General features: G+C 59.3%; 112 protein-coding genes and 2 pseudogenes (2 of these 114 only partly in view). 27 read left to right on the plus strand and 87 right to left on the minus strand.

The genetic code is table 11. From position 1 onward, the window contains the following. The 3 genes in view from BI364_RS11105 to BI364_RS11115 are tightly spaced (each overlapping or abutting the next) and all read right to left on the minus strand, a layout consistent with a single transcriptional unit that may run on beyond the window. Nucleotides 1-2,206 carry the 5' portion of an ABC transporter permease gene (locus BI364_RS11105; protein ID WP_070078792.1) on the minus strand. Its footprint begins 290 nt before the window's first position, so the window shows 2,206 of its 2,496 coding nt (coding positions 1-2,206); its start codon is at nt 2,204-2,206; the stop codon falls past the left edge of the window. Beyond that, nucleotides 2,203-2,889 carry an ABC transporter ATP-binding protein gene (locus BI364_RS11110; protein ID WP_083251332.1) on the minus strand — a complete coding sequence of 229 codons (687 nt, stop codon included), beginning with the start codon at nt 2,887-2,889 and terminating at the stop codon, nt 2,203-2,205. Before BI364_RS11110 ends, BI364_RS11105 begins: the two co-directional genes overlap by 4 nt. After that, nucleotides 2,882-3,301 (minus strand): secondary thiamine-phosphate synthase enzyme YjbQ, encoded by a 420-nt coding sequence (locus BI364_RS11115; protein WP_070078793.1) that lies wholly within the window; start codon nt 3,299-3,301, stop codon nt 2,882-2,884. Before BI364_RS11115 ends, BI364_RS11110 begins: the two co-directional genes overlap by 8 nt. 174 nt (nt 3,302-3,475) lie before the next feature. Between BI364_RS11115 and BI364_RS11120 the strand changes: the two genes are divergently transcribed. The 3 genes from BI364_RS11120 to BI364_RS11130 all read left to right on the plus strand — a co-directional run bounded on the left by BI364_RS11120 (nt 3,476) and on the right by BI364_RS11130 (nt 7,933). After that, nucleotides 3,476-4,678, plus strand: coding sequence for a glycosyltransferase (locus BI364_RS11120; protein ID WP_070078794.1), 1,203 nt, complete (start codon nt 3,476-3,478; stop codon nt 4,676-4,678). A gap of 62 nt (nt 4,679-4,740) precedes the next feature. After that, a complete protein-coding gene (locus tag BI364_RS11125) occupies nt 4,741-6,954 on the plus strand; it encodes an FUSC family protein (protein WP_083251333.1) in 2,214 nt (737 codons plus the stop codon). Between the two features lie 58 nt (nt 6,955-7,012). Continuing rightward, nucleotides 7,013-7,933 (plus strand): hydrogen peroxide-inducible genes activator, encoded by a 921-nt coding sequence (locus BI364_RS11130; RefSeq protein WP_070078796.1) that lies wholly within the window; start codon nt 7,013-7,015, stop codon nt 7,931-7,933. Nucleotides 7,934-7,963: 30 nt separating this feature from the next. Here the strand turns inward: BI364_RS11130 and BI364_RS11135 are convergent, their stop codons facing one another. Further along, nucleotides 7,964-8,713, minus strand: coding sequence for a glutathione peroxidase (locus tag BI364_RS11135; RefSeq protein ID WP_070080036.1), 750 nt, complete (start codon nt 8,711-8,713; stop codon nt 7,964-7,966). A 137-nt stretch (nt 8,714-8,850) separates the two neighbouring features. Beyond that, on the minus strand, nt 8,851-9,948 hold the full coding sequence (locus tag BI364_RS11140) for a PA0069 family radical SAM protein (RefSeq protein WP_070078797.1): 1,098 nt from the start codon (nt 9,946-9,948) through the stop codon (nt 8,851-8,853). Between the two features lie 140 nt (nt 9,949-10,088). Here BI364_RS11140 and BI364_RS11145 point away from each other — a divergent pair, with 140 nt between their 5' ends. From BI364_RS11145 to BI364_RS11160, 4 genes are all read left to right on the plus strand, one after another. Continuing rightward, nucleotides 10,089-10,748 carry an MBL fold metallo-hydrolase gene (locus BI364_RS11145; RefSeq protein WP_083251334.1) on the plus strand — a complete coding sequence of 220 codons (660 nt, stop codon included), beginning with the start codon at nt 10,089-10,091 and terminating at the stop codon, nt 10,746-10,748. Between the two features lie 164 nt (nt 10,749-10,912). Next, nucleotides 10,913-11,809 (plus strand): GGDEF domain-containing protein, encoded by an 897-nt coding sequence (locus BI364_RS11150; protein ID WP_197495687.1) that lies wholly within the window; start codon nt 10,913-10,915, stop codon nt 11,807-11,809. 68 nt (nt 11,810-11,877) lie between these two features. Continuing rightward, nucleotides 11,878-12,633 carry a flagellar brake protein gene (locus tag BI364_RS11155; protein WP_070078799.1) on the plus strand — a complete coding sequence of 252 codons (756 nt, stop codon included), beginning with the start codon at nt 11,878-11,880 and terminating at the stop codon, nt 12,631-12,633. 41 nt (nt 12,634-12,674) lie between these two features. Further along, nucleotides 12,675-13,496: a CheR family methyltransferase gene (locus BI364_RS11160; protein ID WP_070078800.1), complete on the plus strand. Its 822-nt coding sequence runs from the start codon at nt 12,675-12,677 to the stop codon at nt 13,494-13,496. 17 nt (nt 13,497-13,513) lie between these two features. Here BI364_RS11160 and BI364_RS11165 read toward each other — a convergent pair whose 3' ends face one another. The 3 genes from BI364_RS11165 to flgA form a co-directional block, all read right to left on the minus strand. Next, on the minus strand, nt 13,514-13,981 hold the full coding sequence (locus BI364_RS11165; protein ID WP_156782726.1) for a flagella synthesis protein FlgN: 468 nt from the start codon (nt 13,979-13,981) through the stop codon (nt 13,514-13,516). A 68-nt stretch (nt 13,982-14,049) separates the two neighbouring features. Then, nucleotides 14,050-14,391, minus strand: a complete 342-nt coding sequence (gene flgM / locus BI364_RS11170; RefSeq protein ID WP_070080038.1) for a flagellar biosynthesis anti-sigma factor FlgM — start codon at nt 14,389-14,391, stop codon at nt 14,050-14,052. Between the two features lie 144 nt (nt 14,392-14,535). Then, complete coding sequence (gene flgA / locus BI364_RS11175; RefSeq protein WP_070078802.1) at nt 14,536-15,201, minus strand: flagellar basal body P-ring formation chaperone FlgA; 666 nt, start codon at nt 15,199-15,201, stop codon at nt 14,536-14,538. Nucleotides 15,202-15,490: 289 nt separating this feature from the next. Between flgA and BI364_RS11180 the strand changes: the two genes are divergently transcribed. The 4 genes from BI364_RS11180 (at nt 15,491) to BI364_RS11195 (ending at nt 19,240) form a co-directional block, all read left to right on the plus strand. Next, the gene (locus BI364_RS11180) at nt 15,491-16,441 is read left to right on the plus strand and encodes a chemotaxis protein CheV (protein ID WP_070078803.1); all 951 of its coding nucleotides are present in this window, start codon (nt 15,491-15,493) and stop codon (nt 16,439-16,441) included. 58 nt (nt 16,442-16,499) lie between these two features. Next, the gene (locus BI364_RS11185; RefSeq protein WP_070078804.1) at nt 16,500-17,732 is read left to right on the plus strand and encodes an HDOD domain-containing protein; all 1,233 of its coding nucleotides are present in this window, start codon (nt 16,500-16,502) and stop codon (nt 17,730-17,732) included. A gap of 87 nt (nt 17,733-17,819) precedes the next feature. Then, nucleotides 17,820-18,905: a flagellar hook-length control protein FliK gene (gene fliK / locus BI364_RS11190; protein WP_070078805.1), complete on the plus strand. Its 1,086-nt coding sequence runs from the start codon at nt 17,820-17,822 to the stop codon at nt 18,903-18,905. Further along, nucleotides 18,902-19,240 (plus strand): EscU/YscU/HrcU family type III secretion system export apparatus switch protein, encoded by a 339-nt coding sequence (locus tag BI364_RS11195; protein WP_070078806.1) that lies wholly within the window; start codon nt 18,902-18,904, stop codon nt 19,238-19,240. The genes fliK and BI364_RS11195 overlap by 4 nt, the downstream gene beginning before the upstream one ends. Here BI364_RS11195 and BI364_RS11200 read toward each other — a convergent pair. The 58 genes and pseudogenes from BI364_RS11200 to flgB form a co-directional block, all read right to left on the minus strand. Then, the gene (locus BI364_RS11200) at nt 19,216-19,644 is read right to left on the minus strand and encodes a DUF2802 domain-containing protein (RefSeq protein WP_070078807.1); all 429 of its coding nucleotides are present in this window, start codon (nt 19,642-19,644) and stop codon (nt 19,216-19,218) included. The two genes, BI364_RS11195 and BI364_RS11200, sit on opposite strands and share 25 nt — an antisense overlap. Before the next feature lie 188 nt (nt 19,645-19,832). Further along, the gene (locus BI364_RS11205; RefSeq protein ID WP_070078808.1) at nt 19,833-20,309 is read right to left on the minus strand and encodes a chemotaxis protein CheW; all 477 of its coding nucleotides are present in this window, start codon (nt 20,307-20,309) and stop codon (nt 19,833-19,835) included. A gap of 43 nt (nt 20,310-20,352) precedes the next feature. After that, entirely contained in the window at nt 20,353-21,087 is a 735-nt protein-coding gene (locus BI364_RS11210) for a chemotaxis protein CheW (RefSeq protein WP_070078809.1), read from the minus strand. Then, nucleotides 21,080-21,895 carry a ParA family protein gene (locus tag BI364_RS11215; protein WP_070078810.1) on the minus strand — a complete coding sequence of 272 codons (816 nt, stop codon included), beginning with the start codon at nt 21,893-21,895 and terminating at the stop codon, nt 21,080-21,082. The genes BI364_RS11210 and BI364_RS11215 overlap by 8 nt, the downstream gene beginning before the upstream one ends. Further along, nucleotides 21,892-22,833: a flagellar motor protein MotD gene (motD, locus tag BI364_RS11220; protein WP_070078811.1), complete on the minus strand. Its 942-nt coding sequence runs from the start codon at nt 22,831-22,833 to the stop codon at nt 21,892-21,894. Before motD ends, BI364_RS11215 begins: the two co-directional genes overlap by 4 nt. A 23-nt stretch (nt 22,834-22,856) precedes the next feature. Beyond that, nucleotides 22,857-23,597: a flagellar motor protein gene (locus BI364_RS11225; RefSeq protein WP_070078812.1), complete on the minus strand. Its 741-nt coding sequence runs from the start codon at nt 23,595-23,597 to the stop codon at nt 22,857-22,859. A gap of 142 nt (nt 23,598-23,739) precedes the next feature. Further along, a complete protein-coding gene (locus BI364_RS11230; protein ID WP_070078813.1) occupies nt 23,740-24,798 on the minus strand; it encodes a protein-glutamate methylesterase/protein-glutamine glutaminase in 1,059 nt (352 codons plus the stop codon). A 42-nt stretch (nt 24,799-24,840) separates the two neighbouring features. Then, complete coding sequence (locus tag BI364_RS11235; RefSeq protein ID WP_156782728.1) at nt 24,841-26,457, minus strand: chemotaxis protein CheA; 1,617 nt, start codon at nt 26,455-26,457, stop codon at nt 24,841-24,843. Continuing rightward, nucleotides 26,421-26,924 carry an Hpt domain-containing protein gene (locus BI364_RS19315; RefSeq protein WP_156782729.1) on the minus strand — a complete coding sequence of 168 codons (504 nt, stop codon included), beginning with the start codon at nt 26,922-26,924 and terminating at the stop codon, nt 26,421-26,423. The genes BI364_RS11235 and BI364_RS19315 overlap by 37 nt, the downstream gene beginning before the upstream one ends. Before the next feature lie 59 nt (nt 26,925-26,983). Then, entirely contained in the window at nt 26,984-27,763 is a 780-nt protein-coding gene (locus BI364_RS11240; protein ID WP_070078814.1) for a protein phosphatase CheZ, read from the minus strand. 24 nt (nt 27,764-27,787) lie between these two features. Next, nucleotides 27,788-28,162, minus strand: coding sequence for a chemotaxis response regulator CheY (locus BI364_RS11245; protein ID WP_070078815.1), 375 nt, complete (start codon nt 28,160-28,162; stop codon nt 27,788-27,790). Between the two features lie 57 nt (nt 28,163-28,219). Further along, nucleotides 28,220-28,945 carry an RNA polymerase sigma factor FliA gene (locus BI364_RS11250; RefSeq protein ID WP_070078816.1) on the minus strand — a complete coding sequence of 242 codons (726 nt, stop codon included), beginning with the start codon at nt 28,943-28,945 and terminating at the stop codon, nt 28,220-28,222. Between the two features lie 2 nt (nt 28,946-28,947). Beyond that, nucleotides 28,948-29,838: a MinD/ParA family protein gene (locus BI364_RS11255; protein WP_070078817.1), complete on the minus strand. Its 891-nt coding sequence runs from the start codon at nt 29,836-29,838 to the stop codon at nt 28,948-28,950. Then, on the minus strand, nt 29,822-31,057 hold the full coding sequence (gene flhF, locus BI364_RS11260) for a flagellar biosynthesis protein FlhF (RefSeq protein ID WP_070078818.1): 1,236 nt from the start codon (nt 31,055-31,057) through the stop codon (nt 29,822-29,824). Before flhF ends, BI364_RS11255 begins: the two co-directional genes overlap by 17 nt. A gap of 100 nt (nt 31,058-31,157) precedes the next feature. Then, the gene (flhA, locus tag BI364_RS11265; RefSeq protein ID WP_070078819.1) at nt 31,158-33,242 is read right to left on the minus strand and encodes a flagellar biosynthesis protein FlhA; all 2,085 of its coding nucleotides are present in this window, start codon (nt 33,240-33,242) and stop codon (nt 31,158-31,160) included. Beyond that, on the minus strand, nt 33,242-34,378 hold the full coding sequence (flhB, locus tag BI364_RS11270) for a flagellar biosynthesis protein FlhB (RefSeq protein WP_070078820.1): 1,137 nt from the start codon (nt 34,376-34,378) through the stop codon (nt 33,242-33,244). Before flhB ends, flhA begins: the two co-directional genes overlap by 1 nt. A 5-nt stretch (nt 34,379-34,383) precedes the next feature. Further along, a complete protein-coding gene (gene fliR, locus BI364_RS11275; protein ID WP_070080039.1) occupies nt 34,384-35,157 on the minus strand; it encodes a flagellar biosynthetic protein FliR in 774 nt (257 codons plus the stop codon). A 15-nt stretch (nt 35,158-35,172) separates the two neighbouring features. Next, nucleotides 35,173-35,442, minus strand: a complete 270-nt coding sequence (gene fliQ / locus BI364_RS11280; RefSeq protein WP_070078821.1) for a flagellar biosynthesis protein FliQ — start codon at nt 35,440-35,442, stop codon at nt 35,173-35,175. 10 nt (nt 35,443-35,452) lie between these two features. After that, a complete protein-coding gene (fliP, locus tag BI364_RS11285; RefSeq protein WP_083251340.1) occupies nt 35,453-36,205 on the minus strand; it encodes a flagellar type III secretion system pore protein FliP in 753 nt (250 codons plus the stop codon). Further along, the gene (gene fliO, locus BI364_RS11290) at nt 36,202-36,636 is read right to left on the minus strand and encodes a flagellar biosynthetic protein FliO (protein WP_083251341.1); all 435 of its coding nucleotides are present in this window, start codon (nt 36,634-36,636) and stop codon (nt 36,202-36,204) included. The genes fliP and fliO overlap by 4 nt, the downstream gene beginning before the upstream one ends. Beyond that, entirely contained in the window at nt 36,633-37,118 is a 486-nt protein-coding gene (fliN, locus tag BI364_RS11295) for a flagellar motor switch protein FliN (RefSeq protein ID WP_070078822.1), read from the minus strand. The genes fliO and fliN overlap by 4 nt, the downstream gene beginning before the upstream one ends. Before the next feature lie 16 nt (nt 37,119-37,134). Then, on the minus strand, nt 37,135-38,112 hold the full coding sequence (gene fliM / locus BI364_RS11300; protein WP_070078823.1) for a flagellar motor switch protein FliM: 978 nt from the start codon (nt 38,110-38,112) through the stop codon (nt 37,135-37,137). Nucleotides 38,113-38,121: 9 nt separating this feature from the next. Next, nucleotides 38,122-38,622: a flagellar basal body-associated FliL family protein gene (locus BI364_RS11305; protein WP_070078824.1), complete on the minus strand. Its 501-nt coding sequence runs from the start codon at nt 38,620-38,622 to the stop codon at nt 38,122-38,124. Nucleotides 38,623-38,859: 237 nt separating this feature from the next. Beyond that, nucleotides 38,860-40,524 (minus strand): methyl-accepting chemotaxis protein, encoded by a 1,665-nt coding sequence (locus BI364_RS11310; RefSeq protein ID WP_083251342.1) that lies wholly within the window; start codon nt 40,522-40,524, stop codon nt 38,860-38,862. A gap of 151 nt (nt 40,525-40,675) precedes the next feature. After that, complete coding sequence (locus BI364_RS11315; RefSeq protein ID WP_070078826.1) at nt 40,676-42,316, minus strand: methyl-accepting chemotaxis protein; 1,641 nt, start codon at nt 42,314-42,316, stop codon at nt 40,676-40,678. 304 nt (nt 42,317-42,620) lie between these two features. After that, nucleotides 42,621-44,261: a methyl-accepting chemotaxis protein gene (locus BI364_RS11320; protein WP_070078827.1), complete on the minus strand. Its 1,641-nt coding sequence runs from the start codon at nt 44,259-44,261 to the stop codon at nt 42,621-42,623. A 199-nt stretch (nt 44,262-44,460) separates the two neighbouring features. Beyond that, nucleotides 44,461-44,868, minus strand: coding sequence for a flagellar hook-length control protein FliK (locus BI364_RS11325; protein ID WP_070078828.1), 408 nt, complete (start codon nt 44,866-44,868; stop codon nt 44,461-44,463). Between the two features lie 17 nt (nt 44,869-44,885). Next, on the minus strand, nt 44,886-45,725 hold the full coding sequence (locus BI364_RS11330; protein WP_156782730.1) for a hypothetical protein: 840 nt from the start codon (nt 45,723-45,725) through the stop codon (nt 44,886-44,888). Nucleotides 45,726-45,788: 63 nt separating this feature from the next. Further along, nucleotides 45,789-46,232: a flagellar export protein FliJ gene (gene fliJ / locus BI364_RS11335; RefSeq protein ID WP_083251343.1), complete on the minus strand. Its 444-nt coding sequence runs from the start codon at nt 46,230-46,232 to the stop codon at nt 45,789-45,791. Beyond that, nucleotides 46,229-47,670 (minus strand): annotated as a pseudogene (gene fliI / locus BI364_RS11340) (flagellar protein export ATPase FliI). Before fliI ends, fliJ begins: the two are co-directional and overlap by 4 nt. After that, nucleotides 47,667-48,338: a flagellar assembly protein FliH gene (locus tag BI364_RS11345; protein WP_070078831.1), complete on the minus strand. Its 672-nt coding sequence runs from the start codon at nt 48,336-48,338 to the stop codon at nt 47,667-47,669. The pseudogene fliI and the gene BI364_RS11345 overlap by 4 nt, the downstream one beginning before the upstream one ends. Then, entirely contained in the window at nt 48,331-49,338 is a 1,008-nt protein-coding gene (fliG, locus tag BI364_RS11350; RefSeq protein ID WP_070078832.1) for a flagellar motor switch protein FliG, read from the minus strand. Before fliG ends, BI364_RS11345 begins: the two co-directional genes overlap by 8 nt. Continuing rightward, entirely contained in the window at nt 49,331-51,034 is a 1,704-nt protein-coding gene (gene fliF / locus BI364_RS11355) for a flagellar basal-body MS-ring/collar protein FliF (protein WP_233279504.1), read from the minus strand. Before fliF ends, fliG begins: the two co-directional genes overlap by 8 nt. Before the next feature lie 81 nt (nt 51,035-51,115). Further along, the gene (gene istB, locus BI364_RS11360) at nt 51,116-51,874 is read right to left on the minus strand and encodes an IS21-like element helper ATPase IstB (RefSeq protein ID WP_070078167.1); all 759 of its coding nucleotides are present in this window, start codon (nt 51,872-51,874) and stop codon (nt 51,116-51,118) included. A 31-nt stretch (nt 51,875-51,905) separates the two neighbouring features. After that, nucleotides 51,906-53,438: an IS21 family transposase gene (gene istA / locus BI364_RS11365; protein WP_083251223.1), complete on the minus strand. Its 1,533-nt coding sequence runs from the start codon at nt 53,436-53,438 to the stop codon at nt 51,906-51,908. 230 nt (nt 53,439-53,668) lie between these two features. Then, nucleotides 53,669-53,992, minus strand: coding sequence for a flagellar hook-basal body complex protein FliE (fliE, locus tag BI364_RS11370; protein ID WP_070078833.1), 324 nt, complete (start codon nt 53,990-53,992; stop codon nt 53,669-53,671). A 65-nt stretch (nt 53,993-54,057) separates the two neighbouring features. Next, on the minus strand, nt 54,058-55,401 hold the full coding sequence (locus BI364_RS11375; RefSeq protein WP_070080043.1) for a sigma-54-dependent transcriptional regulator: 1,344 nt from the start codon (nt 55,399-55,401) through the stop codon (nt 54,058-54,060). Between the two features lie 4 nt (nt 55,402-55,405). Beyond that, entirely contained in the window at nt 55,406-56,641 is a 1,236-nt protein-coding gene (locus BI364_RS11380; protein WP_070078834.1) for a sensor histidine kinase, read from the minus strand. A gap of 83 nt (nt 56,642-56,724) precedes the next feature. Then, complete coding sequence (locus BI364_RS11385; RefSeq protein WP_156782850.1) at nt 56,725-58,137, minus strand: sigma-54 interaction domain-containing protein; 1,413 nt, start codon at nt 58,135-58,137, stop codon at nt 56,725-56,727. Between the two features lie 151 nt (nt 58,138-58,288). Then, nucleotides 58,289-58,852, minus strand: a complete 564-nt coding sequence (locus tag BI364_RS11390; protein ID WP_070078836.1) for a PilZ domain-containing protein — start codon at nt 58,850-58,852, stop codon at nt 58,289-58,291. A gap of 29 nt (nt 58,853-58,881) precedes the next feature. Then, nucleotides 58,882-59,244 carry a hypothetical protein gene (locus tag BI364_RS11395; RefSeq protein WP_070078837.1) on the minus strand — a complete coding sequence of 121 codons (363 nt, stop codon included), beginning with the start codon at nt 59,242-59,244 and terminating at the stop codon, nt 58,882-58,884. Next, complete coding sequence (fliS, locus tag BI364_RS11400; protein ID WP_070078838.1) at nt 59,241-59,639, minus strand: flagellar export chaperone FliS; 399 nt, start codon at nt 59,637-59,639, stop codon at nt 59,241-59,243. Before fliS ends, BI364_RS11395 begins: the two co-directional genes overlap by 4 nt. A 75-nt stretch (nt 59,640-59,714) precedes the next feature. Then, a complete protein-coding gene (gene fliD / locus BI364_RS11405) occupies nt 59,715-61,151 on the minus strand; it encodes a flagellar filament capping protein FliD (RefSeq protein WP_070078839.1) in 1,437 nt (478 codons plus the stop codon). 26 nt (nt 61,152-61,177) lie between these two features. Further along, the gene (locus tag BI364_RS11410) at nt 61,178-61,573 is read right to left on the minus strand and encodes a flagellar protein FlaG (RefSeq protein ID WP_070078840.1); all 396 of its coding nucleotides are present in this window, start codon (nt 61,571-61,573) and stop codon (nt 61,178-61,180) included. A 107-nt stretch (nt 61,574-61,680) separates the two neighbouring features. Next, nucleotides 61,681-63,048, minus strand: a complete 1,368-nt coding sequence (locus BI364_RS11415) for a flagellin N-terminal helical domain-containing protein (RefSeq protein WP_070078841.1) — start codon at nt 63,046-63,048, stop codon at nt 61,681-61,683. 202 nt (nt 63,049-63,250) lie between these two features. Next, a complete protein-coding gene (locus BI364_RS11420; RefSeq protein ID WP_197495689.1) occupies nt 63,251-65,236 on the minus strand; it encodes a glycosyltransferase in 1,986 nt (661 codons plus the stop codon). Continuing rightward, the gene (locus BI364_RS18385; protein WP_197495690.1) at nt 65,209-67,881 is read right to left on the minus strand and encodes a methyltransferase domain-containing protein; all 2,673 of its coding nucleotides are present in this window, start codon (nt 67,879-67,881) and stop codon (nt 65,209-65,211) included. Before BI364_RS18385 ends, BI364_RS11420 begins: the two co-directional genes overlap by 28 nt. A 100-nt stretch (nt 67,882-67,981) precedes the next feature. Next, complete coding sequence (gene flgL, locus BI364_RS11425; protein WP_083251345.1) at nt 67,982-69,193, minus strand: flagellar hook-associated protein FlgL; 1,212 nt, start codon at nt 69,191-69,193, stop codon at nt 67,982-67,984. A 14-nt stretch (nt 69,194-69,207) separates the two neighbouring features. Continuing rightward, on the minus strand, nt 69,208-71,121 hold the full coding sequence (gene flgK, locus BI364_RS11430) for a flagellar hook-associated protein FlgK (protein WP_070078842.1): 1,914 nt from the start codon (nt 71,119-71,121) through the stop codon (nt 69,208-69,210). Nucleotides 71,122-71,158: 37 nt separating this feature from the next. Then, nucleotides 71,159-72,133: a flagellar assembly peptidoglycan hydrolase FlgJ gene (flgJ, locus tag BI364_RS11435; RefSeq protein WP_083251346.1), complete on the minus strand. Its 975-nt coding sequence runs from the start codon at nt 72,131-72,133 to the stop codon at nt 71,159-71,161. Further along, on the minus strand, nt 72,133-73,194 hold the full coding sequence (locus BI364_RS11440; protein ID WP_233279629.1) for a flagellar basal body P-ring protein FlgI: 1,062 nt from the start codon (nt 73,192-73,194) through the stop codon (nt 72,133-72,135). Before BI364_RS11440 ends, flgJ begins: the two co-directional genes overlap by 1 nt. 86 nt (nt 73,195-73,280) lie before the next feature. Beyond that, nucleotides 73,281-73,985 carry a flagellar basal body L-ring protein FlgH gene (flgH, locus tag BI364_RS11445; protein WP_070078844.1) on the minus strand — a complete coding sequence of 235 codons (705 nt, stop codon included), beginning with the start codon at nt 73,983-73,985 and terminating at the stop codon, nt 73,281-73,283. A 14-nt stretch (nt 73,986-73,999) separates the two neighbouring features. Next, nucleotides 74,000-74,785 carry a flagellar basal-body rod protein FlgG gene (flgG, locus tag BI364_RS11450; RefSeq protein ID WP_070078845.1) on the minus strand — a complete coding sequence of 262 codons (786 nt, stop codon included), beginning with the start codon at nt 74,783-74,785 and terminating at the stop codon, nt 74,000-74,002. Between the two features lie 24 nt (nt 74,786-74,809). Next, the gene (flgF, locus tag BI364_RS11455) at nt 74,810-75,550 is read right to left on the minus strand and encodes a flagellar basal-body rod protein FlgF (protein WP_070078846.1); all 741 of its coding nucleotides are present in this window, start codon (nt 75,548-75,550) and stop codon (nt 74,810-74,812) included. A 20-nt stretch (nt 75,551-75,570) separates the two neighbouring features. Further along, entirely contained in the window at nt 75,571-76,839 is a 1,269-nt protein-coding gene (gene flgE / locus BI364_RS11460; RefSeq protein WP_070078847.1) for a flagellar hook protein FlgE, read from the minus strand. Between the two features lie 54 nt (nt 76,840-76,893). Next, complete coding sequence (locus tag BI364_RS11465) at nt 76,894-77,610, minus strand: flagellar hook assembly protein FlgD (protein WP_070078848.1); 717 nt, start codon at nt 77,608-77,610, stop codon at nt 76,894-76,896. Nucleotides 77,611-77,628: 18 nt separating this feature from the next. Continuing rightward, nucleotides 77,629-78,045: a flagellar basal body rod protein FlgC gene (gene flgC, locus BI364_RS11470; protein WP_070078849.1), complete on the minus strand. Its 417-nt coding sequence runs from the start codon at nt 78,043-78,045 to the stop codon at nt 77,629-77,631. 2 nt (nt 78,046-78,047) lie between these two features. Continuing rightward, nucleotides 78,048-78,446, minus strand: coding sequence for a flagellar basal body rod protein FlgB (gene flgB, locus BI364_RS11475; protein WP_070078850.1), 399 nt, complete (start codon nt 78,444-78,446; stop codon nt 78,048-78,050). 237 nt (nt 78,447-78,683) lie between these two features. Here flgB and BI364_RS11480 point away from each other — a divergent pair, with 237 nt between their 5' ends. Next, nucleotides 78,684-79,553 (plus strand): methyltransferase domain-containing protein, encoded by an 870-nt coding sequence (locus BI364_RS11480; RefSeq protein ID WP_070078851.1) that lies wholly within the window; start codon nt 78,684-78,686, stop codon nt 79,551-79,553. 65 nt (nt 79,554-79,618) lie between these two features. Further along, entirely contained in the window at nt 79,619-81,625 is a 2,007-nt protein-coding gene (locus tag BI364_RS11485; protein WP_070078852.1) for a transglycosylase SLT domain-containing protein, read from the plus strand. Between the two features lie 9 nt (nt 81,626-81,634). Here BI364_RS11485 and BI364_RS17495 read toward each other — a convergent pair whose 3' ends face one another. After that, nucleotides 81,635-82,129, minus strand: coding sequence for a DsrE family protein (locus BI364_RS17495; RefSeq protein ID WP_083251348.1), 495 nt, complete (start codon nt 82,127-82,129; stop codon nt 81,635-81,637). Nucleotides 82,130-82,385: 256 nt separating this feature from the next. Here BI364_RS17495 and BI364_RS11495 point away from each other — a divergent pair, with 256 nt between their 5' ends. The 4 genes from BI364_RS11495 to BI364_RS11510 all read left to right on the plus strand — a co-directional run bounded on the left by BI364_RS11495 (nt 82,386) and on the right by BI364_RS11510 (nt 85,748). After that, a complete protein-coding gene (locus BI364_RS11495; protein WP_156782731.1) occupies nt 82,386-82,538 on the plus strand; it encodes a hypothetical protein in 153 nt (50 codons plus the stop codon). A gap of 98 nt (nt 82,539-82,636) precedes the next feature. Beyond that, nucleotides 82,637-84,643 carry a DNA helicase Rep gene (rep, locus tag BI364_RS11500; RefSeq protein ID WP_070078854.1) on the plus strand — a complete coding sequence of 669 codons (2,007 nt, stop codon included), beginning with the start codon at nt 82,637-82,639 and terminating at the stop codon, nt 84,641-84,643. A 4-nt stretch (nt 84,644-84,647) separates the two neighbouring features. Further along, nucleotides 84,648-85,493, plus strand: coding sequence for a glutamate racemase (gene murI, locus BI364_RS11505; protein ID WP_070078855.1), 846 nt, complete (start codon nt 84,648-84,650; stop codon nt 85,491-85,493). Nucleotides 85,494-85,541: 48 nt separating this feature from the next. Then, a complete protein-coding gene (locus tag BI364_RS11510; RefSeq protein WP_070078856.1) occupies nt 85,542-85,748 on the plus strand; it encodes a YdcH family protein in 207 nt (68 codons plus the stop codon). A 54-nt stretch (nt 85,749-85,802) separates the two neighbouring features. On the opposite strand, the gene BI364_RS11515 is transcribed toward BI364_RS11510, so the two are convergent. Genes BI364_RS11515 through BI364_RS11525 form a run of 3 tightly spaced genes read right to left on the minus strand, consistent with a single transcriptional unit; the run spans nt 85,803 to nt 87,503 of the window. Continuing rightward, nucleotides 85,803-86,048, minus strand: coding sequence for a SlyX family protein (locus BI364_RS11515; RefSeq protein WP_083251349.1), 246 nt, complete (start codon nt 86,046-86,048; stop codon nt 85,803-85,805). Then, a complete protein-coding gene (locus tag BI364_RS11520) occupies nt 86,045-86,992 on the minus strand; it encodes an SPFH domain-containing protein (RefSeq protein ID WP_070078857.1) in 948 nt (315 codons plus the stop codon). Before BI364_RS11520 ends, BI364_RS11515 begins: the two co-directional genes overlap by 4 nt. Nucleotides 86,993-87,047: 55 nt before the next feature. Beyond that, entirely contained in the window at nt 87,048-87,503 is a 456-nt protein-coding gene (locus tag BI364_RS11525; protein WP_156782732.1) for an NfeD family protein, read from the minus strand. A 164-nt stretch (nt 87,504-87,667) separates the two neighbouring features. Here BI364_RS11525 and BI364_RS11530 point away from each other — a divergent pair, with 164 nt between their 5' ends. Next, a complete protein-coding gene (locus BI364_RS11530; RefSeq protein WP_070078859.1) occupies nt 87,668-88,435 on the plus strand; it encodes a M90 family metallopeptidase in 768 nt (255 codons plus the stop codon). Beyond that, entirely contained in the window at nt 88,432-89,670 is a 1,239-nt protein-coding gene (locus BI364_RS11535; protein WP_070078860.1) for a bifunctional alpha/beta hydrolase/OsmC family protein, read from the plus strand. The genes BI364_RS11530 and BI364_RS11535 overlap by 4 nt, the downstream gene beginning before the upstream one ends. Here the strand turns inward: BI364_RS11535 and BI364_RS11540 are convergent. Both BI364_RS11540 and purT read right to left on the minus strand, forming a co-directional pair. Next, entirely contained in the window at nt 89,667-89,984 is a 318-nt protein-coding gene (locus BI364_RS11540; RefSeq protein ID WP_070078861.1) for an antibiotic biosynthesis monooxygenase family protein, read from the minus strand. The two genes, BI364_RS11535 and BI364_RS11540, sit on opposite strands and share 4 nt — an antisense overlap. 34 nt (nt 89,985-90,018) lie before the next feature. Beyond that, nucleotides 90,019-91,245: a formate-dependent phosphoribosylglycinamide formyltransferase gene (gene purT / locus BI364_RS11545; RefSeq protein ID WP_070080048.1), complete on the minus strand. Its 1,227-nt coding sequence runs from the start codon at nt 91,243-91,245 to the stop codon at nt 90,019-90,021. Between the two features lie 98 nt (nt 91,246-91,343). On the opposite strand from purT, the gene BI364_RS11550 reads away from it, so the two are divergent. From BI364_RS11550 to BI364_RS11565, 4 genes are read left to right on the plus strand one after another with little or no spacing between them, the layout of a single operon-like run. Next, nucleotides 91,344-92,372: a class I SAM-dependent methyltransferase gene (locus BI364_RS11550; protein ID WP_070078862.1), complete on the plus strand. Its 1,029-nt coding sequence runs from the start codon at nt 91,344-91,346 to the stop codon at nt 92,370-92,372. Nucleotides 92,373-92,376: 4 nt separating this feature from the next. Beyond that, nucleotides 92,377-92,814: a hypothetical protein gene (locus BI364_RS11555; RefSeq protein ID WP_070078863.1), complete on the plus strand. Its 438-nt coding sequence runs from the start codon at nt 92,377-92,379 to the stop codon at nt 92,812-92,814. A gap of 5 nt (nt 92,815-92,819) precedes the next feature. Further along, nucleotides 92,820-93,707: an ABC transporter ATP-binding protein gene (locus BI364_RS11560; RefSeq protein WP_083251350.1), complete on the plus strand. Its 888-nt coding sequence runs from the start codon at nt 92,820-92,822 to the stop codon at nt 93,705-93,707. Nucleotides 93,708-93,716: 9 nt separating this feature from the next. Continuing rightward, complete coding sequence (locus tag BI364_RS11565) at nt 93,717-94,715, plus strand: ABC transporter permease (protein WP_070078864.1); 999 nt, start codon at nt 93,717-93,719, stop codon at nt 94,713-94,715. A 340-nt stretch (nt 94,716-95,055) separates the two neighbouring features. Here the strand turns inward: BI364_RS11565 and BI364_RS11570 are convergent, their stop codons facing one another. From BI364_RS11570 to BI364_RS11595, 6 genes are all read right to left on the minus strand, one after another. After that, nucleotides 95,056-95,943, minus strand: coding sequence for a YdcF family protein (locus BI364_RS11570; RefSeq protein ID WP_070078865.1), 888 nt, complete (start codon nt 95,941-95,943; stop codon nt 95,056-95,058). Nucleotides 95,944-96,133: 190 nt separating this feature from the next. Continuing rightward, entirely contained in the window at nt 96,134-97,315 is a 1,182-nt protein-coding gene (locus tag BI364_RS11575) for a right-handed parallel beta-helix repeat-containing protein (RefSeq protein ID WP_070078866.1), read from the minus strand. 203 nt (nt 97,316-97,518) lie between these two features. Beyond that, the gene (locus tag BI364_RS11580) at nt 97,519-97,905 is read right to left on the minus strand and encodes a type II toxin-antitoxin system VapC family toxin (protein ID WP_070078867.1); all 387 of its coding nucleotides are present in this window, start codon (nt 97,903-97,905) and stop codon (nt 97,519-97,521) included. Continuing rightward, the gene (locus BI364_RS11585) at nt 97,902-98,132 is read right to left on the minus strand and encodes a type II toxin-antitoxin system Phd/YefM family antitoxin (RefSeq protein WP_233279630.1); all 231 of its coding nucleotides are present in this window, start codon (nt 98,130-98,132) and stop codon (nt 97,902-97,904) included. Before BI364_RS11585 ends, BI364_RS11580 begins: the two co-directional genes overlap by 4 nt. Before the next feature lie 158 nt (nt 98,133-98,290). Beyond that, the gene (locus tag BI364_RS11590) at nt 98,291-100,198 is read right to left on the minus strand and encodes an alpha-amylase family protein (RefSeq protein WP_156782734.1); all 1,908 of its coding nucleotides are present in this window, start codon (nt 100,196-100,198) and stop codon (nt 98,291-98,293) included. 34 nt (nt 100,199-100,232) lie between these two features. Continuing rightward, nucleotides 100,233-101,291: a right-handed parallel beta-helix repeat-containing protein gene (locus tag BI364_RS11595; RefSeq protein ID WP_207644990.1), complete on the minus strand. Its 1,059-nt coding sequence runs from the start codon at nt 101,289-101,291 to the stop codon at nt 100,233-100,235. Nucleotides 101,292-101,335: 44 nt separating this feature from the next. Here BI364_RS11595 and BI364_RS19205 point away from each other — a divergent pair. The 3 genes and pseudogenes from BI364_RS19205 to BI364_RS11605 all read left to right on the plus strand — a co-directional run. Continuing rightward, nucleotides 101,336-101,500: pseudogene (locus BI364_RS19205) on the plus strand (IS3 family transposase); the annotation flags it as partial. 187 nt (nt 101,501-101,687) lie between these two features. Continuing rightward, nucleotides 101,688-103,481 carry an arsenate reductase/protein-tyrosine-phosphatase family protein gene (locus BI364_RS11600; RefSeq protein ID WP_156782736.1) on the plus strand — a complete coding sequence of 598 codons (1,794 nt, stop codon included), beginning with the start codon at nt 101,688-101,690 and terminating at the stop codon, nt 103,479-103,481. A gap of 61 nt (nt 103,482-103,542) precedes the next feature. Then, complete coding sequence (locus tag BI364_RS11605; protein WP_156782737.1) at nt 103,543-104,487, plus strand: polysaccharide deacetylase family protein; 945 nt, start codon at nt 103,543-103,545, stop codon at nt 104,485-104,487. A 175-nt stretch (nt 104,488-104,662) separates the two neighbouring features. Here BI364_RS11605 and BI364_RS17500 read toward each other — a convergent pair whose 3' ends face one another. The 6 genes from BI364_RS17500 to BI364_RS11635 form a co-directional block, all read right to left on the minus strand. Beyond that, a complete protein-coding gene (locus BI364_RS17500; protein ID WP_197495692.1) occupies nt 104,663-105,631 on the minus strand; it encodes a glycosyltransferase family 2 protein in 969 nt (322 codons plus the stop codon). 82 nt (nt 105,632-105,713) lie between these two features. Continuing rightward, complete coding sequence (locus BI364_RS11615) at nt 105,714-106,757, minus strand: glycosyltransferase (protein ID WP_070078874.1); 1,044 nt, start codon at nt 106,755-106,757, stop codon at nt 105,714-105,716. Nucleotides 106,758-106,795: 38 nt separating this feature from the next. After that, the gene (locus tag BI364_RS11620) at nt 106,796-107,731 is read right to left on the minus strand and encodes a glycosyltransferase family 8 protein (protein WP_156782738.1); all 936 of its coding nucleotides are present in this window, start codon (nt 107,729-107,731) and stop codon (nt 106,796-106,798) included. Next, nucleotides 107,724-108,533, minus strand: a complete 810-nt coding sequence (locus tag BI364_RS11625; RefSeq protein ID WP_083251352.1) for a glycosyltransferase family 2 protein — start codon at nt 108,531-108,533, stop codon at nt 107,724-107,726. The genes BI364_RS11620 and BI364_RS11625 overlap by 8 nt, the downstream gene beginning before the upstream one ends. Then, nucleotides 108,476-108,709 carry a glycosyltransferase family 2 protein gene (locus tag BI364_RS19210; RefSeq protein WP_070078877.1) on the minus strand — a complete coding sequence of 78 codons (234 nt, stop codon included), beginning with the start codon at nt 108,707-108,709 and terminating at the stop codon, nt 108,476-108,478. The genes BI364_RS11625 and BI364_RS19210 overlap by 58 nt, the downstream gene beginning before the upstream one ends. 54 nt (nt 108,710-108,763) lie before the next feature. Further along, nucleotides 108,764-109,540 carry a sulfotransferase gene (locus tag BI364_RS11635; RefSeq protein WP_083251353.1) on the minus strand — a complete coding sequence of 259 codons (777 nt, stop codon included), beginning with the start codon at nt 109,538-109,540 and terminating at the stop codon, nt 108,764-108,766. A 329-nt stretch (nt 109,541-109,869) separates the two neighbouring features. On the opposite strand from BI364_RS11635, the gene BI364_RS11640 reads away from it, so the two are divergent. After that, complete coding sequence (locus tag BI364_RS11640; protein ID WP_070078879.1) at nt 109,870-111,426, plus strand: oligosaccharide flippase family protein; 1,557 nt, start codon at nt 109,870-109,872, stop codon at nt 111,424-111,426. 97 nt (nt 111,427-111,523) lie between these two features. Here the strand turns inward: BI364_RS11640 and BI364_RS11645 are convergent, their stop codons facing one another. The 3 genes from BI364_RS11645 to BI364_RS11655 all read right to left on the minus strand — a co-directional run. Continuing rightward, nucleotides 111,524-112,792, minus strand: a complete 1,269-nt coding sequence (locus BI364_RS11645) for a putative O-glycosylation ligase, exosortase A system-associated (protein WP_070078880.1) — start codon at nt 112,790-112,792, stop codon at nt 111,524-111,526. Nucleotides 112,793-113,209: 417 nt separating this feature from the next. After that, nucleotides 113,210-114,343 carry a prenyltransferase/squalene oxidase repeat-containing protein gene (locus tag BI364_RS11650; protein ID WP_070078881.1) on the minus strand — a complete coding sequence of 378 codons (1,134 nt, stop codon included), beginning with the start codon at nt 114,341-114,343 and terminating at the stop codon, nt 113,210-113,212. 73 nt (nt 114,344-114,416) lie between these two features. Beyond that, nucleotides 114,417-115,343 carry the 3' portion of a carboxylate--amine ligase gene (locus tag BI364_RS11655; protein WP_156782739.1) on the minus strand. Its footprint extends 204 nt past the window's final position, so only the last 927 of its 1,131 coding nucleotides appear in the window; the start codon falls outside the window, past its right edge; the stop codon is at nt 114,417-114,419.

A 115,343-nucleotide genomic window follows, 5' to 3' on the forward strand; every position in this document is an offset into this window, starting at 1 on the left:
GCAGGACCGCGTGTTCACGCTGGCGCTCAAGCGCCAGCGCCATGAGGCTCGCCAACACACCGACGAAGGCCACCCCAAGTAACAACAGGCGCAGCACGCGCGTGATCGCGAAAGTCTGATCGAAGATACGCAACGACTGGTCGACGATGGCGCCATTGGCGCGTACGCGCGCGCCGCTAGGCGCTGCCAGGGCGCGTAGCCTCGACAATACTGCGGCACGATCCGCACCGGGACGCAGATAGACCGCGAGCGAACTCGCGCCCGTCTCATGCCACCAGCGCGCATACAGCGCCTTCGGCATCATGATCAGACCGCGGCCACCCCCATAGTCGCGGATCACCGCGGCGATGGGGAAGGCGCGCGGCCCGGACGGCGTGTCTAGCGTCAACCGCCCCCCCGGATGCAGACCATGGCGATAAGCCATCGGTTCGGACACGAAAATCGCGCGCCCCGCCTCGAATGCACGCCAGGCATTTGGCAGCGCTTCCTGTATCGAGGCGGCCGGATGCTCACCGGGACGCGCGCCCAGGGCGAGGACCACGAAGTGTCCATCGGGCCCACGCACCGGCACGCGCAAGCCCGTGGTCACCCGCGCGACGCCCGGCGAATGCGCCACCCGATCCGCCAGCCCGACCGGCAGCCGCGTGCCGCCACCGTCGAAGCCCGCGGAGACGTAGTAATCGCCGCGGAGTGTCTGATGCAGCCAGTCCACTACCGCGTCTCGAAAGCTCGACACCATGATGCCCACGCCGATGGCCGCGGCGAGCGCGATGGCCAGCGCCGCGACGGCAAGACCCGTGCGTCCGACGGATCGGCGCACACCGGTCAGTGCCAACCGGGTACGCACGCCCGCGTTCGTGCCCAAGCAGGCCAGCAACCAGGCAAATACGCGCAGCCAGGCGGGCATCCACAGACTCGCACCCAGCAGGATCATGAACAGTGCAGCAAAGGCAGGCACCAGGGCGTGCGTGGTCAAGGCCATCAAGGCGACACCGCCGCCAACCAGCGACAATCCGCCTACCAGACGCCAGGGCTCGCGGCGACGTCCCCGCGCCTCCGCAGACATCAATTCGCTGCGCCCGCGCGGCGCCAGACCCGTCGCCTCCAGTGCTGGCGGCAATGCCGCGAGTAAGGCGACCACCACGGCCAGCACCAGCCCGCCCAGCAAGAGCCAGGGATTGATATAAACGCGGCTCACCGTGAGCGTGAAATACAGGTCGTCGATGGTGCGCGTCACCAACTGGACCAGACCGTGGCCAAGCACCACCCCCAAACCGAGGCCCACGAGCGCACCGATCACGGCCAGTATTGCGGCCTCGCTCAGCACGCCACGCAACACTTCGGCACGGGTTACACCCTGGGCGCGCAACAGGGCGATTAATGGGCCTCGCCGCAACACCGAAAAAACCAGTGCGTTGTAGACCAGATAGGCTCCGATCAGCAGCGCGAGCAGACTCATGGCCGTGAGATTGAGCCGGAAGGCGCGGGTCATGCGCTCGGCAGCACTCAGAATCTCGCTCGCCGGCTCCAGCCGCAACGACGCCGGCAAAGCCGCGCGCAAGCGCCCAAGCTGTGCGGCGTCGAGATGCAAATCGATACGACTCAGGTTCTGCGTTTGCCCAAGCAATGTCTGCACACTGGCAATATCAGCAACGACTATCCCCTGCAAAGCACCGCCTGGGTCCGTGCCGAGAAAGCCCAACAGACGCAGCGTCTGCGTCTTGCCGCCAATCCGCGCCGTGAAATCATCGCCCACGACCAATCCGAGCCCAGCGGCAGTCACGCGCGACATCGTCACGCCGTTCGGCACGGTCATCAGCCCCAATCCCCTGCCCGGCAACGCGGCGGCAAGCCGTGGTGCGAGCGTGGCCTCGGCCAGCGGCGCGATGCCTACCAGTTGCAGGGTGCGGCCGTGTACGCGCAACGTGCCCTCGACGCGGGGCGCCGCACGTTCGATACCCATTGCCACACGCAGATGCACATACCATTGCTGCGGCACGCCCGAAGGGCCGCCAACGAGTCGGTAATTGGCCGCGCCGCTCAGGGCCTCCGTCGATAACCTAAAGCCCTTGAGCGCACTTTCATTGGCCAGCTGCACGGCCACCACCACGGCCACGCCAAGCGCGATACTGAGTAAGGCCAGCGCAAGTTGGGTCGGGCTTCTCAGCCAGTAACGCAGTCCGGCACGGGCAAGCAAGTGGCTCACGCCGGCACCAGGGCCCCGTTCCCCAGTCGCAAACGCCGCTGCGCGGCCTCGGCTACGGATTCGCTGTGCGTCACCATCAACAAAGTAGTGCCGTCACGGCGCACCGCATCCAGCAACAACGCGAGCACCTCCGTGCCGGTAGCCGCGTCCAGGCTGCCAGTAGGCTCATCGGCCAAGATCAACGCTGGACGGTGCGCCAGCGCACGGGCGATCGCCACCCGCTGCTGCTCGCCGCCCGAGATCTGTTCCGGGTAAGCCCCCGCGCGATCGCCCAAACCCACGCGTTGTAAAAGTTCGAGCGCCAGTTTTCGTGCATCGCGCGGGCGGGCACCGTTGAGTTCGCGCGGCAGACGAACGTTTTCGAGCAGCGTCAGGCTTGGGATGAGGTTGAAGAACTGATAGATGAAACCGATATGACGACGCCGAAATAAGGTGCGCTCACGCTCGCCGAGCCGGCTCAGCTCAACGCCTGCGACCCACACCTGCCCGGCGGCCGGCGGCTCGATGCCGGCAATCAGATTGAGTAAGGTCGATTTGCCGGTGCCGCTGGCACCGAGCAGGGCCACGGATTCGCCACGCTCGAAGCGGACATCCACCCCGTCGAGAACGCGATGCTGACGCGTGCCATCTTGATAATAATGGCGCAGGCCCAGCAGGCGGACCTGAGGGGCGCTATCAGTCACCCTGCACCGTGACGATCAGACGCCGATGCTGCCCGCCGGTACGATGCTCCCACAGAAAAACGCCCTGCCACGTACCCAGCGCCGGCCGGCCTTCGCGAACCGGCAGGGTCAACTCGCTGCCGGTCAGCACGCTGCGCGCGTGCGCCGGCATGTCGTCTGGACCTTCGTTTTGATGTACGAATAGCGGATCACCATCCGGAATCATGCGCGACATCAGGGCCTCAAGGTCGCGCCGCACATCGGGATCGGCATTCTCGCAGAGCATCAGCGAGGCGCTGGTATGACACACGAAGACATGGCACAGCCCTGTGCGCACCCCGCAGTTGGCAAGACGCTCGCTCAGTGCCGCTGTCAGTTCGTAGGTGCCCCGCCCCGTTGTCTCGACCGTAAATTCAAACTGCTGCGTAGGCATACCGCCACTTACCTCGATATCGTATCCGCCATACCCACGTTCGAATGTCGGGGAACGCGGAACGTTGTTATCCAGTCATATGAACACGATAGCGCGTGCAGTTTAACAGGATTGACACCCGCGCCTCGTAGCATGGACGACATGCGCCCGCCAATCCTCGCCTGAAGGCCACCCATGAACATCCTGATGCTGAGCGACGTCTATTTCCCGCGTGTGAATGGGGTTTCGACGTCCATCGCGACCTTCCGCCGCGAGCTGGAGACGCTTGGGCATCAGGTACATCTGATCGCGCCCGCCTATCCCACCGGTGGCGAGGCCGAATCCGGAGTCACTCGCATCCCCGCCCGCTATCTATTTGCCGATCCCGAGGATCGGATGATGCGTCGCGGCGCACTGCTCGATCTGACCGCGGAATTGGCCGATCACGATTTCGACATCGTACACATTCAGACCCCCTTCATCGCCCATCACGCCGGCGTCCGGCTGGCGCGGCGTTTGGGCATCCCTCGGGTAGAGACCTATCACACCTTCTTCGAGGAATATCTTTACCACTATCTACCCTGGGCACCGCGTGCGCTGACCCGCTTCGCAGCCCGACGCTTTTCGGCGATGCAATGCAACGACCTCGACGGGCTGGTGGTTCCCTCCACCGCCATGGCCGAACGCCTACGCGTCTACGGCGTACACACGCCAACGCGCATCATTCCCACCGGGATCGATCCGCTCAGCCTGCAAGGAGGGGATGGTCAGGCATTTCGGCAGCGCTTGGGTATCGCCCCCGACCGCCCAACCTTGGTACACGTCGGGCGCATCGCCTACGAAAAAAACATCGACTTCTTGCTACACATGCTCGACCGGGTGCGGCAATCTCTGCCCGAAGTATTGTTGATCGTCGCCGGCGAAGGCCCCGCCTTGCGCCACCTCAAACGCCTCGGATGCCAGCTCGGCCTCGACGACCACCTACGTTTCGTCGGTTATTTGGACCGCAAACGCGAACTACTCGATTGCTACCGCGCCGGCGATGCCTTCGTCTTCGCCTCCAAGACCGAGACCCAGGGGCTGGTCCTGCTTGAAGCACTCACCCTCGGTGTGCCGGTGGTTTCGACCGCGATCATGGGCACCCGCGATGTCCTCGCGCGCGAACAGGGCGGCGCACTGATCGCCGATGACGACACGGAAGATTTCGCCGCCAAGGTACTCCAATTGTTGCGCGACCCAGGCCTGCGCGCGCGCCTCGCTGCCGAGGCACCGACGTATGCCGCGCAGTGGAATGCCGGTGCTCAGGCACGCCGCCTCGAGACCTTCTATAGCGACATCATCCGCCACGATGCCATCGCCAACGCCAGTCACCCGCCGGTTGGCACCGCTCCCCACTGAGCCGCGCCCCACGTTGCCATCGCGAATGGCACAATAGGCGTTGGTCAACGACAACGTCTGACATGCCAGCCTCAAGATTCGCCCTCCGCCGCCGCTTGGTCTCCCTGCCACTGACCATGGGGCTGTCGGTAGCCATGCGCGGCACCCTGGCCACTGGCGTACCGCTGCTCGGGCTTGAAGCCTTGCATCAGCCGATCCCCGCCCTGCTGGCTGCCCTCGGCGCTCTGCAAACCTCCATCGCGGACGTCGGCGGCCCTTATCGCGACCGTATCATCACCCTCGGGCTTGCCTGCCTCTTCCTGCCACTCGCGGCCATCGTCGGCCAGATACTGGCCAGCTGGTGGTGGGCCGCGACCCTCGGCGCCACCCTGCTCGCGGTAGGCATCGGTCTCGGGCGCGCCTTCGGCCAACTCGGCACCTCGCTGGGATTCGCTACCGGCGTCGCCTTTCTCATCGGTATGGTGACGCCTGACGTCACCGCCTCTGCCGCTCTGCTTGGCGGCAGCCTGTTCCTTGGCGCCGCATGGACTTTGGTCGTAGCCTTGGTCTTCTGGAAACTCCGGCCCTACAAACGCGTCGAATATGAAGTCTCGGAATGTTTCTCCGCCGCGGCCGAGGTAGCGGAGGCCGCCCTCGACACCATTCGTCGCAAGACTCCATCATCAGGCGATGGCGGCCTTGCACGTACACATCACGCCCTGCGTATGCGCGTGGAACAGGCGCGCGCCACTCTGGATCAGCTACGCGGCGACAGCGACGGCCGTAATCTGACCCTGCCGCGCTTATTGGTCCTGATCCGCTCTGCGGCCCGTATCGGGGCCAATACCCTTGCCCTGGGCGACGTAGAAGCCAGCCGTCCTGCCGGTGCCGTACACGCGCAGGCGGCTCTCGCCCGAACGCTGGAATCACTGGTGCATATCTGCCAGATCATCGCCCGTGATCTCGCCTTTGGGCGTGGCGTTCTGGACACCCGAGCCTACGAAGTCAAACTGGCCGGGTTGGCCCGTGCGCTGACACGCTTGCGCAGCAGGCCGGATTGCCCACCCGCGCTGTGGCTGGAATTCGAACATGCGCTCACCGCGCTGGACCGCAACCGTGCGCACTTGCAAAACGTCGTCGAGGTACTCGATCAATTGTTCGGCGACGAACACACCGCCGGCAGTCGCCTGTTGCCACGCTTGTATGCGCGCGAGCTATTCCGCCGCGGACTCGCCAACCTACGCGCGAATCTGCGCCCGCGTGCGGCGCTATTCCGCCACGCTCTGCGGCTGGCGCTGGCCGTAGCAATCGGCACTGCGCTTTACACCGGGTTCGCACTACCACATGGCATCTGGATTCCCTTGACCGTATTGGTGGTGCTGCAACCCGACATCGGTGGCACCCGCGCACGCGCCTTCCAGCGTACCGCCGGCACCGTGGCGGGCGTTACCCTTGCGGGTCTGCTGGTCACCCAGGTGCACGACCCGGACCTGATCAATCTCCTGCTACTGGGACTCACCTTTTTCACGTTGCTGTTCCTGCGCCGTCGCTACGCGCTTGCCGTCACCCTGCTGACCCCGCTGATCATCCTGCTGCTCGAACGATTGGCCCCCAGTGGCTTGGCATTGGTGTTCGAGCGTGTGGCCTATACCCTGACCGGCGCCGTACTCGCCCTCGCCGCAGGTTACTGGCTATGGCCCAACTGGCAGCGCCGGCAGTTGCCCGCACAATTGGCCACTGCGCTCGCCTCGACTGCGCGTTATGCCTCGGCCACGCTCGACCATCTGCGCACCGGCACCGGCGTGGACATGGGCACCATCGAACTGCGCCGCATGGCTGAAACCGATGCGGCCAATGCCGATGCTGCCTATCAGCGCATGCTCGCCGAACCTCGGCGACAGCAGGAAAATACCCGCGCCTATCTCGCACTGGTGAGCTACAACGAGCGCCTGACCCGACATCTCACCGACCTGGATGAATTCATAGGTACTGGGGAAGCAACGCCCCTACCGCCGCATCTCGAAGACTGGATCAGCGCGCTGCTGGACACGCTCAGGCGTATCGCACGTGCGCCGACAGATGAAATCTCCCCACTTGGCGACCTCGCTGCACTGGAGTCGGCCAACGCCAGCATGAGCCCGGCGCTGGGGCGCTGGGATGCGATCGACCGGCAACATCCCTACCCGGTTTTACGTCAAACGCTGCTGGAAAAAATAGGCACGGACGTATCCGCACTCTATGCCGCAGCCTGGCGCCTGCTTCACGGCGACGCCCCGGACGCGCGCAAGCGGCTATAGTCACCTCTCAAGTGACACCCAGAACTTCCTTGCAGACTAACCCACGGGACCCCTCGATATGACCCTGACCGAGCTTCGTTACGTCGTAGCATTGGCGCGCGAACGCCACTTCGGACGCGCAGCGGCCAGCAGCTTCGTCAGCCAGCCGACCCTCAGCGTCGCCGTCAAGAAGCTCGAAGATGAACTTGGCACCCCGTTGTTCGAACGTGGCGGCGCCGAAGTCACGCCCACACCGCTTGGCGAGCAGGTGGTCGAATACGCGCAGGCAATACTCGAACAGGTCGAGGGCATTCGCAATCTGGCTCGGGGACACGCCGACCCGCTGCAGGGCGTACTGCGCCTCGGTGCCATCTACACCGTCGGCCCCTATCTGCTGCCACAGCTCATTCCCAACCTGCACGACACCGCCCCCCTCATGCCCTTGCTGATTGAAGAGGGCTTTACTGCAGATCTGCGGCGGCGCCTCAAACAGGGTGAGCTAGACGCCATCATCGTCGCACTACCCTTCGATGAACCCGGCGTGACCGTACGACCACTTTACGAAGAACCTTTTGTCGCTCTGCTCCCTTCGGCCCATCCGCTGAGCGCGCAATCGCAGCTCCCGCTGGAGGCGCTCGCCGGCGAGGATTTGCTGCTACTCGGACCGGGGCATTGCCTACGGGACCAAATTCTCACGGCTTGCCCGGCTTGTGCCCGGCCAAGCGGCAGCGCTCAGGGTGAATCTCACCTCGCCGGCAGCTCACTCGAAACCCTGCGCCACATGGTGGCCTCCGGGCTCGGCGTCACCATCCTGCCGTGTACCGCAGCGGGTGCCGAGCGCTATGCCGACCGCCTGATAGCCGTTCGCCGACTGAGCGACCCGGTACCACATCGCCGGGTCGCCCTCGCCTGGCGCAGCAGCTTTCCCAGACCTGGCGCGATCGAGGTCCTGACGCGTGCCATCCTCGACACGCCGATGAGCTGCGTGGAACTCTGCTGAAGCGGCTGGACAAAAAGCCCCGCCGCTCGATCAGGCCGCCCGCGACCGGCCTGATTCAATCCAACGAATCAGCGCCTCGGAATCACCGAGATAAGCACCGTTCACAAACACCTGCGGCACCGTATCGCGCCCCGTGGCCGCACGTACGCCGCGCAAGCTCATATCGCTTCCCACCGACACCTCCTCATACGGCATGCCATATTCCGACAACAAGCCCTTGGCACGCAGGCAATAGGCACAACCGGGGCGAGTGAATATGAGGATATCGTCAGGTTTCACGGCCATCGGATTCAGATACGCCAGCATCGTATCGGCATCAGAGACTTCGAAGGGATCGCCCTCCACCTCGGGTTCGATGAACATCTTCTCGATAATCCCGTCGCGCACCAACATTGCGTAACGCCATGAACGGCGCCCGAAGCCCAGCGCATGCTTGTCCACGAGCATGCCCATGGCCTCGGTGAAATCGCCATTGCCGTCCGGTAGGAAGGTCAGATGCTCAGCCTCCTGGTCCTTGCGCCATTCATTCATCACGAAGGCATCATTCACCGAGATGCAAACGATCTCGTCGATGCCATTGGCCCTGAACACCGGCGCCAGTTCGTTGTAACGTGGCACATGGCTGGACGAGCACGTCGGCGTGAATGCCCCAGGCAGGGAAAACACGACGATATTGCGATCCCTGAAAACATCTGCGCTGCTCACGTCGACCCATTCGTTCCGCTGACGGGTCTTGAACATCACCTCGGGTATCGATTGTCCCTCGCGATTCTTGAACATGGAAACCTCCTTGATTGCGTATGGTTCGGGCCAGTGCCCATTCTTGACTTCACGCAATCAGCATACGGAGGCGGGTTATATTAATAAAATTAATTATATTCATAATAATAATAGTTTATAACTATTTTCCAATCGCATCATTGACCAAACAGATCCAACTGATCCTCAGCGCGCGCCGGCACCCTGAAGCGACTGCAATCCAGCGGCGGCAACCCACGATCAAGGCCTTCGCGTCGACTGGCGATACGAAAACGTTGCGCAATAAGATCGGCATAGGGACCGCGGCCACGCATGCGTACGCCGAACTCGGATTCGTATTCCCGCCCGCCATGCATCTGGCGCAGCAGGCTCAGCACGTGTTCCGCACGACCGGGTACATGCGTCTTGAGCCATTCCGTGAACAACGGCTTGACCTCGCGCGGTAGGCGCAACATGACATAACCGGCTGCGCTGGCCCCCGCCTCACGGGCCGCCCGCAGCACCCGTTCGAGCTCATGATCGTTGAGCGCCGGGATTGTCGGCGCAAACAGCACCCCGCACGGTATGCCAGCGGCCGCCAGGCGTGCTATCGCTTCTAGGCGTCGGGCCGGTGTGGCTGCCCGCGGTTCGAGACCACGTGCGAGTACTGGATCGAGTGTCGTTACCGACATGAAGACTTGCGCAAGCCCCTCAGATGCCATTGCGGACAACACTTCCAAATCACGTTCGATCAAGGCCGATTTGGTTACGATCGACACTGGATGGCGATGCGCCCAAAGCACCTCAAGCAACCGCCGCGTCAGCCCGACACGACGCTCCACCGGCTGATAGGCGTCGGTATTGATACCGAGTGCGATCGGCGAGCAAGCATAGCCGCGCCGCCCCAACTCCTCCGCCAGCCGCGCCGGCGCATCCGGTTTGTGGAACAGGCGTGTTTCGAAGTCCAACCCCGGCGACAGACCGAGATAGGCGTGCGTCGGTCGCGCAAAGCAATAACTGCAGCCATGCTCACAACCACGGTATGGGTTCACCGACTGGGAAAAAGCGACATCCGGCGAACGGTTACGACTGATCACACGCCGAGCCTTATCCACCCCGAGCGTAGTGCGCAGCGGCGGCAGGTCATCAAACGAAGCCGTCCATCCATCCGCTACCCGCTCATGAGTCAAAGACTCGAAACGCCCCGTCCGGTTTGAAGCCGTGCCCCGGCCCTTGCGGGGGGCGGGCACAATGGCGCAGTCTCGATCGTCATTCATAGGGATACGCTCCGCGCCTCAGGAATGCTGAATTGTTTGCCATCAGGGAGGTCTACACAAGGCCATACCCGACCGATCACCAGGAGAAACCCGTGACTCGCGATGTAGGCTACAAAATCCATGCATTGGCCCTCGGGCCAATGGAAAACTTCATCTACTTGATCCACGATCAGGCCAGCGGACGGGCTGCCGTGGTCGATCCCGCCTGGGATGTCTCCGCCATCCAATCCCTGGCGAACGCCGAAGGCATGCGCATCACCGACATCCTGCTCACGCATAGCCATCACGACCATATCAACGGCGTGGACGAACTACTCCGCGACCATGACGCAGAGACCCACCTGCTCAAACCCGAAGCCAGTTTCTGGGGACACCCGCTCGTCCGCCCGCACCTTCATCACGGTGGCGACGCCATCCAGCTCGGCAGCACCCGTATCGACGTGCTGCACACCCCAGGCCACACACCAGGTTCCGCTTGTTACCACCTGGGCGATGACCTGATCACCGGTGACACCCTGTTCGTGTTCGGTTGCGGTCGCTGCGATATGAAGGGCGGCGATCCAGAGGCCATGTTCCACACCCTGCGCCATCTACGCGAAGACCTGCCACCGGATACCTGTATCCACCCAGGTCACAACTATGCAGAAAAAACCAGTACCACAATGGATGAACAGGCTCGCTGCAATCCCTTCATGCATTTCAATGAGATCGATCACTTCGTCCGCTACCGTCAGCACGAACACGATCGCATACGCAGCACGCCATACCCCCGGAATGCCGGGATTGAGTCGATATCTTGACACCAGACGACCACAACGGGTGGCGTGACGTCAATCATTCGGCGGATCGCTCGGGAGTATGCGAGCAAAAACACTAACCATTTGATACAAAAGAATTTAGATCCATATTCAATATATGGCACAAAATTCGCATCACTTATTGTGAACTCATGCGATCCGAGACCATGGCGATATTTCGATTCCCCAGAGCCCAAGGCCAAGCCGAGCGCTCCACAAGTGGCGAAACGCCGCCTCAGGGCGCTTTCGATGCCCTGCTGCGGCTGCAAGCAACGCTGGACATCGAGGAACTCCTGGCCAACTTCACTTCGTTGATCTCGGGTGAGCTGTCGATTGACGGCTACAGTTACACGGGTCCACGAGATTCGGCAATTCATTGCCAGTCCGGCCACACCAACCGGCACGCACTTGCCTATCAACTGATGGTCGAGACCGAGCATCTTGGCGAATTACTGGTCTACCGCGCCCGACCGTTCACCGAAGTTGAAAGCATGGGCCTCGAAGACATGCTCTGCCTGCTCGTCTACCCATTGCGAAATGGGCTGCGTTACCAGGAGGCCATACGCTCTTCGTTCACAGACCCCCTGACCGGCCTCGGCAATCGCTCGAACATGCTGCCGCAAATCCAACGGGAAATCAGCCTAAGCCACCGGGAGTCCCGCCAGGCCAGCCTCCTGATGATCGACATCGACCATTTCAAACTCATCAACGATGGCCATGGCCACCCAAGCGGCGACCAAGTTATCGTCTGCATCGCCGACATCATCCGCAGCACGGTACGCGATTTCGATCTGGTCTTTCGCTATGGCGGTGAGGAATTCGCGGTACTGCTGGTTAACACCGATAACTCACGCGCAACGCACGTCGCCGAGCGCCTGCGTAAAAACGTCGACATGCACACCTGTCGCTTACCCGACGGGCACGGTGTCTCGCCAACGATCAGTATCGGATTGAGTTCGCTGAGCCGACAGGACACGCCGCAAACCCTGATCGAGAGAGCTGACCGCGCCCTCTACCAAGCCAAGGCAGACGGGCGCAATTGCGTCCGCGACCACGCTCTCTGATGAGCCAAGTCCACCCGACAGCAGTTTTCGGCTAAGATGTCATGATAGTGTCCCGTGAATGCACGCCCATGCGCACAGCCCTACTCGAACCCTCATTGTTTGACAACCAATACGAAATCATCACCCATCCCCCGCGGATCGCGCGCCTGCTACGCGACATCCATGAGGATCGTGCGATGGTTACCCTCATACCCGATGAGGGAGAGCAGGCCTTCAGTACCGCTATCCTCGAAGGTAGCGAGGGGATGGCCCGCGATTACTTCATGCTCGATGAGTTTGTCCCTCGCGAGGGCAACAGAACCATCGTTCCAAACACCAAAATCTGGCTCCTCGGCCAACTCAAGGGCGTCAAATTCGCATTCGAATCCCACATCATCGAATCTGGAAGTGAAAATGGGATCCCGTTTCACCGAGCGAGCCTGCCGAAATTCATCCGTTATGAGCAGCGTCGGACAAGTTACAGGGTGAATGTTGCGCTGGGCATCAAAGCCGGCGTGCGTCTTGGAACACCGGAAACACACAATCCGCTGGCTGGCCAGCTACGCGACCTTTCGGTCGGCGGCGTCTCCGCAATATTGCCGGCCCTGCACCGACAGGCAATCATACCCGGCACACTCATGCCCTACTGTGAAGTCGAACTGCCGGGCGAGGGCACCATCGTAGCCGAGACGGAAATCCGCCATGTGCGTCCGTCCGCCGACAACACCAATACACAAGTGGGGCTCGCGTTCCACAACCTGACGGCCGATGCGCAGCGTCAGATACAGCGTAGCGTCAGTTATCTTGAACGAGAACAGCTCCGCAAGCAGCCAGACGATGATTGATCGCAACCAAACACCGCTACGGCGTAAGGAAACATGCGGACATGGCTGATGAAAGACTGGGCCAAACCGAATACAACACCTTCAGAAAATTCCTTTCCGATGCCTGTGGCATCGTCCTGGGCGACAACAAACACTATCTTGTCGTCAGCCGGCTGAACCGCATGGCGCGTGACGCGGGCCTACCTACGATCAGCGCTCTGCTGGCCAAGCTCCCACATGACCGCGAACTCGCCCGCCAGGCCGTTGAGGCCATGACGACCAACGAAACCTCCTGGTTCCGGGACCAACATCCGTTCAACAGCCTTCGTGACCACATACTCCCGGAACTGGCGCGCCGTGGCACCGCCATACGCCTCTGGTCAGCAGCCTGCTCATCCGGACAAGAACCTTACTCGTTGAGCATGATGATCGACGAAAGCCTGCGCACACACTCCGGCCTCTCGCTGGCCAATGTTCAGATCATCGCAACCGATGTTTCCAAGCAGATACTCGACGAAGCACGCACCGGCAGTTACGACGGTTTCAGCATGATGAGAGGCCTGACCGACGACCAGCGGCAGCGCTATTTTGTCAGCAAGGGGGATCGTTGGGAGATTACCCCTCGGGTCAAAGGTCGCGTCAGTTTCCGCGAATACAACCTGATGCAAAGCTATGCCTCGCTTGGCCGATTCGATGTAATTTTTTGTCGTAACGTTCTGATCTACTTCTCAGCGACCGCGAAGGAGGATATTCTCAGACGACTGGCGCAGGCTCTGAACCCTGGCGGGTATCTGTTCCTGGGAGCGGCGGAAACGGCAAGCAGCGCGAGCGACCTGCTCGATCTCGTAAGATTCAATCCGGGAAGCGCCTACAAGCGCCGCTGAACGCAGCGTAACCTTTTTCAAACCTTGGCGAGAGGCTGGCCACCGCCGATGCCAGAATCGCCCTTTCGATCATAGGTAGCCGGTTCGACCGGCTCGCCACGTAACACCCGGAGCAAACGACGCACCTGACGTTGTCCACTGTTGTTGAGCGCGCCATTACGACGATTGAGAGCCTCGCAACGCGTTGTCTCATCCACGAGCACCCGCCAAGCGGCGGCCACTTCGGCTGGCGCAATAGACAGATAGCGATCCATCCCAACCGGATCCGCCCCATACCCCAAGCCCGCAAGCAATGCCGCACGCCGCTCACCGCTCGCCTCCAGAGACTGGATGAGGGCCTGCTTGGCATCCGCCAGCGACAACAGCGCCTCTACCTGCAAGCGCTCCAATGCATCGGATTCCGTCTCTAGAATCTCGCGCAGACGGGTCATAGCGGCAAATTCCTCACCGAGTATCGACAGCAGCATGGATTCGTCGTTGCTCACTACCTATCCCTCTCCCACGTCACAACATGGCTTGCCCACGGCGCCACGGGAGGCTGCACCGCGGGGTTTCAGGAACCCTTTGCCGGCCCCTCAAGACTCAGCAGCTTGCTCGCCACCTGGCTCGGGTTGATGTTGTACTGCCCGCTCTGAATAGCTTGACGCAACTGCGCCACACGTTGCTTATCCACAATCGGCTGTTGAGCAAGTCCGGCCTGCAACTGGGCGAGCTGCTGCCCACTCCGAGTCAAACTCACCGAATCACTCGAAGCAACGGGCGTCCCCGGGGTTTGGGTTTGGCTGCTGGCGGTGTCACGTGTCGACCCCAGCGCGGATGAATGGGAAGAACCCGCTGTATCGCCCGTAGCCTTGGCACCGCCTTGCTGTGGAATATTCTTGAGATCGATATTCATTGAATCACCCGTTGCCGAAGCCGTTTCGGACCCGAACTTCGCGTCCACATGCGGCAATCGCCTTTGCTGATGCCAGACTTATCGACCAAGCCTGACGAAACTTTAGCCCCATTCTGCTGCTGAGGCCAGCCTGGGCGATACGCACTAGCCACCGACTGTCACCTTCCCAGGCCCACTGACCACACCCTCGATGATGCGCTGGGAGTGGCTATTACGCACTTTGATCGCTTGACCACGCGATCCCGAGGCAAGCGCCACACCTTCGGTAGTCACTTCAATACCGCTCCCACCAGACATGACCGTTACCATTTGTCCACGGCGCACCAAAATGGGGGGGCTCAGCATTGCAGGCAGAACGACCTGACCCGCCATGACATCACGGGTCAGCACCTGCCCCACAGCCTGCGTCTTGCCAGTCAAATAGCCATAGGCGAGATTACTCAGATCGCGATCAGCCAATGCCAACTCCGAGGCCATCAGCTGCGTTCCGCGCACCAGCGGACGCACCGCCACGACCACCGCGAGCCTGGCCGAGACTTGAACGGGCACATACAGGGTCCAGGGATGCGGGCCGGCGCACCGCACGCCGATCACGGCATTACCAATCACGCGACCGCCACTCGGCTTGAAGGCATTCAGCCCTTGCGTACAGGCGGGCAGCGCCAGGCGCGCATCCAACGGTGATGCGCTGATGTGCAACTTCGCGCGCGGCAACCCCTGTTTCGCCTCCGCCAGCGCGAATGACTCCGCAGCATCGAGTATCCGCACATGCGGCTCCTGCGCATCCGCCGCCACGGCCCCGCCTAGCATAACGCCATACAGACAAAGCCCAAGGAAAACCCACCCCATTCGCCAGTTTCCCGACACTCAGCACCACCTCCAAAGACACATGACGATATTTTGACGGCCACAACAGGAGCGATTGTCGCGCAATGGCTGCCGCATCGCAGTAATGCATACCACTGTATAATCAGAAGCAATATACAGGCCACAGCTAAAGCCGCCGGTGCACGGGCAGGTTTTTTACAAGCTTCTAAACTCTTATTAGTTTCTGCCGACAACCTGTACATAACGACGATTAGCCGAATCAAGGGGCAGTATGACCGACATCCTCTCCGCCGTAGACAAACGCACCCGCCTTGCAGGCCAGAATCGGCTGGAACTGCTGCTCTTCCGGCTGGACAAGCAGCAGATTTTCGCCATTAACGTCTTCAAGGTCAGGGAAATCATACCCCAGCCCACGCTCAAAACCGTCCCGCAGGCGCATCCCTATGTGCTTGGGATCGCCAACATCCGTGGCCGGCCGACTTCGATCATTGAGGTCGCAAGGCCCTTAGGTCGGCGCGGCGTGCCCGCCGGACAGGAAAGCTTTGTCATCGTCACCGAATTCAACCGTAGCGTACAAGGCTTCAGGGTTGCATCGGTCGAGCGCATCATCAATATCAGTTGGGAATCGGTACTACCGCCGCCCAAAGGCAGCCGCTCCGGCCACTATATGACCGCGGTCACGCAGTATGAGGATCAACTGATCGAAATACTGGACGTCGAACGCATACTCGCCGATGTACAGGGCGTCAACACGGATGTCTCCGACAACCTCAAGGAGAGAGATCCGACGCAAAATGCCCAAACCCAACGCATCCTCGTCGCCGACGACTCCTCAGTCGCCCGACTACAGGTACGCCGGACACTTGAACAACTCGGGATGCAGGTCGTCCTCGCAAACGACGGCAAAGAAGCCTTGGACAAACTCGAAGCGGTCATGGCCTCCGACACGGAGCGCCAATTCGACATGGTGATTTCAGACATCGAAATGCCACGCATGGATGGTTACACGCTATGCAGCCGCATCCGGGCCGACAAAAGCCTCATCAACCTGCCGGTCATTCTCCACACCTCGCTGAGTGGGTCCTTCAACCAGGCCATGGTCGACCGCGTCGGCGCCACGGCATTTCTGCCGAAGTTCCAACCCGATGAATTCGCAGAAACAATTCTTCGCCTACTTCACCCCCGGCCCCATGAGGTGATAATCCCCGGACCCGGAGGTTAGAACCTCCGGGTCCCAACCCGCCGCCCGCCCAACGAGAACGCTGCTCCCACGCGAATCCATGCCTAACTCGGATATCTCCATCGAACAACTCGGCCGGCTGGAACCGCTCAGTCAGCTCAGCGAGGCTTCCCGGCAAGCGTTACTGCCCAAATCCAGAATCGATACACTGGAACCCGGCAAACGCCTCCCATCCCGCAATCGTGAGCGCTGGATCAGCTTCATCCTCGACGGCAGCATGGACCTGATGCAGGGTGATACGCTGCTCGAACGGATCGAACCCGGCATAGATGCGGCACGCTCCTTACGCCCGCTGTTCCCAGATGACAGCCTTGCGGAATACGCGGCGGTGATCACACAGACACGCCTGCTGAGTATTGCCCGGCAGGCTTTAGAGGAGGCCATCAAGGCCGAAAATGCCACAAACAGTGGCTATGATGTCGGCGAAGAGAGTATTTCCTCGGTCGAGAGCGATCTGCTCGAGCGGTTTTACAAGGCACTGAGCGATGGCCGCATGCAGCTTCCCAGCCTGCCGGAAATTGCCATCCGCATCAGGGAACTCGCCGCCGACGCCGAAACCAGCCTCAACGACCTGTCCAAAGTCATACAGGTCGACCCCTCGCTGACGGCTCGCCTGATTCAGGCCGCCAACAGCGCTGCTTACCGGGGCACGCGTGCGGTCGGCTCGGTGCGCGAGGCCATCACGCGCCTAGGTCTCAAGCGCACCGCCAGTCTTGCGATCAGCATCACGATGCACAATGTATTCAAGGCCCGCTCACCGCAAATCGCCCGCCAGATGCAGCTACTCTGGGAGACCAGCGTGGAGGTTTCGGCCATCGCCTATATCATTGCCCGGCATTCGCGCCTGATGGATCCCGATCACGCCTTGCTCGCCGGCCTTATGCACCGTGTCGGCGCCGTCCCGATACTCCTATTTTCCGAAAGCCTAGGGACCGGCATCGACGATCTCAAACTCGCTATCACCCGTCTGGCGCCCATGGTCGGCGGGGTTCTGCTCAAGGAATGGGGCTTTGATCACGATGTGGTGATCGCCATCGAAGAGGGAGAACAATGGATGCGCAGCCCTGAACTACCCGCTGACCTCTGCGACATCATCATCGCCGCCCGACTCTACGCAGACTTGCGCAACGATCGTCCGTTACCAGCCGCCTCACTGGCCGAGGTTCCCGCCTTCCGCAAACTCGGCCTAGCTGACATGGAATCCGATCGATCGCTGCAAGTGCTGGAAGATGCCGCCGAGGAAATCGCAAGCATACGCGAGTTCCTGAACTGATCATCCCGGAAGCGAATGGCGTGCCCATCGACATATTCAACCTTGCGCCATTAGCTGTACCGACATGCGAGGAGGCTTCGAAATCCGGTGGAATTCGGCATACGCGTCGACAGTCAGCAGCTTGCCCAGAGCGCCCAAGGCAGTACCTCACCTCGCGCCCAGCTAGCCGCTTGGCAAGTCGGGCAGGTGCTACGTGCCTTTGTCCTTGAAGGTACGCCCGCGCAGGCAGGTGGTGGTCCTGCGCGCCTGCAGATCGGCAATCTGCAGATTCCAGTCAGATCCCAAACGCCGCTGCAAACGGGCGAGTCATTACGCTTAAGTGTTCGGCGCGCCGGTAACGACATCGTCCTGGCACGGGCACCCGCAACGCCCCCCTCCGTATCGCCACAAACCGTTGCCATCGAACAAGCCGTGCGCAGTCTGCTGCCCGCGCAGCAGGCGCTCGATACCGTCCTGCGCGCCTTATCAAGGCTGTTGCCGCAATTACCTGCCGCCGCCGCAGGGTCCGCACGCGCACTAGTAGCCAACACACCCACGCCCGCACAACTCGCGACGGGTGGCGGCCTGAAGCAAGCCATGCTCAATTCCGGGGTCATGCTGGAATCCCGCCTTGCCGCAGGGCTGCCTCCATCGCCACTGGACATCAAGGCGACTGCGGCACGCCTACTCGATGTATTGCCAGTTCAGCCGACCACCCAGCCCGCAGCATCGAATCAAGCCCGGCAAATGGTCGAGGGACTCATCGGGCGAATCGGCATCAATCAGTTGCAAAGTCAGGTACCCGGCAGCAATACCCTTTACTGGTCCATCGAGCTCCCGGTACGGACCCCTCAGGGCTTCCATACGGTCCAGCTTGAAGTCGAGACGACGCCACCACATACCGGAACGCCGCCTACAGATGGGCAAGACTGGGTCGTCCGCCTCCACTTGGACCTGCCGCGAACCGGTCCGCTGGACGCTTATGTTGCAAGCCAACAGAACACGCTGTCGGCGCACTTCTGGACGGCTAACGCAGCCACCGCAACGCGTATCTCGAATGCCTTACCCGAGCTTGCGGCTGCTTGGTCAGCACAGGGCTTATCCCCCGGCATACTACAAAGCCATCGCGGCGAAGCGCCCCAGGCAAGACGAGCCTCGTCGGGAGTCAATAGATTGGTAGACACGCGCGCATGACTAAAAAACCCTTGCCGCCGACCACGCTTCACCGCCTGGCCATCGCCCTAAAATACAATGGGGAAGGCGCTCCCCGTATCACGGCCAAAGGGCGCGGCGAGGTCGGTGAGCGCATCATCGAGCTGGCTCGCGCGCATCAAGTCCCCCTACGCAACGACGCAGAATTATGCCAAGTACTGGCGCAAGTACCCTTGGGAGAGGAAATACCGGAAGCCTTGTACGTCGCGGTCGCCGAAGTACTGGCATTCGCCTATCGCCTCAATGGCCTGGCGCTGCACGAATTGCAACCGGACGTGGAGCCCTCTGACGTTCAACCTGGATCGGATGCCTCATGACGCCCCGCCCCGGCGACATGCAAGGCTTGCAGCAGATCAACTTCGCCGCGGGATAAACCGCACACCGTCATCAGCTCATCCGCAGGCATCCCCCGCTCCAGCAGCTTAAGTGCCTGTACGTGCGCGCCACCCGGCGCTTGCGCACGCAACTCCTGGCTATCCACACGCTCACGTAGACGGCTGTACAAGGTGTCGAACCGCTCCTCCAGCTCAGCGTCTCGCTGACGCATTTCCTGAATCGACTGCCGCAGCGATTCCAACTGCGACTGAACAAAAGCCGTTTGCGTTTTGCCGGTCTCGCGCTCGCCCCTGAGCTTGAGCACTTGCCAAGCCGCCCACGCGGCCACGACCGGAAAATAAATCAGATCCAAGGCCACCAATACGCTCAGCCAATCAATGTGCATGCACTACGCTCAGACATATTCGTCAATATGGCCCGGTTCCGAAGGCGGATGATTCTCTGGAACCGAAGGTGGCGGCGGCGGCCGGCGCGGCTTTCGTTGGCGATCCGGCGTCGTCGCTGGACGCCGCCCGGTATCGGCAGGCACCGAAGGGTGCAGAGGTTCGATTTCGTCCGCCACGTTGCGAGCACCTACATCGTCGCCAGCTCGGCCCATTCTTCCTCGTTGAGGAGCTTTTCGACATCGACCACGATGATCAGCTCCTTATCTCGCGACGCGACGCCCTGGATGTAACGCGCAGCCTCCTGATTACCGACACTGGGGCTAGGATCGATCTCATCCTGCCGGATACGTACAACTTCGGCGACCCCGTCGACCAATATGCCAACATCCTGGCCGGCGGCCTCAAGCACGATGATACGACTGGAATCGTCGGGCTCAGTGAATTCGAGACCCAGGCGTTGACGGGCATCGATGACGGTTACCACATTCCCTCGCAGGTTGATGATACCGAGTACGTATTCGGGCGCGCCGGGGACCGGCGATATTTCGCCCACACGCAACACTTCCTGCACCCGCATCACATCAAGCGCATAGACCTCGCCGCTGAGGAAAAAAGTCACGCACTGCAACTCATCCACCTTATTGACTCCACTCTTCTCTGCCATCGTCTTGTCCTCACCCGTCGGGCGTTATTTTCGCACCATGATTTCATCCACCCCTGCCACTCTGCGTGATCTCGGCCGCGAGGGACTCGATATCCAATAGGGCACACATCTGACTGGTCACGGTCCCGGCCAACCAGCGGCGGGAAGTTCGCTCCGTACGCCAGCGCACCGCATCCGCCTGCAGTGACACCACTGCGTCAACGCGATCGCAACACAGCCCCCAGCGCCCATCCTCTACCATTAGAATACGACTATAGATGCCATCCGCCTCGCCGTTTCGCACCTGTTCCTCCCGCTGCGACAGACGGTCGCGGGGAAACACCAGTTTGGCCGTATCAATAATCCCGGCCTGACGCCCGTCGAAGGACATCAAACCCATGAACCAAGGTGGGCGCCCAGGAGTCTGCGTCACGTGTTCGCCCCAGGGAATAATGCGCGTCAGTTTGACAAGCGGCACGGCCAACTTGAGGCCGCCGACGAAGAACAACAAACACTCAAAGCCCTGTTCCGCCCACTCCGGCACTGCTTTCAATCTTTCTACCGGCGCCGGAGTAACAACCACTTGCGACGTAACCGTGGGCACCAATGCCATACCAGGCTTGACCGCGGGCTCGGTGGGCAGCGGCGTCGGCACCGGTGAAGGCAAGGGCACCAGCTCGGCCACGGGCGCAGGCGCCACTGCTACCTCTGCAGAAGGATTGAGCAACCCATCCAGGTAAGCACTTAGAGCCAATTCCTGGGTGAAAAGCGCTCCAACTTTGGCTTGCGTCTTATCCACGGATCGCCTCGCGCAAAGAATGAATATTGCCACCCAGCGGGGTCTGCTCCAGCAGCCAGTCCAGCAACTGCGCATAAGCCTTGCTGCCCCGCGAAGACGGCTTCATCGTGGTCAGCGGCTGTCCGGCGCGGCTGGCTTCACGAAACTGCGTATCCACCGGTATCACGCCGGGCCATATCTCATCCGGATGATCACCGCGCAACTGGCGGAGTGTTTCGATCGAGGCGCGCGTGCGGCGGTCAAACAGGGTCGGCACCAGGGTGACATCCAAGGCGCGAGTACGCGAGCGCTGCACCATGCTGACCGTCCGCAACATACGCTCCAAACCCTTGAGGGCCAGAAATTCTGTCTGCACCGGCACCAGCAGGTGCTGACAGGCCGCCAATGCATTGACCATAAGCACACCGAGCATCGGCGGACAATCCATCAATACCCAGGAGTAGTGGGCACGCAGCATGGCGAGCGATTCAGCCACCACCAAGCCCATACCCTCCCGCCCGCCCAACTGCCGATCCAATGTCGCCATAGCCGTGCTGGCGCAAAGCAACGACATCCCTTCGACCGATGTCTCTACGGCAAGCGGCAACGGATTGAGTGCCTGCCCTTGGGCGCGGCGTTGAAACAAGGTGTAAAGGCCACTATCGGAACCTTCCGGGTTATATCCGAAATAACTTGTCAGTGAGCCATGCGGGTCAAGATCGAGCAGCAATACACGCTCGCCGGCACGCGCGAGAAGCCCCCCCAGACTAACCGTCGTGGTCGTCTTGCCCACACCACCTTTTTGATTAGCCACCGCCACGATGTTCATGATCGATTTCCCCCAACACCAGCGGTCTTTCCTGCGCTATCCGTCATGTCAGCACCCGGCCTCTGAAAAAGTGCAGGAGAGCCAGTACCGGCCTGCTCCAACGCCTTGCTCGCAGCCAGTACCACCAGATCCACCCGCCGATTCTGACTTCGCCCGGCCGCCGTCGCATTGCTTGCAATCGGCTTGTATTGCCCGTACCCGACCGCAGCCATACGCTGTGGTCCAACGCCAAATTCCGCCATTAAACGCACCACCGAAGCGGCGCGCGCCGCCGATAATTCCCAATTGGAGGGAAATTCGACGCTATGTATAGGTATATCGTCCGTAAAACCCTCAACCTGAATCCGATTCGGCAAGGGTGCGAGTGCCTTCGCCACTTCCTGGATAATCTGCGTCGCCGTTGGCGCCAGACGGATACTGCCGCTCGAAAACAGAAAGTCCGTGTTGATTTTGATATCGATCCACAATCGATGGACATTTACCGATACAAGATTCTGCTTGACCAGATTACCCAAACGACGCTGAATTTCGTCACCCATGGCACGAATCGCAGCCTCGGTGGTGGCGAGTTGGTCGTCCGGCGCCTGCGCCGAACGCAGCGCAGCCGCCTGTCGCGCAGGTAGTAATGGCTTGGGCATCATCGATTGCGGAAGATTCTGCATCTCGACCGGTGCCGGAAAATTTTGCAGCGGCGTCGTTGCCGGTGGACCTGAGGCCACCACCTTGCCCTCCTGGATCGGGTCGAGCGAACGGGGCACGCTGTGGAAGGCGGCGACCAGGGACTCCGACAACACTCGATATTTGCCTACATTCACCGACGAAATCGCGTACATGACCACAAAAAAAGCAAACAACAAGGTGATGAAATCCGCATAGGAAACTAACCAGCGCTCCAGGTTTTCATGTTCAACCGCTTTTTTCCGTGATCGACGCGCCATGGCCTAACCTCCGTATGCCCGATTCATTGCACATACCCCTGCAACTTGGCCTCGATCGCGCGCGGGTTCTCTCCTTCCGCAATGGCAGCAAGACCCTCTATGGTCATTTCGCGCACCTTGCTCTGACGGTGGATAATGGATTTAAGCTTGTTCGCGATGGGCAACAAAAACAAATTAGCCGCACCAACGCCATAGATCGTCGCCACGAAAGCCACCGCGATACCGGCACCAAGCTTGGTCGGATCGGCAAGATTTTCCATCACATGGATCAATCCCATCACCGCACCCAAAATACCCACGGTCGGGGCATAGCCACCGGCTGCCTCGTAAACCTTCGCGGCATGCATCAGCTGCTCCTCCGTCGCATCCAGCTCTACCTCCAACACGCTGCGGATGGCCTCCGGCTCACGACCGTCGACCAGCATCTGCAAACCCTTGCGAGCAAACGGCTCCTCCAGCGCATCCGAGACACCTTCGAGCCCGAGCAGACCCTCGCGGCGCGCGATCTGGCACCATTCCACAATCGATTCGATCTGTCGCTCCGGTTCGATCGACGGTGGCTTGAAGACCCACAGCCCCATCCTGACCGCACGCCAAAAGACCGGCAGGGGGCTCTGCAGCAACACGGCACCCAACGTCCCGCCCATCACGATGATGAAGGCGGTCAGCTGCAGGAGGGAGCCGATATGCCCCCCCTCGATATAATTGCCACCGATTACGGCACCCAGTGCGATCAAGATGCCCAGCAGGCTGAGTATGTCCATCACCTACTTCCTCTGGGCAAATGCCGTAAACCATCACGGGAGACCAAAACCAAGCTCCCCGCTCCCTGTATCTCGTGATCCACGACCTCGGCGTGCCGTGCTTCATCAGCCGCTGACCCACAACGTGGCCAACGACGTACCGTCAGAATGCGCCGACCAGGGCCTTGCCGCATTCATCCAGGGCCAAAACACGATCCGTCAACCCCGCCTCGGCCACCGCCGCCGGCATGCCATAAACCGTTGAACTGGCCTGATCCTGGGACCAGATCGTCGATCCGTTCCGCTTCATCAACCGAGCACCCTCCCGACCATCGGCTCCCATGCCCGTCAAGATAATGCCGAGATTGCCACCTGGATTAATGCGCTCGGCACTGGAGAAGGTGACATCCACACTAGGCCGGTAATGCAGCTCCGGAGGACTTTCACCAATACGCACACGCATCGCGCCCGGGCTGCCCTCGAGTATCATCTGCATACCGCCTGGGGCCAATAATGCGACGCCCGGACGCAAAGTCGTCTGATCCTTAGCTTCTTGAACCTCAATAGCGCACAAGCCATTGAGACGCTCGGCAAATGCAGGTGTGAATGCTGCCGGCATATGCTGAACCAGCAATAGCGGTCGACTGAAATTGGCCGGTAGGGCCATCAATACCTTCTGCAGCGCAACGGGGCCGCCGGTGGAAGTGCCTATGAGCACCAATCGGCATTGTGGCAGCTTGGCGCCAACCCGACTGATCGGCATCGGTGCGCGCGCGGCAGGCCGACCAAAAGCCGTACCGGCCGGTGGTGCGACCGGCGCCGAGCGACGACGTGCCAATGCCTTGACCCGCTGACAGAGCACTCGTCCCACCTCGCTTCGGTCACGCGCGATCTCTTCGAATTGCTTTGGGAGAAAATCGGCTGCACCGGCATCCAGCGCATCCAGCGTCGCCTTCGCGCCCTCATGTGTCAGCGATGAGAACATCAAGATCGGCCTGGGGTGGCTCGACATGATGTGTCGAGCCGCGGTAATGCCGTCCATCACCGGCATCTCGATGTCCATCGTCACGATGTCGGGTTTGTGTTCGGCGACACAGGCGACCGCTTCCCGCCCGTTGGTGGCAACCGCCACCACTTCTATATCCGGGTCGGACTCCAGCATTCCCCTGACGGCACGCCTGAAAAAGGCAGAATCGTCGACCACCAACACACGTACTTTCATCCTCAATCCTTAATGTCTGCAACCCTGCGCGTGAATATTGGCTCAGGCAGCCAACCCCTTCGCACGCATGAGCCCTGGCAAATCAAGTATCAGCGCCAGATGACCGTCTCCGGTAATGGTGGCACCAGCATAGCCGGGCACGTGACGTAATCCTGGTCCCAAGGGCTTGATGACAACCTCTTCCTGACCTAGCAGCTCGTCCACTACATAGCCCACACGCCGGTTATCTACATGGGCGACGACGACATGCCCGAGTGGGTCAACGCCCGCCGGCCCGTGCCCACCCTTGAGACGCAACCATTCACCGAGTCTAACCAGTGGCAAGGCCTTGCCACGCACCAAAATGACTTCTCGATTGTCGACAATCTTGGTTTGCGTGAGATCCATGTCCAGAATTTCGCCGATCGAACTCAAGGGAATGGCAAAAGGACGCCGCCGAATTTTGACCATCAGCGTGGGCACGATGGCCAAGGTGAGCGGCAGGCGGATGCGGATGATGGTGCCTCGCCCCAAGACGGAATCGATCTCGATGGCACCATTGAGTCCGGCGATGCGCGTCTTGACCACATCCATGCCGACACCTCGGCCGGAAACGTCCGACACCTGCTCCTTGGTCGAGAAACCCGGCCTGAAGATCAGGTCAAAGGCCTCCGTATCCGTCATCCGTTGTGACATCGTTTCGTCGATCAAGCCTTTTTCGATCGCCTTGGCGCGCAGGACTGCCGCGTCCATACCTTTACCATCATCCTCGATGACCAGCAGGATATGATCGCCCTGTTGCGCGGCCGAGAGAACCAAGTGGCCGATTACGGGCTTGCCTTGTTTACGACGATCCTCCGGCATCTCGATACCGTGATCCACCGAATTGCGCACTAGGTGAACCAACGGATCGGCGAGTGCCTCAACGAGGTTCTTGTCGAGCTCGGTGTCCTCGCCACGCAGTTCGAGGTTGACCTCCTTCTTCAAACTTTTGGCGAGATCACGTACCACGCGGGGGAATCGCCCGAAGACCTTCTTGATGGGCTGCATACGGGTATGCATCACAGCCACCTGAAGGTCCGTGGTGACCAACTCAAGGCTGGAGATGGCCCCCGCCACGCTTTCTTCCTTGATTTGTGCGCCCAGGGTCACCAATCGATTACGTACCAGTACCAGCTCTCCCACCAGATTCATGATGTCGTCGAGACGCTTGACGTCAACGCGCACCGTACTCTCCGCCGCAGGGGTGGCGGTGGCCGACGCAGGGCCATTCGCGCTGCGCGCGGCTGCGGCCTGGGTTGGGGCCGGCACATCTTTTTGTGGTGGCTGCGTCGCTGCGATCGTTGGCTCGGGCTCGGGCTCGGGCGGCACGACAACCGTCCGCTCCGCAGCTGGCGCCTCCTCTGCGGGACCGGGTGAAGCGCCCTTGCCATAAAGCTGATCCAGCAGCGCCTCGAACTCTGCCTCGCTGATGTCTTCCCCTCCGGTCGAAGCAGCACCTTCCGACTGCGTGGAAGATTCGTTTACCGCACCGGTGTGCTTACCCTGTCCATGCAACTGGTCGAGCAACGCCTCGAATTCATCGTCGGATATTTCATTGCCAGACGTCGAAGACTCCACGACCTCCGTGACTTCCTCACGCACTACACCAGACTCTGCGCTATCCGCTGCTTTGAGCATGGCCTCGAAGGCGGCATCCGTATCATCAGGCTGGGCGGGAGCGGGGGGGGAGAAGGCGGAGCAGCAACCGCGGGTGATTTCCCTGCGACCAAATCGGCGAGACGGCGCATCAGCTCAGCTTCGGCCGGCTCTGGCGCAACCCCGCCGCGCAAATTGTCGAACATGACATTCAGTGCGTCGAGCACCGCCAGAATGACGTCCATCAAGTCGCCATCCACCGTACGCTCACCCTGACGCAGTTGATTAAATACATCCTCTGAGTGGTGGCAAACGTCGACCAGCGGCGTCAGCGCCAGGAATCCGGCTCCTCCTTTGATGGTGTGGAAACCCCGAAAAATGGCATTGAGGAGGTTCGTATCCGTCGGGTTTTGCTCAAGCTCGAGCAATTGCCCGCCGAGGCCATCGAGAATTTCACCGGCCTCAACCAGGAAATCCTGCAGCAGTTCGTCATCAGCTCCGATCGTCATGTCGTCTCCAGGGCCCTTCCGGGTATGGAATATCCATGGGCATATGCTTTAAGCACGACTCAGAAACCCAGGCTAGAGAGCAAGTCATCAACTTCATCCTGCCCGCTCACGATACCCGCCTTGTCCACGCCTGGGACGGCAGGACCGAAACCCTTGCCGCTGCTGGCGTCTTCCGGAACGGTTTCCGCAGGTCGCTTGCCGTCCAACTTCACCAGACGCTCGCTCGCCACCTTGACGATACCGACCAGCCCTTCTTCGACCTCCTGCACCAGCTCGATCACCCGGCGGATCACCTGCCCGGTAAGATCCTGAAAATCCTGCGCCAACATCACGTCGGAAAGCTGCGAAGAAACCGTCGAAACCTCCTCCTTAACTTCCGTCAGAAAGGCGTCCAGGGACCCTCCCAGCTCACGAAATTCCTCCACGCTCAATTCACGGCGTTTGAATTTCGCCCACCCCTCCGAAAGAGATTCCGCACGATGACTCAATGTGGTCAACCGCGGCATGCTGTCTTCGATGGCGTTTAGCGTCCGATGCGCGGCCTGCTCCGTCAGCGTAACGACATAATTGAGCCTTTCTTTAGCGTTGGGGATTTCCTCATGCGTGATTTCAGCCACGCGGGAATCCAGTCTGAAGCTATTCAACGCCTCATGCAGATCACGCGTCAGCCGACCCAACTCATTGAAAAGGCTCCGGTCCTGCTGTGCGCCGAGAGATGACAACAGATCGCTGACGGGCCCTTCATCCCCCGCCTCCAGTGCCGACACCAACAGACGCGCCAGTACCAACCGATCGTCCCCCGTGGGTACGCCCTGCTTGCCGTCCTCATTTTTATCCACGCCCGCGTCTCTCCCGTATCCGCCTTAACCTTCGATTCGCTCGAAAATTTTGTCGATCTTTTCCTTGAGCGTCTCTGCGGAAAAGGGTTTGACCACATAACCATTCACGCCGGCCTGTGCCGCTTCGACGATCTGGTCCCGCCTAGCCTCAGCCGTCACCATCAGAACAGGTAACTTGGCCAGCTTGGGGTCCGCACGCACCGCTTTGAGCAATTCGATACCCGGCATGATCGGCATGTTCCAGTCCGTTACCAGGAAATCGAACTTGCCCGACTGCAATAATGGCAAGGCCGTACTACCGTCATCGGCCTCGGCCGTATTATTGAAACCTAGCTCTCGCAGCAGGTTTTTGATGATGCGCCGCATCGTGGAAAAGTCGTCCACGATGAGAATCTGCATGTTCTTATCCACGAAACACACTCCTTGAGATTCAATCTGCCTAACCCCGGCGGCACCTCAGGTGCGCCAGTCGACCATCCTTGCACGCAACCGTATCAGCGCCTGACTGTGGATCTGAGACACCCTCGATTCCGACACGCCCAGCACTTCCCCGATCTCGCGCAGGTTAAGTTCCTCGTCATAATACAATGACAACACCAGCGCCTCGCGTTCGGGTAGCGCACTGATGGTCCTTGCCAACGCCTGCCTGAAGTCATCGTTGGAAAGATGGTCCAGCGGCCCAGACACCCGCGTTTCACCGATTCGTCCGCCCTCACGCTCGTCATCTCCATCGCCGTCTCCGAAGGATTCCTCGAAGCTGAAGACCTGATAGCCCGTCGCGTCACGTAGCAAACGGTGATACTCCTCCAATGACACTTCCATCTCAGCGGCAACCTCGATCGCTCGTGCCGCTCGTCCGAGTCGGTTCTCCACAACACGCAGCGCGGCCGAAATTTCCCGCGCCTTGCGGTGCACCGAGCGTGGCGCCCAATCATTGCGGCGCACCTCATCGAGCATCGCCCCTCGCACGCGTATGCCCGCATAGGTCTCGAAGCTCGCGCCCTGGCCGGCATTGTAATGCTTAGCGGCCTCAATCAAACCGACGATCCCGGTTTGCACCAGATCGTCGAGCTGCACATTCGGCGGCAGTCGGTGGATCAGGTGATAGGCAATCCGTTTGACCATCGGGGCATGCTCGGCCACCAGGCGGTCAACATCAGCGGCCTCGCGCGCGGGGTACATATTCAGTCGGCCCACTGCACGTCCGCCGGGGCGGGCCCATGCACCAATCGTTCGACGAAAAATTCCAGATGCCCGCGCGAACCCGTCAGTCTGGGGAGGTTATCGGCCTTTGCCGCCAAATTCTTGAATGCCCGACCGGCCGGGCCGCCGGGGTAGAGCTCAACCACCGCCCCTTGACGCTGAACTGCCTGGCGTAGCAAAGGATCTTCCGGCACTGCGCCTAGATAATGCAGTGTGACATCGAGAAAACGGCCGCAAACCGCGGCCATCTTGCGATAAAGCGCGCTCCCTTCTTGCTCATCGCGTACGCGATTGGCCAGCACGTGGAAGCGTCCGATCTGGTGCTCCCGACTGAGCACCTTGATGAGCGCATAGGCATCCGTCATCGAAGCTGGTTCGTCACAAACCACCACGATCACCTCCTGGGCGGCCCGCGTGTAACTGATCACATCTGCCGAAATACCGGCAGGCGTATCCACGATGAGTACATCCAGTGGCAGACTCAGTTCGCTGAAGGCGCGGATCAATCCGGCATGTTCGATTTGAGATAGATCGGCCATATGCGAAATCCCGGATGCGGCCGGTACCACATGAATGCCGCGGGGCCCGCTGACGAGTATTTCATCGAGCGTGCACTCGCCACTCATCACATGAGAGAGATTCACACGCGGCTGCAGACCCAGCATGACGTCCACATTGGCTAGGCCAAGGTCGGCGTCCATGAGCATGACTTCGCGGCCCCGTCCAGCCAGCGCCACCGCGAGATTGACCGATACGTTGGTCTTACCGACACCGCCCTTGCCACTGGCCACCGCCATGACCCTGACCGGGCGCAGTTCGCGCACACGCCTAAGCCCGTCAGCTTGGTCCACAGTGTCACCCGACGTAAGCATATCGATCGCTTCCCTTGTGTTTGCATCGCCCGCCAGTAGGCAGCGGTTCCCGTTCACGACGTTTGACCAATGCCAATGCCTGACTGACGATACGCTGCACGCGAGCTGGCTCGAGGTCTTCGGCCACTCGCTGTCCGGTGCCCAGATAACTCAAGGGCAGGCCCGCACGGATAAGCGCCGAAAGCGACGCACCCAGAGCCTCGGCCTCATCGAATTTACTGAGTATCGCGCCACTCAGCGGTACGCGTCCGAAGCGGCGAACCGTCTCGCCCAATACGTCGCGCGCGGCATTCGCGGCGACAACCAGATACAGACGAATATCAGGAATTGAGGCAAGCGCCTGCAGCTCCACCGTCAGTCGCGCGTCCCTAGGCGCGATGCCCGGCGTATCGACTAGGATCAATCGCTTATCGGTCTGCCCGGCAATGATTTTTGTCAGCGCCTCGGCATCATCCGCCTGATAGACCGGCACACCGAGCAGTTGTCCCAATGTGCTCAACTGCGCCTGCGCCCCAATTCTATAGCTGTCAGTGCTGACCAGCGCTACCTGCCCTCGCCCATGGCGGATGAGATATCGCGCCGCCAGCTTGGCCAGTGTCGTGGTCTTGCCAACACCGGTCGGGCCAACGAGTGCGACCACGCCACCTTTCTGGACGATCTCGTCGCTCCCAACCGCCAGCCGCCGCCCGAGTGCCTTGAGCCCATCACGCCAAGCCTCGCGCTCATCGCGGAGCGGGCCGACGCTTTCAGCCAGCTCGCGGGCCAAATCCGAGTCCATCCCCATGCGCTCGAACTGTCGCACGACCTCGGCCCGCCGGGGCTGTTCGCGCGTAAATTCGCGCCAGGTCAGCTGCGACAGCTGGTTTTCCAGCAAACCACGCATGGAAGCGAGCTCCCGTTGCAGGGCCGCAACGGTACGCGCATCGGCATGTCCGTCCGAGGATGTCGGCCTGACCACCGGCATCGATGTCGGTCCGACTTCGGGTTTGGCTGTCACCACCTCGCTCTGGACCTGTGGAGACACATCCGGTGTGGTAATCGGCGCGGTCTCCTGCGCCGCGCCATTTACCCATTCGGCATCGAAATCAACAGCCGCAACCAGCTCGATCCCGCCGTCGACACGTCGGCTCGACAGGATGACCGCATCAGCGCCCAACTCGTCGCGCACCAGACGGATCGCCTGCCGCATCTCGCTCGCCACAAAGCGCTTGATTTTCATACCATCGATTCCTCGTTGGATCGTCCATCAACGGGCTTCCCGCCCGAATTCATCGATGCCACCCGGCGGTCTGCATCCGTTATTACGCAATACGCCGGATTCAATGGTTGCCCCCCAGGGTGGCAATGACGCGCAGGCGTTTGTTCTCTGGTATTTCTGTAAACGCCAGCACATTCAAACCGCGAACCGTGGGTCTCAACCATTTCGCCAACCAGGGACGCAGATCTGGGGATACCACCAGTACCGCGGGTTCACCTGCCATTTCCTGTCGCTGGGCGGCCTGGGCAACCGCCTGCCGAACCTGTTCGGCCAAGCCGGGCTCCAATCCGAGCCCGCCGCCCTGAAGGGATTTGTGCAATAACTGTTCCAGTGTCGGATCAAGTGTCATCAGCTTGAGTTCATCGGCCGGCCCGTATATCTGCTGGACGATCGAGCGGCCCAATGCGGCACGTGCCGCAGCCGTCAATGCGTCAGCATCTTGACTCTTGGTGGCCTGCTCCGCCATGGATTCGGCGATCGTACGCAAATCTCGGATTGGCACACCCTCCGCCAGCAGGTTCTGCAGCACCTTGAGCACAACACCGAGCGCCAGTGGTTTGGGAGTGAGGTTCTCGACCAGCTTGGGTGCGCTTTGCCCGAGTTTGTCGAGCAAGTGCTGGACTTCCTCGTGTCCCAGCAGTTCCTGCGCATGCGCCTGTAGAATCTGACTCAAGTGGGTCGCGATCACCGTTGACGGGTCCACCACCGTATAGCCTAGGGTCTGAGCCTGGTCGCGGCTATCCAATTCGATCCACACGGCCTCAAGACCGAAGCTCGGATCCCGCGTGTTGATCCCCTGGATCGCGCCAAAAACCTGCCCGGGATTGATCGCAAGCTCGCGTTCCGGGTAGACCTCGGCTTCGCCCACGGGCACGCCCATCAGGCTGATGCGATAGATATTCGGCCCCAGATCAAGATTGTCACGGATGTGCACCGGGTGGACCAGAAAGCCAAGTTCCTGCGAGAGCTTGCGGCGCACGCCCTTGATACGGGCCATCAAGGCGCCGCCCTGAACCTTGTCTACCAGCGGGATCAGTCGATATCCGACCTCCAGACCGATGATATCCACCGCCGCCACGTCGTCCCACGACAACTCCTGCACCTGCGGCTCACCGATGGCGGCCTCTGCCTGACGTTGTTCGGCCTGCACGGCCTCCGTGCGACTGCGTGTGATCAGATAGCCGCCCGCGAGCAACAGGCTGGCCAACCCGAGGAAGACCAGATTCGGCATCCCAGGCACCAGGCCGAGCAGACCTAGAACACCGGCGGTAATGTAGAGCGCACGTGGGTTCGCGAACAGCTGCGACATCACCTGCTCGCCCATATCCTGGGCCGCGGACACACGCGTGACGATAATCGCCGTGGCCGTCGACAGCAGCAACGAAGGGATTTGCGCCACCAGGCCGTCGCCGATGGTCAACAAAACGTAATTATGCGTCGCCGACTGCAGGCTCATCCCGTGCTGGACCATGCCGATCACGAGGCCGCCGATGATATTGACGAACAGGATGATGATGCCGGCAATCGCATCACCGCGGACGAATTTGCTCGCGCCATCCATGGAGCCGTAGAAATCCGCCTCACGGACCACTTCCTCACGCCGGGTACGCGCGTCGTCCTGAGTGATCAACCCAGCGTTGAGGTCCGCGTCGATGGCCATCTGCTTGCCTGGCATGGCATCCAGGGTAAAGCGTGCGCTCACTTCCGAGACACGCCCGGCACCCTTGGTCACCACCACGAAGTTGATTACCACCAGGATAGTGAAGACCACCAGACCGACGGCATAATTGCCACCCACGACAAAATCGCCGAAGGCCTCGATCACGTGACCGGCGGCAGCGGTGCCCGTATACCCATTGAGCAGCACTACGCGCGTGGAAGCCACGTTCAGGGCAAGACGCAATAGCGTCGCGACCAGGAGGACCGTGGGAAATACTGCGAAATCGAGCGGCCGACTGGCATAAACCGTCACCAGCACGACCACCATCGACAGGGCAATATTGAAAGTAAACAGCACGTCGAGCGCAAAGGGCGGCATCGGCAAGGTGATCATCGCCAACATCGCGAGCAACACCACCGGCACCCCCAGACCGAAGCGGCTCAACCCTCGCAGTGCGCCCAGTGTGCCGGTCGCCACGGTAGCCATCAGTCAACCCTCCCCTGCGGCACTTCGGCAAGCTCTGGCGGCACTTCGAGCGCCGGCAACGCGCCGAGAGTACCGGCGCCGGTTTTGAGCTGATAGACGTAGGCGAGCAGCTGCGCCACAGCGATATACAGGGCTGCCGGCACCTCGTCGTTCAACCGAGTATGGAAATAGATGGCACGCGCGAGTCCTGGCGCGGACTGAACCATCACGCCATGCTCGGCCGCTATCTCGCGGATACGCGCGGCGACCTGCCCCTTACCCTTGGCGATCACACGTGGCGCGCGCATACGGTCCTGGTCGTAACGCAAGGCGACCGCGTAGTGCGTCGGGTTGGTGACCACCACATCCGCCTTGGGAACCTCCTGCATCATCCGCCGCTGAGAGATCTCACGCTGGAGTTGGCGCTGGCGGCGTTTGATATCCGGCTGCCCCTCGGTCTCCTTGGATTCGTCACGGACCTCTTGTCGAGTCATCCGCAATTGCTTGGCGTGCTGCCAGATCTGGAACGGCGCATCGACCGCCGCAATGATGATCATGCTCGCCGCAAAGGCCAGGAAGGACCAACCGACCATCTGACCCGTTGCGGCCAGCGCGGGACGCAGCGCATAGCCTCCGAGGGCCAGCAACGGCGGTCCCTCGAACCACAACACGATCACGGCCACTACCGCCACCACCAGAAACTTCACCAATGCCTTGCCCAACTCCATCAGGCCATTGACCGAAAACACACGTCCCAACCCCGTCAGCGGATCGAGTCGATCCCAGCGGAAACCGATCGCCTGGAAGCTGAAGCTGATACCGCCGAGCACCACCGAGGCGAGCAGGGCCGCCAGCGCAAGTAACATGAGTAGTGGTGCAAGCAAGCGCAATGCCTGCGCCACGGCCCCAGCCAATGCCGGGTACAGCGCACCCGGATCCATGATCAGGGAGCGGTCAAGCGTCAAACCGTTACGCATCGACTGCATCAATCCTTCCGCCAGCGAGGGGCCGAGCGCGAGCAAGCCTCCGGCTGCCGCCAGCAACACAGCCGTGGTCACCAGTTCACGCGAGCGCGCGACCTGCCCACGGTCGCGCGCTTCCTGCAGGCGTTTGGGTGTGGCTTCCTCGGTACGTTCCTGAAAGTCGTCGCGGGCCATTTAGCTCACCCGCCCAACACGCGTGACAGCAACATGAAGGTTTGCCCCATTAAATTGGAAAATTGAGGCACCAAACTCGGTAGGCTGAGCAGGATCAGCACGAAGCCAAGCATGATCGTCATCGGGAATCCGACCGCGAATATGTTGAGCTGTGGCGCGGCGCGCGTAATCACGCCAAAGGCGAGATTCACCAACAGCAGCGCCGCAACGGCCGGCAAGGCAACCATCAGACCGAGCCTGAACATCTGAGTGCCCCAAGTCGCCACTCGCCACAGGCCCTCGCGATCTATGCCGATCAGACCAACGGGCAGCCAATGGAAGCTGCGCACCAACATATCGATAAGCAGCAGATGCCCATTGAAGGTCAGGAACAGCAAAGTTCCCAAGATGACGTAGTACTGGCTGACGACTGGTACTTGCACGCCGTTCTGAGGATCGACCAGCGTCGCGAAACCCAACCCCATGCTCAGCGCGACGGATTGACCTGCAATCACCAGGGTAGCGAACAACATTTGCATGATCAGCCCCATCGTGACGCCGATCAGCACCTGATAAGCCGTGATCAGCCCCCCTTCGATGCTTACCGGGTCGATCGCCGGCGCGGGCGGGATGAAGGCATGAATTGTCCAGGCGAGCATCAGGGCAAGCGCAAGCCGTACGCGCACCGGCACGGTGTTGGCACCGAACATTGGCGCCGACAGCAACATCGCGCTGATCCGAATGAAGGGCCAGATGATACCGCCCACCCATGCTGCCACCTCGCTCGTCGTCAATGTCACCGTCATCAGCGCACCTCAGCCAATCAGCCCAGGGATGCTCATGTACAATTGCCGCGTGTAATCAATCAACAACCCCAGCATCCAGTGTCCCGCAATCGCCAGTGCTACCGCCGTCGCGATCAATTTGGGGATGAAACTCAATGTCATTTCCTGAATCTGGGTGGCCGCTTGCAGCATGCCGATGAGCACACCCACTACCAGGGCGGTCAGAAGCAGAGGTGCCGCCAGCAGCATGGCTACCTTCATCGCCTCCTGGCCAATCATCAAAATCGTGTCAGGTGTCATCGGCTCTCCCTCAGTGGTAGAAGCTCGATGCCAGAGTGCCCATGATCAGAGTCCAGCCGTCGACGAGTACGAAGAGCATCAACTTGAAGGGCAGCGATATGATCATCGGCGAAAGCATGACCATACCCATGGACATGAGTGCGCTGGCGACCACCAGATCGATGATGAGAAATGGAATCAGGATCAGAAAGCCGATCTGGAAGGCCGTCTTGAGTTCGCTGGTCACAAAGGCCGGCACCAGCAGAGAAAAGGGCACATCCTTGGGATTTTCGAACTTTCCATGGTGGGCAATGCGAGCGAACATCGCCAAGTCCGCCTCACGCGTCTGGTGCAGCATAAAGGTCCGGAAGGGTTGTGCCGCCTTTTCGATCGCGGCCTGCGCCGGCAAGGTGCCGGCCATGTAAGGCTTGACTCCATTCTGATATGCAGCCGTGAACACCGGCGACATGATGAAAAATGTCAGGAATAGCGCCAATCCGACGAGGATTTGGTTCGACGGCGTTTGGCTGGTGCCCAGACCCTGCCGCAACAGGGCAAGCACAACGATGATGCGCGTGAACGCGGTCATCATGATCAATGCCGCAGGCAGGAAGCTGAGCGCGGTCATCAGCGCAAGCACCTGAAGGCTGATGGAATAAGTCTCAGCCCCGTTACCACCCGGTGTAACCGTCAACAGCGGTAACGTGCCCGCCGGTGCTGCGCTAACCACCGCGGGGAGTAATGCCAGCCCCAGCATCGATAATAGGCTCAGAGCCGCTCTCATGATCGCGCGCGTCCGCCCAGGGCAGCGGCCAGCCGAGCCTTGAAGCTCTCGCCGGGTGCCATATCGGACGCTGGCACAGATTGCAGGGGTTGAGGTAACACATGCAGGCGACTGACGCGTCCGGGCGCCACACCCAGCAGAATTTGTTCCTCGCCGACCTGCAGCAGGATTGCACGCTCACGCGTGCCCAGCGAAACCGCCGCAACCACGCGCAGCTGCCCCTGCACCGAACCCTGTATCCGATTGACGCGTTTGAGCACCCAGAGCAAGGCCACAATACCGGCAATCACCACGCCCAGCCCCAGAAACATCTGGATGAAGTAACCGGCACCTACCACAGGCATACCGCCCGGCTCCGTACCTTGGGCCCAGACGGACAGCGGCATGAATGCCAGACCGCAGATCGCTATACGTGTCAGTATCTTGTTCACCGCAATTTACGCACGCGCTCGGCCGGACTGATCACATCGGTGAGACGGATACCGTATTTTTCGTTGACGACGACCACCTCCCCATGCGCAATCAATGTGCCGTTCACCAGCACATCCAAAGGCTCTCCCGCCAGACGATCCAATTCGACCACCGACCCCTGATTGAGTCGCAGCAAATTGCGTATCGGGAGGTGCGTACGACCGATTTCCATCGATATACTTACCGGCACGTCCAGAATCACATCCAGATTCATATCGCCGCCGAGTTCAACATCCCGAGCGCCCATCTCGCCCGTAACATCCTCGAGCTGCCCGAAGGCAGCCTTCTCGAAATCGGGCTCCGCTTTTTTCGGCGCTGCTTCAGGCGCCTCCACCTCTTCCTTCGCGGTGGCATCGCCCGTTGCATTGGCCTGTTCGGCCAGCGCCTCCGCCCACGGATCGCCAGCCTCCTCCTGCTCTGGTTCTTTGGTATCTGCACTCATGACTAGGCCCCTACAGCTAATATTCCCGTTTCACGTGTTCGGTCACCTGCACCGCGTTGTAGCCCTGATGTGTACCAAAACGCCCACGCATCACCGTCAATCCCTCGGAACGGATACTCACCGTCTTGGGCATATCGAAAGGAATGATGTCACCCGGTTTCATGCGCAGGACATCGCGCAGAGTGAGTTCCGTTTCAGCTAACAGGCCGACCACCTCGACCGGTGCTTCCGCCACCTCGCTGCGCAGAGCGCGCAGCCAACGGTCGTCAACCTCCGAACGATCACTCTGAATGCCTGCATCCAAGACATCCCGAATCGGCTCGACCATGGAATACGGCATGGTGACATGCAAATCGCCGCCGCCACCTTCTAGCTCCACATGAAAGGTCGAGACCACCACAACCTCCGTGGGACTGACGATATTGGCGAATTGTGGATTGACCTCCGAATTCATGTATTCGAAGAACAGTGGCATAACTGGCGCCCAAGCCTCCTTCATATCCTTGTAGCTGAGATCGAGCACCATCTTGACGACACGCATCTCGGTCGGCGTGAAGTCCCGTCCTTCGATCTTGGCGCGGAAGCGCCCGTCCCCACCGAAGAAGTTGTCAACGACAATGAACACCAACTGCGGATCAACCACGAACAAGGCCGTCCCCCGCAATGGGCGTATGCGTGTCAGATTCAGGCTGGTGGGTACGAACAGTCCCCGCAGATATTCCGAGAACTTGAGGATGCGGATGCTCTTGACGCTGATCTCGGGCGCAAAGCGCAGCATATTGAACAAGCTGATACGAAAATGGCGTGCAAAGCGCTCGTTGATCATTTCCAGGGTCGGCATCCGACCGCGAACGATGCGCTCCTGGCTGGCCAGGTCGTATTCACGTGCCTGACCGCCTGCCCCATCATCCGGCGTTGTATCGACGCCGCCGTCATCGACGCCATGCAATAGGGCGTCAATTTCCTCCTGAGACAGTACGTCGTTCGTCGCCATGGTTTGGGGTCACTGCATCACGAAGTTGGTGAAATAGACCTGCTCGACCAAATGCTGGTCACCCGCAGCCTTGAGTACCTCGTTGATACTCGCGAGCACCTGCTTGCGCAGCGTTTCCTTGCCATCGGGCGTGCTGACAACCGCATATTTCTGGCCACTCAGCAAGCTGATCAGGCGATTACGAATCGCCGGCATATTTTCCTTAACCGCATCGATTACCTTCTGCTCACGCGCCATGACGTCGATCCCGATCTGCAGAAATCTCACCGGTTGATCCGGTCCCAGATTGACCACCAGTGCGGGTTCGATGGACATATAAATCGCCGGTTTCTTCGGTGCAGGCGCCTCCGTATGGGCTTTATCCGCCTTATCGGCCTTGTGCGAAAAGGCACCGGTCAAAAATAAGGTGGCGCCGATCCCCAAACCCAGTACCAGCAAAACAATGACCGAGATGATCACGATAAGCTTGGTCTTGGACCCACCCTTGGCTGGCTGTGCCTCCTCTGCCATCTTCAAATCTCCTGGTTCGATTGGCCTTGAATGTATGGGAAAGTGCCCGGGATCCGCAGCGCTTGCCAACAAGCACAAGCAAACTCCGAGCCACAATAAAAATAACAATAATAATCAAACAGATAAAAATACAATCGTCACATTGACGATGGTGGGCGCCAAAATACCGGCAGACCGCACCCACGCTACCTACTAGGCTATGAGGGTCGTGAGCGCGGACAATCCGAACGACCCGATCTAAACCCTAAACTGTCCCACCAAGGATTGCAGCTGAGCGGCCAGCCTCGCCAGCTCTTCACTGGCTACGGCAGTCTGCTGAGACCCCGTCGCCGTCTGCTGCGTCGCCTGGCTGATGTTGCTGATATTGCGGTCTATTTCATCGCTCACCGAAGATTGCTCCTCGGCCGCACTCGCGATCAACGCGTTCATATCGTTGATTCGAGCCACTGATCGCGTGATCGCCCCCAGCGACTCATCCGCCGCCCGGGCCTGCTCGACGCTTGCGCGCGCACGGTCTCGTCCGGCCTCCATTACCCGTACCGCATTTTTGGTGCCCCCCTGCAGGCGCTCGATCATGGCGCGAATTTCCTCCGTCGAATCCTGCGTGCGCTTGGCCAACGTACGCACCTCATCCGCCACCACGGCGAAACCTCGACCTTGCTCGCCAGCCCGTGCTGCCTCGATCGCCGCGTTCAGTGCCAATAGATTCGTCTGCTCCGATATCCCACTGATCACGGCCAGCACCTGACCTATTTGAGCACTGTCTCCCTCAACGCCTTGGATCACTTGCGCCGCCTGCTCGACCTCTGCGGCCAACGCATCGATGGCACTCACGGCCTTGCCCACGACTTGACGTCCCTGCTGAGCCTCCCCATCAGCGATCCTGGCGGCCTGAGCGGCCTCGTTGGCGTGTTTCGCGACCTCCATCACGGTCGCCGACATTTGGTTCATGGCGGCCGCCACCTGATCAGTCTCCGACTGCTGGCGGCGAACGTGACGACTGGTTTCCTCACTGGTTGCCGACAATTCCTCTGCTGCCGCTGCCAGTTGCGAGGTCGAACCGGACACCTGCTTGATCAGGTGTTGAATGCGATCGACGAAGCGGTTGAAGGCGACCGCCAAGGTACCGACTTCGTCGCCCCGATTCTCATCGAGACGTTGAGTCAAATCCCCTTCTCCCTTGGCAATTTCACCCAAACGCTGCGTCACCATACCCAACGGACGAGTCACCGAACGACCCAGCCATGTCACGAGTAGCAGACCGATCACCAAGGCCACGATGGCGACCAACCCATACTGGAGCATCTGCGCATGGAAGGCTCGCTCCAAATCCACCATGTATAAACCTGAACCGATCACCCAACCCCAGGCCGGCACGGCGGCCACATAAGCCACCTTATCCACCGGTTCGGTCTGGCCCGGCAATGGCCAAACGTACCAGATATATCCGCTGCCCTGGCGCTGAACGAGATTGACGATATCGTCGTAGATCGGCTTGCCGTGAGCGTCCTTGAAATCGCTCAGATCACGGCCATCCAACGCCGGCTTAAACGGGTGCATCACCATGCGCGGCTGCATGTCGTTAATCCAAAAGTAGCCGTACTTGCCGTAGCGCAGGCTGGCCACCGCCTCCATTGCGGCGGCCTTGGCCTGGGCCTCGGTCAATTTGCCCGCCTCCGCGCGTTTAACAAATCCCTGCACCAGGCTGGCTGCGGTCTGTACCTCACGCTGAACTTGCCCTTCGCGCTCCGTCATCAGGCGATGATCGGCATCCCAAAGACTAAATACCGTGGTCGCGATCAGCAACAGCACGAAGGCAATGCCCATGAGATAGAGGCGTCCTTGAATGGTGCCCATCCAAGCCCAAAAACCTGATTTACCGTATTGCTTTTGAGAGGACATTCGCTCCTCGTCGTTTCTTATGTCTACGTTAATCCGGGATAATCCATACGCACAGTGGCCCCCAAATGAACGCGCAACCGTGTCCGGGCGGACACGGTTGCGCTCAAATATCGACCTTATCAGGGTAATCAATGCCGCGGCGTGACGATTCCTACGCCGCGTGGATCTTGAATTGCGAGACGAGGGCCTGCAAACCAGCCGACAGACGTGCCAACTCCTCGCTTGCCGAGGCCGTCTGCTGCGACCCCGTCAGCGTCTGCTCCGTCACCTGACTGATGTTGCTGATGTTGCGGTTAATCTCCTCCGCCACCGACGACTGCTCCTCCGCCGCGCTCGCAATCAGCGCGTTCATGTCGTTGATCCGCGTCACCGCCTCCGTGATCGTACGCAGCGAACCATCCGCTTCCCGCGCCTTCTCCACGCTCTTGCTCGCGCGCTCACGCCCCGTATCCATCGCCGATACCGCTGCCTTCGCTCCGTTCTGCAGCTGTTCGATCATCCCCCGGATTTCCTCCGTCGAGTCCTGCGTCCGCTTGGCCAATGTGCGCACCTCGTCCGCAACCACGGCAAAACCACGACCCTGCTCGCCCGCACGCGCCGCCTCGATCGCCGCATTCAATGCCAGCAGGTTCGTTTGCTCCGAAATCCCGCTGATCACCTCCAACACCCGGCCAATCTGCGCGCTGTCACCCTCCAGCTTCTGAATCGCCTGCGCTACCCGCTCAACCTCACTCGCCAGCGTGTCGATCGCCTTGACCGCTTCACCCACCACCTGCCGGCCCTGCCGCGCCTCGCCATCCGCGTGCTGCGCCGCCTGCGCCGCGTCGCTCGCGTTGCGCGCCACTTCCTGCACCGTCGTCGACATCTCGTGCATCGCCGTCGCCACTTGATCCGTCTCCGACTGCTGGCGCCGTACCTGCTCGCTGCTCTCTTCGCTCGTCGCCGACAATTCTTCCGCCGCCGCCGCCAGCTGCGCCGTCGATCCCGACACCTGCATCACGACCTGCTGAATCCGCTCTACGAAGCGGTTAAACGAACGCCCCAAATGGTCCAGCTCGTCGCGCCCATGATCCGGCATCCGCCGCGTCAGATCGCCCTCGCCTTCGGCAATGTCATCCATCACCCGGATCGCACCACTCAGACGCCTGACCATCGTGAAAATCGCCAAACCCGTCAATCCTCCTCCCACCAATACCGCCAAAATCAGCAGCAAGGTACTCCAGAAAGCGGATTCACCCAGAGAGCGGCTCACCCGTTTGCGGTCCACATCCTGGATCTTGCCGATCTGGCCGCTCAGCTTGTCGAGAGTGACCCGTATCTGGAACCACTGCGGTTGAGCCTGCTGCGTCAGCAGGCTCTGTGCCTGCGCGTTCTGTTCGTTGTCAAGCAAGCGCACCATCTCCAACCGGGCCGCCCGGTTCTCCTTCCACAGTCGGTCCACCTTGTCGATCGTCTCGCTGAGCTGAGGCAGCTCGGCGCCTTGTTCTCTGACCGTTGCCAGAGCTACGTCGAATTTGCGGATGCCGCCCTCGACTACCTTCTGCCAAGGTCCCTGAATAGCGTTGCCCAGGATGATTCGATTACGCAACGCGGTGCCCGAAAGCAAGCCCTGAACCGTCATGGTCTGAATCGCGCGCTCCAGCGGCACGTCGCGCTGCCCTACCTTGGCGAAGGCATCGCTGATACTGCGCTGATACATCAGAGTCACGGTTACCGCGCCCACGACCAGCAGCACGGCAAGCCCCGCTGCAGCTAATAAACGGCCCTTGAGCGTAAGGGGAATTAGTGTCATCGGCAGACCCTCCAAAAACCATTTCTAATGAGTGTGTTTTATTGTTTTAAATCCTCGTTTGACTCCCTCCATGGAGTCTGGCCCGCTAGCAACGGGGCAGAAAGTATATCGTCAGATGAGGACAAAACCTTAAAAACCATATTAAAAACAATGCCAACATCCGCTATCGGTCTTTAGAGAACGAGCCTGCCAGCCTTACCGGACGGCACCAACCACTCAGCTGCACAACGAAAGACGCCCGGCCAATGGATATCGACCGGGCGCCCAAAAATTCCAAGAAGAAAATATTATTAAGGTTGTAACATCAAGCCGCGTGGATCTTGAATTGCGAGACGAGGGCCTGCAAACCAGCCGACAGACGTGCCAACTCCTCGCTTGCCGAGGCCGTCTGCTGCGACCCCGTCAGCGTCTGCTCCGTCACCTGACTGATGTTGCTGATGTTGCGGTTAATCTCCTCCGCCACCGACGACTGCTCCTCCGCCGCGCTCGCAATCAGCGCGTTCATGTCGTTGATCCGCGTCACCGCCTCCGTGATCGTACGCAGCGAACCATCCGCTTCCCGCGCCTTCTCCACGCTCTTGCTCGCGCGCTCACGCCCCGTATCCATCGCCGATACCGCTGCCTTCGCTCCGTTCTGCAGCTGTTCGATCATCCCCCGGATTTCCTCCGTCGAGTCCTGCGTCCGCTTGGCCAATGTGCGCACCTCGTCCGCAACCACGGCAAAACCACGACCCTGCTCGCCCGCACGCGCCGCCTCGATCGCCGCATTCAATGCCAGCAGGTTCGTTTGCTCCGAAATCCCGCTGATCACCTCCAACACCCGGCCAATCTGCGCGCTGTCACCCTCCAGCTTCTGAATCGCCTGCGCTACCCGCTCAACCTCACTCGCCAGCGTGTCGATCGCCTTGACCGCTTCACCCACCACCTGCCGGCCCTGCCGCGCCTCGCCATCCGCGTGCTGCGCCGCCTGCGCCGCGTCGCTCGCGTTGCGCGCCACTTCCTGCACCGTCGTCGACATCTCGTGCATCGCCGTCGCCACTTGATCCGTCTCCGACTGCTGGCGCCGTACCTGCTCGCTGCTCTCTTCGCTCGTCGCCGACAATTCTTCCGCCGCCGCCGCCAGCTGCGCCGTCGATCCCGACACCTGCATCACGACCTGCTGAATCCGCTCTACGAAGCGGTTAAACGAACGCCCCAAATGGTCCAGCTCGTCGCGCCCATGATCCGGCATCCGCCGCGTCAGATCGCCCTCGCCTTCGGCAATGTCATCCATCACCCGGATCGCACCATTCAGACGCCTGACCATCGTGAAAATCGCCAAACCCGTCAATCCTCCTCCCACCAGTACCGCCAAAATTAATAAGCCTGTACTCCAAACGGCTGACTGGTGCAGCTGCGCTTGAATATGCCGGCGATCCTGCAGCTGGATGCGATTGACCGTGGCGTCCAACTCATCCAAGAGTTTGTAAATCTCGTTCCAGGTCGGTTGGGCTTGCTGGCTAAGCAGATTTTGCGCCTCCGCACTCTGCTCCCCCTTAAGCAAGTCCACCAGATGCAAGCGCTGCGCCCTGTTCTTGCGCCACAATATGTCGATCTTCTGCAACAATGCCTCCAGGCGAGGGCGTCCGACCGCTTTTGCCGCCGCGATCCGATATGCCGCGTCGAAACCCTTGAGACCCTCGGCAGTTTCCTTGTCCCAGGGCTGCAAAATCGCATCGCCTTGGATGATACGGTCGCGGATCGCCGTGCCAGACAACAAGCCATTCAGCATCATCTGCTCCGCGCTCCGCTTGAGCGGGGCATCGCGTACGCCGGCCAACTCAATCGATGCGCTGATGCCCCGCTGGAAGTTCAGCGTCACCACCACGGCACCAATTACCAGCAAAATGGCCAGGCACGCCGATGCCAAGAGGCGCCCCTTGAGCGAAATGGGAATAACGGTCATTCGAATGCCCTCTAAATCTGATCTGTGATTAAGTAACAACCCATCTGGGTATGCATGAGGTCGGCATTCCTGCTTTGTTTTAATAGATAATTCTTATCGAAAAGACGTCGGACAAAACAATCCCGCCCCGCGCGCTGCGCGGGCCAGGATCAAAAATCAGCGCGATTATATCGACTACGATGCGGTCGCCAACCCTCTATCAAGCGTAGGCGTCGATCAAACCCCGGTTCAAAGACTGCCAACCGACGGACGGTAGCGCCGCGAATTCCGCGTCAGCTTCGGCGAAGGGCATGGCGGACGCGGCGCCTTGGCCGGCGCCATAACCTCCGCCTTGGGCAAACCCACCACCGCCACCAGAACCATAGGACAGCTGCCCATTGCCCAGTGCCTGTTGCTGTACGCTGACACTCACCTGCTGACTACCACCCTGCCCCAACAATTCGCGTAGCTGCGGCGTCGCCGCATCCAAAGCACTCTTCACCAACGCATGATGAGTCTGGAAAAGAATCTGGGTCTGATCTCCCAGGATGTGCACCGATATCTGCAGCGGACCGAGTTGAGGCGGATTTATCTGTAGGGTCGCCGCCTGCTGTCCCTGACCAATCATCCAGCTGACTTGTCCATTCAAGACCTGTGCAAAACCAGGCTGTCCAGGCGCGGGGGCGGAGTTCCGGGTGCAAGACCCGAAGAAGGTTGACCGGTGGTGGCGACCAGCTGCATCAAGGGTCCGGCTGGCAAACCACCCGCGGTCGCCGTGACGCCCCCCCCTCTGACGGAGGCCAATGCGGTGAAGGCCGCTGATACGCCAGTTTGTCCGCTGCCGGCCCCCTTGGTGTTGAACAGACTGGCATCGGCCAGTAATTGCTGCCAACTGTTGCTACCTGGGCGACCGCTATTGCCGTCCGTTGCGCTGGACTTCGCATGAGGCCCGACATTCACACCTTTGGGTGGGCTTGTGGCAGCTCCATTTCCCGTCATCCGTGATGGTGGCGCGGCATCCATTCGCACCGACAGCGGCAACACCGGGATCGTGGGCGGCAATCCATTGCCCGCCTGCCCTGGCGTCGAATTCGCGTTCGAATCGCTGCTTTTGGTTTGTTTCCCCGTGTGCTGAGCGGTCTGACCACCCGTAGACTGGACACGCTTGTCAGCTGCGGACGACGCCTGCGCCTGTGAGGTGGATTGCGACGAATGCACTGCCTGCTCGGACCGAGACGCGTGCCCATTGTGCTGTTGCTTGGGCTGAACTGCCTGCGGTTTCGCGCTGCCCCCTACGGCGGATAGAGCCTGCGTGGGTACGGCATTGGCGGACAGCTGGGGCGGGGCAGGCTGGTGTTGCTGTGAAAGCTGCTGCAGCGTTAGCGCAAAGCCGTTCGCCGTTGGGCCGGTGGGCGGCGCGCTCATCGCAGCCGGCGCACTGGCTTGCGGAACGGCCTGCAATGCGGCTGTCAGGCTCGTACTCACGCTGCACTCATAGTTGATATGCGGATCATGATCAATATCAAGCAAAGCACATGCCAGGCAGGTTTAGTCGGACTGGGTCCGCCCCTGGCCACGCGCCGCGGCGAACTCGTCCGATTCACGTTGTTCCCGTCGGGCGGCCACTATTCGTGCCTCCTGTTCGTAGCGCAGCACGACTTGATTCAGTGCCTCCTGCCGGCTGTGCAGACCGAGCCAAGTTGCCCGTCCCGCTTGAAAGGCCGATTCCGCTTCCTCAAGCACGCGTTGCTGCGCCTGCCCGGCATCGGCCAAGCGCTGAAGGAACAATCGATAATCCAGTAGATCGCCCATGCTCATGCTCTCACCCTGCATGCGCTGCGCATATTCCTGTTCCCAGCCCTTGAGTTCGCTCAGCCGCGTACGCGCCGCCTCAACAGCACGTCCCAGCTCAGCGAGCTGCACCGCCGCCTCGCTGGCATTGCGGGCGGCCAGAGCTTGCACGGGCTTAAGTCGATCTGCACGCATACTCATATCAGGGTTCGTGTATCAGTGTAATCGCCTAGGTGCCGGGCGAGCTCGATCGGTTCACCCGCGTCCATGTTCTGGCTTTGCACCTGCGACGGTGGGTGGAAAAACGCCGTCAGTGCCCCAGCACTACCCGCGAAATCAATACCCTCAGACATGGATTGCTGCAGAAATCGCTCCAGCTCCGGATAGCGTGCGATGGCCTCGTCGACATTCGGATCGCTACCTGCCTGATAAGCACCGACACTAATCAGATCCCGGTGGGCACTGTAAGCCGCATAAAGTTGTCTGAAACGTCGCGCCAAAGCCAGTTGGTCGGGGGGATAACCTCATGCATCACGCGCGATATCGAAGCCTCGATATCGATCGCGGGATAACGTCCGCGCTCGGCAATCTGGCGCGACAGGACGATATGTCCATCCAGTATGGCTCTTGCCGCGTCTGCTATGGGATCGTTGGGATCATCCCCCTCAGTCAGCACGGTGTAAAAGGCTGTGATCGAACCCTCGCTGTCGCGACTGCCGGTACCCGCACGCTCGACCAATTGCGGCAATTTGGCAAATACGGAAGGCGTGTAGCCCTTGGTCGCCGGTGGTTCTCCGATCGCCAATGCGATCTCGCGCTGCGCCTGTGCGAACCGGGTTAGCGAATCGATCAGCAGCAACACCTTGAGACCCTTCGAACGAAAATATTCAGCCACTGCTGTCGCATACCAAGCCCCATGCAGACGCATTAAGGGCGGATCGTCCGCCGGCGAAGCGATCACAACCGCGCGCGCAAGCCCAGCCTCCCCCAGGCTTTGCTGGACGAATTCCTTGACCTCACGACCGCGCTCGCCAATCAAACCGACCACCGTGACATCGGCCTCGGTATAACGCGTCATCATCCCCAGCAATACGCTTTTGCCCACGCCGCTGCCAGCGAACAGACCCATACGCTGCCCCCGGCCGACGCTGATCAGGGCATTGATCGCCCGGATGCCGACGTTCAGCGGCTCACGGATCGGGCGGCGCGCCAACGGATTGATCGGGTGCCCGGTCAGAGCCACGGTATCCGGGGTGCGTATGGGGCCTTTACCATCGAGCGGCCGGCCAATGCCGTCGAGCACACGCCCGAGCAGCTCCGGTCCCACGGCAACGTTATGCGCCGTTCCCAGCGGGATGACCCGCGCATTGGGCGTCAACCCGCGGATGTCGCCGACCGGCATCAGAAAAACCTTCTCACCCGAAAAACCGACCACTTCGGCCTCGACCCGCTGACCGTGCGCGGTGACAATTTCGCAACGTCCGCCAATCGGCATTTCGCAACCAACAGCCTCCAGCGTCAGTCCGACCATTCGGGTCAAGCGCCCCTCCGCGATCAAGGGACGCGTCACCTGTGCCCGTTGGCGCGCCTGTGCCAGGGTTTCGCTCCAACCCGCCAGGCGATCCTCGCGCGCGCTCACGGGGCTTCAGGCTCGCTGCGACTATCGCCCAGTACACGGGCCGCAATCTGGTTGAGTCGGTGCTCCACGGTGGCATCCACTCGGCTGACATCCGAGCGTACGCGACATCCGCCGCGGGCCAGCGCAGCATCCTCGACCACGCGCCACGCATGTTCGCCCTCGCCCTCCGGCATTATCTCGCGAACCAGACGCGCGTCATCGGGATGCAACTCCAGGCGCACGTCGCTCGCGTATGACGGCAACGCCTGGAGCGCTTCACGCACCACCGCGACGATCTCGCCCGGCGAGGTGGCCAGCTCGCGCCTGACCAGCTGGCGGGCGATGGCAACGGTAAGCGCCAGTAACTCTTCACCGACCCGTTCGCCCATTTCCTCCAGTGGGCGCGCCAGCGTATACAGGATTTCATCAAGCCGCTCTACGCGGATACGGGCCTCCTGCTCCGCAGCAGCCAAGCCCTCCGTATGCCCCTGGCGAAAACCTTCCTCTCGTGCGGCAGCTTCCACCTGTTCGAGTTGGTCGGCGGTAAACGGATGCCGGCCCAAGGTCTCAACCTCTTCCGATATCGGACTGCCAGTCTCAATCGTTTCGACCATGGGCTGTAAGTCCATGGAAGGCACCTGCCACAGGCTGGCAACATCGCTCGATTCACCAAGGATGAGCTTAGACATATTCGTCCCCGCCCTTGCCCCCTAGCGCGATCTCGCCAGAATCGGCCATGCGCCTGGCCACGGCCAGGATTTCCTTCTGGGCAGCTTCGACCTCGCTCAGACGTACCGGGCCCTTTGCCTCCAGATCGTCGCGGAGCATTTCCGCCGCGCGCTTGGAAATATTCTTGAATATCTTCTCGCGCAGCGGCTCGTCGGCACCCTTGAGAGCGACCACCAGCGTTTCCGAAGCGACCTCACGCAGCAGACCCTGAATCGAACGATCATCCAGCTCTGCCAGGTTATCGAAGACGAACATCAGTTCCTCGATTTTCTGAGCAATATCCGAATCGTTTTCCGCGACAATCTCGATAATCGCGCTCTCGACGCTCGAATCCATGAAATTGAGGATATTGGCCGCACTCTTAAGTCCGCCGACTGCCGATGATTTGACGCTGGAATTACCGCTGAATTGGCGCTCAAGCACCTCATCGAGTTCTTTGATGGCGGATGGCTGCACAACATCCAGTGTCGCGATACGCATGATCACGTCGGCACGCACTCGATCCTGAAGGTGCACCAGAACATCCGCGGCCTGATCCGCATCCAGGTGACTCAATACGATCGCGATGATCTGCGGATGCTCCAACCTCACGACTTCGGCGATGGCTCGCGCGTCCATCCACTTGAGCTGATCGAGACCCCGCGAGTTATGGCCCGTCAGAATGCGGTCCATGATACCGCCAGCCTTGTCCTCGCCCAGTGCCGTCACCAACACGTTACGGATATAATCATCGTTGCCGATACCCAGCGCCGTCTGATCGCCGACGATATCGATGAACCGGCTCAGAACGTCGCTCACGGCCGAGCGCGATATCCCATTCAGCTCAGCCATCGCGGTGCCAATTTTCTGCACCTCGCGCGGCCCCATATGCTTGAGAATTTCGGCTGCTTCCTGCTCGCCCAGCGTCATCAACAGAATCGCCGCCCGCTGTGCGCCATTGACGGGAGCCGTGCTACTCATCGCCCAACCATCCCTTGACCACCTGCGCGACCCGCTTGGGGTCCGATTGTGCCAACGAACGTGCGGCAGCCAGCTGTTGATCGTAGGCACTGGTCCCACTCGCCTGCCCGGACAGGGTTACGCGATCCTCATCCATGCCGCCCACCTCACCTTCCCCGCCACCCGTACCCGCAGCGGCGCCAGCCGCCGCCGGCGCCATCATTGGCGGCGCATGACTGAGGCTACGCAGAACGGGGCGCAACACACCGAAGATCAGGAACAGCACCGCTAGGCCGCCGGCAACCTGCTTGAGCAGATTCCAGAACCACGCCTGTTCCCAAATCGGCGGCCCTGCCGGCATAGGGGCTGCGGCAGGCGCAGCCTTGAAAGGCGCATTGATGACGTTAACGGTATCCCCGCGCGCCGCATTGAATCCGACCGCGTCCTTAACCAGATTAGTGATATTGGCCATTTCTTGCGTCGACAGCGGGACCGCCGTCACCTTGCCATCCTTTCCCTTTTTCTCCTGATAATCCACTACCACGGCAACCGATAGTCGGCTGATCGCGCCTGGCGCCTTCTGGATATGCTGGATCGTACGGTCGATTTCGAAATTACGCGTCGCCTGCTTACGGCTTTCGAGGATCGGTCCCAGTGGAGCACCCGTACCTGCCTGCCCCGCCGCCGTCTGGGCGTTCGCTGCTTGCCCATTGGCCGACTGATTGGCCGGCACGCCAGCAGGCGGTGGTTGGTTGGTCAACGCACCTGGAACGCCGCCGGACGGCTGCCCGCGCTTGACCAGATCGTCGGTCTGCTCGCTGCGAATAACCTGGCTCTTAGGGTCATAAGTCTCGCTGGTTGTATTGATCAACGCATAGTTGAGGTCTGTAGCCACCTGCGCGCGGACACCGCCACCACCCACGATCGGTGCCAGAATCGCGCTGATACGCTTGGCGTATAGCCTATCCAGGCGCTGCGTCAGCGCATATTGGGCCGTGCTGAGTGCCGACCCCGTGGCCTCAGGCCCATTTTGTCCGCCGTGCGTCAGCAAATCCCCGTGCTGATTGACCACAGTGACATTTTGCGGCGACAGTCCTGGCACACTGGAAGCCACGAGGTGCACCACTCCGGCGACCTGAGCCGCGCTCAGTTCTCGCCCCGGATACAAATTCAGCAGCACGGATGCGGAGGGCTTCGGACTGTCCTGGATGAACACGGATTGCTTGGGTACGGCCAGATGCACCCGTGTGCTCTGCACGCTGTCGAGCGAGGCAATGGAGCGTTCGAGTTCCTGTTCAAGTGCCTGGTTATAGCGCACTGTTTCCATGAACTGGCTCGCCCCAAATGGCCCCTGAGCCTTGTCAAACATGGCAAATCCGCTAGTGGTGCCCTTGGGCAAACCTTCAGTCGCCAGCTTGATCCGCGCTCGATAAACGTCCGCTGCGGGTACCATGATCGCCCCACTGGTCGGACTCACCCGGTAGTGTATGCCAGCCTTATCGAGTGCTTCGAGCACTTGTCCGGAATCCTTGGCGGACAGATCCCCGTAAAGCAGGCTGTAGCTTGGCTGCTGCGACCACAGCACGATGGCGACGCCCAGTGCCACACTGGCAGCCAGACCCATCATGAGTCCAATCTGACGGAGCGCAGGCAGTCGCGAAAAATTATCGAACTGGGTGCGGAGTGCCTCGGTGCGTATTTCGCGTGATTCGGCCACCTGTTTCGCATTTATTCGGCCACCTGTTTCACGGTGATTCGGCCGGGGCAGTCGGAGCGAAGCGACGCAGGGTTTGCATTGTTACTCGGAGTCGGTGGAGACGGTCAAGTTCCTGGCTCGCCGTTTGCGCATTGATTCGCCCTTGAGGGTGATTCGATAGCCGTTGTGCACGAGGCGGTCGAGGATGGCATCGGCTAGGGTGGGATCGCCGATGATCTCGTGCCAGTGCTCGACCGGTAACTGGCTGGTCACGAGCGTGGCGCGCTGGCCGTGGCGGTCGTCGAGCAGTTCCAGCAGATCACGCCGTGCGGTGGCGTCCAGCGGGCCGAGGCCCCAGTCGTCGAGCACGATCAAGTCGGTTTTGGCGAGGCTGGCCATGAGCTTGGGGAAGCGCCCATCGGCGTGGGCGAGTTGCAGATCCTCGAACAGCCTGGGGGCCCGCAGGTAGCGAGTGGTAAAACCCTGCCGACAGGCCTGCTGGGCGAGTGCACAGGCGATCCAGGTCTTGCCCACGCCGGTGGGACCCAGGAGCAGCAGATTGAGACCCTCACGGATCCATTGGCCGGTGGCCAGTTGGGTGATCAGGCCTTTGTCGAGGCCACGCCGGGTGCGGTAGTCGATGTCCTCCAGGCAGGCGTTTTGTTTGAGCTTGGCCTGGCGCAACCGCGTCTGTAGACGGCGATCCTCACGCTCGGTCAGTTCGCGGTCGGCGAGTAGGCCGAGGCGTTCCTCGAAGCTCAGGTCTTCGATCTCGGGCAAGGCGAGTTGGTCACGCAGCGCCTTGTGCATGCCGGTCAGGCGCAGTTGCTGGAGCTTGTCCAGGGTGGGATGGTGCAACATGGTGTGTGTCCCTTGTTGGATGGGTGAAGGATCAGTGGTAGTAGCCGGGGCCACGCAGATGGTCGTGCGCCTCGGGTAAGGACAGTGCCTGTTGTTCGGGCAGAGGCTGGCGATCGAGACCGCGCTTGAGGATCGATTCGAGGCTCTTGTAGCGACAGGCGCCGAGCAGCAGGGCGCGTTGGCAGGCGGCTTCGAGGCGATCCTGACCGAAGCGTTCACCCAGGCGCATGATCCCTAAGCAAGAGCGGAAGCCTTGCTGGGGATGCGGCCGGGACAGGACCTGGCTGATCACCCCGGCGGTGGCCGGACCGCTTTTCTCGGCCCAGCGCACCAGTCGCTGCGGCGTCCATTCGGCATACTCACGGTGGGCCTTGGGCATGTGCGCGGTGATCGTGGTGTGACGGCCCTTGGCCGGGGAGCGTACATGGCTGGCGACGCGCTGGCCCTTGTGGAAGCACTCCAGGGTATGGGCGGTCAGCCGGGCATCGAGCTGTTGCCTGACCAGGGCGTACGGCACTGAGTAGTAATGGCCGTCGACCTCGACGTGGTAGTCGATGTGTACCCGGACCTTTTTCCAGGTGGCGAACACATAGGGCGTGGCGGGCAACACCCGCAGGGCGGGCTGATCGATCTGTTCGAAGGCCTCACGGCGTGTGCCGGGCAGCTTCTTGAACGGGCGGTTGTTGAGCCGCTCCAGCAGGGTCGCGATCGCGGCATTGAGTTCCTTCAACGTGAAGAAGGTGCGATGACGCAAGGCGGCGAGGATCCAGCGCTCGACCACCAGCACGGCGTTCTCGACCTTGGCCTTGTCGCGCGGCTTGCGCACGCGTGCGGGGACGACCGCCACGCCATAGTGCTCGGCCAGTTCCGCATAGCTGGGGTTGAGGTCCGGCTCATAACGGCACGCCTTGCTGACGCCGCTACGCAGGTTATCCGGGACGACGACCTCGCTCACCCCGCCGAGGAACTCAAAGGCCCGCACATGCGCACCGATCCAGTCGGGTAGCGTCTGTGTCCAGGTCGCCTCGGCGTAGGTGTAGTTGGAGGCCCCGAGCACCGCGATGAAGACCTGCGCGGTACGCACCTCACCGGTGTGTTGGTCGATGATCTCGACCGTCTGGCCGGCATAGTCGACGAACAGCTTCTCGCCGGCACGATGGGTCTGGCGCATCACCCGATCGAGCTTGCCGGCCCAACGGCGGTAGTGGGTACAGAACCACGTATAGGCGAAGCCGTCGCGGTAAGCCGCCCGGTACTCTTCCCACAGCAGCATCAGAGTGACGCCGGGACGGCGCAGTTCCTGATGCACCACCGGCCAGTCCGGTAGTGGGCGCGTAGCGGCCGGTACCGCCGACGCGGGCGGGAACAGACGACGCTCGATCTCGGTATCGCTCAAGCCCGCCGGCAGCGGCCAGTTCAAACCCGAGACAGCAAAGCGTCGCTCGTACTCGGCCACGCTGCTGCGGGCGATGCGCACGCTCTCGGCGACCTGGCGGGCGGGCAACTGCGCTTCGAACCGCAGTCGTAAAACTTCTCGAATCTTGCGCATGGACAATCGCTCCATCTCGACCCCTTCGCTCCGTTAAAAGGGTCGATCCTAGTGGATGATGTCCTGCGTCACCCCCTGCCCACGGGGTGGCCGAATGGCCGTGAAACGGGTGGCCGAATGGCCGTGAAACGGGTGGCCGAATGCGCGTGAAATGGGTGGCCGAATCAGCGTGAAATCAGTGGCCGAATGACCGCGAAATACGCACCTCGGGGTTGATTAGTGCCATAACGCGTCAGGATGCCGGTTCAGATCTGCATGTTCATGATTTCCTGGTACGCCGACACCAACTTATTGCGTACCTGGGTCATTGCCTCGAAGGAAAGATTCGCCTTTTGCAACGCCACCATCACCTGGCCCAGATCAGCCGACGTATTGCCGTGCTCGAAGCTGGTCGCCAAATTTCCGGCGTGCTTTTGTGCCTCATTCACCTGATTGATAGAATCCGCCAGCAACTTGCCGAAATCCACCTGGCCAGGCTGTGCCGCCGCAGGCGGCTTGTTGTTGCCGTCGGCGACCGCCGCCATCGCGCGCATCTGCGCCAGCACCTGATTGATTTCTGTACCGCTCATCTCAAAACTCCGTCAGCGATTCGACGCCTGATACCTATTGGAAGCAAAAATGACGCCAACTCTTCTCAACAGGGAATCGCGACGCCGGCATCCCTGAGTTTGGCAAGCTTATACCTCAGGGTACGCGGACTAATGCCCAAGCGCGCCGCAACCTCCTTGCGATTGCCATTGACTGCACGGAGCGTCTCCAAAATCAGCTCGCCCTCGCGGCGCCGCAGATCGGCATCAAGCACTCCGCCATCGGCGGGTACTTCTGGCTCATCGCGCATCGACATCATGGCTGCGCCGCTTTCGAGCGCCTCAAAATGCAGATCCCCCTGATCGATGCACGATCCGTTACTGAGGATCAATGCACGCTGGATGACATTGTCGAGTTCGCGTACGTTACCCGGCCAGTCATGTGCCAGCAGGCGATGCTCGGCCGCCGGCGTCAGATTCGGATTACGCCCCGTGTGCCTGCGCAACAGGCGGCTCGCGAGCGGCAAAATATCTCGTGGGCGCTCGCGTAACGGTGGCAGGTGCAGCGGAAAGACATTCAGACGATAAAACAGATCCTCACGAAAGCGCCCTGTCGCCACCTCTTCGCGAAGATTGCGGTTCGAGGTCGCAAGCACCCTCACATCCAGCGGAATTAACCGATGGCCGCCAAGCCGTTCGACCTCGCGCTCCTGCAACACACGTAGCAGCTTGGATTGCAAAGCCAGATCCATTTCTGAAATTTCATCGAGCAACAAGGTGCCGCCGTTGGCTTGTTCGAATTTGCCCGCGCGAGCCTCATGCGCGCCGGTATACGCCCCTTTCTCATAACCGAATAGCATTGCCTCAAGCATATTCTCGGGAATGGCCGCGCAGTTGATCGCAATAAAAGGGCCGCCAGACCGCGGGGACAGGCGATGAATCTCGCGGGCGAATACCTCCTTACCGCTACCCGATGGCCCCGTGATCATGACCGTCGCCTCCGCGACAGCCACTCGGCCCGCCAAGGCGAGCAATTCACGCGTACGCGGGTCCTCGGCCACCGGCTCGCCCTCATTGGTGGTCGGCACCGGCATCAGACGACTGACCATTTCCACCAGCACAGAGGCCTCGAAGGGCTTGACCAGATAATCTGCCGCACCGTCACGCATCGCATCGACCGCTCTCTGGATAGTGCCATACGCCGTCATCAACACCACCGGGATATCCGGTCTCAACTGGCGGATACGCCTAAGCAGCGCATGCCCATCCAAGCCGCTCATCTGTACATCGCTGATGACCACGCCGATGGGTTCGTCAGACAGCTTGACCAACGCCTCTCGGCCATCACCGGCGGCAGCCACATCGAATCCCGCCAGCAAGAGTGTCTCCACGACAGCCTCGCGTAAATTCAGGTCGTCTTCGACCACCAGCACTTTGAGGGTGTGAGTCATGCCGTCAAGCTCCATTGTCATTTTCGGTGGTGCCGCAAGGCGCCAGCGGTAGATGCAGGGTAAAGGCGCCGCCTGGCTGCCCTTTGCGATCAAGGCTTACTTCGCCGCCATGCGCCTCCATGATCGCGCGCACCACGGCGAGGCCAAGCCCCGTGCCTTGATGATGTGTCGTGTAGAAAGGCTCAAAGATGCGCTCGGCAATTTTGTCCGGCACACCGGGTCCATCGTCACTCATACAAAGAGCAACTCGGCCCGTACGTGGCTGCCAGATCCTGAGGTTGAGATGCACACCGGGCGCCGCGGCTTGCATCGCATTGGAGGCCAAGTTCAACAACGCGCCCACGAGCCCCTCTCGCTGTCCCACACAACAACGGCTGGCAAGATCAGCATCCCATTCAATCGCCAACGTGCCCGCTCTATCTGCCAATGGCAGCCGGACCATCTCCTCGAATTCGCTCACAATCCCGCCCAGCGCCAACGGCGTCAGATTGTTGGCGCCACCTCGCGCAAATTGCAGCATGTCATTGACCATGCGCTCCAAATGCTGGACTTGCTTACGAATCTTGCCGACCACACGTAGCCGTTGAGTCTCATCGATACGTTTGGGCTCCAGATGGGACAAATACAACAGTACCGACGACAGCGGCGTGCGTATCTGATGCGCCAGGCCCGCCACCATTTCACCCATTGACGCCAAGCGCCGGTGATGGTCCAACTGCTCCTGCAATTCACGAGTATCGGTGACATCCTGCAGGAGCAGTATGTCACCCGGCTCTGAACCCAGAGAGCGTATCGAAATGCTCAAACGACGCCCGCCGTCCAGCCGAACCTCACCCGCACCGGCCGAACCCGACACGAATCGTGTCGCAACGACCGGCCAACGCGCGCCGATCAACGGCTCACCGAGAAATTCGTGTGCAGCGGGGTTGGCCTCACGTACGACGCCGTCCTCACCCGTTACGATCACAGCACCCGGTAGCAACTCCAGCAGACGCCCCAAGCGATTGGCCAAACGCTCCTTTTCGGCCAGTTGCACTAGCCGCTCGGAACGGGCTGCTGCCAGCTCTTGGCTCAGCTGCTCCACCCGCTGTTCAAGCCCCCGATACGAAAAGGCCAGATCCTCGGAGAGGCGATTGAAGGCATTGAAAGCCTCAGCGAGCAGGCGTTCGCGTTCAGATGCATCGCCAGCCTGCGCGGCTTCGATCGCCTGTCTCGGGGTTGCTTGGTCTGTCGGGTTCATACCCTGACCTCAGCAGATTTCGTACCAGAAATTATTTATTTATTATAGTCAAGCGGTTGCGCAAAAAGCTTCGCTTCGAAGCGTCAACTTTCCGGCACATCATCCTGGCGTTGAATGCCATACTTACGCATCTTCTCGACCAGCGTCGTACGCCTCATGCGTAACGACTGAGCCGCGTGCGCGACGACACCGCCGGCATCGTCCAAGGCCTTGCGAATGAAGGACATTTCCAATTGCCCAAGATATTCGCGCAGATCCACTCCGTTCTCGGGCAAGCCGATATCCGGTGACAACGCCATATCACCCACGAACTCATCCGATTGTGCAACTTCAACATCCGCCATTTCCAAGATTTTCGCAGGCAGGTCAATCACTTCAACCACCCCATCGGGAACCAGGATGGAAAGTCTTTCAATCAAATTGGACAATTCGCGCACATTACCAGGCCAGTGATAAAGACTCAGCGCCTTGAAGGTGCCGGCGGATAGATGCACGCGCCCGCGCCCGTTGCGTTCCAGACGTCCCGCAAAATGCTCTGCAAGCAGCGCAATGTCTTCTCTTCGATCACGCAGCGGAGGCACTTCGAGCGGAAAAACGTTCAGGCGATAAAAAAGGTCTTCACGAAAACGTCCTTCTCGAATTGACACCTCAAGGTCGCGGTGGGTCGCAGCAATGACACGCACATCGGTATTGATACTCCGATTGCTACCGACTCGCTCGAATGTGCGTTCCTGCAGTACCCGTAATAGCTTGACCTGCATCGGCAATGGCATATCGCCAATTTCATCAAGAAAGAGCGTACCGCCTTGAGCCAATTCGAAACGCCCCTGGCGCGCCGTCAGAGCGCCCGTAAAGGCTCCCTTCTCATGGCCGAACAACTCGCTCTCCAACAACTCTGCCGGTATCGCACCGCAGTTAACCGCGACGAAGGGGCGTTCCCGCCGTGGCGAGCAGTAGTGTATTGCAGATGCCACCACTTCCTTGCCGGTACCCGTTTCGCCTTGGACGAGTACCGTAGTATCTGTCTCGGCAACACGGGCAATGAGACGCCGTAAGCGCTGCATTGCAAGGCCACGCCCGGTCAACATCCGGTCCAGAATCGAGGGTACGGCATCTGCTTCGCCTCCCCGGGTCGAGACCCCTGCAGCGGCCCGTGCGCGTTCGAGCGCCAGAATCGTTTGGCTCGCATCCAGTGGCCATGCCAGATGCGTAGCCACTTTATAACAAGGGTTGGGCGCCTTGCCGACAACCACCAGCGGCGGCACTCCCGGGGTTTGTGCATGCCAGTCCAGCACATCCGCCATGCGATCTGGCTGGTCCAGGGTACAAACCACTAGGGCTACGGCATCGCCTGACGGCTTTGAAATATCGAAAGCCATGGGTGTAAATCCCAGAAATTCGACAATGGCGTGTAACTGATCCGCCTCGCTACCTGCGTTGGCTGCAACCAACACGACAGGGGCCGCAGAATCGCCACCCTTATACTGACTGGACATCACGCTCGACATGGCCCTTGGCTTCTTATGGATATTTATGGTTTATAGGCAAACTGTCGCCTGATGACGACACAACGCAAGCATGCAAGATGGCGGCCCAAATGTCAAAAAACCAACACTACCGTTGGTTACATATAATTTTCTATATAAATCATATGGTTCTTTGACTTGCGATCAATCGACGATGATGCCTAAAAATGAGCTTACTCAAACCATCCCGCATATCCTCGGCCATGCCGCGGAAACGTGCCGCAATCTTGACGCCGCGCCCACTGGGATCCAGCGAGACGACTTCCCCCCAACATCGGAGTGGCCTCGGATAGCTCGTTTTCAGGTAGATATCCATGCGCACAAGGTCGCCCATGGCCGGCGCCGAAGGGGCTTCGACGATCCAACTCAAACCATGCTCGGACAGGGCAACGGGAAATGCCTTGGGTAAGGCAAGCTGGTGGCGTAACAACTCACCCACCAGCTCAAGCACCAGACTCACCTTCGTGTCCAAGCGGGCCAAGGCTTGTATGACCTCCGGCTCTCCCCCTTTGGATTCGACGGGATGTTCATCGAGAACGCTGAACATGGCCAGCAAAGCCACGTTGGTCTCATTAATTTGCGACTGTATTTCCGGAGCTGGCATCGCAGCGACGGGCTCCCACGCCAACGGCAAGGTCGCGCGGTATACGATGCCTTCGTCAAGCGGGCCGGTTGGTTCGTCCATGCGTTTTAGGATAGCGTATTGTACCGAGCTTAGCCGACTGCGCTATGACTGTAGGCACGCGCGGCGCGGCGCACCAGTGCCTTGTGCTCGAGCGCCTGGACCGTACGCGCCCGATATCCATCGATCAAATCGACAAGATCCGCATTGATGGCCAGTAATTCTTGCAGCGCGATGCGCACCGCCTCAACCTCGTGTGGCAGAACCGGTTTGCCCATCAGCGTTTCCAGCTGGGCGCGTAGGTTGGCCTCATTGCGTAACAGTTGGAGCCAGTCCGGCTCTGGATGACTGCTACGTGCGGCCTGCAACAACTGACGCCCGAGCGAAACCAAGCCTGCTAGAGCGTTGACCCGCTCCTCTTCAACCTTGGATACGCCTCTCTCGACGGCATTCATGTGGAAGCCCGAACACCCTTCGTCGGCGAAATCGCATCCCAGCCGGATTTCACTTCCACCAGCAACGCAGCAACCTCATCGAGCAAACGGGTATCGTTTTGCGCATTCGCCTCGACCAAACGACGCGACATGTAGTCATAGAGTGCCTCGAGATTGCGTGCCAGCTCGCCGCCCTGATCATGGTCCAAATAGACCCGCAAGCCGTCGATGATACGTATGCTATCGACGATCAGCTGAGCCTTAAGCCCGTAATCGCCCCGGCTGAGCGCGCCCTTCGCTCGTGCGATATTGTCGAGTCCACCTTGCATCAGCAATCGGATCAGGGTGTGCGGACTGGCATCGGCCACCGACCCCTCAAGACCTACCTGCTGATAGTGCCGCAATGCTTGGTTCATCGGATTAGCCCTGCCTCGTGAATGCGATGAAAAATCCATATAAAACGGAAACTCCGGGATTCAATTAAAAGTACCCTAACCGCCTGGTGTCGTACTGCTACTACTGCTGCTACTGCTACTACTCGCAGACGGCAGACTACCAAGCTGTGCACTCAGGTAATTGCCGGTACTCTTGAGATTAGCTACCAGAGTATCCATCGCCGTGTACTGTGCCATCAGCGTCGACTGTTCCTGCTGCATTCTCGTGTTGAGGTCGCTGAACTGCGTCTGGATATTCGTAAGCTGTTGATTGATGCTGTTTGTGCGGGCTGTGATGATCCCGTTCGGCCCGGTCATGCTGTTCACGGTCGTGCCCAGCTGGGTACCGATGGTCTGCAAGGCGGTGACCACACCCGTGTAATTGCTGGTCATGGCCGTACTGAGCGTGCCTGCATTGAGGCTCAGCGTGCCATTGGTATTGGCGGTAATCCCCAACGCCATCAGGTTCTGGTAATTGGCCGGTGCGCCGCTGATTCGCTGGACCACCCCGTTCTGAAAAAGATTGACAAGATTCTGGACCGTAGGATCGCCGAGTAAAATGCCTGCCGACTGCGTCTTGGCATCGTAGCTTGCGTACTTGGTGACGTCCTGCGAGAAGCTGTTGTAAGCCGTCACGAAGGACTGCAGCGCCTGGGTAACCGCCCCGGTATTGGGTCCGACGGTCACGGTCACCGGTGAAGTGGTGACACCCGACAGATTCAGCGTCACGCCCGTCACTGCATTCGTGACCGTATTGCTCTGAGAACTCACGGCAATACCGCTGATATTCAGCTGAGCGTTCTGGGCGGCCACCGTTTGGCTCAGTGTCGAGGCGCCATTGGTGCCACTGTAGGTGAATGCACCCAGGCTTGAGCCACTATCGGTGATGTTGAGCTGATGGTCGGTCCCAGCACTCGAAGTCAGTGCCAACTGGTAGCCACTACCATTGTTGACGACCGTGGCCGAGACACCGAAATTAGCCTGATTGATGCTATCGGCTACCCCCTGCAATGTGTTGTTGGAGCTATCAACCGTGATACTGGTCGGCGATGTCGCACTGTTGGCGGTAAACGTCGGCGGCGTGGTCGTGTTGTTGTAACTACCGAACTGGAAGGTCAGCGTCCCGGTACCTACCGCCGTGGTAGGCGAGCTGAACGTCGTACTGGCCAGGCTCTGAGCCTGTGCCAGCGCGCTGACGCTGACGTTGTAGGAACCCGGTGTTGCGGTGCCGTCCGAAGTGGCGCCTACCAGTGCTGAATTGCTAGAAGAAGCGTTATAGCTGGGCGTCAGGCTACCGAGCGTCTTCAGCGCGCTGCTGATCGAGGAGGCATCGCTGTTGATCGCGCCGAAGGCCGACAACTGAGAATTGAGGCCATTCTGCTGATTCGTCAGCAATGTTTGCTGCGGTCCGAAATCCGCTTGTAGCAACTGGCTAACGATCGACTGGACGTTCAGCCCCGAGCCGACGCCTGGAGAGCTGATGATCCCGGACATAGTCCTGCCCCTCGCTTCAATATCCGTTAGGTTTTGACGACGACGCCCGTCGTCGTCAACTGATGCAATTCTTGCAATCTCTGCGCCAGGACCACCATATATTCTGGGGGTATCTGCCGCAACACTTGGCCGTTTGCCTGATCGATGACCTTGATGATGGTCTGATGCGTTGATTGATCGATACTAAATTTCAGCGTACGGCTTTGCGATTGCAAATAATCGTTGACTTGGACCAAGGCCTGATTGAGCGTGGACGGCTGAACCTTACCGCTTGGCAGCGTGCCAGGTGGCGTGGAATTGCCACTCTCCGGGGCACTTGCCTGGGTCGCCTGGCTGCCGGTGCCTGATGCCGCGCTGGGTGAAGAACCACTCGCCGCCTGGACACCCGTCAACAGTGAAAGATCGTTTGTAATTTGGTTCATCCCCTTGAACCCTCCACCGTGGAGCCTATGAGCGGCGTATCCTTCGCCTCATCATCCCCAACCGGGAGCGGGGCTTGACGCCCCGCTCCTTCCATGTCGCCTATGCGTTACTTAAGCAGCGTCAGCGCAACCTGTGGGTCCGTGTTGGCCTGGGCCACCATCGCCACACCCGCCTGCTGCAGAATCTGCGCCCGACTCAGTGCCGCCGTCTGCGCCGCGAAGTTCGTATCCTGGATACGGGAGCGCGCCGCCTGGGTGTTCGTCGAGGCCGATTGCAGGTTCGAGATGGTTGCCTGGAAGCGCGACTGAAGTGCACCGAGGAGACCACCATCACGGCTGAGCTGATTCAGCGCGAAGTCCATCGCCTTGACTGCCGTCTTGGCGCCGGTATAGGTCAGCACGTTGGTGCTGTTCAGCGTCAGGGTCGTCAGGCTACTGAAGTTAACGCCGGTGCCGCTCAAGCCGACGTTAGTCAACGTAGTGGCATTACCGCTCACCGAGATCGAACCGCCGACGCTGGTATAAAGTTCGATACCTGCAGAGATGGTCCCGCCGCTGGCGACTGCGACGCCACCGGTGCCCGTCACCGTGATGCTGGCCCCGGTCGAATCGGTCAAGGTCAGCGTACCCGACCCCGTGGTCGCGGTCACATTGGTCTGCGTGGTGTAGGCGTTGATTGCCGCCGCCACATCGCTGACCGTCGCGCCACTGGCGATATTCACGGACACACCGTCGATGGAGATCGTGCCGGAACCGGTATTGGTGTAACCCACCGTACCCGTGGTCGTATCGGCGCGCTGCGCATAGACCTGACTCTGGCTGCTGACGTTGTTGATCGCCGCCACCACATCCGAGACCGATCCGTTGTTACCCGTAAGATTCACCGCCACGTTGTTGATAGTGATGCTGCCGGAGGCGCCGCTCAGGTTGGCCGTATTGATGCTCGTACCGTCACCGTAGCTCGCGCCGAGGTTCTGGCCGCGTACGTCAAGGCCATTGGTGGAGATGATCTGGCCGGCATTGGCGCCCACCTGGAACACCAGATTGCTCAGGCTACCGTTGAGGATTGACTGGCCGTTGAACTGCGTGTCCTGCGCCGTCGTATTGACCTGCGCGATGGACTGCTGAACCTGAGCGTTCAGCGCTTGGCGATCCTGGGCCGAGTTCGTGGAATTCGCCGCCTGGATACCCAGCGTACGGATGCTTTGCAGCTGACTATTGATCGTGCTCATGGCGCCGTTGGCCACCTGCGCAAACGAAATACCGTCGTTAGCGTTGCGCATAGCCTGATTGAAGCCGTTGATCTGCGCCGTCATGCGCTGCGCGATCGCGTAGCCGGCTGGGTTGTCGGCCGGGCTGTTGATGCTCAGACCGGAGGACAGTTGGGCAATCGCGCTATCCAATTGGCTCTGCGAAGAGTTCAAATTGTTCTGCGCATTCAAGGACGCGATGTTCGTATTGATGACAAGTGCCATGTCTGTAACCTCCGTTACGTGCTACCCGATTTATATGACTTAATACCTGCGCCACCTGGCGGCTACTCTCGCTAAGCGCGCCACACAGGCCGCTTACGCCAAAAATATCGGCCGGGCGCGGCGGAACTTTAGGTTTTTTTTCGGGCAATAACGGGTAGGGAAGATACACGAGGCCGACACCAGCCGGCCTCGTGTCGGGGATTCATGGCAGCCAGGCGGCCAGCCAAGCATCAAGGTTGTCCTCAAGCAGCCAACGTTCACGGACATGATGCTTCAGTCGATCCCCCGCCAGCGCAGTGGCGTCCAGATCGTCGACATGCGAGCGGATCGCCTCGACCCAATCCTTGAAACGATTGCGCACGCGGGTGACCGGGAAATCCCCCTGATAAGGCGTAAGGTCCGAACAGACCACCGGGTATCCCAGTATCCCGTACTCCAGCAGGCGCAAGTGGCTCTTGGCGTGGTTGAACGGCACATCCTCCAGTGGCGCAATCGCAAGGTCGAGATTCAAACTGGCCAGTTTGGCAGGGTATTCGGCGATCGGGACGGGTTCATGAAATTCACGCACATAGGCGCGGATAGCAGGCGGGCACATTCCGAGAAAGACCCAATCCACCTCATCCTTGAGCGCCTCGACCACCCCCTCGATCAGCTCCAGGTCGCCGGTATGACTGATGCCGCCAGCCCAACCGACACGCGGCTTGGGTCCAACGCGACGGCTAGGTGCGTAGCGGTCCCAAACGGCCGCCTCAATGAAATTGGGCACCACGCGTATATCGTCGGCCAGATCGCGATATGCCTCGGCCAGTGGCGTGGTGGCTACGACCAGTCGATCGCAGGCCGACACGGCACGGCGCAGATGCTTGAACAGATCTTTCGGCAAATGCTTCTTGTGAGCATTCTTGATTGGCACATTGGTGACCAAATCGTCAATCTCGAAAACGCAGAACACGTCTGGATTGAAGCGCTTGTGGCGCTCGATCGCCTCGATCTGAAAGGGTTCCACCTGTCGCTGCAAAATCAGGCTGTCCGGCCTGATTCTCGCCAGTTCCGGAGGCGTGAAAATACGATCGACCTCACGGCCCTGAATGCGTCCGGCGCGGATCAGCGCACGAGCTGGCGCGATGACCCGATATTCTCCGCAACCCATCCGATCTGCTGGCTGAGCCACGATTCGCGGGCGCGGGCGCCACTCTGGATCCCAGAGCAGCGCCGGCTCTGTCTCGGGCTTGAACTCGGTATCCTTCAAGCTCAGGTAGCGATTGTATGCGGAGTCGTTGGCCATTTCCGGCAGCCAACGCGCGTACATACAGGCTTGCTCGCGCTGGAAACGCTCCAGCTTGGCGTTATCCGGAGTTTGTTCCACTCCGGACTGCTGGCTCTTAGAACCCTCGTGCATAAGGATTGCGTTCGGCGTCCAGACAACCCGATACCCTGCCGTACGCGCCTTGAGGCACAAATCGATGTCGCTATAGGAAACCGCGAGATCGTCGGCATCCAAGCCACCTAGCTGCTCGAAGAGCGTGCGGCGAACCAACAGACACGCCCCCGTCACCGCCGAGTAGGACTGCACGGTCATCAGGCGCGCGTAATACCCTGGATCCTTGGGGTCGCGACCGATGAACGGATGTTCGGCCGGCCCCTTCATGCCAAGCACGACACCCGCATGTTGGATCTTCCCATCCGGGAACAACAGCTTGGCGCCAACCACGCCCACGTCCGGGCGCTGGGCATGCGCCATCATCTCGTCGAGCCACTCGGCATGCAGCACAGCTGTATCGTTGTTGAGCAGCAGCAGATATTCGCCCCGCGCCTCGGCAGCGGCAAGATCATTCATGGCCGAATAATTGAAGGAATGCGGGTAGTCGATAACTCGGAGCCGACCACCAAGCTCCTCCTCCAGTCCGCGCAGTCCGTCAAGGTACTCAGTCGCATCCGGAGCAGCGCTACCGTTGTCCACCACCAGGATTTCGTAGTTCGGATAGGCCGTCAGCTTGAGTAAGGATTCCAGGCAGCGCTGCAATACCGGCTGCTGATCACGCGTAGGCACAATGATCGAAACCATCGGCTGCGCCGCATGCCGGTAGCGAATGCGGTAGGTCGTCGGAAGCTCGCCATTTTCGACTTCTGCATCGATAGCCAAGCGAGCGAGGTGCGCCATCAATGCTTGGCGGCCCTGTTCCAGCATCTCCGACAGCGGTATGTGCGCATAACTCGACTGCTGCCTCCTCCCGTACAACGCGCCGGGCACATGCCCGATGGCGGCATCCCCCCCTGTTCCCAGGCTCGCAACATCAACTCGTATTCCTCCAACCCTTCGAAGGTCGGATCGAACCCGCCGAGGCGGGCAAAAAAATCTCGCCGCACCCACATCACCCCGCCGGTATAGGGCATGCTCCTGAGATAATCCAAATTAAAATCAGGCTTGAAGTGAGGATCGCCGATGGGTTCCCCACTCAAATCCACCTGGTATTCATCCGTATAAATCACCTGCCATTCGGGATGCGCCACCATTGCAGTCGCCAAACGAAACAGCGCTTCAGGGGACAATTGGTCTCCCGCGTGAATCAAGCAGACCCAATCCGCCTCAAGCGCCAACAAGCTCTGATTGACGGCATCGAGCACAGCAGTTTCGACTGCACACCACGGGTATTCTCGCGCCTGCGCCGGGGCATTTCCTTCACCCACCAGACTCACACTGGCAGGCAACAGCCACTGCGCATCCAATGCGGCCAACGTCCGGGGCAGCAAGGCGTCGTAGGCCTCACTCGCGAGGACCACCAACCCAAACGTGGGCAACGCCCCGGTAGCAATCGCTTCTTCTGCCCAGATCCGCCAGTCAATCTCAACGGGCAACGGTGGGGGCGACGTAGAAGGCCCTGGCGGTGGGTTGGCCATGGCAGCCAACGCCTCGACCTTGCGTCGCCGGCGCGTCGGTAGCAGGTCGTATTGCGAGCGCAGCGCAGCCAAACCCGACAACCAGCGACAGGCGCCCGCATGCGCCTGGTATTCGCGCATCCTGCCACGGGCTCGCTCACCGATGCGCCGTCGCAGTTCCGCATCGCCGGCAAGTGCGCGCACCCAGACGGCCGCCTCATCAACATCCGGATCGGCCCAATTGGCCGGTTGCCCGATAAAATCGGCCGAGTACACCTGGGTATCGCCATCGACCGGAATCAAGCGATAACTCACCAGGCATGCGCTGTCCGGCGTCATATAGCTCATATTCCCCGACCAGGCAGTTGCAACCACCGGCTTGCCCAATGCCATGAATTCCATCGGCACTAGGCCCAGCCCTTCAGCACGATGCAGCGAGATGAAGGCATCGCAGCAGGCATAAAGGCTTACGGTATCCGTATAACTGAGACTCTCCGTCATCAAGTGCACGCGGGGATGCCCTTCTAACAGGCCAGCCAGTTGCTGCGCCCATTCACCAGGACCCGCGTTGTTGATTTTGATCAGCAAGTGCGCCTGATCTAAATCGCCAGCACCTGCCAGAAAAGCCTTGATCGCGGCGAAGGGGTTTTTTCGTTGATGGTCGCTGGCCGGCTCGAAGGCCGTCACGAACATTACCGCATCCTCTGCCTCTGGCAAGCCGAAATCCGCGCGCTGCTTGCCATTCGGCTCCGGCAGGCTCACCGGCACCGGAGCATCCAGCGCCAGGGGTCCATCGCAGGAAAAGGCCATTGCCGCCTCGACAAAGCGAGATCCGCCCAACACCACATCCATCACGCGCAACGCGGGATGCCAAACGGCGGGTACTACCGGCAACTCCCACATGGCCCAAAGTACATTGATCCGGTCCAGTAGCTGCAACGACTCACCAATGCTGGTCAGCAGCCACGGCATGGTCGCAGGCGGCAACAAAAACAGGTTGATTTCATGCGGCAGAGATTGGATATCGGTCACATGCAGGTGGGCAAAACGCAGATCGTGGCGACCGCGCCCTTGACCCGGATCGATGTCCAGAATGGCCACGGGTACGCCCAAACTCACCAGCGCTTCCACGACTTGGCGCGCGAACACCCCCAAACCCAAATTACCGCTGACGTGGCCAATAATATTCAGGCCCTTCACGGGCGATTGCGTCACGTGCTCGGCGGCGTCATCCACCGATGGTACCCTGGGAGACGAATACGGCACGCTGGGGACCGCCGTCTCTACGGTATTGCCTACGATTGCCGCCATCTTCGGGATATTATTTTCGACGGATGTGATATCAACCTGCCGCTGAGCCAGCAAGGCAATGTCAAACCCGCCATTCAGTCGCTCGATATGGCTGATTCTGAAGCCTTCGAATTCGGCCATAAAACTGACCAGCTCCACGGGTACGGGGCGTATGTGCGTCGGGTCCAGCCAGAATGAACGCATCGCCACCTCGGGCACCTCGATATTCGGCCACTCCAAGATCAGCAGCCCATCCGGCTTGAGGGCACGCGCGACTAGGCGGAAAAAATCCAGCTGCACTTCCCAGGGCAAATGCTCGATGACGTGAAAGGCGCTAATCACGCCCAGAGAGCCCGGCGTAACCTCGCGCAGGCGCGTCATCAGATCACCCTCCTCCATCGGCAGGCCCATGGCGCGCGCGCGCTCCACCACCACTCGGTTGCTGTCGATACCGGTTACCGGAATACCAGCTTCCTGCAACAAGGCAACCCACTCGCCACGCCCAGCCCCCAAATCCAAGGCCGGCGCCTGTAGTGCCTCGTGAATCTGCCTCACCACTGGAAGGTAATATTCCAAACGTTGCCGTATGGTTTCAAAGCTGCCGCGAAACCGCTCCTCGAAGGCGCTGTAGAAGGCCTGCAGCCGATCCTCGTTTGCCCTTGTCATGCCCTATTCCCTTCGATTCGGATGCGGCGATCAGCCGCGCGTCATCCCGGCGGCACATTCACCGGGAACTGCGCGCACTCTGCCCGCCGACATCAAATACTCAAATGTACTTAAACAACGACAGACTCTGCACCTTCTGGTAGGTCAGTTGTGAGGCCTGCAAACCCGCCAGCTGCTGGTTATATAAGCTAATTGCGCTGGCATAGTTGAGATCCTGTATCTGTGATTGTGCGGTTTGCAGCTGCAGCTTCGCATTGGATTGCAGTTGTTGCTGGTCGGTGATGGCGTTCAGGCGCGAACCCACACCCGCCTGCTTATTGATGACATTAGTCATCGCCTGATCGAGCGAGCTCAATGACTGATTCATCACGTTGTGCAGTCGCGCCTGACTCCCCGCACTGCCGCCGCTTGGCGTATTCAGGGCCGTGATCATATTCTGAACCGTCTGGAACATGCTCTGTGACTGACTTGGCGCGATCGTGAACTGGTCCCCGGTGGCCGGCGCCCCGGTGATCGATGTCTGAATCCCGGCGAAACTGATAGTGGAGCCACTCTGGAAGGCCTGATTGCTGAGTACCGTCGTCCCAGTGGTCGAATCGACGACGTTAAACTGCGTGGCGGTGGTAAATTGAATTTGATAGGTATCGCCGGTATAGCCCGTTGCCGCAGTCACGGTACCGGGATCGATGATGCCGCTGCCAGTATTGGTGGCACCGGGAACCGCAGTGAAGCTACCGTTCCCGCTGGGGATCTGCATGAATACATTGGATCCCGCATCGTTGACCGCCACCTGCCGGTTGGCATCGATCTGCAGATAACGCTGCGCGTTGTCCCCAAAATAGCTGAAGCTGCCATTCGGATTCTGCGTGAAGGGTTTGGTTTGCGTTTGCGAGCCGCTGAAGATGTACGAACCGCCTGCGTCCTGGGTGTTGCCCATAGCGAGCAACTGCTGGAGGTTCTGACTGAGCTGCGAGGCGATACTGGCGCGACTGGCGTCGGTCTGGGTGCCGTTGTTCCCTTGCAAAGCCAGTGTTCTCACGCTTTGCAGCAAATTCCCTACGCCCTGCAGGGTGCTCTGTTCGAGACCCAGACGCGCGGTGGCTGCGTTGCCATTGGTTTGGTACTGCGTATTGGTGTCGATCGCACTCTGCAGATTGAGTGCCTGCGCCGCACCGGCGGGGTTGTCGGCGGGGGTCAGGATCTGTCGGCCCGTCGATAGTTGTTGTTGCGTCTGCGAAAGCTGTGCTTCCTGACTCAGCATTGAGCTGATCGCCGCTTGGCTGAACTGCTGAGTGGAGATGCGTATGCTCATGGCGATAACCTCGCTTACACCGCGTTCAACAGTGTCTGAAACAGGGTATTGGCCGTGGTGATCACCTTGGCCGATGCTTGATAAGCCTGCTGGTACTGCACCAGATTGGCAGCCTGCTGGTCAAGATTCACGCCGGAGATCGATTGCTGCAACGAGGTCGCCTGATTCAGCAAGGTCTGCTGGTTGGTAGCGCTCGATTTCGCCCCCTGGGTCTCATTGCCCACATTGGCGACCAGCTGATTGTAGATGTCGCCAACGCTTGCCGTACCCCCACTCATGAACTTGTTCTGCTGAATCTGCGCCAAAGCCAGCGCGTTGCCGTTGTCGCCCGGACCCGAGGGGGAAACGGTGAACGTATCACCCGCCTTCGCCGTACCGCCAATGGTCGCCTGCCAGCCGTTATAACTCACCGTCGTACCTGCGGTGGTGTACGGCTGAGTCACCGATGTGCCGGTGGTCGCATCAGTCAACGTGTAGCTGGTCGGGGGATTGTTGAAGGTGATCGTCACCGGATTGCGCAGATTGGCGTTGCCCACGGTGCTCGCCGTCACTTGCGGTGCGGTAATGGTCGCCGTGCCGGTATTGGTCTGGCTGGCCGCGCTGACCACTGGCGCCGCGGCGGCGATCTGACGCGGGTCGGTCGCCGCCATGGTGATGTCGCGGGCGGCATAGCGCGTCGGCTGGATGGAATAGGTATCGCCCGCGCTCACCGTGGTGGGCACCACGATACTCAGACCATCGGCCACGAAGGGATTGGCTGCCGTGCCGGTGCCGCTCATGGTGATCGGTTGATTGCTGCCGGCGACCTGCAAGGTCCAGGCACTGCCGCTGTAACTGAGCTGATAGTCGTTAGCGGTCAACTGCGCGACATTACTGACCGTCACCGACGGCGAACCGCTGCCGGCCGCATTACTCGAACCGGCATAGACGCTCGGCCCAGGCACGTTGAAGAAATTCTGACCAAGTGTGCCGGTCAGGTCCACACCCAGCTTCTGCTGCGCATTGAATGCCTGGCCAACTCCGATGGCCAGCTGCCCAAGGGCGTTTTCCGCTGGAACCACGACCTGATTGCGCGCTTCAAGCAAGCCACCGATATTACCGCCAACGTTACCGCTGGCAACGGGAATACTGCCATTTGACGTCTTGAAAACCAGATTCAATTGATTCGGATCGCCACTGGTCGGGGCCGTGCCCAAAGCCGTAGTCGCCGTGCCAACCACCAGGGCCTGACCGGTGCCGATCATCACGTTCACCGAGCCATCACTCTGGGTCACGGTGCTCACGTTCACCGATTTCGACAGTTGAGTGAGGAGTGCATCGCGCTGATCGAGCAGATCATTGGGCTGTCCGACGGGATTGCTGTTCGTCGTTGCCACGATCTGCTTGTTGAGCTGCGCGATCTGTGTCGCCAGCTGGTTCACCGTGTTGACCTCGGTCGTCAACTGACCGTTGATCTGGCTGCTGGTTTGATTGATCTGGCTGTACAGGCTGTTGAAACGTGCGGTCAATTGCCCTCCCTGAGACAGCAAGGTCTGGCGCGCAGGGATCGATGAAGGCGCATTGGCGACACCTTGTACCGCGTTGAAAAAGTTCTGCACCGCGGGCTGCAGACCGGCGGTAGCGTTGGCCAGCAGGTTGTCGACCTGGGAAGAGTATTGACTGTAGGTCTGGTAGCGCGCGTTGGCCGAGGTGGCATTATTGACCTGGGCGTTGACCACACCGCTGAATATCCGCTGCACGCCGGTAACCTGTACGCCGCTGCCGAGATAATAATTTCCTCCGGTTTGCGGCAGGCTCGCGCTTAAGTCGACGCGTTGCCGGCTGTAACCAGGCGTATTGACGTTGCTGATGTTCTGACTCGTGGTTTGCAATGCCTGCTGGAAGGCCAGCAGGGCCGAAGTGCCTACACCGAGGATATTTGTCGCCATGCGGTACTCCCGAGGCGCGCACCGCGCCCCATCCGATTCAGGTTAGCGGCCCGTTCGCGCCATTCTTGACCCCCGCATCGAGCGCCATCAGATGCTGGCCACCAAGAATGGCCTTGATCTTGTCGGCGTAGGCCGGGTCGGTGGCGTAACCGGCGCTCTGCAGACCATCGAGATAGGCCGCGGGGTTCGACGCCTGCGCCAGGGCATCGCGGTAACGCGGTTGCGTGGAGATCAGATGCGCATAATCGGCAAAACTGGCTGCGAGCGACGGGTAGGCGCGAAACGACGCCGTGTCACGTTGTAAAACTCCGCCGCGGAACTCCATCGTCGGCACGTTGACCTGCGCGCCCTGCCAATGCGTGCCTGCCTTGATACCGAACAGATTGAAGCTGCTACGACCATCCGGTCCGCTGGGTATTTGCTTGCCCCAACCGGTTTCCAGCGCCGCTTGTGCGACCAGCACCTCCGGCGCCACGCCGATAGCGGCCGCAGCCTGACGCGCATACGGCATGACCGCCCGCACGAACTCGCCCGGCGTGGCAGGCGGCCAGACGGTAGGCCGCGCAGCCTCGCCCGCACCCGCCGACGGTGCCGAGTGTGCCGGCGGCACCGTCGGCACACTCGGCACACTCGGCACACTCGGCACACTCGGCACCGTCGATATGGTTCGCGGCGTCGAGGTCGATGGGGTTACAGGCTTGCCGCCCAAGGATTGATCGATCAGCTTGTTCAATCCGAGGGCATTGTGACCAGCCAGGTCGATGGCAATCTGGTGATCGTATAGTCCCTGGTACAGCCGCGTTTGCGAGCTGTCCATCAACCCGTGTTGCGGCGTCGCGGCGCGCATGGCCTTGAGCATCATCTCGATGAATACGGCCTCAAACTGTTTGGCCGCGGCCTGGCGTGCCTGCGGGCTTTGGGTTTTTGCCGCCGCCTTGAGCTGAGCGAGCCCCTGAAAATCGGTGTAGTTGGAGGCCAGGGCCCCAATATTGGTGGCTTGAAGCGCGCTCATCAGATCACCACCAATTGTGCACGCAAGGCCCCGGCACGCTTGAGTGCCTCAAGTATGGCGATCAGATCGTCGGGCGTGGCCCCCACGCGATTGATCGCCTTGACGATGGAATTGAGGGTCACGCCAGGCTTGAACACGAAGGCATGTGCCTTGGCTTGCTTGGCACTGACGGTCGAGTTCGGCGTCACCACCGTGTTACCACCGGAGAGCGCGTTCGGCTGGCTGACCTGTGGATTCTCGGAGATCGTCACGGTCAGATTGCCGTGCGCGACCGCAGACGGCAGCACACGCACGCTGCTGCCGATGATCACCGTACCGGTACGCGCATTGACCACGACACGCGCCGGCGGCGCAGCCGGGTGGATATTGATGTTTTCAAGATAGGACACAAAGGCCACCCGCTGACCGCGGTCTGGCGGTGCATTGACCCGTACTGAGGCGGCATCCAAGGCCTCTGCGGTACCCGGTCCCATCGCCTCGTTGATGGCGTGTGCAAGACGGGTGGCCGTGGTGTAGCTCGGATTGTTCAGATCCAGCGTAATGCTGTTGCCACGATCGAACGACGTAGGCACATCGCGCTCGACGGTAGCGCCGTTGGGCACCATGCCGACACTGAGCACATTGACCTGCACGCTGGAACCGCTTCCACCCTGCGCCCCGTAGCCACCGACCACCAGATTACCCTGTGCCATGGCATAGACCTGCCCGTTGGCGCCGTGCAGAGGCGTCATCACCAGCGTGCCGCCACGCAGACTCTTGGCATTGCCGATTGAGGAGACGGTGATATCAATATCCTGACCCGGCTTGGAAAATGGCGGCAAATTCGCGGTGACCAATACCGCGGCGACATTGTTCAGCTGTGGGTTCACATTACTGGGCAGGGTCACGCCGAAGCGCGTGAGCATGTTCTCGATACTCTGGATGGTAAACGGCGCCTGACTGGTCTGGTCGCCGGTGCCGTCGAGACCGACCACCAGGCCATAACCCACGAGTTGATTGCTGCGCACCCCGGCCAGCGTTGCGAGATCCCGCACCAATTCCGCGCGTGCGACCCCGACCATGCCGAAACACAAAGAGAAAACGGCTACGAGCGCAAACAGGCGACGACATGATTGGGATTGAATACGGGCGCACATGGGCGAAGTCCTCACAGTGGCCACCAAGCATTGAAGAATTTCGCCAACCAACCCTCTCGGTTGGCGTCATTGAGCACGCCGCGCCCGCCATAGGCGATTTCGGCGTTGGCGACCTGGGTCGATAGCACGGTGTCCAGCGGCGTAATGTCGGCGGAGCGCACAATACCGCGAAAACGCACGTACTCTCGTCCCTGGTTCAGCGCGATCCATTTTTCACCCTGCACGATCAGATTGCCGTTGGAGAGCACCTGGGCAACGGTCACCGAGATGGTGCCACTCAGCTGGTTGCTCTGCGTGCTGCTGCCCTTGCCGGCGAAGGCGTTCTTGCTGGCGAGGCCGGCGCTGAGCAGAGACTTGCCGTTGTAGGTGACGCCGGCCCCGAGCACCGTCGGCGCGGAGACATTGATGCTGGTGTCGCGAGAAGTCGCGGTATCTGCTGACTTGTTGGCGTTGGTGCTCTCGTTGAGGATGACCGTCAGGATATCGCCGACGTGGCGGGCGCGCTGATCCTCGAATAACGGTACGCTGTTCGCGCTCTGGTAGATCGCGCCGTTGTTCTGAGAAGCCGGCTTCGGCGGCGGCGGCATCACCGCAGTGAAATCCGGATTGTTGCCACGCATGGGGCCCGTCTGAAGCGCGGCGCAGCCGCCGAGCAGGCCGAGCGTCGCGAATAACGCTGCCATCCTGAGGACATATCCCACTGCTTGCGCGTTCATCCGAATCTCCTGCCTCACAGTGTCTGGTTGACGTACTGCAACATCTGATCGGTCGTGGCGATCGCCTTGGAATTGATCTCATAGGCGCGCTGACATTCGATCATGTTCACCAACGACTCCACGGTATTGACGTTCGAACTTTCAAGCGAACCCTGCTGCAGCGACCCCAGACCGTTGAGGCCAGGCGTGCCGGATTGGGCCGTGCCGCTGGCGGCCGTCTGCAAATAGAGATTCTGCCCGACGGCCTGCAGACCCGCCGGATTGATGAAGTCCGCCAACTGAACCGTGCCGATCTGGGTGGGTGTGGTACTGCCGGCCACGGTCGCGGTCACCGTGCCGTCGGTGCCGATGGTGATCGACTGAGTGTTGGGCGGTACGGTGATGCCAGGTTGTAGCGGATAGCCGTTGGCGGTGACTACTTGCCCACTGCTATTGAGCTGGAATTCGCCGTCACGCGTGTAAGCCACCGTGCCGTCCGGCATCGTGATCTGAAAGAAGCCGCGCCCCTGTATCGCCAGATCGAGGTTGTTGCCGGTCTGAACGATATTGCCCTGGGTGAATATTTTCTCAGTCGAGTTGATGCGAACGCCGGTGCCTAGCATCAAACCGGAGGGCAGCTGCGTGTTCTGTGAGGATTGCGCACCCGGCTGACGGACGTTCTGGTACAGCAGGTCCTCGAAGGAGGCCCGCCCCTTCTTGAAGCCGGTGGTGCTGACGTTGGCCAGATTGTTGGCGATCACGTCCATGCGCGTCTGTTGCGCATCCAAACCGGTTTTCGCTATCCACAAGGCCGGATTCATAGGTTTATCCCTCGATTCATCTCATCAAGCCAGGCGTATCAGCTGGGCGCTGGCCTGATCGTTGTTTTCCGCGGTCTTCATCATCTTCACCTGCATCTCGAACTGGCGCGCCAGCGAAATCATCTTGACCATGGCGTTGACTGTATTGACGTTGCTGCCCTCCAGAGCCCCAGACACGAGGGACACATCTGCACTGGCGGGTAATGGCTGGCCGTTGCGCGCGTGCATCAGCCCATCGAGGCCCTTGACCAGATTCGCGTCCGGCGGGTTGACCAGCTTGATGCGGTCGACCACGGCCAAAGCGTTCGGCTGCTGCCCAGAAGGCAGTACCGTGATGGTGCCGTCATGCGCGATATCGAGCTTGTCGTGCGGCGGCACCGCGATCGGGCCGGAATTGCCAATTACCGGGTAACCTTGACTGGTCGTGAGTAGTCCGTTGGCATTGATCTTGAGCTCGCCGGCACGCGTATAGGCTTCCTGACCATTGGGTCCCTGCACCGCGATCCAGCCGGGCCCGTTGAGTGCGACATCCAGCGGCCGTCCGGTGGTGATCAGCGGCCCCTGGGTAAAGTCCGTGCCTGTGCCCTCGGTCTGCGTATACACGCGACTGGCATAGCCCGGCCCCTCGACGGGTACAGCCTTGAAGGCCTCCAAATCGCGCTTGAAGCCAACCGTATTGGCATTGGCCAAGTTGTTGGTCGTGTTCGCCTGGGCCAGGAGGATTTCCTTGGCGCCGGACATGGCGATATACAGCATGCGGTCCATGGCGGTTTACAGATCCCCGATCAGGTCATGTTGATGATGGTTTGGGTCACCGTATTGGCCGTGGTGATCACCTTGGCATTGGCCTGATAGTTACGCTGTTCGGTAATCAGGTCGACCAGTTGTTTGGCTTCGTCAACGTTCGAGTTCTCCAGCGAACCCGCTTGAACCTGTCCCAGGCTACCGGTACCCGGCGCGCCCAAAATGGGGCTACCCGAGGCATAGCTCTGCGCCCAGGCGGTGTTACCGACCGCCTGCAAACCCTGGGGGTTGGTGAAATTCGCCAGCGCAATCTGACCCAGCGCCTGCGACTGGCCGTTGGTGTAGCGTGCGGAAATCACACCCGAGTTGCTGATATTGAGACCGGCGAGCTGACCAGAGGTGTAGCCATTCTGGGTCAGGCTGTTCACGCTACTGGTGTTGCCGAACATCGTGCTCCCGGTCAGGTTCAGCGTCATATTCATCGCCGCGGCACCATTGGTCGGCGAATAGGGACCGTAGGCAATCTGCCCGTTCGTCGGGGTCACGAGGTTGCCGTTGGCGTCGAAGGTGAGCGTCGATTGCGGATTGCCGCCGCTGGGTACCGTCGTGCCATCGATCTGGGTCAACACCTGCCAGGTCGTATTGCCGGGTGTCGTCGTGGTCGAAGGGGTCGTGGTGTCCTTGCGGAAATAAAAGATCGCGGTATGCGGGGCGCCGAGCGAATCATAGACCGTGGAGGGCGTGGAATAGGTATACGACGCGGTATTCGCCGGGTTGATCGTCCCCGTGCCCAAATCGGTCGCCGCTGCATTCAGGTTGAGCGAGGCCGACAAGGTCGACGTTGCCTGCGGAGGGCCCGCGCTGGTGGCCAACTGCAGATTGGTCAGACTGCCCTGATTGAAGGTCGGGTTCGCCGACTGCGAGTTGATCGGCGCATAGACCTGAAGCTGCTGCCCCTGCGCATTGACGACATAGCCCTGCTGGTTGACCTGCATGGCACCCGCCCGGCTGTAGACCTGGGTGCCGTTATTGCTGAAGATGAAGAAACCTTGACCGTTGATAGCCGCATCGAGCGTGTTACCCGTATTGTTCAGCGTACCTTGGCTGAACTGCTGGGTCACCGCTTGCAGCTGCACGCCGGTGCCGACGGCCTTGTTGCTGATGCCATTGTAAGCCGTGGCGTAGATATCCCCGAACTCGGCGCGCGAGGACTTGAAACCCGTGGTGCCTGCGTTGGCAATATTGTTGGAGGTGACGTTAAGCGCCTCCGACGCCGCATTCAAACCCGTCAGTGCCGTTCCAAATGACATGATTCGTTCTCCTTATTTATACTTGTCTATACGCGTCGCAACGCATCGGGCTGCTTAACTGATCTGTCGGATTTGCGAAAGATCGACATTCCCCATACCGCCCGACAGCGCCAACGTAATCGGCCCACCGTTCTGCGCCAGGGTGACGCTGGAAACCTGTGCGGGCGACAACACGCCGAGTCCCTGGCTCTGTCCATTGACCTGACCAACAGCCTTGACCTCATAAGTCCCCGCCGGCATCGGCGTACCCTGCATATTCGTACCGTCCCAACTGAAATTCGCGAGCCCCTGGGCCTGTGTGCCGAGATCCATCTGCTTGACCAATTGCCCACTCGTGTCATAAATACCGACCGACACTTGAGATGCCGGCGTGGTAACGTCGACGGAGCCCTGCAGCGAGCCACTCGCGGGCAACACCGCCATCGACGAGGGCGCCAACACCGTCCGCCCCACCAGGCTCGCCGCCTGCAATGACTGGTTGGTCGACAGCGACTTCGACAGCGTGGCAAAGGAAGTGGACATGCTCTGGATACCGGAAACGGTACTGAACTGCGCCAGCTGTGCCAGCATGTTCTGTCCGCTCATCGGTTGCGTCGGATCCTGATTCTTGAGCTCGGCCACCATCAGATTCAGGAAGGCCTGCTGACCCAGCTGGGAGCCGGACGAACCCGTTCCGCTGGTCGCGCTCGACGAAGAGGTCGTGCTGCCGGTCAGGCCGAGCTGCGCGAGGACGCTGGGGTTAAAACTCGAATTGATGGCGCCAGTGCTCATTTCTCCACCTCGAATGGATTACTTGCCAAGCTGCTGTACGGTGCTCAGCAGCAGTTGCTGGGTTGTGGTCAGGACGTTCACATTGTTCTGGTAACTGCGCGAGGCCGAGATCATGTTCGCCATCTGCTCGACCGTGTTGACGTTGGTGGTGTAGACATACCCCTGCTTGTCGGCGAGAGGATTACCTGGCGCGTACTCGCGGCGAATCGGCGCCCGACTCTCCTGGATATCGGTCACGCGCACACCCACCGCCGAGTCGCCACCCTGCGCCTTGAACAGCGTCGAGGCGAAGACCGGCTGGCGCGCACGGTAGGCGGCTTGCTCGCTCGACGCCACGTCGTCGGCATTGGCGAGATTGCTGGCGATCGTATTGAGGCGCACGCTCTGCGCGGCAAGCCCGGAACCCGCGATATTGAATATGCTGTACAGACTCATGATCAGGTCCCCATGATCGCGTTCTTGAGCCCCGTGATTCGCCCAGTCAGAAAGGCCAGCGTGGCCTGGTAGCGCAAGGCATTCTCACCAAATGCCGCCTGGTTGTACTGAAGATTGACGGTGTTTCCATCCAGAGACGGCTGCAGTGGCACCTGGTACAGCACTGGCGCGCTGACACTCCCTGATGCGGGTTCCATATGCTGCGGACTGGTCCGCACCAACGCCAGATTGCCGCCATGCCCGCTCACAGAGGCCAATGCGGCCTTGAAATCAATGTCGCGTGCCTTGTATCCAGGGGTATCGGCGTTGGCGATATTCGAGGCCAACAGCTCGGCGCGCTGCGCCTCGAGCTGTAGGGCCTGCGGAAATGAGCCCAGCGCCTGATCGATCGAAAATGGCATGTTGCCCCATCCTAAAGTTTTCACCTACCAGGACGATAGCAATTACGATGCCAACGCAAAAATCCAGCAATAGCGCGGGCTTGAGCGCCCATGGCAGGTCAAGACGGCAAACTTTCGCCGCCTAACGGCAAAGTCATCGGAACCGGTTGCCCGCTCCGGCATCGCGATAAAGCGTTTTGATCCGTGGCCAGACGGGGGTTAGCATGTGCGCCCCGAAACCAGACCCGACGAGCGGCCATGTCCCAGGAACCCATTGAACAGTGGATGCAACGCGTCGCCGATGCGACCGGACCTCTCGTGGAGCAATCGCCAGACCACCGCTGGCTGTTGCGACAGAGCCTGTATACGCACTTTCAGCGACTGGTGACCCTGACCAGCCTCGGCGAAATGAGTGGCCCTATTTTGGATGTCGGTGCCGGTACCGGCGCGCTGACCCTCGATCTGGCTTGGCATGCCAGCCCTGATACGCAGATCAAGGCCGTCGACAATGACCCCAAGGCACTCGCACTGCTCCACGCCCTGGCGATGTCGCTAGGCGTCAGCGTCGAGATTCAGCTGGGTCAAGCCTCGACCTTACCGGCCGAAACAGCGAGCCAGGCGTTGACGGTGGCCCGTTACGTCTTCCAACACCTGCCTCAACCCGAAATCGCACTGGCCGAAATGTGCCGCGTCACCCAACCGGGCGGACGCGTGCTGATTATTGACGTGGACGACGGTGTCGCTTTGGGCGAGCCGCCGGAATCCCCTCATCTGGATGGACTGCGCGAGGCCATTCGCACGCTGCAATCCAGGCGCGGCGGCAATCGTCGTATCGGTCGACATCTTTATCGACTCATGCGCGACGCGGGACTCGAAGCCATTCAGATCATCCTCATGCCCCGCGTCAGATTGGGTCTGCAACATGGGCGAAGCGCTGATATGGAACTGCATCAGATCGAACGCCTGCTCGCCGAGCGCGACGATCTCATCGCTGCCGACCTGATCACCGCCGAGGCTTTCGATCTCGGCGTCACGGCTCTCCGGCAGAGTTTTGCCGAGGATCGTTTCGAGCTCGACGCGGACTTCATCGCCATTGGCCGAATGCCATCTGCCGACTCGCCGTCATAAATCTCTATTGGCAAGTGCCCGGCACACGGCCCACAATGAATCCATTGCCGAGGGAGACGATACGCATGCGAGCCGTCCTGCCAAGGGTGCTGGTCGTACTAGCGCTCATGATCACCGGCTTGAGCACGTCGGTCGCATCCGCCGACTCTGCCGCGCAGTTCAAGGCAGCGCTGGATGCTCTGTCCACCAATCAACTTGATCGCTTCGAGGCGCTATCGCGCCCATTGATCGGCAATATTCTCTATCCCTATCTGCGCTACGCCTATCTCGAACATGAGATCGAGCACGTGCACCGCGCCGACATCGATGCCTTTCTCAAAGCCAATGCCAAATTGCCGATCAGCAACGCGTTGCACAGCGACTGGTTATTGGAACTCGCCCGCCGTCAAGACTGGACCACGTTCATCGCCGAAGATACCGGCAGCGGTGGCGGTAGCCGCCTGGCCTGTGCACGCGTGCAGGCACTCGCCGCAACTGGCCACGTCGACAAGGCGCTGACGCTCGCAAAACAGCTATGGTTGGCCGGCTACTCGCAACCGCAGAGCTGCGACCCCGTATTCAGCCTGCTCACGCAGCATGATCTGCTCACGCCAACCCTGATCCGCCAGCGCCTTTTGCTTGCCCTCGACGCACGCAACATCAGCTTGGCCCGCTTTCTGGCACGCAAGCTACCGAGCGCCGAACAACCACTGGCGGCTCGATGGCTGCAGGTCTATGAAACGCCGTCGAGCCTACTAGGCCAGCCGCTCCATACGCTCGGGCCGGCACCAGAACGCGACCGCATACTGCTTGCGGCGTTCGACCACTTCGCACGCCGAGACCCTGCACAAGCTCGGCACCTCTGGGTACAAGTCGCCATAGGCAAACCGACGCTGCCACCTGCGATACGCGATGAAATCAACCGCGACATCGCCCTCAACGCTGCCTGGGACGGACTACCCCAGGCACAGGCTTGGCTTGACGCCCTACCGAAAGGCGCCACGAACGATATCGTGCGCGTCTGGCGTGTGCGCGTTGCGCTCCGCAACGGCAATTGGATGGCCACCCTGAAGCACATTCGCGCGATGCCATCGGCACAACGCGCGGAACCGAACTGGCAATACTGGGAAGCCCGCTCGCTCGCCGCCCTTGGCCAGCCGGCGGCGGCGGAAAAAATTGCCCGTCCCCTGGCCAAGCGATTCAGTTATTACGGTTTCCTCGCCGCCGATTTCCTGCAAAGCCCATATGCCACCGGCAAGCCGCTACCGCCAACCGATCCCGCGTTGCAGCACAAGATTGCCGCCCATTATCTGGTTCGCGTGGCCTTCGCGCTTGAGAAAGTCGATCAGCATGCGGATGCCAAAGCCGCCTGGCGTGCTGCCCTGCGTCGCTTCAATGCCCAAGAACGGTTCGCGGCCGCCGAGCTGGCCTACCGGCGCGGCTGGGCCTACGGCACCTACGCCGCTGCCGCACGCGCCGGCATCCGCAATGCCTCACGATTGATGTTCCCCTTCGATCAAATGCCCCACATACAGGCCGCCGCCAGTCACAACGGACTCAAGCCGGGCCTATTGCTCGCGGTCATGCGCCAGGAAAGCGCCTTCCAAACCAGCGTCTGCTCGGACAAAGGGGCTTGCGGACTGCTCCAGCTGTTGCCAAGCACCGCCTGCTGGATCGGCCGACAGACCGGGCTTGGAGATCTAACCTGCAGCCTGAAGGCGCTCTCAAAACCCTCGGTCAACATTCGCGCAGGCGCAAACTATCTTGCCTATTTGTTCAAGCAATTCGACAACGACGCTGTACTGGCCCTGGCCGCCTACAATGCCGGTCCGCGCACCGTGAATCGTTGGTTATCCGCTCCGGCAGCAACCAAGCCCGGCTCGGCCCGCTGGCTGGCGACACTGCCCTACGGCGAGACCCGCAACTACGTCGAGGCCGTCCTGTTCAACCGAGTGGTCTATACACGACGCCTCGGACCGAGGTCCGAAGTAAAGGGGATCCAGACTGCGCCGAGATTCGCGTCCGCCAAGCAAGACCATCGTCTGGCGGACGCGCTGCTACCCCAGAGTCTCACCCCTGGGGTTGTGCGTTGACCTCGTCGCTCAGGGCTTGATATAGCGGAAACCATGCGCCTCAAGCTGCATGATGCGCACGATACCGCCCGGCACGACCACCGCAGAATCCACCAGCTTGGGCAAATGGCCCAGCTTTTTCTTGAACCCGAGCATGGTGTTGTGACAGGCGTCGAATTCCACGCCCTCGGCGTTAAGACTTTGGATACGGGCAGCCATCTTGCTGTTCTTAAAGAGCATTTTTAGCCCAGGGCCATAGGCCACCACAACCACCTGAACCTTATCTGGACCAAAGTAATTGAGTACGTTGGCGGCGTTGTTGAGTACCAGATTCCAGCGTTTTGGATCGGCTTGACTCACCTGAATCACCACATGTTCCTTGGCAAACGGGAGGGAATGGACGAATTCCGGCTTGTCGTAGTTGTAGTTTTTGAACAGCGACCAGTTTTCGGCCTGCGCAGGCTGGAAAGCGGCCCACGCGAACAAGGCCAACACGGGTAATACCAAACGGATCTTGCGGTTCATGTCCTACTCCTTAGGTGTTTTTGGTGTAATTCGAATTGCAGCCCGGCCACGGGCCCACACAGATGGCCTGGTGTCTTGACGAACCCTACCCCCTGCTCTGGGTAAGCGAAACCCGTCCGACAGTGCATGAGATACCGCAGCAGGCTGAACTATTCCATCTGCGGCGCGTCTCTGCATGAAAATATCAGCACTCAGGTAACCGAAAATGCGCGTATGCGATGGCAGCTGCAGACGACTGGCGTCAATCGAACGACGGTTGCCGCCCCTCCGAACCACACACCTGATCAACCAGCTGCGCCGCCAAGCGGCTGCGTTATCCGGTACGGGTTATGAAGACGCCGTCTCGGCACTCGCCGCAGCGGCCGATGCGCTCGAACAAATCACCCAGGATCTGGCTCGTAATACCTGAGCCCCCATCCGTTTACGCTGTCACGAACGACCGCCTGGGTGATACGATTCGCACCCTTGACCGGGTCCCGCCCGGCGTCGACGCACACCCCAGCTGACATGGCCACCCAAACCGACCTCGATGGACTCAACCCCGCCCAGCGCGAGGCGGTGAAACAAACCGATCGCCCGCTCCTTGTGCTCGCTGGCGCGGGCAGCGGCAAGACCCGCGTGATCACCACCAAAATCGCCCATCTGGTACGCCACTGCGGCATTCGGCCACGCGGCATCGTTGCCGTAACCTTCACCAACAAGGCAGCCCGCGAGATGAAGGCGCGCGCCGCTGCACAACTGGCTCGAGATGAAGCCCGCGGCCTGACGATTTCAACCTTCCACAATCTCGGGCTGAATTTTCTACGGCAGGAGTTACGCACCGCCGGCCTAAAGGCTGGATTTACCATCTTCGATGCGCAGGACAGCACCTCGCTGGTCAAGGAACTGATCCACAAGGACGGGGCCGGCGACGAGGAGCCGATCCGCCACTGTATTTCACGCTGGAAGAACGACCTTCGCTCGCCAGAGGAGGCCTTGGCTCAGGTCGAGGATGAACTCGAATCGCGCGCTGCCAAGGTCTATCAACGCTATCAACGCTCACTGGCCGCCTACAACGCGGTGGATTTCGACGACCTGATTCTCCGCCCCGTGCGCATACTTGAGGACCACCCCGAGGCCCGTGAGCGCTGGCAGAATCGCGTACGCCATCTGTTGGTCGACGAATACCAGGACACCAATGCCTGCCAGTACGCCCTGATGCGCCTGCTGGTCGGTGTCGATGGTGGTCTCACCGTGGTTGGCGACGACGATCAATCGATCTATGCCTGGCGCGGCGCACGACCGGAGAACCTCACTCACCTGCAAACGGACTTTCCGCGCCTGCAGGTGGTCAAGCTCGAACAAAACTATCGCTCCACCGGACGCATTCTGGCCGCCGCGAACCACCTCATCGCCAATAATCCGCACACCTTCGAGAAACGCCTGTGGAGCGCGCTCGGCGCCGGTGAGATGCTGCGCGTCCAGCCCGCCAGCAGTGCCGAAGATGAGGCCGCCCGTGTGATTTCCGAGATCATCCGTCGCCACTTCCAGGATCGCTGCGAATACAGCGATTTCGCTATTCTCTACCGGGGTAACCATCAAGCCCGCCCCTTCGAACGCTGGCTACGTGAACACAGTATTCCCTACCGACTCTCCGGCGGCACCGGCTTTTTCGAGCGTCAGGAGGTCAAGGATTTCATGGCCTACCTGCGCCTGCTGGTGAATCCAGACGACGATGCCGCCTTCCTCCGCGTGGTCAACACCCCTCGCCGCGGCATCGGTCCCTCTACCCTTGAGGCCCTCGGCGATTACGCAGGCGGACGCGGTGTAAGCCTGCTGGCCGCCGCCGGCGAATTGGGTCTGGAACAACAGCTGTCAGGACGTGCCGTCACCGCCCTTCGGCGTTTCACCGACTGGGTCGGCGAGCGTGCGCGCGAGATCGAAGAGGCTGAACCGGTCGCCTTCGTGCGTCGCGTGCTTGATGAAATCGATTACGCCGCCTGGCTGGAGGAGAACCACGAAGATCCCAAGGCCGCCGCGCGCAGGCTCGATTACATCCACGAACTCATCGACTGGATGCAGCGCCTGTGCAAGGACGAGCCGGAGCGGCGCCTGCCCGACCTCGTCTCGCACATGTCACTGATGGACATCCTCGAACGCAACGGCGAAGAGAAGGATCTCAACGCGGTCAACCTGATGACGCTGCACGCCGCCAAGGGCCTGGAGTTTCCACATGTATTCCTGGTTGGCATGGAAGAGGAATTGTTGCCTCACCGCAGCAGCATCGAATCCGGCGATCTCGAAGAGGAACGTCGACTCGCCTATGTGGGGATCACCCGCGCGCGGCGTAGCCTGACCCTGACCTACGCGGAGAAGCGCAAGCGCTATGGCGAGGAATACGACTGCGAACCCAGCCGCTTCCTAGAGGAACTACCACCCGAACACCTGGAGTGGCGCCGCGAACCGCCGAGCGCCGAGGAGGCACGCGATCTCGGTCGCGCGCATCTGGCCAACCTCAAGGCCATGCTGGACTGAAACCATGCACGAGATATCCGACGAACGCATCGCCGAACCTCGCAATGCCCTGCCCATCGGCGTATTCGATTCGGGCGTCGGCGGACTCACGGTGTTGCGCGCGCTGCGCGAACGTCTGCCTGAAGAGGATCTGCTCTATCTCGGCGATATGGCACGACTGCCCTATGGCACCAAGAGCGCGCAAACCGTCAGCCGCTATGCCTGCCAGGCAGCCGGCGTTCTGGCCACGCGTGGTATCAAGCTGCTAGTGGTGGCTTGCAACACCGCCTCCGCGCTGGCGCTCGATGCACTGCGCGAGCACTTTCCCGGACTGCCGGTGATCGGCGTACTCGAACCCGGCGCGGCAGCGGCCTGCGCCGCCACACGCAGCGGACGGGTTGCCGTCATCGCTACAGAGGGCACCGTACGGGGCGGCGCCTACGTCCGCGCCATCCAGGCACGACGCCCGGAGGTCCAGGTCAGCGCCACCGCCTGTCCATTGTTTGTCTCGCTGGCGGAGGAAGGCTGGCATACGGGACCGGTCGTCGAGGCCGTGGCCCGACATTACCTCGAACCGGTGCTCGAAGCCGCAGCGCCAGACGTACTGGTGCTCGGCTGCACCCATTTCCCGGTATTCAGCGACACCCTGAGCGCCCTGGTGGGATCCGGCACCATGCTGGTGGACTCAGCCTCAACCACCGCCGACGCCGTCGCCGAGATGCTGTTACACAATCGACTCAACGCGGCGAGCGGGCGGATCGGCCAGAGCCATTATATGACCACCGATGCACCGGAGCGCTTCGCCCGCGTCGCGCGCGCATTTCTGGGCGCCGAGCAAGCGCCATCTCGGGTCGAGCTGGTCGACCTGTGAGCTCTCATGCGTTCGTGATATGTTGGAGCCCCGCGTTGGGAATTGCCCATGGATAACGAAAATACCGCCGACCTGCAGGCCCGCATCACAGCCCTCAAGCTGGAACATCGCGATCTCGATGCCGCCATCGTCGCGATGACCCTCGCACCCGGCGCGGACCAGTTGCAATTGACCCGTCTCAAGCGCCGTAAGCTCCAACTCAAAGACAGCATCGCGCGACTGGAAAGCCGTCTGATTCCCGACCTCGACGCCTGAGCGGCGCCACCCTCACGCGCGTCATGACGCGCATCATTGAAGAAACACGCATCGCTAATAGTGCGGTGGCGGGGGTTCCTGCTCGGGCGACAATGACGCCGCCGGAGCAAGTTCGATCAATTGTCCCTTCAAACGATCGATGGCCAACCAGGCATCACGCAGCTCACGCTCACGCATCAGCAACGCATCGGTCAGGGCGTCCATCGAGGCCTCCAGATGGGCCATGCGCTCTTCCAGCTCGATGACCCGCTGCATGCCCGCCTCGCCCAAGCTCGTCTTTCCCACGGCACCTGAACTCACTTGACGCTCTCGCTGGGACCGGCAGATCCGACCGGCAGATCGGCGATGCGCATGGCGGTCGCCACCATGCGCGACAAATCACCGGTATCGGCGGGGATCACCACCGTGGTACCGGCCTTGGCCAGGTTGCCCCATTGGATAATAAAGTCCTTGGCCACCTGCATTCGCATGGCCTGCTCACCCCCCGGTGCCTGTAGCGAGGTTGCAATGGCACCGATCGCACTTGCAGTGGCTTCAGCTACGAGCTGAATGGCCTTGCCCTGCCCCTGAGCCTCTAGAATCCGCGCCTGACGGTCGCCCTCGGCCAAATTGATTTGCTGCTGACGCTCGCCCTCTGAGATATTGATCTGCTGCTGCTTTTCACCCTCCGAGCGCGCGATCATGGCGCGCTTCTCGCGCTCAGCGGTGATCTGCAATTCCATCGCGCGCAACACCTCCTCCGGCGGAGAGATATCGCGGATTTCATACCGCAATACCTTTACGCCCCAGTTCACTGCCGCTTCGTCAAGAACATTGACCACCTCGGTGTTAAGCTCCTGGCGCGACGACAGCACTTGATCCAGGTGCAGGTGACCGACGGTCGAACGCATGGTGGTCTGCGCCAGCTGCACCACGGCCGCCACCGGATCCGAGGTGCCATAGGCCGCAGCACGCGCATCGGTGATCTGGAAATAAAGCACGCCGTCGACACTGACCTGCGTGTTGTCCAATGTAATGCAAACCTGTTTGGGAATATCGACAGGTGTCTCGCGCAGATCGAAGCGGTAAGGCACGTTGTCGACAATGGGGATAATCACGTTAAGCCCGGGTTCCAGTACGCGGTTGAAGCGTCCCAGACGTTCAACCACCCAACCACGCTGCTGTGGCACGATGCGTATACCGCGGACAATGACGAAAACGACAATCACGGCAAGTGCGATCAGTACGACAAACAATGGACTCATCTTGGAACTCCTTGGGGCGGGAAACGGACGAACATCTCGATACGGCCGAACTTTATCAATGCTGCTCTCTGTTTGAGACGGGGGTCGCGGGTAACGGGGCAAGGATGAGCCGGTTGCCTTCGCGGCGCAAAATGCGTAATTGCTCGCCTACATGCGCCTCGCCGCCATCGGCAAGCACAGCAGCCCATTCGGTGCCGCGGTAGCGCACACGCAGCGCATGGGTGTCGACGCGCGTCACCTCGACTTCATGCCCGCTGTCGTCCTGCGCGGTGCGTTCAGAGGCAGCATTGCTCAGGCGCCGCCGCAAGCGGTGCGCCACCACCAAAAACAGTAGCGACAACAGCGTGGCCAGTCCCAGATCGGCGGTTGCGCCCAGTCGCCAAGCAAGTTCGGCACCGCCGGCCAGCAACAATGCTGATCCGAAGGCAAACAGATAAAAGGTACCGCTGACGATCTCGGCGGCGCACAGCGCGGCTCCGATCAACACCAGCAGCGTGCCCAGACTATTCATGGCGGAGGCCCCCTGACCCGTCGACTGCGACAAGCCGCCCTTAGGGCAGCAAATTGTTGGTTATCCTATACCGTGCCGATACCGAAACCCACCCAATACCGTCACCCCTTCACAGGCGCATCCGAACCCACGCCACACCGCCGGCGCAAACGAGAACCCAGCCCATGTGGCCACTGAACCGACAGCCCGCAATACCGGCTTTTTCATCAGACGCATGGATGCGAGCGAGCGCGGGACAGGCCGTGCTGGAAATTCTGGGACAAACCGAGCGCGAACGCCTGTGGGCCCTGGCGCACGCCTTCCTGCATAGCCGTAGCATCCAACCCGTCGGCAACCTCACTCTGGACGATAGACACCGCCTACGCATCGCACTGCTCGTCGCCCTACCCGTGCTCGGACTCGATCTCGGTTGGTATCGCGGATTGCACGAATTGATCATCTACCCCGACGCGTTTGCGCCCAATCGCAACTGGATCGACGAATACGGCATTGCACACACCGGGCGGCAAGCCTTGAGCGGCGAAGCCTGGGATGAAGGCCTGATACTGCTCTCCTGGGCCGACATAGAGGCCGCCGGCCCGCTCGATGGTCATCACGTGGTACTGCACGAATGCGCCCATTGGCTAGACCTACAGAACGGCGCCGCCAACGGCCGCCCGCCGTTGCATCGGGATATGGATCCGACGGATTGGACACACCATTTCTCCGTCGCTTATGCCGATTTTTCCGCATCGCCCCGTCACTGCTGCGCAGCACTCGACCCCTATGCAGCCGAGAATCCGGCCGAGTTTTTCGCCGTCTGCTGCGAACTGTTCTTCGAGCGTCCGCAGGCACTGCATGACTGCTGGCCTGATATCCATCGACTACTCGTCGCCTTTTTCCGGCAGCGGCCGGACGACCGCATCCATCCCGATACAGGACGCCCATCATGAGTCCGCAACCACAACGCGAATCCATCCAGTTCACCAATGCGCGGGGCGAGCGCCTGGCCGGCGTGCTACACCTGCCCGCCGGCACGCCTCGCGCCAGTGTGCTCTATGCCGCCTGCTTCACCTGCGGCAAGGACATTCCGGTAGCCCTGCGCATGGGCAACGCCCTGGCCGACGCCGGCTTTGCTATGCTGCGCTTCGATCTTGCCGGGCTCGGTGAGAGCGAGGGCAACTTTGCCGACGGTAGCTTCAGCGCCCAAGTGGAGGATCTGCTCCACGCTGCCGCCTGGCTCGGGCAACAAGGTCTGCCGCCGCAACTATTGATCGGCCACAGCATCGGTGGCGGCGCCGTACTTACGGCCGCACCGAAACTGCCTTCGGTGCGCGCGGTGGCGACCCTCGCGGCACCCGCCGGGCTCGATCACCTCGCCGAGCTGCTGCGCACGGCCGCCGAGCATCGTGAAGACGGCAGCGCATCGCTGATGCTCGGCGGCCGCCGCTTCGAATTCGCGGCGGCATTCCTACAGGATCTGGAGCGGCATCCACCGTTCACCGAGGTCGCGCGAACACTGGCTCGACCGCTCTTCGTACTCCACGCCCCAGGGGACGACGTCGTGCCCTATGCGCACGGCCTGGCCCTATTCGAGGCTGCCGCCGAGCCACGCAGCTTCGTCAGCCTGGACGGTGCCGATCACTTGCTGCGCCGGCAGGTCGATGTGAATTATGTGGCCACGCTGATCACGGGCTGGGCAACCCGCCACCTCGAACCCGGGCAGCTGCCGAAGGCGGCACCACAGATCAGTCTCGACGGAACCGAGGTGCTGGTACGTAACCGTCCAGGGCAGCGTTTCACCCAGGACATTCATACCCCTGATCATCACTGGGTTGCCGACGAACCTGCCGCACGGGACGGCGATAACCTGGGACCCGCACCCTATCCCTTGCTACTCGGTGCGCTCGGCGCCTGCACCGCGATGACCCTGGAAGGTTATGCGGCGCACAAGGGCTGGCCGCTCACCGCCGTCACCGTGCGGCTGGAACACCGCATCGAAGCCGAGCGAGGGGCGGGGGCACTGGCCATCGAACGGCATATCGAGCTCGAGGGTCCGCTCGATGCAGCACAGCGCACGCGGCTGCTGGATATTGCCAACCGCTGTCCGGTACACCGCAGCCTGAGCAGCGCCCCCATCGCCATCCGCACCGAGCTGACACCCGGCACGGCTGAACCAGACGCCTAAGGCGCCTCGCGATAGGCGGAAATCAGCACCTCGTGCTGCTCCAGACGACCCTCGCCGCGAAACGCTTCCTTGGGCAGCGGATTGCGGTGCGCCTCTTTGAAGTCCTCACTACCGATCCAATTGCGGAAGGCCTCCTCGCTCTCCCAGCGCGTCAGTACGATCCAGGGCGCATCCGGCGACTTCGGACGCATCACCTCCATGCTCACGAAGCCTTGTTGATGCTCGACCTGACCGCTGCGGCGGCGGAACCGCGTCTCGAATTCCTCTTCCCAGCCTTCAGCAACGGGCACTCGGTTGGCCACTACATACATCATCGGATCGTCTCCTCGGGGTGATTGTGGATAATCATCAGGGTGCCACCGGGCGCACACGCGACGCAGCCTCGCTGGCACGCGCACGCGCCTCATCAATGTCATGTCCGCGGGCCAGCGCGACACCCATGCGCCGTCGCTCGAAGGCCTCCGGCTTGCCGAACAGCCGTAGCTCGGTGCCAGGGACGGCCAGCGCCTCGTCCACGCCCTCGAATACAAGGCCGCGCGCGTCCATCCCGCCGTAGACCACAGCGCTGGCACCTGGGTTCAGCATTTCGGTCGATACCGGCAAGCCGAGGATGGCACGCGCATGTAGGGCGAACTCACTCTGAGTCTGGGTAATCAGGGTGACCAGTCCGGTGTCGTGCGGACGCGGACTGACCTCGCTGAACCAGACTTCATCACCGCGCACGAACAACTCGACGCCGAAGATACCGCGCCCACCGAGGGCGTCGGTCACCTTGAGCGCAATGTCGCGGGCACGTCCCAGCGCCACCGGATTCATCGGCTGGGGCTGCCAACTTTCCACGTAGTCGCCCAGCACCTGGCGATGCCCAATAGGCTCACAGAACTGTGTCCGCACCTCGCCATCCGCATCACGCGCACGCACCGTGAGCAAGGTGATCTCGAACTCGAAGTCGATCATTTCCTCGACGATGACCCGGTCGAGACGCACACGCCCGCCACTCTGCGCGTAGGCCCAGGCAGCTTCGACCTCGTCGGCGCTGCGCAGCGATGACTGCCCCTTGCCCGAAGACGACATCACCGGCTTGACCAGGCAAGGAAAGCCGATGGCGTTGCAGGCCACCCGCAGATCGTCCAGCGAGTCGGCAAAGGCATAGCGCGAAGTGGGCAGCGCAAGCGTCTCTGCCGCGAGGCGCCGTATACCCTCACGGTTCATGGTCAGCTGAGCCGCGCGCGCAGTGGGGATGACCTCGGCAAGCCCTTCAGCCTCGATTTCCGCCAACGTGTCAGTGGCGATGGCCTCGATCTCAGGCACAACGAGCTGTGGACGTTCGGCCTCGATCAACGCGCGCAACGCCGCACCGTCACTCATATCGATCACCCGCGCATGCTGGGCCACCTGATGTCCCGGGGCGTCCGCGTAACGATCCACAGCAATTACCTCGACACCGAGCCGCTGCAGCGCGATGATCACCTCTTTGCCCAGCTCGCCTGCACCAAGCAGCATCACTCGGGTGGCATTCGGGTGAACGGCGTACCCAATCGCATGTCTGATTCCTTCGATGGCAAAGGCCGCCATTATAGCCACGCTCCGCACCCGCTCCGACATGCGCCTGTCGTCTAAGCGGTGCTAGGATATGCCCCCTCCGTGTTCCAATCGCCACCGAGCAAGTGCCCATGAGCAGCCAAAACGACTCCCTGCGTCAAGACATCATGCGCCGCGCACAGGGCGCGGTGAGCCTAAATATTGCCTACATCGGCATCGCCAACGGCCTGTTCGCGGCCGTAGATCAGCTGACGCACGCCAGCGTACCGGAACTCGCCCAGGCCGCCGGCATGAATTCCGGCTACGTAGATCGCTGGTGCGATGCAGCCTATGCATTTGAATTTCTTGAAGAAATAGAGCCAGGCGTATTCCGCCTCAGCGAAATGGGCCGCGCCTTCATCCCCGATGGTCCCGGTACGCTGATGCCTTTTGCAGTGCAGTCCGTACTCGCCGCGCACATGGCCGAGCGCGCCGCCGGCCTGATGCGCACGGGCGAACGCCCTGGCGAATCGGTCCTTGCCGAACGCGAGACGATCCTCCCCTGGTTCGGCCCGATGCTCGAATATCAATTCGGGCCGCTGCTGGACAAGCAAGTCCTCGAACAAGTGCCCGTATTCCGAGACGTCGACTCACGCGGTGGCTTGGCGGTCGATCTCGGTTGCGGCAACGGCTGGTATCTGCGCCGCCTTGCCCGCCGGTACCCGAATCTGCGCGGCATTGGCATGGACGGCTTCGAGGAAAACGTCAACCAGGCCACCCGTCTGGCGGAAACCGAAGGCTTCGGCGACCGACTGAAGTTCGCCGTTGGCGACCTCAATCGCTTCCATATCGAGGAACCGGTCGACTTGATCGCCATGAATCGCGCCCTGCACCACGTCTGGGACCAAAAGGAAAATGTCTTCCGCATCTTGCGTGAACACCTCAAGCCCGGCGGTGCAGCCGTCATCTGGGAACCCAACTGGCCGGCCAATCGCGGCGACCTGCGCAGCCCCGAGCGACGCGCCATGGCCTTCCAGAATCTCACCGAACACGTCCAGGGCAATCACTTCCTGCGCCCCGAAGAGATCGCAGAGCAATTCCGCGCCGTCGGCCTCAAGCCGGAGGTCTATTTCGTTGCTGACGGCCGCGACGCGGTGGTCACCGGCACCCTGACGGATTAAACACATGGACCTGCCAGGTACCGGCCAGCCGCCCAACACGGGCACGCCGATCGAAAAACGCATCAGCCTCAAGACGCGCGATGGCGAGCGAGTCAGCCTCGACGTCAACATCGCGGATACCAACGGCCGTCAGAGCGCGCTCGAATACCTCGAACACCTGGACGAAGCCATCCGGCGCAAGCTCGGCGATACGCCCGTGTTCGCCGGCTTTACCGCGCCAGATCCCTTCGACCAGACTCGAATCGAGGCGATCATCGTGCATATCGCCTCCTTTCACGACGCCACATTCGGCACCTTCAACCCACGCACCTCGCTACCCGAAGACGAACGCAACGAATTCGTCGAGCTATTTCTGCTCGCCTGCGCGAGCGTGCTTGAGGGCCGTCAAATCGTCATCGATCTTGCCAAAGGGCGCGTCAACCGCGACCTCAGCCTCGATTGAACGCCGTGACCCAGGAGATCGCACTGGCGGCCTTCGGCCTGGAAAAGCGCTACGGCAAAGTACACGCCGTACGCGGCATCGACCTCAGCGTCACGTCCGGCCGATGCCTCGGCCTGCTCGGGCCGAACGGCGCCGGCAAGACCTCCACCCTAGAAATGCTGGAGGGTCTGAGCCCGCCAAGCGCCGGCGAAATTCGCTATCGCGGCGAGGCCCTCGGCCCGCGCTTTCGCGACGAAGCCGGCATCATGTTCCAACACACCGCATTACCGGAACACATCACGGTACGCGAGACCCTGCGCCTGTTCTCACGGCTATACCCGCGCACGCGCTCGCAGGATGAGTTGATCGCCCGCTGTAGCCTGGAAGAATTCCTCGACCGCGACAGCCGCCGCCTATCCGGAGGCCAGCGTCAACGCTTACTGCTGGCCATCGCCCTGATCAACGACCCCTCCGTATTATTTCTGGACGAGCCGACCACAGGTCTGGACCCGCAGGCCCGGCGCAATTTCTGGCACCTGATCGAAGACATCAAGGCCGAAGGCAAAACCATCCTCCTGAGCACGCACTACATGGAGGAGGCCTATACCCTGTGCGACGAAGTCGCCATCATGGACCATGGGCAAGTGATCGCGCTGGGCACCCCAGACGCACTGCTTGCGCGGCATTTCAGCGGTGTCGTGCTTCAATTGCCGGCAGAGGCCCTACCCGCACCGGAGTCTTTGTCCCTGGAAATCCGCCGACACCATGACCGGATCGAAATCGAGACCAGTGACGTCAACGCCACACTGGCCAAACTGCTGGCCGCCAACATACCGCTGAACGAGCTGCGTATTCGCGGCCGCACCCTTGAGGACCTGTTTCTGGAACTCACCGGCGAGGCCCTCAGAGGTTAGGGAACTATCATGCTGGCTCGTATCTTCGCCGTTATACAGGCACGCAACCTCGAATTCCTACGCGACCGCGCGGCACTGGCTTGGAACTTCGCCTTACCACTGTTCGTCGTCCTCGGATTTGCCTTCGCCTATAGCGGCAACTCGCTGAGCAGTTATAAGGTCGGTGTCTACGGACCCCACGCGGAAACCGGCTTCTTTGCCACCCGCTACATCCGTTTCGTACCGGTGAAAGCACTCGATCAAGGCGTCGCCTGGGTCGGGCACCAGAAACTCGACATGCTCATCGACCCCGGCGCCAAGCGCTACTGGATCAATGACAGCTCGCCCAAAGGCTACCTGCTCGCACGCATCCTCGCCGGCAGCGAAGCCCAGGCAAGCAGTTACCACCGCGCGATCGTCAAAGGACTGCAAATCGGTTACGTCGACTGGCTAATCCCTGGCGTGCTGGCCATGAACATGATGTTCTCCGCCCTCTTCGGCGTGGGTTATGTGATCGTCCGCTACCGCCGCAACGGCGTGCTCAAGCGCCTCAAGGCCACACCACTGGCAGCCTTCGAGTTCCTTGCTGCCCAGATACTCTCGCGCCTGTGGCTGATGCTTCTGGTCACGGCCATCATTTTCTTCGGGCTCAAGCTGATGCTTGGCTTTCCGGTAGCCGGCTCTTATTTCGATCTGCTCCTGGTCTTCCTGCTCGGCTCCGCCTGCCTCATCAGCCTCGGCATGGTCGTCGCGGCGCGCATCCGCAGCGAGGAACTCGCCGGTGGCCTACTGAATGCCATCACCTGGCCGATGATGTTCCTTTCCGGCGTCTGGTTCTCGCTCGCGGGACTAAATCCCTGGATGCAGAAATTCGCGTTGATTTTCCCGCTGACCCACATCATCGACGCCGCCCGCGCGGTGATGCTCGACGGCGATGGCCTCGCCGCCATCGCCCCCAATCTCATCACCCTCGCGGTGATGACCATCGTATTTCTCGCCATCGGCGCCTGGAGCTTTCGCTGGGAGTAGCGCAAACCCCACACGTCTGGCGATACCACACGCGTGGCCTCCATCTCGGCTGAATACAATCTCATTGCGATTCAGCTAATGATTTCGAGCAGAGAGGAATGCTGACATCCCCTCCGCCACTGGCTTGCGCCACCGATTGCACGCGGGAAGGACAGAGAGTCCTGCTTTTCGCATAGACAAATTCCAACCCTGTTACGTCCTTGCTGGCTGCTCTCATGTCGCGCCTTTCGGCGCCTGACATCGTGTGCAATTACGACTGCACCAAGATCTTACATTTGGGCGCTCCATGGAGGCGTTCCACGATCGAATGGACCCATATGCCGGATTGGGATCGTTACGACTACACGCTCCTCAATCGCGCGATCGACGTGATGGAAGGGTGTGATGTCAGCAACAATCGGCGTGAACGGCCATGCCGCATGCCCGCATCGACCTTACGCGGCCCCGGATATAACGAAGGGACCCAGCCGCGGAGCCAGTAATAGGCAAGCCCTAGCCATTCATGCACAGCCCAGTCCGTACGCTGCAAACCGGACACCAAACCCGGAAACAAAGGGTTACCTCTCGACCTGGTGTGATAATCGACGGGGAATGGGATAACCGGCCAACCGACGGCTCGGAAACAACCGACCGCCCGAGGCATGTCCGCGGCCGACGTTACCAGCAGCCACACCTGGCCGGGTTTGGGTTTGGCCAAGCGAAACGAGAAAACGGCATTCTCATGTGTGTTGCGACTCTTCGCATCGAAGGACATACGTGCAGGATTGATTCCGATACTCACGAATATCTTGCGCGCGACATCGGCCTCGGTTTCGCCATTCGAAAATAGCCGTGCATTACCGCCACTGAACAAGAGCCTGGCATGCGGATAAGTTCTAGCCAAGGCCGCAAATGCAGTCATGCGTTCCGCCCTAATATTGAGCGCCGGCATATGTCGATCCGCACTTTCCGCAAGGTTGATGGCCCCACCTAACAGAATTATACCGTTCACATGTGCCGGCATAGGCTGAGGTTGGGAAAAGCGATCCTCCAACGGCCGCATCAGCCAGGTACCCACTGGCAGAATGGCGCAGGCAGCCAATCCGCCGACACCCACGAGAAGAAGCGTGACAGCCCATGCACTACCACGGCGCCATGGCAACAATGCGGCGCCCACCATACTGAACCCCAGGAGGACGTTGCTCGGTTGAGTGAACATCTCCAGAATTCTGACGAGAATATAACCCATATGCTCTGTTTATCCGTTGCTCCGAGAAACCCCGCCGCTCAGGGCGGGGAGCAGTCAACTTGCGCACCCAGCGTTTCCGCTGCCGAATCGAGGCCTGCCGCCCCTACCTTGGTACGCGTGATGCCGCATCTTTTTTTATTCTTTTCGACAGATTCCTCGACCCGCTGCAGCGTAATGGGACTCAACTCACTCACCTATAATGCAACCCAAATTTTCCCAAGATGCTGTTCACAATTGTGTGCAAATGCGCGCGTACGGGGCGGGCAAAGTCTTTAGCTTCGGCGATGACATAATGTATCGATGACTTGGTTAGAAACCAGAGATAACCTGAACGACTCAGCGGAACATCGCCCGCTCCCAAATGATTGCCTGACAACTGTGCACGAGTCCCTGTCCAGTTCAAAATGAACGTAGCGGGATGTTCGCTATCTGATTGCAAGGTATTGCCAGTAAAAACCAGCTGGTTGACCTTAGGTGCACCCACTCCCTGCATAATCCGCACGGCAATTCCCGGTTGACGTGACCGAGAGCCGCGCACGAGCGTGTTTTCATGCATGATGAGAGAACCACCGAATGGCAGATCGACTAAATAATTAGCAGCCCCCGTCTCGCCGTCTTCAATCCGGTTGGAGACAAGCTGGGTGAGTGTCGCCAGCGAATGGATAGCGTCGCCGCCAGGGGTGCCTGTGATCAGGCTATGGGAGATCTTCAATTCAGCAATTCGCCCCACTTCGATACTATCGGCACAAGACCTCGGTCCACAGAAACCATTGTCGATGAACTGACTATTCTGGATCGTAACCGTACTGCCAGGCGAATCGGCCACCAGGATGCCACTCTGATTATCGATAAAACGAGAATCTTCAATACGCAAATCCCGCCCTTCGGCACGAATACCCGCCCCATTCCAATCCGGCACCACCGCTCGTGCAAATGTCAGATTACGGATCGTGATATTGTGGCCCACGGTCACAAATATGGCCTTGCCTTGACAAGTTGAATCCGTAAGGCGCACACCCTGCCCTATGCCTTCTATTGTCAGGTTGTTCGCGTTCCACACCGCGCAGTCGTAATAGCCACCTGGCTTGGGTTCGATCTCAATCGTATCACCGGTTTGCACAATCCTTGCCGCCTGGCTTGGCGTCTTAAGGACCTGATCAGGACCGACTCGGTAGACGGTAGCAAATGCTGGGTAAGGTGCGAGCGCTGCAAGCACCGTTAAAATGCCAAGCAAAGTCCAGCGCCCAGTTCCAGCCGGTAAGACTTCGAAAGACCCCTGGTACGAATACAGCTTGTTCATTGAAGTCTTGACCCTGTATTCAACTTGCCTCTGCGCGCGAAACATCCACCTCATAATCACCATCAGCAGCATCCAGAATGATTCCTTCGAATTGGGGCCGATTTTTCTGCCGGCGGATCGCTCCGTTTCATTGCGCTTGTGTCAACGGGATAGTGCACTAGGGCTAAACCGTTCGCCTAAAGTGTCGTTTTTGATATGCGTCACAGCGATTCAGGTCCTCGGCGTTCGCCTAACGTGTTGGTTTGCTCTCAATCGCACTGCACAGAGGCATTTCATCAAATCTCGACAATGGTATCGCTATAGCGAGCCACCGCGGAGTCGTGTGTAAGGAGTCGCATTGGCTCAACCAGCGCCTGTGCAACCAAGATGCGATCAAAGGGGTCCGCATGATGGTTTGGCAGGCTTTCAACGGCTGCCGCATGCTCTGGCTCTACGGACAGGAAACCATACCCGGACGCACGGAAATAGCCGAGCGCTTCCTCTGCGGACACAGGCATGTCGCCGCGTCTCAGGGCGTGTTTGATGGCGATCTCCCAGACAGAGGCCGCACTGATCCAGATAGAGGATTTGGGCGACTCAATCAGTTTACGCGCGCTATCCGGTAAATTTTGGTGGTCAGTGATCGCCCAAAGCGCAACATGGGTGTCGAGCAGAACGTTCACGCAAGGTCACCCAGAAAAAGGTGTGCTACATCCTTGTTGTGCGCATCGATGGTGTCCGGCACTTCGAACTTGCCTTTCGCGATGCCGATGCGTTTCACGGCAGGCGTGTTGCCGAGCGGCACGAGCTTGGCGGCGGGGCGCCCGTTGCGGGCAATGATGATCTCGCGCTCACGCCCCTGCTCGATGGCGTCTACAAGACGGGATAGTGACGATTTTGCTTCCAGCATGTTCACGGAGTGGTACATCACGAGACCCTTACGATTTTGTATCGGCTGTTAGCCTAGTCTAGCTAAATCTAGGTGTCAAATCGGGAACAGGCCGGATTGATTAATTTTTTAATTAAAAACAACATGCTAGGAAAGATCCTTGCACTAAGGCATTCCTTTTACGGACAAGATCGCCATTGAAACACGGATGTGCAACTACGCCGAGAAAGGGGTGCTTTGCTCAAGGCAAGGACGGTCGGCTCTGTGCTGCTGACATCGACGGTAAATCTGTCCGTTTTTCCAATCAATTTTTGCGCACGGATGTCATAAACATAGGTGACCTTTGGTAGAACGATGGTCACCGGATGGGCTCCCCCATGCTGCTTCGACGTCGAATCAGAAAGCAAAGCCAGCAGCTTCACAGGGGGAAGCCGATAGATATATTCCTCAACCTGTCCAGTAGCGTTCTCGACGCGTGCTTGCCAAGAAATGCCCGCAGTTTTCAGAAGGTTCAACAACGTTGGCATCAGTTGCGTATCTGCAATCGGCAGGGATACGACGCGTGGATTGGCGGATGCCAAGAGATGCGACAATTCAGGTTTTGATAGGCGACGGCCGTGCCCATCAAACAATCCGGTTTGGCCAACGGTCAGCAGAACGCCACCCTTTTTGACAAAGGCCTTGATCGCCGACGCGGACTTTAGCGACAGCGCCAGCGTCTGTGGCAGGACCAGCATCTGGTCATGGGCTTTGTGCAGGATCCCTGTGGCGATCTGGGGTTCGCTCACAAAATGCGGCGTCAGCCCGAGTCGCGCAAGCATTCGATAGACCTCGCGCCGCGCACGGCGCACGGCATCATCCTCATTCTCGATTGCGGAACCGCGCTTGGTCCAGGCTGCTTTGAGATTACGGTGGTCCAACATCCACTGAATGCGAAAACTTTCCGGCGAGTAGAGCACGGCAATCGGGGCCATGGCACGTTTGCTCGCCTCGATGAGCGGGCCAATACCCGTATGCATCTGCCTAAAAAACGGCTCGGCTCGCTTTGCTTGCGTGCCGATCGCCCCGTCAGGATGCACGAAGCGATCATCCGGATCCCACAAAATCATGCCGCGCGTGCCACGTAGAAACTCCCGCCAGGCCTGATGCAGGGCGCCGGGGTTGCTCCAATGGGTCGTGGTCAGGGTAATAATGCCTGGATGAAAGGATTGCGCCAGCGCAAGATTTTGCCCAGCGTCATAGAGCTCCATCACATCGACGGCCGGAGCCAGGAGCGCATAATTGTAACCGCCCCAACCCGGCATTTGAGCACCCTCAATTGCTGACTGCGCCCAAGGCGCACCTCGATGAATGGCATCGGTACCGGCACGGATAGCCCGCACAAATGCCACGTCCATAAAGGCCTTGAAATCCGACCAGGCAGCATAATTTCCGTCGGTTCTAGCCATGGTCGCGGTCGTCGTGGGCGGGACGATTGCTCGCCAGAACCTATAATGTGTACCCCACTCCCGATTCAGCGCCGCTAGCGTGCCGTATTGCCGACGAAGCCACACCCTAAAGGCATCAAGCGAAGGCTTTGAATAATCGAAATCCCATGCAGCCGTGAGATCGGCAATACCCGTTTCATCGCCGAGATTGAAGAAAAGCGGGCGACAAAAGGCATAGTCCCGAACGATCCGAGTCAGTCGAGTCTCGATCCTGCCCAGTGCATGCCTGTCAGAAAGACTGGGTTGGCGCACAAAAACGCTCTTGTCCTGCGGATCCTGGGCGATACGGGCTTGCAGCGCGAGAAAACGCCAGTTCTTCGGCTTGCCCGGCGTCCATCGGTGATAGGCCGAATAGAAATCGGTGGCAATGTTTTCAACATAAGGCCGAAGGCCCGCCTGTACGATCGGCTCTACCTTGCGCGCAGCAGAGGCCCTTGTTTCGCCATGCCGATCAGCTTGCACGCGCGCGGCTGTGACGCCCAACGACCTGAGTACTTGATATTGGCGGGCGGTCTTCGTTTGCCACATGATGATCTGGTAACCCGGCCAAACCAAACCGTGGGTCTCATCATGCGCCAGAGCCGGAGTGGCCAGCGTCAACGCTAGCGCAAGGGCCGTCCCGTACCGTAACAAATCAGTGCACCACCGAACCCGCGCCCACAAGCGGTATGATCGCGTTACCCTTGAAAGTATTGTTGATCAGCTGTGCGGGTGTTGCAGTGATATTGCGCACGAAGTCTGTCGGAGGGCCGTCATTAGTGAAGGTGTTATCCTTGAAAAGTAGTTCCGGTGTCGGTTGTGTCACACCTTCCTCACCGATCATCACGGCAGTAGTATGGTTCTGATTTTTGGGGCCCTTCTCGAGCACATTGCCGATCATGACCAGTGCCCCCCCATTGGGGATGTCCACTTCATAGCTGGCGGTCCCGTTTGGCCCGTCTTCGATGTTGTTATCAATAAGGACGGTGCGTGCCGCGCGTGACTTGATGTGATGACCTTGCTGGGTATCGTAAAAGCGCGAATGCTCAATCTTCAAGAGCGCAATGTGACCCACATAGATACCATGCGCACAGGCTCTCAAACAGACGCCGTTGTGAACGAAATCGCTATTGCGAATGATAATGGAACTCTTTGGACTATCAGCAGCCAAGATGCCGTCCTGATTGTGGAGAAATTTGTCATTGTTCAGAGTCAAATTGACACCCTCCGCACGAATGCCAGCCCCATTACCGTCCGGTACGACGGCGCGCTGAAACGTGATGTTGTTCACTGTCACATCATTGGCATGGACCACGAAGATGGCCTTGCCCTCGCAGGTCGTGTCAGTGAGCACGACACCAGGGCCGGCGCCTTCAATCGTGATATTGTTTTTAGTCCAGACCGCGCAGTTATAGTAAGTCCCCGGCTTGATCTTGACCGTATCACCAGCCTTGACAACGCGTGCTGCGTCACTGGGCGTTTTATAGGTTTGGTGCGGACCGACGTTCAAGGTTGCAGCCTGCGCACTCCCCATTGTCATGAATGCACAGGCCAGTGCGGCCAGAGTTGACGATATGCGGATTGCATGAGTGGCCATGGTTACAGTTCCATTGGGGTGGGTGGTGTTAACGAAGATAGATGAAAAGGAGTGAGGACACGACATACCTCGCATATAACCATAGTAGACCTGATTGATTGTTAAAGATTCAATCATTGAAAATCCCGTAACTCAAACCGGCTAACAACCATAGCGTCCTCATATACTTGATTGATCCGCCCCAGCGTCACCATGGCGTCGATCATGGGCTCTACGAAGCGGCCAAGGCGAGAAATCCTGCGCGCTGAACAGGCGATATTCGTAATTGGACGCCCACCGATGCGGTGGATTTCACCTTGCAACGGCAGGATACGAAGGCAGCTTGAAAAAGGGAGACGCGACAACGACCAGACCAGACCTTGACAGACGTTGTAGCATTGAGGACGATATGCCTATATCTGTTCGATAATACCAGCATAACGGCCTATCGCTCCACCACAGCACAGGGGCGTGTCGGGTTAGAGTTGTCCTTATGGGCATGACACTCATTACGCTTGATGGTACAAACCACCCTTGCAAGCACAGGACAACCTCAAAACAACGTTCTGCCCAGGAACGGCTGGCAAGAGCACAATCGACGGCCTTCTAATGAACCATAGAGCGATCAACGCTGAAAAAGTGCTGGTTCTAGGCGATGACACAAGAAGCTTCCTGAGTATCGTACGGTCTTTGGGGCGCCAGGGACTGGAAGTACATGCCAGTCCATTCAACTTTCGAGCGCCCGCTCTGAAATCACGCTACATCAAGCGAATTCATTGGCTCCCTTATTATCTCGGTGATGGAAGCGAATGGCTAAACGCCATCAAGCAACTGCTCCTGAAAGAAAGTTACAAGCTGATCATCCCGTGTGATGAACGTACGCTGCTCCCGTTGCATTGGCACAGAGACGAGATCGGCAAGATTGCTGGCATAGCCATCCCTGCAGCCAATGGCGTTGAAATATTCTTCGACAAGCACAAAACACGCTTGCTGGCTGACTCACTGGGCATCCCGATCGCAAAAGGTGGATATCTTTCACCCGATGACAATCTGAAACAACTCATCGCAGAAACAGGTTTGCCGATGGCAATCAAACCGACTGCGTCATACACGGCCGATCGTCTTTATAGTCGAAACAAGATCATCATTGCGTATGACGAAACAGCCGTACAAGCTGGGCTCGAAGCGGCTCGGGATCAACCGCACATTTATGAGGGCTTCTTCCCGGGTCAAGGAGTGGGCTTATCCATCCTGGCACATAAGGGCAATGTCTTGCAGGCCTTCGAGCATCATCGTGTTCACGAACTTCAGGGAGCCAGTTACTACCGCGTGAGCGCCTCGATCTCACCGCCCTTAATGGATGCTGTCCAAAAAATGATGCAAGCGACCCAGTACACGGGTATCGCAATGACAGAATTCCGCATTAACCATGAAACCAGCGAATGGATTTTGCTTGAAATCAACGCACGCCCCTGGGGTTCGTTACCTCTGCCGATCGCGCTGGGCATCGACTTCCCCTTTCGCTGGTACCAACTGCTGACCCATGGTGTCGAAATACCTATGCAGAACTACCGCATCGGTATTTATGGTCGGAACCTTATTCCAGACATCCGATATTTACGCGCGCAATTACAAGCCTTGCGTAGACAGCCACTCCGCCTGACTCGGTTTATGTTGTCAACGATCAGCGAGTATCTCCGCATTTTTACCAAGCGCGAGGTACACGATGTATTCGTCATTGATGATCCGGCTCCGGTCTGGCAGGAGCTTCGTATCATTTTGCGCGATATCTTCACTCGCATGTCCACTCATCTATCGGTCTGGGGGCGTTTTCGCGATCGCCGACTACTGACAAAGGCACTAGCACTACAAGATACTGCTGAGATAGCCGTGGTCTGCCAAGGCAATATCTGTCGTAGCCCCTTCGCGGGTGCATTTCTGGAAAACGCCCTGAGTCAGTCAATGACGTCTCGATTCCAAGTCAGGTCATATGGCAACCTCCCTCGAGAAGGGATCACCTCACCCGCCAACGCGTTGCAAGCAGCAAAATCTTATGGCATTGACCTCACTAGGCACCGCTCTCGCCATTTCACGCATGAAGCCGCCACACGTGCACAGCTGATTATCGTCTTCGACGAAATCAATCGTCGTTGGATAGATGAACGGTATCCTACGCTGAGGGTCCCCATTCTCTTCTTAGGCAGCTTTGGCACTCACGACAGAACAATCGCGGATCCAGATGGAGGCACCCCAACGCAGTTCGACCAGACATATCGACTCATCGCCGAGGCCACAACAGGTCTCGCTGGGCGTATTTGCAATGGATAAACCGGTTTTTACGGCTGATCCCGCATGGCCACGGCTCTCACTCCCAGCCGATAGCCCCCCCGTGCTGACTGTCGTTGTCGACACCGAGGAGGAATTCGACTGGAACGAGCCGTTTGATCGCGATGCGCGATCAACACGCAACATATTGCAGCAGCCGCTCGCCCAAGCCATCATGGACCGTTATGGGGTGGTGCCGACCTACGTCGTGGATTACCCCGTAGCCGACACGCCAGAGTCAGTTTCAGTATTACGCACTTTCCTCGAAGCAGGTCGATGCGAAATCGGTGCCCACCTGCATCCATGGGTCAATCCACCCCATGAGGAATCCGTCAATGCGTTTCACTCATACCCAGGCAATCTACCCCCGCGACTGGAACGCGAAAAACTATCCCGGCTCGCAAATAAAATAGAGGAAGCCTTCGGGATACGGCCGTCAATCTACAAAGCTGGGCGATACGGCCTGGGGCCAGCCACCTATGAAACTTTGCAAGCGCTTGGCTTCAAGATTGACGTTAGCGTCGTTCCTCACACGGACTTTTCCGACCAATATGGTCCTAATTTCATTGAGTTCCCGGACGCGCCCTTCCAAGTCACTCCCGAACTGACCACACTACCTTTATCCGTTCATTTCGTCGGGGCACTGGCTTCGCAAGGACCCGCACATTATTCGCGCATCATGACTACTGGCCTAGCGACCAAGGCACGTATACCAGGCATAGCCGCCAAACTTGGAATATTAGAACGTCTACGACTGTCTCCCGAAGGCCACAGCCTAGCGGACATGATGCGCCAGACGAATGCCGCTCTGAAAAGCGGTAAGCGCTATTTTATGCTCACCTATCACAGCTCAAGCCTGTTACCAGGGGCAACAAATTATGTTCGTAGCAATTCTGAGCGAGATCAATTCCTTAGATCTCTAGATGGATTTTTATCCTTCTTCCAGAAGGAGTGCCTCGGTGAAATGCAGAGTGTAAGCAGTGTAGCCAAAATGGTGAGTTGCGAATAAGAATTCCCAAGAAGCCACACCCTGAAACAAGCCAAGCGCGGCATATCTGGTTGATTGGTTGTTGCGGACCCGTCAAAAGAACCACAGAAGATACACCACTATGCGCGAAATTACGCCTCCTATGGGCCATACTCAAATCATACGCCAGAAGTGCCTAATTAACGGGGGAAGTCCATTAGTCACCCCGGGTCAAATAAGCCGCTATTTGGCCGGCCATTCGTTCCGGTAGAATCGCGATAATTGCCTTAATTCGTTGCTTGAGACCCAAATTCTTATAGCCGGCCTCTTTAGCAAAATAATTAATATACGACGTCCTCCGATTAAGAAACGCCGAATCAATCGCATTGTTGCATCGGCGAATAATTTCAAAATCGACAAGCTTGACAAGGTCCGCGCTAAGACCGTGATTCTCTTTGGAGTAATTCAGTATCTCGATGGAATCCTTCAAACCTCTAATCCAGTCGGTAGAGTAATTCCCGCCATGTCGAATCACATCTACGGTCGCCTTAACGTCGATCCCAACCGAAACAGCGCCACAGGCCCAACGAAGTGTGAACTCAAGGTCTTCCGAAACATTTCGTCCGAAGGATGGATCATACCCACCCAGATTCTCATATAGTTCTTTGCGTATTGCCATACAGGAAGGAAATATGACTTGATAGTTGATGATTTGATCGTATAGCGCCTTATCACGCACATGATAAAAATCGCATCCCAACGAATTTCCAGGCTTTGTCCAGAAGCCTGTTGGATCAGATTCAAAGTGACTCTGCCGCATACGGACACCATCTCGCACATGACAGAAATTACTAAATACAATCTGAGCATGCGTATTTTCAATGAGCCACTTCAATCGACTCAAATGATCAGGCTGCCAAATATCATCGTGATCGCAAAATGCTAAATATTCACCTATTGCATTCGACGCGCCAAAATGACGTGCTCCTGATGTACCTATATTGTTGATGCTAAGTAATTTAACAGAGCCGCCGAAGCTCCTAACAATTTCAACAGTCGAATCGCTGGACTGGTCGTTGACAACAATAATTTCAGCCGGGAGGCAATCCTGGGCTAAAATACTTTCCAAAGTCAGAGCTATGTATTTTTCGCTATTGTACGCGGGTATTACTACGCTGAACGACACAACACATCCCCTCATCAATCATCAACTGAAGCATGTTTTCTCAACGAACAAAGTATAGATTTTATTCAGCACAACACGCCGACTAGGTCACACGTTCGACATGCGCGCAGACCTCCTCGACAAAGCCGTTCACCAGCGCGTCGGGTTGAATCTCACGTCTTTTTGCGTAATCCGCTGCGGCCGCAGATAGTTGCGCATAGTGATGTGGGTCGTCCCACATTTTACCCAAAGCGGCAACCCATTCTTCGTTCAGCGAGTTATGCGGGAGGCAAATACCACCGGGCCCGACGGCCTCCAGCAATCCGCCTCTGGTACTTGCCAACACCGGGATACCGCTGACATGAGCTTCGGTGGCAATGCGCCCCCACGTCTCGTCACACTGACTTGGTGCAAGAACCACTCGCGCATTGCGGTAGACCTTTCTCATATCATCGAAAGGCCCCGTTATCGTGATGTTGGGTAACTTTTCGATTTCCAATCTCTGTTTTTTTTTTGTCATAACCAGGTGAAAGGGAATATCCGGACGCGCGCGCGCCATTCCCATTACGACATCCAGGCCTTTGTACTTCGATGGGTTAATCAATACGGCCGCCGTACGATCTGTTTCAGTCTCGTAAAGTCGGCGCGGCACGATGGGCGGCAAAACCCTCACGATCCTTTTTTCCGGATGCATCGAAGCAGTAAATTTCGAATTTACCATGAATACGAGCCGGCCCTCACGGGATAAGTCAACATCGAGCAAAAGTCGATCATGGCTATGAAGGTAACCTATGACTGGCAACTTGCGTTTAATAAACCCACTGACCAGTTTTATGAACTCATGCCCGCCTTGTACTACCACTGCATCCGGCTTAAATTCATCTACCACGAAGTCAGCGACTGCGCTGGGATCATATGTACGCCACACCGGATAGCCCATCACATGGTCGCGGCCCCATTTTCGTCCAAGCATCTTCATTTGCAGCTTTGCAAGGGTTCCAACACGTCCCCGGCCCTCAAGCCCGACCAGAACCCCAACCGAGATCCCCGCACTTAACAGGCGGGTGGCCAATTGGTGCGTATTGATTTCCATTCCCCCATGCAGTTCAGGGAGATATTTGTGCGTCGACGCGAACAAGATACGCATCAAATCATTCCTCCGCCTGCATCTACCATCCTCGGCATCTAGGACGGCGACCAGACTTTCTTGACAAACGCTTTCAGTGGCTTTGGCAATATGGCAGAACCAAACTCACGAAGCATGTTGTGTAACGTCTTGTCCGCGGGAACGTATCCACGCCATTCCGTCATCTCCAGGTACTTCCAGTATTCCTTACGTCGTGGGTGATTACTCACGAAGTCCCAGGGCTTTGTGGCTCCGTTATAGTGGATAATCACCGCATCTTCTCTGACTTTTTCAATTATTTCCCGTTTCAATGGAAGCGGGTTGGGTTCACGGAAGAAGGGGCCAATCGCGTTCCATTTGTAATCCATCTTCTTTCTGCGACTGGCGAAGCAGGCGTTCAATGCGTCCTGGTCAGGATCCTTGAGCCTCTGATATTGCCTGGAGACGTAGTCCAGCAATGTCTCCAATGCATTGCTTTGACGCCACTGCTTCAAATCGAAAAGCAGTACCCCGGAATTGAAATAGCCATCCTCTTCCGCCATTTCCAGATTTTCGACACCGCGCATGGAGCCTGGTATGTCGACCGCGCCGAATAAGGCGCCTTCTAAATCCATCTGCCAAAGGGGGGTGACACCACCGACCACCACGATATCCGCATCGAGATAAAGCACTCTCTCCACGTCGTCATCGAAAAAATCGGAGACCCAGATACGCGACCAGATGTCCAGTGTGTACTTGGCATTGGGGTTCAGAGGGAGAACTTGCCCCATTGGCGGCAGAAATTCGCGAAAACTAATCGCATGCCAGGGAGTTGGTTCCAATGAACGCCTGAGCTTTTCCTCGTCAAGTGTTTCTCCCACACGACCGACCACGACAACATTGAAAAAAAAATCGCGGTTGTTCTCCAGCAGGGAACGCAGACAAACCGCCGCGTGTTGCAAATAGGCGGCGTTGGTGCAAATGAGTAGATTCACCATCTTGCTTGGGTTATCCAATACCCTTTCCCCCCATCGATCGAATCGTCAGATAATTTGCATAGACAAACCACTTCACGGTCGGTAACGCGCCCATGGCCTGCCAGGCATAGAAAGCGGCAGTCCGGTAATCTCCGGCCTGCGCCAATGTGCTTGCGATGCGCTTGAGCGTATAACCTAGGTGGCGGCGCCCGTATGCTCGAATCGCCGGGCGCTCGGCGTAAAGACTGGCCTTGTTAAACACGCTCAGTTGATAGAGACGACGCTGCGTCTCGTTCAGCATCGTGGTCATGCTGGAGGCTGCGGCCGGGTCTGGAATATTGTGGCGTGAGACAATCACCGGGGACAGCCACATCGACTGCGCAACGTCGATGAGTCTCAAATACAGGTCGTGGTCGCATTCCCAGCGGATACCTTCATCCATGCCCCCAACACTTTCGTATAGCGCCCGGCGCACGATCATCGTATTCAGGTGGCAGAATCGGCCGTAACGCGTCAAATCATCGGCGTCGATTTTGTATAGACCGTCCGCATCTAGCGACCGGCCGGCGTTTTCCAGTTTTTCTGCGAGCCCCTCCAACCAGATTGGGCCGTCTTTCTTGCGATCATGAAAGAATGCAGACTGGTTGCTGAATACCAAATCGGGACTGGGAAAGCGGTTCGTGATCGCTTTCTCGGCACGCGCCAGATATCCGTCGTCGGTCCAGCTATCATCGTCGTCAAGAAAGCAGATATACGGGTTGGCGGCTTTAGATGCGCCGAAATTCAATGCATAACTTTGGCCGTGGCCGTTCGGCCGCTGCGGCAGGGAATAGAACTCAATTGGTCGCGGGTCGCATTTAAGGCGTCTTGGTACTCGCCAAGATGCGCATCGTCAGAGCCGTCATTGACAACGATGATCTCATTGGAGTCGCCCTTTTGGACGAGTACGGAAGCTAAAGCCTCGGCAAAAAGCCTAGGCCTGTTTCGGGTCGCAATGATAATTGAGAACAAGCCCATGCTGTGATCCCTACAAGCTACTGAAGCGTTGGTGGCTTATTCAGGCTATTGCGTTCAACCGTTCTTTGGGGGCTGGCGGGATTGATGGATGTGGGCATCGGTGAACATATGATTTTCAGGGGAGACTCCGACAAACTCCAGAATACCGGCCTGGTAGCCAGGGGTATTCATCTGCTCCACATCAACAAATCTGAATACGTCATCAAGCTTCGCCGCGAGACGACTGGCTTCTTCATAGTAGTACTCACAGTACTTACGAATCGCCTCGGGTTTTGTCTTGGCTTCGAACTTCGGGAAGCACTTGTCCCAAACAGGATCTGGCATCCAACGAGTGCCATCATGATTCATCCAAAAATTACGTGATTCGTAAAAGGGCTCGCGTGTGATCCAGGCGCCGAACTTGTCGGCCAGATACTTAGAACGCCAGCGGGGAATACCGGACTTGTTCATCCAGCTTGCAATAGTCTCATCGATATCACGTCTGAGACAGAGAAAACGGGCATTCGGATTACGCTCAGCAATCGCTTCGACGTAGCTGAGATAGTAAAATGCAATGTCGCCGATCAATCGCACGCGATTCATTTTGGACAATTGATCATAAGTCTTGGCAACAACGGGACGGCCGAGATCCACGGTGAGCATCGATGGGTCACCCCCATCGACGATGGTCTGGAACTCGTCGATGGCATTCAAAATAGGGCGTGGCGTCCCAAAAAAGCGCACGCAGGATGGGTTCATTTCGTGAAAACAAAGCGCGTCTTTCTGCGCGTTCAGTAGTTTTGCGAGTGAAGCCGTTCCTGAACGGCCAGTACCAAGACCTATCACAATCACATCCGATACTCCATGGTAGCGAAAATGGGAAACACGTAGCCGCTCAAGAACTCAAGCGTGTACACTACATTATAATCAATCAAGTGCAAAAGTATCCGCTTTCACCATGCCTAATGAAGCCTCAGCAAGTAGCATTCGCACTGAGTTCATCTCCTCTAGAAAAATCGGCTACCATCCCCAGCAGCTCTACACTGATAGCCACCCTTGGTTTGTCAGCCCACGCTTGGTACTGCAGCAATCTTGGATAGCCCCATGTTTTTAATGCGCTTGTTAACCGGGTCTTGGCCCTCCTCCTCCGGCCCCAACACATCGACACGGTGTTATATGCAATGACTGACACACGCGACTCTGCCGAGGAAGACGTCGGCTTACATAGCCTCAAGCGCCCGGGCTCGGTGATGTCAAGAACAGCGTATGGCACCGGCTGGGTCATTGGCTGGCGTCTGGCAACGCGTGCCCTCGGACTGCTTAGTACACTGGTTCTCGTCCGCCTGCTCGCGCCTAGCGACTTTGGCATCGTGGCGTTGGCCATGAGTTTCGTTTCAGGTTTAAACCAAATCTCAGAACTTGGCACAGAAAACGCGATCATCCGCGCTGACAAGCATGACCGAGCGCTTTATGACACGGGTTTTACCATTAATGTCCTCAGAGGCACTTTCGTGGCCATCATGCTCTTGTTGCTCGCCGTACCTGCGAGCCATTTCTTTCACAGCCCTCATTTCAAAGAAGTCGTGATGGTCGCTGCTGCCGTCAGTTTTCTCAATGGGTTCGAAAACATTGGCATCGTTGATTTCAGGCGGTTTATCGCCTTTGGTCAAGAGTTTCGTTTAAAGATCATCCCTCGGATTGTATCCGTGGCAACGGCAATAACCCTGGCATTTCTTTTGCGAGATTTTTGGGCCTTGATCATCGCGATTCTCGTGAATCAATTCCTCACACTCATACTGAGTTACAGGATGCATCCCTACCGCCCACGATTCACGCTTTCTGCCTGGCAACGCATTGCTGCTTATTCCACGATGCTTTGGCTCAACAATCTCACGGGGCTGCTTGGCAACCTCGGGACCAAGTCAATGATCGGTAAACTTTCCGGCATCGGTGCGGTGGGTATCTTCGAGGTCGGCATGGAAATCGCTTCACTTCCATCGACTGAATTGGTCGGACCCCTGACACGCTCCGCTTTCGCGGGCTTTGCTGAAATTCGCAAGAGCGGCAACAATGGCGCAGAGATGCTCGTGCGCATTGTCGGCATCATGACGCTTATCACCCTACCCGCAGGCGTCGGACTCTCGCTTATTGCGACGCCACTTGTCGAGGTCGCCTTCGGACATCAATGGATAGGCGCCATTCCCATTCTTCAAATCCTGGGGGTTGCCCTGGCATTGACGACATTCAGTCATGTTAGCGGCACCGTGTTTGCGGTACATTCATGGATGAAGGCCATGATCAAAATCAACGTTACGCTAGCCGTCGTACAACTCTTGTTACTGGCTGTACTACTGCCGAGCCACGGGCTACTTGGAGCCGCAATAGCCATCGCCATTACACAGATTGCAGCGCAAGTCGTCTTTTTCTACGTTGCCATCAAACGGCTCGACATCCGCATCAGCGAAATCATCCTGCAGATTTGGAGAAGCGTTTTGGCCTGCATCATCATGATAGTCACGCTCGTCGCACTTGGCCGTGGATGGACAAGCCCGACCTTATTACCGACATCTAGCGCCTCAGTAGGTCTGCAGTTAGCAGAGACAGTTTTGTTGGGCGCTGCGGTCTATGCCGGCTCGGTTTCGATTCTTTGGCTCCTAACTGGGCGACCGCGAGGCCCAGAGTCAGATTTACTCGCGCAAATCAGCTCATTATTCAAACGCTCTCGCTCAGCGCCATAAGGCAGTGGGTTGAGACTCAACAGTTATTCGGTGACCCGAGTTCAAACGCCTTTCCAGTTTGGTTCTGTATCCACTCCAGTCACCTCCAAAAGATATTTCAGGGAACAGCCAATTTTATTGATTCAATCTTTAGCATTGACCTCATCACGACAATGACTGCCAGCAACTGAAATGTGAAATTAAAATACGCCTGCGGCAGTGCACTGCCCGTTACGACAAATCCTACAAGACTCACCTGAAGGTAACCCGCCAAATCAAAAAGCCAACGTGCACTGGTCTGATCGCGAGACCGCTTTCGTATCAAGACCAGATTCCTCCACGCAAGCGCCAGCATCCCGATGTAAAGGCCCAACCCGACAAATCCCTGCTCTGCCAGCACCTCGAACCAGATGCTATGAATGGCTAGTGCATGATTGAATTCTGGCGGACCATATTCAGCCCATACCTGCCGACTTGCCCACACACCGAACCCACCTCCAGTCACTGGCCTATGCAAGGCAACATTGGTTGCAAATTCCCAGGACTGCAGCCGCCCCTGGAAAGACTGCGATTGAGTTGCGGACCCCGTATCCAATCCGCGCATCCGATTAACCCACGCTTGCGGCATGAAATTAAAAACAAGCGGCAGCACAATCAAAATGCTCAGAATCACGCTGACGCGTTTGCGGCTTTTGAGGATCAGCATCGGTAGTACGACTGCCAATCCGATCAAGCCTCCTCTTGAATAAGTGCCCAATATCGAAACTATCGTCAGTAACACCAATCCCCATAACCCCCATCGCAGCCATCGCGATTGGGCATGAATCTGCAGATAGCGCATCAATGGTAGCGTCATGCACATCACCAGTGCGAATTGATTATTGTCTCCAAAAAAACTAGGACTTGGCCCATAAACATGGTAATTGCCGCCATGAATTAATGTAAAGAAACCGCCCTTGGCCGACCAAAACCCGAACGAGATGACAAATATCCAGATCAACCCATGTAAACGTGAAGGGGTGTTCACCAGCATCATGATTGCAAAGACCACGGCCATAATCTTTAGAAACTGAATCCAGTGTGGCGTTGCAAACCAAGGGACCATCGCGAACGCTGTACTGATGCTCGTCATGATCGCAAACAACACCATGGTAATCGACAGGGCACTCCACTCAATACGTTTTACGCTGTGTCGATTGATCAGCATGCTAAATATCGTGACGATCGATATGATAAGAACCCAGCGAAAATCACTGGCGAATCCATAAACCTCACGATAGATATTCATGTCGCTGAGCAACACCCAGACCAATAGGCCAATATATGGCTCGGCCAACGCCATGGGTATCGTGCCTGCCATGAACAACATAAAAACCAGGGCTCGCATCGTCAGGTTATCCAGTTTGGCGCATCGCGCAACATGATGTCATCAGCCAGAGATTTGGCCGCGTAGTTGGAGTGTCGGTAGCGCATATGGCCACCATCGAACGGGTGTGAGCCCTTAGCGCCAGCCCACACAGCAGAATCTGATGAAAGCAAATTGATCTCCCTGAGACAAAAATTGATCGCTCTGCCCGCATATCGGTGCATATCAGGTCCCCTACCCAATCCGCCAGTCGCAGCCGAATGATGGCCAATTGCACATTCTCTTGATACGGTCCATTTTACGCTGACGCACCCCTTGCTACCGATCAACCTACTGAACCGTGAAGAATGCGAACAGATGAGGAGCGCGGACGAAGCGCTATCCGTCCCCAGCTCTCCTGCCGGGGCTTCCCGCGCAAACTGATAAGTAAACGCAGCATCAGCCGATGCTTGCCGGATTGTCATGCAACATCAGCGCGTCGGCAAAAAACTTGGCGGCCCAGTTCGGATAGCGGTAGCGCATATAGCCTCCATCCAAGGGGTGCGAACCTTTGACGCCTCCGCGAATACCGAGGTTGGCGTTGTTCAAGTCCATCAGGCTCAGATTAAAGTTGATCGCCCTGTCCGCTGCGGCGGTCAATGCCGGCTCGCCGACGAGCTCCGCCAACCGCAACCAGATAACCGCCATTTGCGCATTCCCGGTTACGCAACTCCAGGACACGCTGGCGCGCCATTGACGGTCCAGCCGCCCCGGCAAGGCGCCGTCAGGGCGCTGCGCCTTGGCCACGGCTTTTGCCGCACGGACCGCGAAATCCATGCCCCGCGCATCGCCGGCTGCAACCGATACCTCGAGTATGCCGCGCAGGGCGTATGCGATCGTATGCGTCAGCGGATGCTCATTGTCCTCAAGGCAATTATTCGGCAACCAGCCATTGGCTTCCGCCTGTGTCAATGCCCAGGCGACATTTCGCTGCGCCGCAAGCAAATACCGTCCGTCTCCGATCACCTTCGCTGCCACCGCCAAGCCATAGGCCGTCCTGGTGTTGTAGGTATTGAGCCTATGCGACGCAAAGGGTGAAGCGAATCGACGCCAAGCGCCGTCGTCGTCCTGCGCATCCACCAACCAATCGGATGCGCGAACGAGTGAATCCTGGTAACGGGGTTCTTGCGTCTCCTCGAAGGCCCTCGCCCAACCGAACAATACCTGGCCCGTATTGAAGATGGCCGGGACAACCGTGGATGCATCCATCGTTCCGGCACGCACGCCTCCGTCGGACAATTGAATCTCCGTTTCCCAATCGGCCATGCGTATGGCACGGTCACGGAATTCGGTTCGCCCGGAATGTTCTGCATAATTGAATAATGTCGGAATGATGTAACCCGTGGTTTCCGGATATGCGCCCGCCCAGTGACGCTTTTGAAGGTCATAGTTCGCACACACACCACCACAACCGCTTTCATCCTGGGCCCGGCCGAGCCAATCGGCGATGGCGTCAAGTGCCAATCTGGCTCTCGGGGCGCGAGCGCGCGGCAGCAGGCGATCCTTCCACGCCAGCAAGCATGCGTGCGTCATTTTGTTTTACATGCCGGGTTGAATCGATTGCGAAGCGCGACGCGCTTGCGTGCTAACCGCTGCGCTTGCGCGATCAGCCAGGGCCGCGGATCATCGAGACGCCACAAGGCATCCCGGACCGCACCATGTTTAACCGGCCAACCCTGCACGACTTGATCGGGGTGCTCGGAGGACTGCTGGTCGGCCTGCTGGTCGCGCCAGATGATCGGCGCGTTTGAAGCACACTTCTGTGATGGCAATGCCGCCCCCGCGCCGAACAATAGTAGGCGTAAGGCAGATTCATCCCATTCAAGGTTGCCACTTCCTCCTGATAATCGGTACGCCCCACGGTCGGTTCGATGGCGACAAATTCGCCTGTTGTCGCATGCCGTTTGTACTCCATGCTAGCTAGACCGCACATCTCGACCCGCGTGAAAAAGTTTGCCGTGATCGCGGACAGCTCCGCGCATTCGGGTGCGGCTATGCACGACGCCGTACCACCGACGTTGGGTGGCCATGAACGAATTTTTCGGCCGACGAAGCTGGCTTCTATTTGGCCATTGACCGCCAACTGCTGCAAACAGAAATAAATATCGGAATCATTCCCAGGAATCCATTCCTGTACAACCACGTCGGGTAACACATCGAGAATACGGCCGAGCAATTCACGCGCCGTGTTGGCATCCTCCACGCGGTAGGCCTTGCGGAATCGCTGCTCATAGGCCGGTGCATGCACCGCCGGCTTGATGATCAACGGGCAAGTCAACGCAAGCGCTGTGTCGACATCGGCCGCCTCGCGCACCTGCACGGTCCTGGGGACGCGTAAGCCCGTCTGCGCGGCAAGACGATCGAATCCTGCCTTATGCATCAGGGTATCGAGGATGCCTGCCGGCGGTAGTAGAAAACGGAACAAGGGGCTCAGTATCGCCTGGGCGGACCCCACAGTACGCACCGTCTGCTCCTGCGTCAGCACCAGCACCGGTTTTGGGCCGGCCAATCGTGTTTGAGCCAGCACCTGCAA

Origin of the sequence: Acidihalobacter yilgarnensis (assembly GCF_001753245.1) — a bacterium.
GTDB lineage: Bacteria > Pseudomonadota > Gammaproteobacteria > DSM-5130 > Acidihalobacteraceae > Acidihalobacter > Acidihalobacter yilgarnensis.

Coding starts and splice junctions, on each gene's coding strand:
- BI364_RS11115 (WP_070078793.1), bottom strand. CDS start 3,301: ATGCCTACGCAGCAGTTTGAATTTACGGTCGAGACAACGGGGCGGGGC.
- BI364_RS11120 (WP_070078794.1), top strand. CDS start 3,476: ATGAACATCCTGATGCTGAGCGACGTCTATTTCCCGCGTGTGAATGGG.
- BI364_RS11125 (WP_083251333.1), top strand. CDS start 4,741: ATGCCAGCCTCAAGATTCGCCCTCCGCCGCCGCTTGGTCTCCCTGCCA.
- BI364_RS11130 (WP_070078796.1), top strand. CDS start 7,013: ATGACCCTGACCGAGCTTCGTTACGTCGTAGCATTGGCGCGCGAACGC.
- BI364_RS11135 (WP_070080036.1), bottom strand. CDS start 8,713: ATGTTCAAGAATCGCGAGGGACAATCGATACCCGAGGTGATGTTCAAG.
- BI364_RS11140 (WP_070078797.1), bottom strand. CDS start 9,948: ATGAATGACGATCGAGACTGCGCCATTGTGCCCGCCCCCCGCAAGGGC.
- BI364_RS11145 (WP_083251334.1), top strand. CDS start 10,089: ATGGAAAACTTCATCTACTTGATCCACGATCAGGCCAGCGGACGGGCT.
- BI364_RS11150 (WP_197495687.1), top strand. CDS start 10,913: ATGGCGATATTTCGATTCCCCAGAGCCCAAGGCCAAGCCGAGCGCTCC.
- BI364_RS11155 (WP_070078799.1), top strand. CDS start 11,878: ATGCGCACAGCCCTACTCGAACCCTCATTGTTTGACAACCAATACGAA.
- BI364_RS11160 (WP_070078800.1), top strand. CDS start 12,675: ATGGCTGATGAAAGACTGGGCCAAACCGAATACAACACCTTCAGAAAA.
- flgM (WP_070080038.1), bottom strand. CDS start 14,391: ATGAATATCGATCTCAAGAATATTCCACAGCAAGGCGGTGCCAAGGCT.
- flgA (WP_070078802.1), bottom strand. CDS start 15,201: ATGCTAGGCGGGGCCGTGGCGGCGGATGCGCAGGAGCCGCATGTGCGG.
- BI364_RS11180 (WP_070078803.1), top strand. CDS start 15,491: ATGACCGACATCCTCTCCGCCGTAGACAAACGCACCCGCCTTGCAGGC.
- BI364_RS11185 (WP_070078804.1), top strand. CDS start 16,500: ATGCCTAACTCGGATATCTCCATCGAACAACTCGGCCGGCTGGAACCG.
- BI364_RS11195 (WP_070078806.1), top strand. CDS start 18,902: ATGACTAAAAAACCCTTGCCGCCGACCACGCTTCACCGCCTGGCCATC.
- BI364_RS11200 (WP_070078807.1), bottom strand. CDS start 19,644: ATGCACATTGATTGGCTGAGCGTATTGGTGGCCTTGGATCTGATTTAT.
- BI364_RS11205 (WP_070078808.1), bottom strand. CDS start 20,309: ATGGCAGAGAAGAGTGGAGTCAATAAGGTGGATGAGTTGCAGTGCGTG.
- BI364_RS11215 (WP_070078810.1), bottom strand. CDS start 21,895: ATGAACATCGTGGCGGTGGCTAATCAAAAAGGTGGTGTGGGCAAGACG.
- motD (WP_070078811.1), bottom strand. CDS start 22,833: ATGGCGCGTCGATCACGGAAAAAAGCGGTTGAACATGAAAACCTGGAG.
- BI364_RS11225 (WP_070078812.1), bottom strand. CDS start 23,597: ATGGACATACTCAGCCTGCTGGGCATCTTGATCGCACTGGGTGCCGTA.
- BI364_RS11230 (WP_070078813.1), bottom strand. CDS start 24,798: ATGAAAGTACGTGTGTTGGTGGTCGACGATTCTGCCTTTTTCAGGCGT.
- BI364_RS11235 (WP_156782728.1), bottom strand. CDS start 26,457: ATGCTCAAAGCAGCGGATAGCGCAGAGTCTGGTGTAGTGCGTGAGGAA.
- BI364_RS19315 (WP_156782729.1), bottom strand. CDS start 26,924: ATGACGATCGGAGCTGATGACGAACTGCTGCAGGATTTCCTGGTTGAG.
- BI364_RS11245 (WP_070078815.1), bottom strand. CDS start 28,162: ATGCAGATTCTCATCGTGGACGACTTTTCCACGATGCGGCGCATCATC.
- BI364_RS11250 (WP_070078816.1), bottom strand. CDS start 28,945: ATGTACCCCGCGCGCGAGGCCGCTGATGTTGACCGCCTGGTGGCCGAG.
- BI364_RS11255 (WP_070078817.1), bottom strand. CDS start 29,838: ATGCTTACGTCGGGTGACACTGTGGACCAAGCTGACGGGCTTAGGCGT.
- flhF (WP_070078818.1), bottom strand. CDS start 31,057: ATGAAAATCAAGCGCTTTGTGGCGAGCGAGATGCGGCAGGCGATCCGT.
- flhA (WP_070078819.1), bottom strand. CDS start 33,242: ATGGCTACCGTGGCGACCGGCACACTGGGCGCACTGCGAGGGTTGAGC.
- flhB (WP_070078820.1), bottom strand. CDS start 34,378: ATGGCCCGCGACGACTTTCAGGAACGTACCGAGGAAGCCACACCCAAA.
- fliQ (WP_070078821.1), bottom strand. CDS start 35,442: ATGACACCTGACACGATTTTGATGATTGGCCAGGAGGCGATGAAGGTA.
- fliP (WP_083251340.1), bottom strand. CDS start 36,205: ATGAGAGCGGCTCTGAGCCTATTATCGATGCTGGGGCTGGCATTACTC.
- fliN (WP_070078822.1), bottom strand. CDS start 37,118: ATGAGTGCAGATACCAAAGAACCAGAGCAGGAGGAGGCTGGCGATCCG.
- fliM (WP_070078823.1), bottom strand. CDS start 38,112: ATGGCGACGAACGACGTACTGTCTCAGGAGGAAATTGACGCCCTATTG.
- BI364_RS11305 (WP_070078824.1), bottom strand. CDS start 38,622: ATGGCAGAGGAGGCACAGCCAGCCAAGGGTGGGTCCAAGACCAAGCTT.
- BI364_RS11310 (WP_083251342.1), bottom strand. CDS start 40,524: ATGTCCTCTCAAAAGCAATACGGTAAATCAGGTTTTTGGGCTTGGATG.
- BI364_RS11315 (WP_070078826.1), bottom strand. CDS start 42,316: ATGACACTAATTCCCCTTACGCTCAAGGGCCGTTTATTAGCTGCAGCG.
- BI364_RS11320 (WP_070078827.1), bottom strand. CDS start 44,261: ATGACCGTTATTCCCATTTCGCTCAAGGGGCGCCTCTTGGCATCGGCG.
- BI364_RS11325 (WP_070078828.1), bottom strand. CDS start 44,868: ATGATTGGTCAGGGACAGCAGGCGGCGACCCTACAGATAAATCCGCCT.
- fliJ (WP_083251343.1), bottom strand. CDS start 46,232: ATGAGTATGCGTGCAGATCGACTTAAGCCCGTGCAAGCTCTGGCCGCC.
- BI364_RS11345 (WP_070078831.1), bottom strand. CDS start 48,338: ATGTCTAAGCTCATCCTTGGTGAATCGAGCGATGTTGCCAGCCTGTGG.
- fliG (WP_070078832.1), bottom strand. CDS start 49,338: ATGAGTAGCACGGCTCCCGTCAATGGCGCACAGCGGGCGGCGATTCTG.
- istB (WP_070078167.1), bottom strand. CDS start 51,874: ATGTTGCACCATCCCACCCTGGACAAGCTCCAGCAACTGCGCCTGACC.
- istA (WP_083251223.1), bottom strand. CDS start 53,438: ATGGAGCGATTGTCCATGCGCAAGATTCGAGAAGTTTTACGACTGCGG.
- fliE (WP_070078833.1), bottom strand. CDS start 53,992: ATGAGCGGTACAGAAATCAATCAGGTGCTGGCGCAGATGCGCGCGATG.
- BI364_RS11375 (WP_070080043.1), bottom strand. CDS start 55,401: ATGACTCACACCCTCAAAGTGCTGGTGGTCGAAGACGACCTGAATTTA.
- BI364_RS11380 (WP_070078834.1), bottom strand. CDS start 56,641: ATGAACCCGACAGACCAAGCAACCCCGAGACAGGCGATCGAAGCCGCG.
- BI364_RS11385 (WP_156782850.1), bottom strand. CDS start 58,137: ATGTCCAGTCAGTATAAGGGTGGCGATTCTGCGGCCCCTGTCGTGTTG.
- BI364_RS11390 (WP_070078836.1), bottom strand. CDS start 58,852: ATGGACGAACCAACCGGCCCGCTTGACGAAGGCATCGTATACCGCGCG.
- BI364_RS11395 (WP_070078837.1), bottom strand. CDS start 59,244: ATGAATGCCGTCGAGAGAGGCGTATCCAAGGTTGAAGAGGAGCGGGTC.
- fliS (WP_070078838.1), bottom strand. CDS start 59,639: ATGAACCAAGCATTGCGGCACTATCAGCAGGTAGGTCTTGAGGGGTCG.
- fliD (WP_070078839.1), bottom strand. CDS start 61,151: ATGTCCGGGATCATCAGCTCTCCAGGCGTCGGCTCGGGGCTGAACGTC.
- BI364_RS11410 (WP_070078840.1), bottom strand. CDS start 61,573: ATGAACCAAATTACAAACGATCTTTCACTGTTGACGGGTGTCCAGGCG.
- BI364_RS11415 (WP_070078841.1), bottom strand. CDS start 63,048: ATGGCACTTGTCATCAATACGAACATCGCGTCCTTGAATGCGCAGAAC.
- BI364_RS11420 (WP_197495689.1), bottom strand. CDS start 65,236: ATGCTGGAACAGGGCCGCCAAGCATTGATGGCGCACCTCGCTCGCTTG.
- BI364_RS18385 (WP_197495690.1), bottom strand. CDS start 67,881: ATGACAAGGGCAAACGAGGATCGGCTGCAGGCCTTCTACAGCGCCTTC.
- flgL (WP_083251345.1), bottom strand. CDS start 69,193: ATGAGCATACGCATCTCCACTCAGCAGTTCAGCCAAGCGGCGATCAGC.
- flgK (WP_070078842.1), bottom strand. CDS start 71,121: ATGGCGACAAATATCCTCGGTGTAGGCACTTCGGCCCTGCTGGCCTTC.
- flgJ (WP_083251346.1), bottom strand. CDS start 72,133: ATGAGCGCGCTTCAAGCCACCAATATTGGGGCCCTGGCCTCCAACTAC.
- BI364_RS11440 (WP_233279629.1), bottom strand. CDS start 73,194: ATGGTCGGGGTCGCACGCGCGGAATTGGTGCGGGATCTCGCAACGCTG.
- flgH (WP_070078844.1), bottom strand. CDS start 73,985: ATGAACGCGCAAGCAGTGGGATATGTCCTCAGGATGGCAGCGTTATTC.
- flgG (WP_070078845.1), bottom strand. CDS start 74,785: ATGAATCCGGCCTTGTGGATAGCGAAAACCGGTTTGGATGCGCAACAG.
- flgF (WP_070078846.1), bottom strand. CDS start 75,550: ATGGACCGCATGCTGTATATCGCCATGTCCGGCGCCAAGGAAATCCTC.
- flgE (WP_070078847.1), bottom strand. CDS start 76,839: ATGTCATTTGGAACGGCACTGACGGGTTTGAATGCGGCGTCGGAGGCG.
- BI364_RS11465 (WP_070078848.1), bottom strand. CDS start 77,610: ATGAGCACTGGCGCCATCAATTCGAGTTTTAACCCCAGCGTCCTCGCG.
- flgC (WP_070078849.1), bottom strand. CDS start 78,045: ATGAGTCTGTACAGCATATTCAATATCGCGGGTTCCGGGCTTGCCGCG.
- flgB (WP_070078850.1), bottom strand. CDS start 78,446: ATGCCATTTTCGATCGATCAGGCGCTGGGCTCATTTCCGCAGGCCCTA.
- BI364_RS11480 (WP_070078851.1), top strand. CDS start 78,684: ATGTCCCAGGAACCCATTGAACAGTGGATGCAACGCGTCGCCGATGCG.
- BI364_RS11485 (WP_070078852.1), top strand. CDS start 79,619: ATGCGAGCCGTCCTGCCAAGGGTGCTGGTCGTACTAGCGCTCATGATC.
- BI364_RS17495 (WP_083251348.1), bottom strand. CDS start 82,129: ATGAACCGCAAGATCCGTTTGGTATTACCCGTGTTGGCCTTGTTCGCG.
- rep (WP_070078854.1), top strand. CDS start 82,637: ATGGCCACCCAAACCGACCTCGATGGACTCAACCCCGCCCAGCGCGAG.
- murI (WP_070078855.1), top strand. CDS start 84,648: ATGCACGAGATATCCGACGAACGCATCGCCGAACCTCGCAATGCCCTG.
- BI364_RS11510 (WP_070078856.1), top strand. CDS start 85,542: ATGGATAACGAAAATACCGCCGACCTGCAGGCCCGCATCACAGCCCTC.
- BI364_RS11520 (WP_070078857.1), bottom strand. CDS start 86,992: ATGAGTCCATTGTTTGTCGTACTGATCGCACTTGCCGTGATTGTCGTT.
- BI364_RS11525 (WP_156782732.1), bottom strand. CDS start 87,503: ATGAATAGTCTGGGCACGCTGCTGGTGTTGATCGGAGCCGCGCTGTGC.
- BI364_RS11530 (WP_070078859.1), top strand. CDS start 87,668: ATGTGGCCACTGAACCGACAGCCCGCAATACCGGCTTTTTCATCAGAC.
- BI364_RS11535 (WP_070078860.1), top strand. CDS start 88,432: ATGAGTCCGCAACCACAACGCGAATCCATCCAGTTCACCAATGCGCGG.
- BI364_RS11540 (WP_070078861.1), bottom strand. CDS start 89,984: ATGATGTATGTAGTGGCCAACCGAGTGCCCGTTGCTGAAGGCTGGGAA.
- purT (WP_070080048.1), bottom strand. CDS start 91,245: ATGGCGGCCTTTGCCATCGAAGGAATCAGACATGCGATTGGGTACGCC.
- BI364_RS11550 (WP_070078862.1), top strand. CDS start 91,344: ATGAGCAGCCAAAACGACTCCCTGCGTCAAGACATCATGCGCCGCGCA.
- BI364_RS11555 (WP_070078863.1), top strand. CDS start 92,377: ATGGACCTGCCAGGTACCGGCCAGCCGCCCAACACGGGCACGCCGATC.
- BI364_RS11565 (WP_070078864.1), top strand. CDS start 93,717: ATGCTGGCTCGTATCTTCGCCGTTATACAGGCACGCAACCTCGAATTC.
- BI364_RS11570 (WP_070078865.1), bottom strand. CDS start 95,943: ATGGGTTATATTCTCGTCAGAATTCTGGAGATGTTCACTCAACCGAGC.
- BI364_RS11575 (WP_070078866.1), bottom strand. CDS start 97,315: ATGCTGCTGATGGTGATTATGAGGTGGATGTTTCGCGCGCAGAGGCAA.
- BI364_RS11585 (WP_233279630.1), bottom strand. CDS start 98,132: ATGCTGGAAGCAAAATCGTCACTATCCCGTCTTGTAGACGCCATCGAG.
- BI364_RS11595 (WP_207644990.1), bottom strand. CDS start 101,291: ATGATTGAATCTTTAACAATCAATCAGGTCTACTATGGTTATATGCGA.
- BI364_RS11615 (WP_070078874.1), bottom strand. CDS start 106,757: ATGCGTATCTTGTTCGCGTCGACGCACAAATATCTCCCTGAACTGCAT.
- BI364_RS19210 (WP_070078877.1), bottom strand. CDS start 108,709: ATGGGCTTGTTCTCAATTATCATTGCGACCCGAAACAGGCCTAGGCTT.
- BI364_RS11640 (WP_070078879.1), top strand. CDS start 109,870: ATGACTGACACACGCGACTCTGCCGAGGAAGACGTCGGCTTACATAGC.
- BI364_RS11645 (WP_070078880.1), bottom strand. CDS start 112,792: ATGCGAGCCCTGGTTTTTATGTTGTTCATGGCAGGCACGATACCCATG.
- BI364_RS11650 (WP_070078881.1), bottom strand. CDS start 114,343: ATGACGCACGCATGCTTGCTGGCGTGGAAGGATCGCCTGCTGCCGCGC.